This is a genomic window from Streptomyces stoeckheimensis (genome assembly GCF_045822005.1).
GTDB classification, from domain to species: domain Bacteria; phylum Actinomycetota; class Actinomycetes; order Streptomycetales; family Streptomycetaceae; genus Streptomyces; species Streptomyces stoeckheimensis.
The window spans coordinates 3,917,328-4,029,493 of the sequence record NZ_CP169550.1; the positions used below are offsets into that span (position 1 = coordinate 3,917,328).

The following is a 112,166-nucleotide window of genomic DNA, read 5'->3' on the forward strand; positions in this document are numbered from 1 at the left end:
GCTCGGCGAGCGCGAACACCGCCGCCTTCTCGTCGACTTCGGGGTCCGGGTCGCCCGTCGGGTTCAGGCCGAGCTCGCTCATGACGGCGTTCAGCGCGTCGGGGGTGCTGCCGGTGCGGTCCGCCGGGAACTCGAAGGTCGTCCTCAACTCGCCGTCCTCGTACCAGTGGAAGAAGTCCATGGGCTTCCCCCCGTTGCTCGTGTGCGAGACGGCGCGCGAGCCGGCGGACAAGGCCTCCATGAACCGCGGCCGCGTCCCGACGTCTCCGCCGAACTCCAGCACGAGGGTCCAGTCCCCTCCCTCGCCCGGCACGGTGAAGGCTCCCGCGAGGAAGGAGTCGGGCGAGTACCCGTACGCGTCGAGGAGCTCCGTGTGCTCGAAGACCAGGCCGTGGAACCCCTCGCAGACGCCCAGCGGTTCGGCCTCCACCACCGCCAGCACCTCCGCGGGCGAGAGGCCCCGTACCAGCGTCAGGGTGTACCCGCCCTCCAGCGCGTACGCGAACAGCGAGGGCGAGGCCCCTGTCCAGCTGTAGTCGGCGGCGGTGGCTGGGGCGCGGGAAGCGGCTGCGGTCATGCGGCACATTCTTCCCGCCCCCACTGACACCCGTCTTCGGGCTGTGCGGGCGCGGGCGCGTGTGGTGGGATGCGGGGATGGAGGCTGTGCTGGCCAGCTTGATCGCCGTCGCGGGAACCCTGTTGGGTTCGGTCGTCACCTTTGCCGTGCAGCGCCGCACGACTGCGCAAGCGGAGCTCTTCGCCCGTTCCCAGCAGCTGCGACAGGAACGCCTGACGGCGTACAGCGCCTACGCGGGCGCGGTGACGGCGCTCAAGCAAGCCACGGTCACCCTCTGGTTCCGCCTGCAGGAAGCCCCCGACGGCCCCGAGACGCGCCAGGCCTTCACGGAGTGCGACCGGTTGGGCGCCGCCACGGAGAACGCCCAGTTCCGCGTCCGTCTCCTCGCCAAGGACTCCGCGCTCGTCGCTCTCGCCACCTCGGCCTTCGATGCCGTGGCCCCCCTGCGGACGGCATCCACGCACGCCGAACTGGCCCTCCGCGAGCAGGAGCTACAGGACTCCCTCAGCGCATTCATGACCGCGGCCACCGCCCAGATCCACTGATCCGCCCACGGAAAGGCCGCAGCCCCCGCCCGGACGGGGGCGGAGGCTGCGGCGGTTGAGCGGCGAGGCTCAGGCGGTGACGAGGGCCTTCGCCGGGTCGGCGTCCGCGGAGTCGGACGGGGCCGGGACCTCGGCCGGGGCCGGCTCGTCCAGGAGGGAGGAGGAGGCGGTGGCGTAGGCCACCTTGTCCAGGATGCCTTCGCGGGCCGCGACGATGACCGGGACCAGCGCCTGGCCGGCCACGTTGGTGGCGGTGCGCATCATGTCCAGGATCGGGTCGATCGCCATCAGCAGGCCCACGCCCTCCAGCGGGAGGCCCAGCGTGGAGAGGGTCAGGGTCAGCATGACCGTGGCGCCCGTCAGGCCGGCCGTGGCGGCGGAGCCGACGACCGAGACGAAGGCGATCAGCAGGTAGTCGGTGATGCCGAGCTGCACGTCGAAGATCTGCGCGATGAAGATCGCGGCGAGCGCCGGGTAGATCGCGGCGCAGCCGTCCATCTTGGTGGTCGCGCCGAACGGGACGGCGAAGGAGGCGTACTCCTTCGGGACGCCGAGGCGCTCGGTGACCTTCTGGGTGACCGGCATGGTGCCGACCGAGGAGCGGGAGACGAAGGCCAGCTGGATGGCCGGCCAGGCGCCCTTGAAGAACTGGAGCGGGTTGACCTTGGCGACGCTCCACAGGAGCAGCGGGTACACGCCGAACATCACGAGCGCGGAGCCGACGTACACGTCGACCGTGAAGGTGGCGTACTTGCCGAGCAGGTCCCAGCCGTACGTGGCGATCGCGGTGCCGATCAGGCCGACGGTGCCGATCGGGGCGAGGCGGATGACCCACCACAGGGCCTTCTGGAGCAGCTCCAGCACGGACTCGGCGAGGTTCAGCACCGGCTGGGCCTTGCTGCCGAGCTGGAGGGCGGCGATGCCGGCGACGGCGGCGAGGAAGACGATCTGCAGGACGTTCAGCTCGGTGAACGGCGTGATGATGTCGGTCGGCACGATGCCGGTCAGGAAGTCCAGCCAGGACCCTTCGCGCTTCGGCAGCTTGCCGTCCTGCGGGGTGAGGCCGGTGCCGGAGCCCGGGTTCGTGAGCAGGCCGATGGCGAGGCCGATGGCCACCGCGATCAGCGACGTGATCATGAACCAGAGCAGGGTGCGGGAGGCGAGCCGCGCGGCGTTGTTCACCTTCCGGAGGTTCGTGATCGACACCAGGATGGCGAAGAAGACGAGCGGGGCGACGGCCAGCTTCAGGAGCTGGACGAATATGTCGCCTATCTGCTCCAGGGTCGTACCGAGCCAGCTGATCTCCTGGCTGCGGGAGACCCAGCCGAGCAGAACGCCGAGCACGAGGCCGGTGACGATCTGGGCCCAGAAGGGGAAGGAGAAGGAGGACTTCTTCGTCTCGGCCGGGGCCTTGACGGCAGGGGTCTGCGGTGACGCGGACACGGACACTCTCCGGGTGGTTCTGCGGTGTGTGCGGTGGGGTGGTGGTGATGCGGTGCGGCAACACCCGGAAAAGCCAAGAGCCGGGCGGGCGGGACCGCTGCTGTGCCAGGGCTGGTCGCGGAACTGGTCGCGGGACTCAGCGACAACAGCAACAGGCCGCGGACGCGCGGCGGCAGAGGTCGACGTGCAGGCGCGCCACGAGCGGAACGCTCGGGGTCATCTGGTGCGCGGCTGTCGTCAACATGTTGAACACGCTAACACTTCACCTTTGGGAATCTCAAAGCCTGCCTTTGGGATGGCTGGTCCACCCCGGGCCGGAAACCCCTGCGAACCCCCCGGAAAACGCCGAAAGCCCCGGCGCCGCGGGTGGTGAACCCGGCGCCGAGGCATTTCGGTGTGTGATGAAGCTAACTGGCCTACTGGCTGGCGCGCGCGGCCTCGTCGACCGCGTCGTCCTCCTGGCTGCGGTTCGCGGCGAGCTTGTCCTTCGCGCCCGCGACGCGTCCGGCAATGACCGCGGACATCTCGTCGCGCTGCTTGCGCAGCAGCACGAAGGAGAGCGGCGCGGAGATCACGAGGGCGAGCAGCACGACCCAGGCGGGGTTGGCGTCACCGAGACCGGAGGGCACCCAGCCCAGCCGGACCAGACCGGCGACGAGGACGAGGCACCCGACGAAGATCCCCAGGCGCATCGCGGTGTAACGGATCGTCGCGCTCGGCTTGAGGGACACGGTGACCCCTGCTCTCTGTGTCGTCTAGGTCGGTTTCGTGCCCGTCCAGTGAAGCACGCCGGGCCTACGGGCACGGGCCCCGGGGGTCATCGACGGGCACGAGCCGCAGCACGGACGGCGGCACCTTCAGCGCGGCCCTCTCCCGCGGATCCCACAGAACGGCCGTCCCGCCCGCGTCACCGAGCGAGAGGTAGGGGCGTACGGGGTCCAGCGCGCCTCCGTCCACGGGCACTTGGGCCACGTCCTTGACCGGACGAACACAGACCCACTCGGGCTTGATCCCGTAGTAGCGGCTCGGGGTCCCCCCCTCGGCGGCCGCGATGACCGCTTTCTGCCCGGCGGTCGAGGCCGACACGAACGCCAGGCCGACCACACCGGCCATCAGTGCGTAGACGCTCACGAACGCGACGGCGGTGTACCCCACCCAGCTGCCCGTGATCATGCGGTGCGTGTGGCGCATGTAGCCGAGAACGGCGGGGGCGATGAGCAGGACCAGCACCGCGGCCAGCAATCTGAACGTCGCCAGCAGGCGCATCGCCGCCGGGACTTCGACGTCCTCCATGTCGACGTCGAAGGCGTCCAGGTAGAAGGTGGGCAGTGACAGCCCGAGGCCGGGAAACAGGCCGGGCAGGAAGGCCAGGAGCGCGGGCAGCAGCCAGGGCAGGGTGAGCGCCCACCGCGACTGCCGCACCCAGAGCCACACCCCGGTGAGCACCAGGTAGCCGAAGCCGATCCCGATCACCACGAACCCGAAGCCCAGCCGCCGGTCGGGGGCCGTCGTGACGGCGAAGGCGCCGAAGGCTGCCGCCAGCAGGGGCGCGCTGCACCCCAACGCGAGGAGTTTCGCGCCGGAGAGCTCGGGGAGCACCCAGCGGGCGATCATGAGCGCGGCCGCCATGGCGCCGAGGAGGAACGGCAGCGGGGGCACCACCGACCAGAGCGGCCCGGCACCCCACAGCCCCGCCGTCCAGGCACCGCACACCAGCCCGACCAGTGCCGGGAACCTCATCATGCCCATCCGCCGAGAGGGACCGCGCCGCAGGGGCCAGACCGACGGCGGTGGCGGCGGCGTCACGTCCATGGAGCGGCGTACGGCCACCTCGGCCGACGGCCCGGCCACCGCGGCCGACGGCCCGGCCACCGCGGGCACCCCCGGTAGCGACCTCGCCGCGAGGATCAGGGCCTCCTCCTCACTGCCGGCCCGCACCTGACGGCCCGTGTCCCGGCTGCCCAAGGTGCGGGCGGCCCAGGCCGCCACGCTCCCCCGCCACCGGCCCGCCCGGGTCTGCGCCGGCTGCTCTCCGGCCGCCGGGGGGCGGTACACGTACCAGACGGGCAGGTCCACCGGATCCCGCTCGACGCGCTGCACCGCCTCCCCGACGAGGTCGAGCACCAGCCGGTCGGATATGACTTCGAGGTGTTCCCGGGCGGCGGTCGACGCCCGGATCGCCGATCCGGGGAACCTGACCTCGACCGTGTACCGACAGTCGGCCTCCTCCCGGGGCACGGAAACCTGTTCCTCGCGCCGGTTCAGCACCGGCCAGCCCCGGGCCTGCAGTTCGGCCTCGAACAGCGCGCAGTCCGTCGAAGTCCCCTTCAGCCGCGCCAGCGCCACGACCCGCTGGTCCCAGCGCTGCCCCGATCCCGTCACTCCCACCGCTGCCTCCCCCGCTCCCCTTCGGACCGGCGAAGCGTACTGGTGGTCAGTGCAGCGGCAGCAGCATCGTGATGTCGTCGCGGTCGTCCCCCGGGGCCACCCGGATCGCGCCGGGGACGCGGCCGACCTCCTTGTAGCCGCAGGCGGCGTAGAAGTGCTCCAGCCCCAGGCCGCCCCGGCAGCCGAGGCGGATCGCCTCGATGCCCTCCATCGTGCGGGCGGCGTCGGCGACGGCCTCCATCAGCGCGCGGCCGGCCCCGCTGCCCTGGAGGGCGGTGTCGACCATGACGGTGTAGACCCAGACCCAGTGCCGCTGCAGCCGGTGCTGGTTGGGGGCGATGACGGCCGTGGCGCGCACCCGGCCGGTCGCGTCGCGCCCGACGAGCAGGCGGCTGCGGCCTTCGGCGGCCGCGGCGAGGTGCTTGTCGACCTCGGGGCGGATGTCCTCGATGACGACGGGCGGTACGAAACCCACCGCGCCTCCCGCGTTGCTGACGTCGGTCCAGAGCGCGGCGAACTCTTCGGCCAGGGCGGGGTCGAGGGCGGGGTCGACGACCGGGTCGAAGGTGAAAGTAAGGGTCATAGGGCTAGGTTAACCATTACCTCACCTCGTGCGCAAAAGGCCCCGTCCCCCCACCGGGGGGCCGGGGCCCAAAGCGTCAGAGAGGCGGGGCGGGCGTCAGAGCCGCATCGCCTGCGGGGTCTCGCGGAGCTCCGCGTCCGGGCCGGGGTACTCGCGGATGATCTCGTAGCGCGTGTTGCGCTCGACCGGGCGGAAGCCCGCCTCGCGGATCAGTTCCAGCAGGTCTTCGCGGCCCAGCTTGTTCGGGGTGCCGTAGTTGTCCGCGTCGTGCGTGATCTTGTACTCGACGACCGAGCCGTCCATGTCGTCCGCACCGTGCTGGAGGGCGAGCTGCGCCGTCTGCACGCCGTGCATCACCCAGAAGACCTTCACGTGCGGGACGTTGTCGAAGAGCAGGCGGGAGACCGCGAAGGTCTTCAGCGCCTCGGCGCCCGTCGCCATCGTCGTGCGCGCCTGGAGCTTGTTGCGTACCTTGCCGTCCTTCATGTCCACGAAGTCGTGCTGGTAGCGCAGCGGGATGAAGACCTGGAAACCGCCGGTCTCGTCCTGCAGTTCGCGCAGCCGGAGCACGTGGTCCACGCGGTGGCGCGGCTCCTCGATGTGCCCGTAGAGCATCGTCGCCGGGGTCTTGAGGCCCTTGGAGTGCGCGAGGCGGTGGATGCGCGACCAGTCTTCCCAGTGGGTGTTGTGGTCGACGATGTGCTGGCGGACTTCCCAGTCGAAGATCTCCGCGCCGCCGCCGGTGAGGGATTCCAGACCGGCGTCGATCAGCTCGTCCAGGATGTCGGAGGCCGACATGCCGGAGATCGTTTCGAAGTGGTGGATCTCGGTCGCCGTGAACGCCTTCAGCGAGACGTTCGGCAGCGCCTCCTTCAGCGCGGAGAGCGAGCGCGGGTAGTACCGCCACGGCAGGCTGGGGTGCAGGCCGTTGACGATGTGCAGCTCGGTGAGGTTCTCGTTCTCCATGGTCTTGGCCAGGCGGACGGCTTCCTCGATGCGCATCGTGTACGCGTCCTTCTCGCCCGGCTTGCGCTGGAACGAGCAGTACGCGCACGAGGCCGTGCACACGTTCGTCATGTTGAGGTGACGGTTGACGTTGAAGTGGACGACGTCGCCGTTCTTGCGCGTGCGCACCTCGTGGGCGAGGCCGCCGAGCCAGGCCAGGTCGTCCGACTCGTAGAGGGCGATGCCGTCCTCACGGGTCAGCCGCTCGCCGGAGCGAACCTTGTCCTCCAGCTCACGCTTGAACCCAGCGTCCATGCCGGTCCTCTCCTCTGTCCTCTGTCCCCATGCCCGCCCTGCGCGGTCCGCGGCGCGGTACGTGTGCCCCACAACCGCGCCCCAACCGTACTCTCAGCGCCCTCAGGCTTCCTCCGGCAGGCCCCCGACCCGGTTCTCCCACTTGGTGGAGAGCACGATCGTCGTGCGCGTGCGCGAGACGCCCTTGGTGCTGGAGAGCTTGCGGATGATCCGCTCCAGCCCGTCCACGTCGCCGGCCCGGACCTTGAGCATGTACGAGTCGTCGCCGGCGATGAACCAGCAGTCCTCGATCTCCGAGAGGTCGCGCAGCCGGCGGGCCACGTCCTCGTGGTCCGCGGCGTCGGAGAGCGAGATCCCGATCAGCGCCGTGACGCCGAGGCCGAGCGAGGCCGCGTCCACGGTCGCGCGGTAGCCGGTGATGACCCCGGCCGTCTCCAGCCGGTTGATCCGGTCGGTGACGCTGGGGCCGGAGAGGCCCACGAGCCGGCCCAGCTCGGCGTACGAGGCGCGTCCGTTCTCACGAAGTGCCTGGATGAGCTGCTTGTCCACCGCGTCCATATACCTGGAGCCTTCCATTATTCGGCAATCCCTCAAGTTTACGTATAGAATCTAAGGTGCACAGGGTCGACACCCTGTGAATCTTTCAACAGATCAACGACGATCTGACAATTTTCAGGAGTGGTTCACCGTGTACACGATCGAGATGGCCTACGCGCACATGCGACAGCTCCAGGAGCTGGCCAACCGATCCCGCACCGACCAGCCCGTCGCCGCGCACCGCGTCGACAAGATGCGCAAGCCGGGGCGCGCCAAGAAGCGCTAAGCGCCACCGCCCGCCTCCCGGGGACGGGAGCCTCCGAGCTCCCCTTCCCACCGGCGGTACAGCCCGTGCGGCACTCCTGCCGCGTCGAGCACCCGCCCCGCGACGAAGTCCACCAGATCCTGGATGTGCGTCGCACCCGCGTAGAACGCCGGAGAGGCGGGCAGCACCACTGCGCCCGCCTCGTCCAGGCTCACCAGATGCTTCAGCGTCTGCCCGCTCAGCGGGGTCTCCCGTACCGCCACCACCAGCCGGCGCCGCTCCTTGAGCGTCACGCTCGCGACCCGCTGGAGCAGGTCCTTCGACAGGCCCAGCGCCACCCCGGCCACGCAGGCCGTGGACGCGGGCACGATCAGCATCCCCTTCACGGGGTACGAGCCGCTGCTCGGTCCGGCCGCCAGATCCCCGGCCGCCCAGTGGCGCACGCCGTCCAGGTCCGGGCGCGCGAAGGTCGCGGGCTTGCCGTCGGCCCCCCGTTCCAGCCACTCCCCCAGGTCGTCCCGCCAGTGCGCGTCGCGGAAGGCGATCCCCGTCTCGTCCAGCAGCGTCAGGCGCGAAGCCCGGCTCACCACCAGGTCCACGCTCTCGCCCGCCGCCAGCAGCCCGCGGATCACCGCCGCCGCGTACGGCGTCCCGGACGCCCCGGAAACCCCGACCACCCACGGGGTGCGCTTGCGCTCAGTCATACCTCCGAGACTATCCGGCCACCGCCGACGGGCACTGGCTAAGGTGTCCGCACGTTCAAGGGGTGGACACGGCGGAGCAGGGGACGGTGACGTCATGAGCGAGCGCGGGATGCGTCCGGCGGGTACGCGGGCGGGCCAGTGGAGCCGCAGCGGCCGGGTCGGGGCGGCGGCGAAGCTGATGCTGGGCTGGGTGGCGCTGCTGTGGCTGATCGAAGCCGTCGACTACTCCACGGGCCACGCACTGGACACCTACGGCATCACCGCGCGGGAGGCCGACGGCCTGAGCGGGATACCCCTGGCACCCTTCCTGCACTTCGGCTTCGACCACGTGGCCTCCAACAGCGTCCCGCTGCTGGTCCTCGGCTTCGTCACCGCGCTGAGCGGCATCGGCCGCTTCCTGGCCGTCTGCGCGGCCATCATCCTGGCCGACGGGTTCGCCGTCTGGCTGATCTCCCCGCCCCACAGCATCACGGCGGGCGCCTCGGGCCTGATCTTCGGCCTCTTCGGCTACCTGCTGGTCCGCGGCTTCGTGGAGCGCAGCCCGCTGGGCATCGCGGTCGCCGTGGTCATCGCCGCCGTCTGGGGCACGACCTTCCTGGCCGGAGCCCTCCCCACGGACTCGGTGGTCAGCTGGCAGGCCCACCTCTTCGGCCTCCTGGCCGGCGCGGCGGTCGCCCTGCTCGCCCGGCCGCGGCCGGAGGTGGCGGCGCTCTAGCCTGCGGCGCCGGGGTCGATGGGCAGCGCGGCCGTGTCCACGGCCCCCTTCCCGATGCCGGTCTCCACGGTGACCGTCTCCCACCTCGTAGTCGTTGCGCACGCTGCTCGGGGAGACGACCTCGATGACGAGCTCGACCAGGTCGGGCGGGTAGGCGCTGAGGTTCCGGTCGGCCTCCGCGGCAGGGACGACCGCGAGGTCACGGCCGCAGGCTAGTCAGCGGGGCAGGTCACGAACCGCCGAATCCGGCCGGGACACACGATCGAGTTACAGCGACAGCCCCCGCACCACCAGGTCGAGCAGCGCGCACACGAACAGGGCCATGCCGATGAAGCCGTTCACCGTGAAGAAGGCGCGGTTCAGGCGGGACAGGTCGTGCGGAGTGACGATGGTGTGCTCGTAGAGGAAGGCGCCGACCACGATCAGCAGGCCGAGCCAGAACAGCCAGCCCGCGTCCGTCGCCACCGCGTACCAGGCCAGCAGGCCCGTGGTGACGACGTGTGCGCCGCGCGCGCCCCACAGGGCGGCCGGGATGCCGAAGCGGGCCGGGACGGACTTGACGCCCTCCGCGCGGTCCGCGGCCACGTCCTGGCAGGCGAAGATCAGGTCGAAGCCGCCGATCCACACGCCCACCGCGAGGCCGAGGATCACCGCGTCCCAGGACCACGTGCCGGTGATCGCGATCCAGGCCCCGACCGGGCCCATCGCCTGGGCGATGCCGAGGATGGCGTGCGGGAAGTTCGTGAACCGCTTCCCGTACGGGTACACCACCATCGGCACGACCGCGATCGGCGCCAGCATCAGGCAGAGCGGGTTCAGCAGCGCCGCCGCGCCGAGGAACACGACGAGGGCGATCCCGGCCCCGGTCCAGGCGGAGCGGACCGAGACGGCGCCCGTCACCAGCTCGCGCCCGGCGGTCCGCGGGTTCCGCGCGTCGATCTCCCGGTCGATGATCCGGTTGGCCGCCATCGCGAAGGTCCGCAGCCCCACCATGCAGACGGTGACGAGCAGCAGCTTGGTCCAGTGCATCCGCTCGTCGAGCGTGTACATGGCGGTGAGCGCGGCGATGTAGGCGAAGGGCAGCGCGAAGACCGAGTGCTCGATCATCACGAGCCGCAGGAACGCCTTGACCTTGCCGCTGGCCTGCGGCGCGGGCCCGGGTCCGACGACCTCGTCGGCGGTGGTCATCATGCGAGGGTTCTCCGGAACTCTTCGAGGTCGGCCAGCAGGTCCGCCGTGGGGAGCGTGCCGAGCTCCAGGGTCCACGGGCCCGCGTCGTGGCCCTCCGGCGGGGTGACGTGGGCGGTCAGCTGCCAGGTGGTGGGAGACGGGCGCGCCTCCAGGCGCAGGAAGTTCCCGGCCTCCGCGCTGAACGGCTCGCCCGCGACTAGGGCGCGCTGGAGCTGCTCCGCGAAGTCGTCCGCCTCGATGTCCCGCGCGCCGGGCAGCTCGAAGCCGTCGCCCTCGCCGTCCTCGTCGAGCATCAGCGCCCAGACGTTGCCGGGGCCCGCGAACTCCTCGGGCGAGACGCCCGCCTCCGCGGCGGCCTCGCGGACGCCCGGGTCGGCCGGGTCGAGGCTCGGGCGCACCAGGGCCACGTACACGGTGTCGGTGCCGATGAAGAGGGCCGGGCCCCCGTCGACGGTGCTCACAGTCCGTACTCCTTCCAGCGACTGTCGACCAGGGCCGCGGTCGCGGGGTCGGACTCGACCATGTCAGGCCAGCCGCCGTCCCGGGTGTAGCCCTCGGTCGGCAGCTTCTTCGTGGCGTCGATGCCCGCCTTGCCTCCCCAGAACTGCTGGTAGGAGGCGTGGTCCAGATGGTCCACCGGGCCCTCCACGACGGTGAGGTCGCGGGAGTAGTCCGTATTGCCGAGCGCCCGCCAGGAGACCTCGTGGAGGTCGTGGACGTCGCAGTCCTTGTCCACCACGATGATCAGCTTGGTCAGCGACATCATGTGCGCGCCCCAGATGGCGTGCATGACCTTCTGCGCGTGCTTCGGGTACTTCTTGTCGATCGAGACGATCGCGCAGTTGTGGAAGCCGCCCGACTCGGGGAGGTGGTAGTCCACGATGTCCGGGACGATGATCTTGAGGAGCGGCAGGAAGAAGCGTTCCGTCGCGCGTCCCAGCGGGCCGTCCTCCGTCGGCGGCCGGCCGACGACGATCGACTGGATCAGCGGACGCTTCCGCATCGTCACGCAGTCGATCTTCAGCGCGGGGAACGGCTCCTGCGGGGTGTAGAAGCCGGTGTGGTCGCCGAAGGGGCCCTCGGGGAGCGTCTCCCCGGGCTCCAGCCAGCCCTCGATGACCACCTCGGCGTGGGCCGGGACCTGGAGCGGGACCGTCTTGCAGTCCACCATCTCGATCCGCTTGCCCGCCACGAACCCGGCGAAGAGGTACTCGTCGATGTCGCCCGGCAGCGGCGCGGTCGACGCGTACGTCACGGCCGGCGGGCAGCCGAAGGCGATCGCGACCGGCAGCCGCTCACCGCGCGCCGCGGCCACCGCGTAGTGGTTGCGGCTGTCCTTGTGGATCTGCCAGTGCATGCCGATGGTGCGCTTGTCGTGGCGCTGGAGGCGGTACAGGCCGAGGTTGCGCACGCCCGTCTCCGGGTGCTTGGTGTGCGTCAGGCCGAGGTTGAAGAAGGACCCGCCGTCCTTGGGCCAGGTGAAGAGGGCCGGCAGCTGGTCCAGGTCCACGTCGTCGCCGGTGAGGACGACCTCCTGGACGGGCGCGGACTCGCCCTTCACCTTCTTCGGCGGCACGTGCACCATCGAGCCGAGCTTGCCGAAGGCCTCGCGGACGCCGATGAAGCCCTGCGGCAGCTCCGGCTTGAGCAGGCCGCCGATCTTCTCGCTGATCTCGGCGTACGACTTCAGCCCGAGGGCCTTCAGCAGGCGCCGGTCGGTCCCGAAGACGTTCATGGCCAGCGGCATCGCCGAGCCCTTGACGTTCTCGAAGAGCAGCGCGGGTCCGCCCGCCTTGTTCACTCTGTCGACGATCTCCCCGACCTCTAGGTACGGGTCCACTTCGGCCTTGATGCGCTTGAGGTCGCCCTCCCGCTCGAGGGCCCGGAGCAGCGAGCGGAGATCGTCGTAAGCCATGCGGGCAATTGTGGCATCCCCGCTCAGAGCCCGAACCGCGGCGGGCCCTCTACCCTGGAAGAGTCCACGGCGGACCTGCCCGGTCCGCGCCGTTCTTCTGGGGGTCGGTCCCACACCGTGCTGCGCTATCTGCCGTTCCTGCTGATCATCGCGCTGACCATCTACACGTTCATCGACTGCCTGAACACGCCGGAAGAAGAGGTCAAGCACCTTCCGAAGGTCGTCTGGGTCCTGATCATCCTGCTCTTCTCGATCGTCGGTCCGGTGGTGTGGCTGTTCGCGGGCAAGAAGCGGGTGCCCGGCGGCGCCGGCGGCCGGCCGCGCCCGGGCCGCCGCACGTGGGTGGCCCCCGACGACAACCCGGAGTTCCTGAAGTCCCTGCGCAAGGAGCGGGACGAGAAGGAGAAGGACAAGGAGTAGGGCCAGGAGTAGGACGAGGAGTGGGGCCGGGCAAGGCCCGGTCCCGTCCTACGGGGCTGCGGCGCCCGTCCGCGCCGCCGCGCGCTGCGCCGCCTGCGCGAAGGCCCGTACGGCCCCGGTGTCCTCGCCCGCGCGCCAGACCAGCCCGTACCCGACCGGGTCGGCGTCGGCCACGGGCACGTGGGTGACGCCCGGCCGGGCGTGGTAGGCCGCGGCGTGGGCCGAGGTCAGCAGGGCGCCCTGACCGGCGGCGACCAGCATCAGGGCCTCCTGGAGGTTCGTCACCTCCGGGCCGCGCCGGATCGGCCGCCCGGCCGGGGTGCGCGCAGGGGCCTGGTGCTCGCGCAGGTACGCGGGCAGGTCCCCGGCGATCGACAGCAGCGCGACCTCCGCCAGCTCCTCCAGCGTCACCGATGTCCGCGCGGCCAGCGGGTGCCCGGCGGCCACGGCCAGCGCCCGGGCCTCGCTCAGCAGCGTCGGCCCCTCCCCCAGGTCGGGCTCGCGCACCGGGAACTCCGCGAAGGCCACGTCGAAGTCCCCGCCGCGCAGTTGCCCGTAAGGGTCGGAGAGCGGCACTTCGCACACCTCGACGATCAGTCCGGGGTGACTGGTGCGCAGGTCCTGCGCGGCCCGCAGGACGAGTTCGCCCGCGGGCGGGGTGGTGAAGCCGACGTGCAGCACCCCGCCCGCGGCGCGGGCCGTCGCCGCGGCCCGGTCCAGGGCGGCGGCGATGCCGCGGTGGTGGGGTTCCAGGTCGGCGCGGAGCTGGGCTCCGAGCGAGGTGAGGGCGACGCTGCGGCTGGTGCGCAGGAACAGCCGGGCGCCGACGCGCCGTTCGAGGCGCTGCACGAGCTGGCTGACGCGGGCCCTGGAGAGCAGCATGCGCTCGGCGGTGCGACCGAAGTGCAGCTCCTCGGCCAGGATCAGGAAGCAGTCGAGCTCGTCGCGATCGGTAAGCACGGCTGAACGAACGTTCAGATCTTCGGCGTTGTTCCCGGTCGAGCGGCGGACGAAGGTAGTTGAGCCGGCAACTTCTGCTCCTGCTCCTCTTCCTTCGAGCCCTTCCGCTCCTCCGTCCTGCGAGGTCCCATCATGGATTCAACGGCATCAACGAGCCCCACCGCAACGATCCGCGGGCGCCGGCTCGGCGTCCTGCTCGTCCTGGCCGGCGCCATCTTCCTCGAAGGCATCGACGTCGCGATGCTGAACGTGGCCCTCCCGTCCATCCGCGCCGACCTCGGCCTCGAAACCGGCACGCTCCAGTGGGTGATGAGCGCCTACGTGCTCGGCTACGGCGGCTTCATGCTGCTCGGCGGCCGCGCGGCCGACCTCTTCGGCCGCCGCCGGATGTTCATCGGCTGGCTGACGGTGTTCCTGCTCTTCTCCGGGCTCGGCGGGCTCGCCACCGAGGGCTGGCAGCTGATCGCCGCCCGCTTCGTGACCGGGGTCGCCGCCGCCTTCATGACCCCGGCGGGCCTCTCCGTCATCACCACCGGCTTCGACGAGGGGCCCCAGCGGGAGAAGGCGCTGCTCGTGTACTCGGGCACGGCCGCCGCCGGGTTCTCCGTCGGGCTGGTCGCGGGCGGGCTGCTGGCCTCGGTGGGCTGGCGCTGGGTGTTCTTCGCTCCCGTGGCGCTGGCCGCGCTGATCCTGGCGGGCGCACTGGCCTTCGTACCGAAGGAGCCGAAGGCCGCGTCGGCCGTGCGCCGGGAGCGGGGCCGGATCGACGTGTGGGGCGGGGTGCTGGTGACCGCGGGTGCGGTCCTGCTCGTCCTCGGCGTCGAGGAGATCTCGGTACCGGCCGTGCTCGCCGGGATCGCGCTGCTCGGGGCGTTCGTCCTCGTCGAGCGGCGCACGGCCGAACCGCTGGTCCGGCTCGGCGTCCTGCGCTCGCCCGGGCTGCTGCGGGCCAACGCGGCGGCGCTGCTGTTCTCGGCCGCGTTCTTCGGCTTCCAGTTCCTCGTGGTGCTCTACCTCCAGGAGCTGCGCGGCTGGTCGACGCTCCAGACCAGCCTGGCCATGCTGGTGATCGGGATCGACGCGGTCCTGTCCCCGACCGTGGTGCCGAAGCTGGTGGCGCGGTACGGGAACGGCCAGCTGATCTTCGGCGGCCTGCTGCTGGCGGCGCTGGCGTACGGGCTGTTCCTGCCGCTGGGCGCCGACTGGTCCTACCTGCTCATGCTGCCGAGCCTGGTCCTGCTCGGACTCGCCTTCGCCCTGGTCTACGGGCCGCTGACCATCGTCGCCACCGAGGGGGTCGCGGAGGAGGAGCAGGGCCTGGCGGGCGGCCTCCTCTACACGGCGTTCCAGTTCGGCGCGGCGCTCGGGCTGGCCGGGGTGACGGGGGTGGCGGCCGGCGCCGCGGACCCCCTGACGGGGTACCGGGCGGCGCTGCTCGTCCCCTTCGCGGCCGCCCTGGTGGCCGCGGCCGTCAGCCTGCCGGGGCTCCGGCGGGGCTCACACCGCCCAGGGCAGGAGCCGGGTGCCCTCGGTGCCGGGGACGCAGACGAGGCCGTCGGCGCGCATGGCGACGTACACCTCGGTGTCCGCCAGGGCGTGGACGTGGCGCAGGACGTCCGGGGGTAGCACCACGGCCTCGCCCGCGGCGACCTTCTCGGTCCGGCCGCCGCAGGTGACGTCCAGGGCTCCGACGGTGACCGTCCAGACCTGCTCCCGGCTGACGGAGTGCTCGGGGCCGGTGATCCCGGCGGGGATGGCGGCGTGCCAGGTGCTCAGCTCGGCGCTTCCCCGGCTGGGAGAGGCGTAGCCGGTCATGGTCGCGTTCGGGGTGGTGATGACCTGGTCGGGGGACGGGGTGATGACGCGCACGGCAGGTCCTTCGCTTTCTCCGGCAGGGTGAGTCAAGCTACTTTACTCACACGAGTAAAGCAGCTTGACTCACCTGTGTCACCATGTTTCCGTGACCGACCACGACACCTCCGGCCAAGACACCGCCGAACCGGACATCGAACTGGCCTTCCTCCTCGGCCTCGGCTTCCAGCTCCTCCTCGGCGAGTTCACCCGCCGCCTCGACGAGGCCGGGTACGCCGACGGCCTGCGCCCCCTGCACGGCATGGCCTTCCAGGCCCTGGGAGCCTCCGGCGCCACCGCGACCGAGCTCGCCGAACGGCTCGGGGTGACCAAGCAGGCCGCCGGGCAGCTCGTCGACGACCTGGAGCGGCGCGGCTACCTGCGCCGCACCCCGCACCCCGAGGGCGGCCGGAAGAAGCTCGTCGTCCTGACGGAGGCCGCGACCGCCCACCTGGGGGCCGCTGGCCGGGTCCTGCACGAGCTGGAGGCCGAACTCGGCCGCGACAGCGTCGACCTCGCCGCCCTGCGCACCGAACTGGGCCGCCTGGTCCGCACCCTGAACGGGGACGGCCCCCTCCCGGCGCTGCGCCCTTCCTGGTGACGGACGGCCCCCTCCCGGAAAACGCCGGAGGGGCCGGGCGCCTTTCGGCTGCCCGGCCCCTCCGGCCGTCGGTCCATCGGTCCTGCGTGTCTACGGGTCAGACGCCCGCGTACGAGTGCTTGCCGCTCAGCAGGATGTTCACGCCGTAGTAGTTCCAGATCCAGCAGGCGAACGCGAAGAGCGCGAGGTACGCGGCCTTGCGGCCCTTCCAGCCGGCCGTGGCACGGGCGTGCAGGTAGCAGGCGTACGCCACCCAGGTCACGAAGGACCAGACCTCCTTGGGGTCCCAGCCCCAGTAGCGGCCCCACGCGTCGCCGGCCCAGATCGCGCCCGCGATGATCGTGAAGGTCCACAGCGGGAAGACGGCCGCGTTGATGCGGTACGAGAACTTGTCGAGCGAGGCCGCCGACGGGAAGCGCTCCCAGACCGAGGTGGCGAACTTGCCCGGCTTGCCGCCGCGCGCGAGCTTCGCCTCGTAGCCGTCGCGGAAGAGGTACATGACCGCGCCGGCCGCGCCGATGTAGAAGACCGCACCGCAGATGATCGCGGTGGAGACGTGGATCAGCAGCCAGTACGACTTCAGCGCGGGGACGAGCTGGTCGCTGTCGGTGTAGAGCACGGTGGTGGCGATGCCCAGGTCCAGCAGGACCGTGGTGACCAGGAACAGGCCGAGCCAGCGGACGTTCTTCTTCAGCGCGAGGAGCAGCAGGTACGCGCCGACGGCCACCGTGGAGAAGGTGATCGAGAACTCGTACATGTTGCCCCAGGGGGCGCGCTCCACCGACATCGCGCGGGCGACGACCCCGCCCCCCGCGAGCAGGAAGCCGAGGGTGGTCAGCGAGATCGCGATGCGCCCGTACAGGTCTCCCTGGACGGTGCCGCCGGCCGCGCCGGGGCCGTCCGGGACGTCACGGGTGCCGGCGGCGCTGCGCGTGACCACCTTGGGCTTGTCGAGGACGGCGGTGCCCCCGGTTTCACCGGCTCCACCGGAGCTTCGCGCCCCCTTCTGCCGCACCTGGACCGCAGGGGCGGCGGACGCGGCCCCGGGGTTGGTGAGCGCGGCAGCCGTACGGGCCACCTTGCTGCGGCTGCCGAAGATCCACTCGGCGATGTGGGCGAAGAAGGCGAGGGTGTAGACCGCCATCGACGCGTAGATCAGGTTGTTGCTGAGGTGAGCCAGGCTCTCGTTGGCTGCGGCCGCGAGCTGCATCACGCGCGCTCCCCTTCGACTTCTTCGGCTTCGGCAGGTTCGGGTCCGTCGTCGGCGACGGGTGGCGCGGGCGCCGCGGACGGCGCCTGCTCGTGGAGCGCGCCGGCCAGGACCGCCAGCTCCTCCGGAATCTTGGCGGACTCGCTGCGGCCCAGGCCCGCCATCTCGACGACGGTCACGCCGTCCTCGCCGCGGACCGCGCGCACCCAGATCCGGCGGCGCTGAATGAAGAGCGAGCCCGCGAGTCCCGCGATGGCGGCGACGGCGCCCGCGAGCGCGAGACCGCTGCCGGGCTGATGGGTGATCGAGAAGGTCGCCCAGCGCTCGATGCCCTCGAACTTCACGGTGCCCTGGCCGCCGGGCAGTTCCATGCTCTCCCCGGGCAGCATCCGCTTCGCGAGCGGCTGGCCGTCCTCGGTCTTGAACTGCTCCATCTTGGAGGTGTCCAGCTGGTACACGTTCTGCGGGAGGCCCGAGTCCACGCCGAGGCTGCCGTGCCACGCGTTCAGCGCGAGAGCCGGGAAGTCCAGCTCCGGGAACTGCGAGAACATCGTGCCCTGGCCGGCGCCCGCGAAGGTCGGCACGAACATCGCGGCGAAGCCGAGCTGCGTCGTCTTCCCGTCCTTGTCCTTGTAGCCGTCGGTGACCTTGATGGCGCCGGTGGAGGTGAGGTTGCCGTCCTGCGGCAGCATCGGCACGGCGTCCTTGTAGATCACCTTGCCGGTGGAGTCGGTCACCGAGATGACCGGCGCGTAGCCGTGGCCGAGCAGGTAGACCTTGGAGCCGTCCACCTCCATCGGGTGGTTGACCTGGATCTCGCGCTTCTCCGGCGTGCCGTGCGCGCCGTTGGTGAAGGTGACGTACGCCTTGAAGTCGCGCGGGGTGCCCTTCTGCGGGCCCGTGCGCTCGAAGGTCGCGTCGAACTTGTCCAGGGTGAAGGAGAAGGGCGGCAGGTCGTCGGGGTCGAAGAGGCCGCCGGACTTGAAGTCGTCGTACTGGGTGAGCGTGTTCGAGAAGCCCTTGCCGCGCAGGACGAGCTTGCCGCCCTCGGACTTGAAGTACTGGCCCCAGGCGAAGGCGATCAGCATGACGATCAGCGCCACGTGGAAGATCAGGTTCCCGGCCTCGCGCAGGTAGCCCTTCTCGGCCGAGACCGATCCCGACCCCGATCCCGACCCCGATCCCGACCCGGATCCCGCACCGGCCTCCGTACGGAAGCGCCGACGGCGGAGCAGGCCGTGCGCGGTGGCGAGCACCTCGTCCGGGGAGCTGTCCGTGCGCCACGTCGTGTACGCGGGCATCCGGTTCAGCAGCTTGGGCGCGGCCGGCGGCCGGCCGGTGAGCTGGCCGACGAACTGCCAGGAGCGCGGCAGGATGCAGCCGATCAGCGAGATGAACAGCAGCAGGTAGATCGCGGAGAACCACACCGAGCTGTAGACGTCGAAGAGCTGGAGCTTCTCGGCGACGCCGACCCAGGAGGCGTGCTCCTTCTTCCAGGCGGCGACCTTCATCAGGTCGACCTGGTTCTGCGGGATCAACGAGCCCGGGATCGATGCCAGGGACAGCATGAAGAGCAGGATCAGCGCCACCCGCATCGAGGTGAGCTGCCGCCAGAACCAGCGGGCCCAGCCGAGCACCCCGATGCCCACGGGGCCGCCGGGGGCGTCCTCCAGCGGGGCGGTGGACAGCTGCGCGCCGGCGGCGGCCTCCGCGGAGGCTTCGGCGGAGGCGGCTGCTTCGGCGGAAGCGGAATCCGCGGAATCCGCGGAATCCGGGGCATCGTGCGGCGCCTCGGCGGACGCCTTGTCGGTCTTACTCATGTCCGTGTAGTCCTCAGATCCCCACCGTGAAGCCGCTGGTCCAGCTCTGCATGTCGCTGACGATGCTGCTCCACATTCCTGTGACGAGCAGCAGACCGGTCAGGATCAGCATGCCGCCGCCGATCCGCATCACCCATGCATAGTGCTTCTTCACCCAGCCGAAAGCGCCGAGCGCCTTGCGGAAGGCGAGCGCGGTGGCGATGAACGGCAGCCCCAGTCCCAGGCAGAAGACCACGGTCAGCAGCGCGCCGCGGCCGGCGGTCGCCTGGTCCAGGGAGAGGGTGCCGACGGCCGCGAGGGTCGGGCCCATGCAGGGGGTCCAGCCGAGCCCGAAGAGCACGCCGAGCAGGGGTGCGCCGAGCAGGCCGACGGTCGGCTTCTTGTGGAAGCGGAACTCGCGCATCGTCAGACCGGGGATGGCGCCCATGAAGAACAGCCCGAGCAGGATCACCAGCCCGCCGAGGACCCGGGAGATGACGTCCTTGTTCGCGTCGAGGGTCTGTCCGAAGTAGCCGAACAGCGCGCCGGTCGAGACGAACACGGCCGTGAAGCCGAGGACGAACAGGCTCGCACCGCCCAGCATCCGCCCGCGCCGGGCCTCGGCGAGGTCGGCTCCGCCGACGCCGGTCACGTAGGAGAGATAGCCCGGGACGAGCGGCAGCACGCAGGGCGAGAAGAAGGAGACCAGCCCGGCGAACAGGGCGATCGGCAGGGCGAGCAGCAGCGCGCCGTTGAGGACGGTCGTGTTCACGCCGGTCGGTTCGGCGGCGAGCACGGCCCCCGGGAGCGCGGAGAGTGCGGTGACCACGAGGTCACTTCTCCGCGAGGACCGGGTCGATCATCGAGCGCAGCTGCGCCTCGTTGACCGCGGCCAGGGTGCGGGCGGCGATCTTCCCGTCCTTGTCGAGGATGAGCGTGGAGGGGATGGCCTGCATGTTGAGCGTGCCCTTGGAGAACCGGAGCATCAGCTTGCCGTCCGGGTCGAAGAGGCTCGGGTAGGTGATCCCGTAGGTCTCTTCGAAGGAGGCCGCGTTCTGCTGGGTGTTGTCGCGGGTGTTGATGCCGACGAAGGCGACGGGCTGCCCGGCCGCTTCCAGCTCCTTGGAGACCTTCGCGAAGTACGGGGCTTCGGCCCGGCACGGCGGGCACCAGGAGCCCCAGACGTTGAGGACGACGACCTTGCCCTTGAGGGTGGTGGTGTCCAGCGTCTTGCCGTCCACGGTCTCGCCGTCGAGCTTGGGCGCGTCCGCGCGCTTGCCCTTGGCGACGGTGGAGATGCCGTTGGCGCCGATCACGTAGTTGCCTCCGGCGGACCCGGAGGGTTTGCTGCCGCCGTCCGCATCGGTGCACGCCGTGAGGGTGAGGGCGCTCGCGAGGGTCACCGCGGTCAGCAGGATGGTGCGGCCGCTGGTCGAGCGGCTGCGGCGGGGGGCGCGGCTAAGGCTCATGTGAAAAGTTTCGCATGTGCGGTTTGCGGATCTTCCGCACCCCCCGGGGGTCTGTTAAGCCGCTGGTCAGGTACTGACCGGGGGCGGGTCAGGCCGCCGTGAGATACGTGCCCCAGCCACCGGTCGGCGCCTGGCCGGGGCCGAGCGTGCGCAGTTTGGCCAGCACCTTGGGGTCCTGGACGTCCAGCCAGTCGGCGAACTGCCGGAAGGATACGAGGCGTACGTCCTTTTTGTCCGCCATGCCCTTGAGGGCCTCCTCGACGGCGTCCATGTAGATGCCGCCGTTCCACTGCTCGAAGTGGTTGCCGATGAACAGGGGTGCGCGGTTGGTCTCGTAGGCCCGCTTGAAACCGCCCAGGTAGGCGGCGGTGGCCTGGGTGCGCCAGGCGGGGTAGTTGGACGGGACGCCCTTGGTGGTGTTCTTGGACTGGTTCGCGAGGATGTTGTAGTCCATCGAGAGCACCTCGAAGGAGTGCCCGGGGAAGGGCAGCGACTGCAGCGGCAGGTCCCACAGGCCGCCGCGCTTGACCGGCCACTGCTGGAGGCCGCCGGGCGAACTGGAGTCGTAGCGCCAGCCCAGCTTCTGGGCGGTGGGCAGCAGGTTGTCCTGGCCGAGCAGGCAGGGGGTGCGGGCGCCGGTCAGCTCCTTGCGGTAGTCGAAGGGCAGCGGTTCGACGTCGGTCCAGCCGGTGTTGGTGCGCCAGTTGGTGACGAAGGACACGGCCTGGTCGATCTCGCTCTGCCAGTCCTCCGGGGTCCACTTCCCGACCGAGCCGGAGCCCCCGCAGAAGTGCCCGTTGAAGTGGGTGCCTATCTCGTGGCCGTCGAGCCAGGCCTCACGGACGCACTTGAGGGTGTTGCGGACGTTCTCGTCCTTGAGGTACCCGATGTCGGAGGCGCCGACGGGGTTCTTCGGCGGGCGGTAGAGGTCCTTCTTCGACTCGGGCAGGAGGTAGATGCCGGAGAGGAAGAAGGTCATCGCCGCGCCGTGGTCCTTGGCGAGCTTGAGGAAGCGGGGGAAGAGGCCGTTGCCGATCTCGCCCGCGCCGTCCCAGCTGAACACCACGAACTGGGGCGGGGTCTCGCCCGGCTGGAGGGGTACGGGGGCGGCCGGCTGGTGCGGCTGCGGCCCCGTGTCGGCGGTGGATCCGTCACCGATGACCTTGACCGCCGGGCCGCTCGGGGCGGCGGCCTGCGGGGCGCCCGACGGGTTGACCGGTCCCGGGTTGCCCGAGCCGGACGACCCGCCGACACTGCAGCCGGCCACGCCGGCCGCGGCGGCGGCCCCAAGTCCGAGTCCGAGCACTCCTCTTCGGCTGAAGCCGCGCATATCGCTCATGCAGTTCATACAAACGGACATTTCGGCGAAGTCCAGAGGCGACACAACCGAATCAGGCAACTTGTATGAAATTAGGCCCAGTCTTGACCAAGCCGGGGCTGGGACCGGAGCAGCCGGGGCCTTGGCGTAGCCGGGGCCCGCGCTCCTAGGAGCCGGCCCCGGCAAACCCCGTCACGGCCCGGCCAGGGCCTACGCGCCGAACGCCTTGGACTTGCCCTTCACCGGCTTCGCCCCCGCGAGGAGGTGCGACGGGACCAGGTCCCGGGCCGGCTCGCTGTAGCCCACCGACACCAGCGTGTCGCCCTGGTACGTGAACGAGGTCAGCGAAGCCAGCGTGCACTGGCGGCGGCGCGGGTCGTGCCACAGCCGCCGCTTCTCCGCGAAGCTCCGTACGATCCAGATCGGCAGCTGGTGGCTGACCGCCACCGCCTCGTGGCCGCGGGCCGCGTCACGGGCCGTCTCGATCGCGCTCATCATCCGCACGACCTGCTCGACGTACGGCTCGCCCCAGGACGGCTTGAACGGGTTCGTCAGGTGCTTCCAGTTCGCGGGCCTGCGCAGCGCGCCGTCACCGACCCCGAAGGTCTTGCCCTCGAAGACGTTGCCGGCCTCCAGGAGGCGGGCGTCGGTCGCCAGGTCCAGCCCGTGCGACTTGGCGATCGGCGCGGCCGTCTCCTGGGCCCGCTCCAGCGGGGAGGCCACGACGTAGGTCACGTCCCGGTTCTCCAGGTGCTCCGCGACCCGGTCCGCCATCTTGCGGCCCAGCTCGGAGAGGTGGTAGCCGGCGCGGCGCCCGTAGAGGACCCCGTCCGGGTTGTGCACCTCGCCGTGGCGGACCACGTGGACGACGGTGATCTCGTTGCCACCGGCTGCGGCGCTCATGCGGTGGCCTCCGCGGCGGCCCGGGCGGCGGCCGGCAGGGCGGCCGCGATGCGCTCGATCGCCTTGTCGTCGTGGGAGGTGGACACGAACCACGACTCGAACGCGGAGGGCGGCAGATAGACGCCCTGCGCCAGCATCGAGTGGAAGAAGCCGTTGAAGCGGAAGGCCTCCTGTTTCTTCGCGTCGTCGTAGTTCCTGACCTCGTCCTCCGTGAAGAACACGGAGAACATGTTCGAGGCCGTCTGCAGCCGGTGCGCGACGCCCTCCTTGGTGAGCGCCTCGGTGACCAGCGCCTGGACCTGGAGCGACACGGCGTCGACCTTCTCGTACGCCGCCTCGTCCAGCAGCCGCAGCTGCGCCAGACCGGCGGCCGTCGCGATCGGGTTACCGGACAGCGTGCCCGCCTGGTAGACGGGACCGGCGGGGGCGAGGTGCCCCATCACGTCGGCCCGGCCGCCGAAGGCCGCCGCCGGGAAGCCGCCGCCCATGACCTTGCCGAAGGTCATCAGGTCGGGCTTGACCCCGTCCACGCCGTACCAGCCGGCGCGCGAGGTACGGAAACCCGTCATGACCTCGTCGGAGATGTACAGGGCGCCGTTCGCCCGGCACAGGTCGGCGAGCCCCTGGTTGAAGCCCTCCCCCGGGGTCACGACGCCCATGTTGCCGGGCGCGGCCTCGGTGATCACGCAGGCGATCTCGCCGGGGTGCGCGGCGAAGGCCGCCCGGACCGCTTCGAGATCGTTGTAGGGGAGCACGATCGTGTCCCCGGCCTGCGCGCCCGTCACCCCGGGGGTGTCCGGCAGCGCGAAGGTCGCGAGCCCGGAGCCCGCGGCGGCCAGCAGCGAGTCCACGTGGCCGTGGTAGCAGCCGGCGAACTTCACGATCTTGGCGCGGCCGGTGAACCCGCGGGCGAGGCGGATCGCGGACATGGTCGCCTCGGTCCCGGAGGACACCAGGCGGACCTGCTCCACGGGCTCGATCCGCGCGACGATCTCCTCGGCGAGCGCGACCTCCCCCTCACCGGGGGTACCGAAGGAGGTGCCGCGGACGACGGCGGCCTGGATGGCCTCCACCACGGCCGGGTGGGCGTGGCCGAGGATCATCGGCCCCCACGAGCAGACGAGGTCGACGTACTCGCGCCCGTCGGCATCGGTCAGGTACGGACCGGTACCGGACACCATGAACCTGGGCGTTCCGCCCACGGCGCGGAAGGCGCGCACGGGGGAGTTCACGCCGCCAGGCGTCACGAGGGACGCGCGGTCAAAGAGAGTCTGCGAGACTTTGGCTTCATACGGGTACGGGTAGCTCACACCAGCCATGGTCTCAGAGGCCGCGACTGACTTGCGGACGGGCGTTTCACCGCGCCACCCCGGGGGAGGTCACTGCCATGATGATCAGGCTGCGTGGCGGGGGTCACGGGGCCGGGGCAGGCAAGACCAGTCGGGTGGAGATATGCAACGCGGTGGTGGACCGGGCGAGGGCACGGACGGCCTGGACCCGCAGCGCGCCCGCGAACGGCGCCGCGGCAAGCACCGCCGTCGCGCGACGGACGCGGCAGAACCCGTACCGGGCCCCACGCAGGACCCCGACGGCCTCCCCAGGGGCCGCGGCATGGGCGTGACGTACAAGTACTTCGGCGCCCCCGACGGGGCCACGGCCGCGCGCGTCCCGGTGACGATGCGGCCGGAGGAGCTGGGCGGCGACGAGCTCGGCATGGGCGGCATGTTCTCCAAGATCAAGCCGGAGACCGTCGCGGCGATGGTCCTGACCGGCATCGAGGGCATACCCCTGCACAAGGTGCCCCCGCTGGAGCTGGTCGTCCTCCACCCCGACTACGCCGTCGTGAAACTCCCGATGACCGTCGTCGACCCGCTGCGCGGCATCGGCGAGGAATCGGTCGGCGCCGCCGCCTTCATCTGGTCCACGGTCCCCGACCGCGGCGGCCCCCGCGACGCCTTCAACGTCTACCAGCTGCTCCACGAGTGGCAGGATTTCAGCCATCGCCTCCACGAAGCGGGGCACCAGCCGTACTGCCTGGTCTGGCCGTAGGCCGGGGCGCGGCTCGGGCCGCTGCTCGGGCCCCAGGCCGGGACGTGACGCAGGCCGTGGCTCGGATCGTCGGGACGACAGCTCGGGCCGTCGGGGCGACACCTCAGGCCGTCGGAGCGACAGCTCAGGCCGTCGGAGCGACAGCTCAGGCCGTCAGGACGATGCGGCCGCGCGTGCCCGGGTCCGCGAGCTGGGCGTGGGCCTTGGCGGCCTCCGCCAGCGGGAAGGTGCGCGCCACCCTGAGCGCCAGCTCCCCCGCGTCGACCAGCGTCACCAGCCGGGCCAGATGGGCGCCGTCCGCCGCCACCTCCTGCTCCACCACGCGGACGCCCCGCTCCGCCGCCGGGGCCGCGCCGGGGATCAGGCCGACGTAGGCGCCGCCGTCGCGGACGAAGGCCAGGGCCGGCCCGCCGAGGACCGCCGTGTCCACGACCCCGTCCACGGCCTCGGCCGGAGCCCCGCCGCGCGGGACGAAGCGGGCCGCGCCCAGGGACCGTACGAGCTCCTCGTCATCGGCTCCCGCCAGGGCCGTCACCACGTAGCCGGCCCGCGCCGCCAGTTGGACCGCCAGCCCGCCGACCGCCCCCGCCGCGCCCGTGACCAGGACCGAAGCCCCCGGGGCCAGTTCCAGCAGGTCCACCGCACGGGCGGCGGTCAGGCCGCTCAGCGGCAGCGCCGCCGCCGTCACGTCGTCCACGCTCGCGGGGGCCGGAGCCAGCGCCGACGCGTCGAGCACCACGTACTCGGCGTGCGTACCGAGCGGCTTGACCGTCCCGTAGTGCAGGCCGACCACCCGGTCGGCCACCGCCCAGCCGCTCACCTGCGCACCGAGCTCCTCGATCTCCCCCGCCACGTCCCACCCGAAGCCCAGCCGCTGCCCCTCGCCGCCGAAGACACCGGCCCGTACCGCGCCGTCGACCGGGTTCAGGCCGGCCGCCCGGACCCGGACGCGGACCTGCCCGGCGCCCGGCCGCGGGATCGGAACCCGGACGACCTCGACCCGCTCGGGTCCGCCGAAGCCCTCGGCCACTGCCGCCGACATCATGCTGCTGCTCATCGTCATCGCCTCTTCCGCAGGCTCGCTCTCTCGTTCCGGTGTTCCCGGTGAGAACTAACCTAGGGAGAGTTACTCTCGATTCGTAAGTACGTACCTCGGAGTGCGTACCCGACCCGGAAGTGGGGCACCCATGGCCACCCGTACCGCCGAGGCCCACCGCGAAGAGGCCCGCGCCGCCTACGACGCCTTCCTCAAGGAGTGCCCCACCGCCCAGCTCCTGGCCCGCATCAGCGACAAGTGGGTCGGCCTCATCGTCAGCGCACTCGGCCAGGCCGAGGACCGGACCATGCGCTACAGCGAGCTCGGCCGCAAGATCCCCGGCGTCAGCCAGAAGATGCTGACCCAGACCCTGCGCTCCCTGGAGCGCGACGGCCTCGTCGCCCGCACCGTCACGCCCACCGTCCCCCTCCGCGTCGACTACCGGCTCACCGAACTCGGCAGCAACCTCGGCTGCCTGCTCAGCTCCGTGAAGCAGTGGGCCGAGAACCACTTCGACGAGGTCAGCGCCCACCGCGAACGGCACGACGCGGAGGCCGCGGGCGCGGATGCGGGCGCAGCCGCGGGCGCGGACGCGGCCGCGTAAATCCGCCGCCGGACCCCGCCCCTCGATGGCATATTGGGCCCCGTGAACGGACCAGGCATTCAGCTCACCCTCGCCCCCGAACTGCACGTGTTCGCCGCGCCCGCGCGCCGCGGCACCCGCGTGCCGACGACCACCGACGGAGTCTCCAGCCTCGGCCACGTCGTCGAATCGGTCGGCGTCCCGCTCACCGAAGTCGGCCGTATCCTCGTCGACGGCGCCGAGACGCCGCTCGCCCACGTGCCCCGGGCCGGCGAATCCGTGGAAGTCTTCGGCGTCGACCGCCCCCAGCAGCTCCCCGGCGTCCCCGGAACCACCCCGCTGCGCTTCCTCCTCGACGTCCACCTCGGCACCCTCGCCCGCCGCCTGCGGCTCCTGGGCGTGGACGCCGCGTACGAGAACGAGGACATCGGCGACCCGGCCCTGGCCACCCGCTCCGCCGCCGAGCAGCGCGTCCTGCTCTCCCGCGACCGCGGACTGCTGCGCCGCCGCGAACTGTTCGCCGGCGCGTACGTCTACAGCGACAACCCGGACGAGCAGGTCCGCGACATCCTGGGCCGGTTCGCCCCGGCCCTCGCCCCGTGGACCCGCTGCACCGCGTGCAACGGGACCCTGCGCGAGGCCGACAAGGAGAGCGTCGGCGACCGGCTGGAGAGCGGCACGCAGCGCTCGTACGAGGTCTTCGCCCAGTGCACCGACTGCGAGCGCGTCTACTGGCGCGGCGCCCACCACGCCCGGCTGGAGCGGATCGTCGACGAGGCCGTCGCCGAGTTCGGCGGCGTGGGCACGCCGTAACGGGTACGACGCCAGTCGGGCCCGCCCCGGCGGACGGACCCGACCACGGACGGGCCGGACCACGGACGCGCCCGGACCACGAACAGGGCCGGACCTTGAACGGGGCCGGACCTTGAACGGGCCCGGACCACGAACAGGCCCGACCACGGACGGGCCCGACCACGGACAGGCCCGGCCACCGTCGGCCGGCTCAGAACGCGTACGTGTCCCCCGTGTCCAGGGCCAGCACCACGTGCTCGTTGTTGGCGTGGTTCCGGTCGGTCGCCCCGCCGTTCCACCACGTGTCGACCCGCACCACCACCTCCGCAGCCGGCTCCTTCAGCCGCAGCACCAGCCCGATGTGCCGCCCCCGCCCGTGCAGGGGCAGCTCCCCCGTCTCGCACACCACCTCGCGCAGCCCGGCCCGCGCACAGCCCTCCGCCAGTTCCTGCCGGTTCGCGAGGTCGGCCGACAGGCGCAGCCGTACGGTCGCGTTCGGCAGGGCGGACGGGCCCTCGTTCTCCGGGACCAGCAGGATCCGCAGCCGGCTCCCGTCCAGGGCGACCCGCCCGTGATAGGCCACGTCGGCCTCCGGCCCGGCTGCCCCGGCGCGGGCGTTCCCCACACCGCTCCCCAGCCCTCCGAGCAGCACCAGCAGCCCGGCCATCACCACACTCCGTACGGCACCTCGGCGCACCGCGACCACCTCCACGCGCGGACGCTAGCCCTCCCACCCACCCGATGGTCGGACCATCACACGAACGAGGGCGAGCCCTCCTCCCCGGCTCGCTCATTCGCTCGGCATAGGGTTCCAGCCATGCTCATCGCCCGTTCCGCCGCCCTCTTCGCCCTCGCCGCGCTCCTGGAGATCGGCGGCGCCTGGCTCGTCTGGCAAGGCGTCCGCGAGCACAAGGGCTGGGCCTGGATCGGCGTCGGAGTCATCGCCCTCGGCCTCTACGGGTTCGTCGCCACCCTCCAGCCCACGGGCGACTTCGCCCGCGTCCTCGCCGCCTACGGCGGGGTCTTCGTCGCCGGATCCCTCCTCTGGGGCGTGGTCGCCGACGGCTACCGGCCCGACCGCTGGGACATCGCGGGCGCCCTGATCTGCCTCGCCGGCATGGCGGTGATCATGTACGCCCCGCGCGGCCGGTGACCTGCGCGGCGACCCGCCTATGCTGGCCAGTACTCACCCGTACGAACGCACGAGGAGCCAGCATGAGCACGGCCACCCGAACCGCCGTAGTCACCGGCGCGAGCAGCGGCATCGGCGCGGCCACCGCCCGGCAGCTCGCCGCGGCCGGCTACCACGTCGTCCTCACCGCCCGCCGCAAGGACCGCATCGAGGCCCTCGCCGCCGAGATCACGGCCGCCGGCCATGAGGCGACCGCCCACGCCCTCGACGTCACCGACCGCGCCGCCGTCGACGCCCTCGCCGCCTCGCTCGAACGCTGCGACGTGCTCGTCAACAACGCCGGCGGCGCCATCGGAGCCGACCCCGTCGCCACCGGCGACCCCGCCGACTGGCGCACGATGTACGAGGTCAACGTCATCGGCACGCTCCACGTCACCCAGGCCCTGCTCCCGGCCCTGACCGCCTCGGGCGACGGCACGGTGGTCGTCCTCTCCTCCACCGCCGGCCACGCCACCTACGAGGGCGGCGCCGGCTACGTCGCCGCCAAGAACGGCGCCCGCGTCCTCGCCGAGACCCTCCGCCTGGAGATCGTCGGCCAGCCCGTCCGCGTCATCGAGATCGCCCCGGGCCTGGTCAAGACCGAGGAGTTCGCGAAGACCCGCTTCCGCGGCGACGCGGAGCGGGCGGAGAAGGTCTACGCCGGCGTGGCCGAGCCCCTCTCCGCCGACGACGTGGCCGACACCATCACCTGGGCGGTGACCCGTCCCAGCCACGTCAACATCGACCTCCTGGTGGTCCGCCCCCGCGCCCAGGCCTCGAACACGAAGCTCCACCGCGAGCTGTAGTAGCCCTACGGGGCCTACTTCACCAGCCCGGCACTCTTCAGGTGCGGCATCAGGGCCGCCGGCTTCAGCCCGGCGGCCTTCGCCGCGTCCAGGGCCCGCTTCAGGTCCGCGCCGAGCGTCGGCGTGAAGTGCAGCAGCACGATGTCACCGGCGTTCAGCTGCGGCGTGGCCGGCGTCTCGCCCCACGTCGTGAAGTCGTGCGTCCACGTGATCAGCGCCTTGACCCCGCACGCCTTCGCGGCCAGCCGCACGTCGTCGTTGACGGCCCCGTACGGCGGCCGCAGCAGCTTCGGCTCCCGCCCGAAGGCCGCGGCGAGCTGCTCCCCGGCCCCGCACACCTCGGCGTCCTTCCCGGCGGCGTCGAGCGCGGTCAGATCAGGATGATTGACGGTGTGGTTCTCCACGTTCACCGACCGCCCCTGCTCGACCAGCCCGGTGAAGTACTGGGCGTCGTACGAGAACGCCCCCGGCAGCAGGAACAGCGACGCCGGCACCCGCTGCTCAACGAGCGTCTGCGCCACGCCCGGATCGTGCGCCCACCCGTCATCAATCGTGATGAACACGACCTTCTCGGAAGTCGGCACATGCGACACGACGGGCGGCAGCCCCACAGCCCGCGAGCCCGCGGCAGCGGCCGGAGCGGCGGGAGCAACTTCCCCCGCCCCCACGGCCCCGGCGGCCTGAGCCCCGCCAACGGTGAGCGACAACGACGCGAACGCGGCAAGCACCGCACGAGATCTCCACATGCGGCACACCTTGGTCTAGACCAACTCGCGGCGTCAACCCTCCGCGCGGGACTTCCTGCAACCGAACCGGGGCTCTCCCCAACGGAGTTGAAGACTCCGGCATCCCGGCACGCCAGATATCCCCGTAGGGGTGAAGTCGAGCGAAATGTCGCCGGGCATGACCGCACTCCGGAAGCCTGAGCCGCGAGAAGGAGGCATCCGCGACCCGGCCCGAAGCCCGTACTCCGATCGCGAAAGCCGCGGACGGCCGACATGCCCGAACCCTGACCCAGCTCACCGCGGCCTTCCACGAGCCAGCTCGGATTGGCGGTCGACTTGCCGACGGACACGCTCCTCGACTGACCGCTCAGCGCAGCCGGATTGCCACCCTTCAGAGGCATGTGACATTCCGCCACACGTTCGAGTGAAGCCCTTCCGGAGGCCCCCAACAGCCCGAATTCACACCTAGGTTCGACGGCAACAGAAACGGCCCCCGCCCGGGATGGCAGTCCCGGCCGAGGGCCTCACCGACAAGGAAGAGACGACTTCCCCATGGCTGACCAGGACCCTAGCGCCCCCGCCCGCTTCATGGACCTCCAGGACCCCCGCTACGCCTACATGTTCGGCTTCCTCCAGGCCGACGGGCACCTGTCGCAAGGCAAAGGGCAGAAGGGCAAGCTCGCCGCCGAGCTCAACGCACGCGACATCCACATCCTCCGCGAGTTCCAGCAGCTCACGCCCTACTACAGCTCCATCACCGAGCGCATCCGGAGCACGAATTTCGCTGAACGCGCCCACTCGGCAACCTGGTCCGTCTGCTCACTCGAAGCAAGGACCATCGTCAACGAGCTCGGGATCCCGTACGGCAAGAAATCCCTGACCATCAAGCCGCCGCGCACAGACTTCTCGCGTCCCGACTACCTCCGCGGAATCATTGACGCGGACGGGTCCCTCGGCTGGACCGCACAGGGATTCCCCTTTCTCTCCCTGACCTCGGCCAGCACGGCGATCGCCGCCTACCTGTGCCACTACGGAAAGAAGGTCACGGGAACGGAGCGCACCATCTCACGCAACACCCGGGACGGCGTCTACAACGTCTGCTACTACAAGGAGACGGCGCAGCAGCTCGCCGCACACTTGCACTACGACGACTGTCTCGCCCTCGCCCACAAGAAGGCGAACGCGGAATCGATCCAAGGCTGGGTCCGTCCTGCGGACATGAGGGTCGCCCCGCCGCGACGCCGCTGGACCGTACAGGACGACCAGGAGCTGGTCCGCCTCAACGACCCGGCCGCGGCAGCCGCCGCCATGGACCGGACCGAACAGAGCTGCGCGATGCGCCTCTGGCGGATCCGCAGCGGACGCGTCGCCGCCCCTCCGCAGTAGACGCGGCAACGCGAGAGGGGCACCGCACATGCGATGCCCCTCTCGAATTCAGCCCTTGATGCAGACGACCTGCCGGAGCTTGGCCACGACCTCCACGAGGTCCCGCTGCTGCTCCATGACCTGCTCGATCGGCTTGTACGCCGCCGGGATCTCGTCCACGACGCCCGAGTCCTTGCGGCACTCCACGCCCTTGGTCTGGTCCGCCAGATCCTGTGCCGTGTACCGCTTCTTGGCCGCGGTCCGGCTCATCCGCCGGCCCGCTCCGTGCGAGGCCGAGTTGAAGGCGGCCTTGTTGCCCAGGCCCTTCACGATGTAGGTACCGGTGGCCATCGAACCCGGGATGATCCCGTACTCGCCGCTGCCGGCGCGGATCGCGCCCTTACGGGTGACCAGCAGGTCGACGCCGTCGTACCGCTCCTCCGCCACGTAGTTGTGGTGGCAGCTGATTTCCTGCTCGAAGGAGACCTTCGCCTTGCGGAACTGCCGGCGGATGACCTCCTTCATCAGGCTCATCATCACCGCGCGGTTGTACTTGGCGTACTCCTGCGCCCAGTAGAGATCGTGCCGGTACGCAGCCATCTCCGGAGTCGCTGAAAGGAAGACCGCGAGGTCCCGGTCGACCAGCCCCTGGTTGTGGGAGAGCCCCCGCGCGATGCCGATGTGGTGATCAGCGAGCTGGTTCCCGATGCCTCGGGAACCAGAGTGCAAGGTCAGCCACACAGCACCCTCGTCATCGATGTTGATCTCCTGGTGGTGGTTGCCCGAGCCGAGTGTTCCCATTTGCCGCAGCGCCCGCTCCCGCCGGAACTTCACCGCATCCGCGACATAGTCGAACCGCTCCCACAGATCCCCGAACCCCCGCTCCGAGAACCCGTACAGCCGCCCCGGGTCCACCGCCTCGCGGTGCATCCCCGCCCCCACCGGGATCGCCTTCTCGATCTGCGAGCGCAGGCCCGACAGGTCGCCCGGGAGGTCGTTCGCGGTCAGGGAGGTCTTCACCGCCGACATGCCGCAGCCGATGTCCACGCCCACCGCCGCCGGGCACACCGCGTCCTTCATGGCGATGACCGAGCCGACCGTGGCGCCCTTGCCGTAGTGGACGTCCGGCATGACGGCGAGGCCCTTGATCCAGGGAAGGCCGGCGGTGTTCTGGAGCTGGCGCATCGCGCTGTCCTCGACCGACGCCGGGTCGGTCCACATCCGGATGGGGACCTTCGCCCCGGGCACTTCTACGTATGACATTTCACCCTCAACACCCCGTCAACACCACAAAAGTCTCTCAACGCAAAAAGCCTCGCCCATGGGCTCAAATACGACATGAGACCGGCGCCGGTACCAGCGTGTGCGATAGACATTGTGTCCATCCGCGCCCCAGCCGCGGCAATGCATTTTCCCGAAGGGAGCCGGTGGAACGTGCAGCGCAAGACGGTACGAGTACGTGGAGTCCTGCCAGCCATCGCGATGCTCACCGCCCTCGCGGCAGGCCTCACCGCCTGCACCGACGGTGGCGGATCCGGAACCAAGATCGACGCGAAGGCCGGTGCGAACGCCGGTACGGGCGCCCAGCCCGGCAAGTACCGGAGCCTGCCCATGCCCTGCAAGGCCGCCGACGCCAAGAAGGTCAAGGCGATGCTTCCGGCCCCGGACGCCCTCGCCCCCGAGGCCCGCGAGGCGCTCTACGCCGGGGTCGCGGACGCCTCGTACGACGCCGACCGGCGCGTCGGCTGCCGCTGGACCGCGCAGACGCCGACCGAGACCCGGCTGCTGTCGGTGGGCTTCGAGCGCGTGGTCTCGTACGACCGGGCCACCACGAGCGACGACGACAAGGCGCGGCAGGTCTACGGCCGCCAGCTCACCGCCGCCAACCTGCCCGCCCCGGCGCCGTCGGCGAGCCCGACGCCCTCCGGGTCCGGCGCGCCCACGCCCGGCGCGCCGACTCCGAGCACCGGCGCGAGTACGGGCCCGGGTGCGGGCGGCAGCCCCTCCCCCGCGCCCGAGCTCGGCTCCCGCGTGCTCGACGGGCTCGGCAACGAGGCCTTCCTCGACGACAAGCTCGCCGCCGCCGGCGCCAGCGCCGCCCAGGCGCGCACCGTCCGCATTGTGTTCCGCACCTCGAATGTCATCGTCACCGTCGAGTACAGCGTCCAGCCCGCACTGCCCGGCACGATCCCGCCAAGCGGTGAAACCCAGGACAGGGCAAGGCAGTTGGCGCAGGCCCTCGTGGAGCGGTTCAACGAATAGCCGGTCCCGCCCGAGGGGGGCGTGCGGGCCCTTCGTGACGGCGCGCACAGCAGCCGGGCGCCGGGTCGGGCTACCGTTGCTCGGGTCCCGCGCCCGTCAGAGGGACCGAACGAGCCCGCACGAAGACCCACAACGTCTGAAGGAATCATGCACCGATCAGCCTCGCGCCTCACCCGCGTCCTCGCCTGCGCAGCCGTCCCGGTGATCCTCACGGTCGCCGGCTGCTCGTCCGACTCGGGGAAGAAGTCGGGCACCGACAGCGGCAAGAAGTCCGAAGCGTCCTCGTCCGCCCAGCCGAGCTCCAAGCCCTCCAAGGAGGCGCTGGAGAAGGCCGTGTACTCCACGCTGCCGGAGCCGTGCAAGGCGGTCGGTGCGAAGACCATCGAGACGATCGTCCCCAAGGCGAAGGACGCCAACGGCACGGCCGCCAAGTCCAACGACCTCGCCAGCCGGGCCACCTGCACCTGGAACGGCCTGGACGAGGCCGGTCTGAAGGGCTCGCAGTACCGCTGGCTCTCGATCTCCCTGGTCCGCTACGACTCCCTCGCCTCGGTCGGCACCGGCAGCAAGCGCGCCGAGGACGAGTACGCCAAGCAGGTCGAGAAGGCGAAGGCCGTCGAGGGCGCGGAGAACGTGAAGCCGGAGGAGGCGGGCGGCATCGGCGACCAGGCCACCTCCGTCACCTTCACCACCAAGAAGGACGGCGACTTCTTCAACACCTCGGTCATCGCCCGCACGCACAACGTCGTCATCACCCTCGACTACAACGGCACGGCCTACGAGGGCGCGACCGCTCCCGACCAGGCCAAGCTGCTCCAGGACGCCATCGCGGCGACGAAGGAGACCGTGGCCTCGGTCGCGGCCGCCAACGAGGCGAAGCAGCCGGAGCAGTCGACACAGCCCGAGCAGCCGGCGCAGCAGCCCTCGCCCGCGAACTCCTAGGACCTCGGGGCGCACCCGCCCCCGGCGGTCCGGTACCGGTGCCCGCGGCCCCGGTACCGGACCGCCGACGTCCCTTTCCCCGTACGCGCGTACGCTGTGCCCTGCCGTAGCTCGACAAGGGGAAGGGGATCGCGGGTGGCCGCGATGCAGCTGACTCGTACGCACCGGATATTGATCGGTGTGGTGGTCGCCGGAGCCGTCGTCATCGCGGGGATCGGATTCGCCGGTTCGTACTCCGCCGTGCGCGCCCTGGCCCTGAAGAAGGGCTTCGGCTCCTTCTCGCTGGTCTTCCCGATCGGCATCGACATGGGCATCTGCGTCCTGCTCGCGCTGGACCTGCTCCTGACGTGGATCCGGATCCCGTTCCCGCTGCTGCGCCAGACGGCGTGGCTGCTGACGGCGGCGACGATCGCCTTCAACGGCGCGGCCGCCTGGCCCGACCCCCTCGGCGTCGGCATGCACGCCGTGATCCCGATCCTCTTCGTGGTCACCGTGGAGGCCGCCCGCCATGCGGTGGGCCGGATCGCGGACATCACCGCCGACCGGCACATGGAAGGCGTCCGCCTCACCCGCTGGCTCCTCTCCCCCGTCCCCACCTTCAAGCTGTGGCGCCGGATGAAGCTGTGGGAGCTGCGCTCCTACGAGCAGGCCGTCGGCATGGAGCAGGACCGTCTGATCTACCAGGCCCGCCTGCAGGCCCGCTACGGCCGCGCCTGGCGCCGCAAGGCCCCCGTCGGGGCCCTGATGCCGCTGCGCCTGGCCCGCATAGGCGTTCCCCTCGCCCAGACCGCCCCCGAGGGCCTGGCGGCGGCGGGCATCGACCCGCTGCTCATCCCGCCGCCCCCGGCCGCGGACCCGACGGCTCCGGCGCTCCCGGCGGGCGCCGAGGGCGCGCCGCAGCCCGCGGCGGCGACGGCCCTGGCCGCTCCGGCTCCGGCCGGGGCCTCCTCCGACGGCTCCGCCGACTCCGTGCACCAGCACCAGCTCGCCGGGCCCGGTCCCCAGTACGCGGAGGGCCCGGCCGGGGTGACGGCCCCGCAGGGCCACCCCGACGCGGCCCCCTTCGTGGTGGACCCGACCGCCATGCCGGCCGCGCACAACAGCGCCTGGTTCGCGGCGCCCCGCGCACCGCAGGCCGCGTACGAGGGCGGTTACAACCCGCAGTACGTCGAGGGCCTGGAGCCGACCCCGGTCATGCCCCCGACCGGCCCGGAGCAGCAGGAGCCGGTGCAGCCGATGCAGCCGGTGCAGCCGGTGCAGCCGGTGCAGCCGGTGCAGCCGGTGCAGGGCGAGTTCCCGCAGGAGCTGCCGATACCGGGTCCCCGCCAGGAGGAGTCCTTCCCGGAGGGCGAGCCGCCGAGCGACGACGACGTGAAGTTCGCGGAGGCGGCGTACGAGGTGTTCCGCTCCCACCTGGAGGAGAACGGCGAGGTCCTGACGGCCGAGCAGCTCGACATACTGCTGGCCGACCGGTACGGCGTGGTGCATCCGCGCAGCGCCTCGCTGATCCGCAAGATCTTCCCGCAGCTCAAGCAGCGCTACCAGACCGAGCTGGAGAACGAGCACATCGCGTAACGAGCTCATCGGACATGCGGAAGGGCCCGCACCCCCAGGGGTGCGGGCCCTTCCCGTGTCTCGGGTCCTCAGGCGGCGAGCAGCTTGCGCACCCGCTCCGCCCCCACGGCGAGCAGCAGCGTGGGCAGGCGCGGCCCGGTCTCCCGGGTCACGAGCAGCCGGTACAGCAGGGCGAAGAACGTGCGCTGCGCGACCTTGAGCTCCGGCGTCGGCTTGGCGTCGGGTTCCAGGCCGGCCATCACCTTGGGCACGCCGTAGACGAGCGTGGTGAGCCCGTCGAGCGACCAGTGCGAGTCGAGCCCGTCCACGAGGCGGCGCAGGGACTCGCGTCCCTCGTCGTCCAGGGAGGACAGGAGCTCCACGTCGGGCTCCTCGCGCACCAGCGTCCGCTGGTCGGCCGGGACCTGGGTGGTGATCCAGTTCTCGGCGCGGTCCAGGCGCGGGCGGACCTCGTCGAGCGAGGTCAGCGGCCGCTCGGGCTCCAGGTCGCTGAGGATGCGCAGGGTCTGCTCGTCGTGGCCGCCGGTGATGTCCACCACCGAGGCGAGCGTCCGGTAGGCCATCGGGCGCGGGGTGCGCGGCAGCTCGTGCGAGGCGACGCGTACGGCGCGGGCGTGCGCGGCGGCGTCGGCGGGGAGCACGGAGCCGTCGGCGACCTTGGCCTCCAGCTTGTCCCACTCGTCGTAGAGCCGCTGGATCTCCTGGTCGAAGGCGATCTTGAAGGACTGGTTGGGCTTGCGGCGGGCGTAGAGCCAGCGCAGCAGCTGCGGCTCCATGATCTTCAGCGCGTCGGCCGGGGTCGGGACCCCGCCCTTGCTGGAGGACATCTTGGCCATGCCGCTGATGCCGACGAAGGCGTACATCGGTCCGATCGGCTGCTCGCCGCCGAAGATGCCGACGATCTGGCCGCCGACCTGGAAGGAGGAGCCGGGCGAGGAGTGGTCGACGCCGGAGGGCTCGAAGATCACGCCCTCGTAGGCCCAGCGCATGGGCCAGTCGACCTTCCAGACCAGCTTGCCGCGGTTGAACTCGCTGAGCTTGACCGTCTCGGTGAACTCGTCCTCGGTGCAGACGTAGGTCAGCTCGGTGGTCTCGTCGTCGTAGGACGTCACCTTGGTGAAGTCCTTGCCGCACTCGGCGCAGTAGGGCTTGTACGGGAAGTACCCGCCCTCGCCGACGCTGCCGTCGTCCTCGGCGGCCGCGCCCGAGCCCTCGGCGGCCTCCAGCTCGGCCTCGTCGACCTGCTTCTGCTGGGGCTTCTTGCCGGGCTTGGCCTTGGTCCGGTACTGGTCGAGGATCGCGTCGATGTCGCCGCGGTGCTTCATCGCGAACAGCACCTGCTCGCGGTAGGTGCCGGCGGTGTACTGCTCGGTCTGGCTGATCGGGTCGTACTCGACGCCCAGCTCGGCCAGCGCCTCGACCATGGCGGCCTTGAAGTGCTCGGCCCAGTTCGGGTACGCGGATCCCTCGGGGGCGGGCACGGCGGTCAGCGGGCGGCCGATGTGCTGGGCGTGCGACTCCTCGGTGACGCCGGGGATGCCCTTGGGTACCTTGCGGTACCGGTCGTAGTCGTCCCACGAGATCAGGTGGCGGACCTCGTGGCCCCGGCGGCGGATCTCGTCCGCGACCAGGTGCGGGGTCATGACCTCGCGGAGGTTGCCCAGGTGGATCGGGCCGGAGGGGGAGAGGCCGGACGCGACGACGATGGCTTTGCCCGGGGCTCGGCGCTCCGCCTCGGCGATGACCTCGTCCGCGAAACGGGAGACCCAGTCGGTCTCGGTGCTGCTCTGGGCGTTCTCAGCCACGACACGTCCTTCATTCTCGAATGCTGGCTTCAGCCATTCTCCCAGACGGAACACAGCGCTCCGAGGTTTATCCATGCCGCCCGGATCGCCGGTATATCCCGGGATGTGGACAGCCCCCGCGTGGGATACTCGGCACTTGTCGGAACACCCAAGTGCACGCAAGCGCCCCCGCGAGCACTCGAGTGCACCCACCGGCACAACGTCAGGCACCACCTCACAGGAACGGCAGCTCATGGCCTCGGTCCCTTCCCTCGCTTCTTCCGTCAACCAGCGCGTCGCCGACGCACTCGCCTCCGCCCTGCCGGACGCCGGTGCGAGCGACCCGCTGCTGCGACGAAGCGACCGGGCCGACTTCCAGGCCAACGGCATCCTGGCGCTCGCGAAGAAGGCCAAGGCCAACCCGCGCGAGCTGGCGACGACCGTGGTCGAGGGCATCGACACCGGTGACCTGATCAAGGAGATCGAGGTCTCCGGGCCCGGCTTCCTCAACATCACCATCACCGACCGGGCGATCGTCGAGACGCTGACCGCGCGCGCCGCCGACGACCGGCTCGGCGTGCCGCTCGCCGCGAAGCCGGGTACGACGGTCATCGACTACGCGCAGCCGAACGTCGCGAAGGAGATGCACGTCGGCCACCTCCGCTCCGCCGTGATCGGCGCCGCGATGGTGGAGATCCTCGAATTCACCGGCGAGAAGGTGGTCCGTCGCCACCACATCGGCGACTGGGGCACCCAGTTCGGCATGCTCATCCAGTACCTGATGGAGCACCCGCACGAGCTGGACCACAAGGCAGCCGGGGACGGCGACGACGCTGTGGAGGTCTCCGGCGAGGAGGCCATGTCCAACCTGAACCGCCTCTACAAGGCCTCGCGCACGCTCTTCGACTCCGACGAGGAGTTCAAGACGCGGGCCCGGGCCCGGGTGGTCGACCTCCAGGCCGGCGAGCCGGAGACCCTCGCCCTGTGGCAGCGGTTCGTGGACGAGTCGAAGATCTACTTCTACTCGGTCTTCAACAAGCTGGACATGGACATCCAGGACCCCGACGTCGTCGGCGAGTCCGGCTACAACGACATGCTGGTGGAGACCTGCAAGCTGCTGGAGGACTCGGGCGTGGCCGTCCGTTCCAACGGCGCGCTCTGCGTCTTCTTCGACGACGTCAAGGGCCAGGACGGCAACCCGACCCCGCTGATCGTGCAGAAGTCGGACGGCGGCTTCGGCTACGCCGCGACCGACCTCTCGGCGATCCGCGACCGCGTGGGCAACCTGGGCGCGACCGAGCTGATCTACGTGGTCGACGCGCGGCAGTCCCTGCACTTCAAGATGGTCTTCGAGACGGCGCGCCGGGCGGGCTGGCTGAACGACGAGGTCAAGGCCGTGCAGCTGGCCTTCGGCACGGTGCTGGGCAAGGACGGCAAGCCGTTCAAGACCCGTGAGGGCGAGACGGTCCGGCTGGTGGACCTCCTCGACGAGGCCGTCGACCGTGCCACGGCCGTCGTCCGGGAGAAGGCCGAGAAGGTCGGCCTGAGCGAGGAAGAGATCATCGAGAACGGCCAGTACGTGGGCATCGGCGCCGTGAAGTACGCGGACCTGTCCACCTCGGCCTCGCGCGACTACAAGTTCGACCTGGACCAGATGGTCTCGCTGACCGGCGACACGTCCGTGTACCTCCAGTACGCGTACGCCCGGATCAAGTCCATCCTGCGCAAGGCGGGCGAGGGCGACCGCAAGCCGCTCGCCCACCCGGAGCTGGAGCTGGCCCCGGCCGAGCGCGCGCTGGGCCTGCACCTGGACCAGTTCGGCGAGGTCATCGCCGAGTCGGCCGCGGAGCACGCCCCGCACAAGGTGGCGGCGTACCTCTACCAGCTGTCCTCGCTGTTCGCGACGTTCTACGAGCAGTGCCCGGTCGTGAAGCCCGAGCCCGAGCTCGTCGTCGGCGAGAACCGCCTGTTCCTGTGCGAGCTGACCGCCCGCACCCTCAGCAAGGGCATGTCCCTCCTCGGCATCCGCACCCCCGAGAAGCTCTGACACCGGAGCTACCGCGCAACGGCGGCCCCCGTCTCCCCCACCGGGAGACGGGGGCCGCGGCATTTCCCCCCGCTTCGCGGACATCGACGCGGACATCGCGGCGACCGAGGCGATGTCTCCGCCGCAAGGCCACGACGAGGAGTTCGACGAGGCCGACATGGCCGCCGTACGGGCCGGCATCGCCCGGGCCCTCGCGCCCGAGGCGCGGGACTCCACCGCGTGAGCAATCCCGTCTTCGTGTACGACACCGCCATGCTGGTCGCACTGGACCGTGGAGAACAGCACGCCAGGCGCCTGCACCAGTACGTGACCGAACAGGACCACCCGCCGGTCGTACCGCTGCCCGTGCTGGCTCAGGCATGGCGACCGGGCCAGTGGACCCCCCTGACCCGCGCCGTCCCCCAGTGCACGGTGTTCGGCGTACGTTCCTCCGCGCCGCTGTCGTGCGGTGTGTGCCTGGCCGGTCACGTGGAGCACGACGCCAAGCGGGCCGGCCGGATCCTCGCCTCAGCCGCGATCCCGGCCGAAAAGCGGCCCAAGCGCGTCCTGCGCTGAAGTCGTCCTGGCCACGTCCTCGGCGGGACCGCCTCACCCACCCCCCAGTTCACCCAAACGGTCCGATTTCAGCCACACCCGCCGGGTAGGGGACGGGCCGTCCATCCCCTACCCACCCCCACGGAGGGCCCCGTGCCCGACATGAACGGCCCCTACAAGGCCGGCACCCCCTGCTGGATCGACCTGATGGTTCCCGACCAGCAGGCCGCCCTCGACTTCTACTGCGACCTCTTCGGCTGGCAGGGCGAGATCGGCTCGCCCGAGACCGGCGGGTACTCCGTCTGCACCCTCAAGGGCAAGCCCGTCGCCGGGATCATGAAGTCGATGAACCCGGACGGCACCCTCCCCGACCCGATGCCCCCGACCGTGTGGACCACGTACCTGGCCACGGACGCCATCGACGCCACCCTCAAGTCCGTCACCGACGCGGGCGGCACGGTCATGATGGGCCCGATGGACGTCATGGACCTCGGGCGGATGGCCGTCATCGTCGACCCGACCGGCGCCGTCGTCGGCCTGTGGCAGGCCGGCACCTTCGACGGAGCGGGCATCGTCAACGAGCACGGCGCGCTCATCTGGAACGAGCTGACCACCGGCGACGTCCCCGCCGCGGTCGCGTTCTACACCGCCGTCCTGCCCGTCACCACCGCCGAGTCCGCGATGCCGGGCGCCGACGGGTACACGGAGTTCCAGGTCGGCGGCCGCGCGGTCGGCGGGATGATGAACATGGACAAGCTTCCGCCGGGGGTTCCGCCGCACTGGATGCCGTACTTCCACGTCGACGACGTCGATTCCGTCCAGGCGGCCGCCGTCCGCGCCGGGGGCACGGTCCTCGCCCCCGCCTTCGACATGGTGGCGGGCCGGATGGCCGTCCTCGCCGACCCGCAGGGCGGCGGCTTCTCGATCATCACGGCGACCGCCCCGGAGCAGCCCGCCTGACCGGGCCACCGCCTGACCGGGCCACCGCCGCCGCCGACGCCGACGTCCTGATGTGACGGGGCCCACAGGGAACGTTTCCCCTGTGGGCCCCCTCCTCTGTGTGCCGGAACCTTTCCGGAGCGTTCCACCACCGAGGGGGCAGACGATGAAGGACTCGACACGCAGGCGCACCGGGCGGGCGCTCGCCGCGCTGCTCGCCGCCGACGGGCTGGTCCACCTGTACTGGGCCACCGGCCTGACCTGGCCCGCCCCCGACGAGCGGACCCTGTCCCTGGCCGTGCTCGGCTCCGAGGTGTCCTTCGGCCCGCCCGTCGTCCTGCCGCTCGCCGCGCTCACCCTGACCGGCGCCGCCGCCGTGCTCGCGCACGCGGAGGGGCGGGGCGGCGGGCCCGTCCTGCGGGCCGCCCGCCTGGTGACGGCCGCCGTCGCCGCCGGGCTGGCCGTACGGGGCCTCGCGGGCCTGGGCTGGGCCGCCGGTCTCCTCGACAGCCCGGCGGACGGCCCCTTCCGCATCCTCAACCTCGCCCTGTACACCCCCGCCTGCCTCGGCTTCGGCTGGGCCGCGGCCCGGCTGGCCCGGGCCCGGTGAACCCACCAGGCAGCCCCGCCGCGGGCCCCCTCACCCCCGCCGCCCGCGACCGCGGAGTCGCCCTCGCGCGCGCGGCCCGGGGCGGAGACACCCTCGCGCTGCACGACCTCCTCGACCACCTGACCCCGTACATCGCCCGGATCTGCCACCCGATCGCCCTCGCGGACGGCCCGGACGCCACGCAGGAGGCCCTGCTCCGCGTCTTCCGGTCCCTGCGCTCCCTCCGCGACCCGGAGACCCTGTACGGCTGGGTCCGGTCCATCGCCGTCCGCGAGGCCGTCCGCACCGCCCGGCGCGCGGGCCGCGACCGCCCGGCGGAACTGGCCGACGTACCCGGCCGGGACGATCCGGAGCTGGCCGCCGACATCGAGGACGTCCTGGCCCGCCTCTCGCCCGCCCACCGGGCCGTCCTCGTACTCCGCGACGTCGAAGGCCTCGACGAGGAGTCCGCCGCGGCCCTGCTCGGCGTCCCGCCGGGCACCGCCAAGTCCCGGCTGCACCGGGCCCGTACGAGCTTCCGGAAGGCGTGGTCCTCATGACGACCCACCCGAACGCGATGGATCCGGTCGGCCGCCTGCGCATCATGGCGGCCGGCGTCCCGGGAGCCCGGGTCGTCGAAGCGACCCTCCCCGCCCCCGTGGAGGCGGTCTGGGCGGTGATGTCGGACCTGGAGGGCGAGTTCGGACGCTTCCAGCCGGACATGCGCAGCGTGCGCGTGCTCCGGGTCACGGGGGACCGCGTGGAGGCCCTGGCCCGCAGCAAGTACGGCCTGCGGGCACACTTCCACGGCGTCCTGCGCCCGGGCTGGTGCTGGCTCCAGAGCCGCTTCCTGATCATCGGCATGGCCGCCGCCCACGCCCCCGACGGCGCCACCCGAGTCGCCCTGACGGGCGGCGTACGCGTCCCGGGCCGCGCGGCGATCGTTCCGGTGGGCGCGGAGCGCGAACTCCGCCAGGCGATGGCCCGCCTGTCGGAACGGGTCGCCCCTGAGCACCCCGCCACCGCCTGAGTCAGCGGCAGCGGAACTCTCACCACACGACCTTGCCCGGCGCCCGGGGCAGCACGCCCCAGGCGTCGGCAAGGGCGTCCACGAGCGCGAGCCCCCGCCCAGCTGTCCGCTCCCCGATCCGCGACAGCCCGGGCCCGCTGTCGTGCACCTCGACGCGGACGGTCCCGTCGTAGGTGAGCAGTCGCAGCAGGTACCCCCGCCCGCGCGGGACCCCGTACCGCAGCGCGTTGGTCGCCAGCTCGCTCACGCAGAGCAACACGTCGTCCTGCCGGGAGGCCCGGCCCCAGGCGTCCAAGGTGTCACGTGTGAAGTGTCGTGCGGCGCTGATGGTTTGGGGTGAGCGCAGGTAGAGGCGCTCCTGGACCAGGGCGGGTTGAGTATGCAGATTCACCTCTCGATCGTCGCGTTACGTGACTAGCGTGTGGCTGAGCGCCAGCCCGTACTAGTGATGAGTACGGGTAGGCACGGGGTAGTGCAGCCGCAAGGGTGGGGAGTCCATCGTCATGCCGCCAAGGAAACGCGCACGACCGAACGCGACGACCATGAAGATGGTCGGCAAGCAGGTGGCCGCGGCCCGGATCACCAAGAACCTGACGCAGAAGCAGCTCGGAGGGCTGGTCGGTTTGGACGCCGAGACGATCGCGTCCATCGAGCAGGGGCGGCGGGCATTGATGCCGGATGTCGCGGAGCTGATGGACCCCCTTCTAGGGCTGCCGGGCCTGTTGACCGTTGCGGCCAACGAAATGCCCGCACGGGATGCGAGCACCCCTTGGTCCGAGGAGTACATGGAACTCGAACAGCAGGCGATCACGCTTAACTGGTACGAATCCACGGTCATCCCAGGGCTCCTGCAGACCGAGAACTACATGCGAGCCCTCTTCCGCTGCCGCGTCCCGGCATTCCTCCCCGAGGAGATCGAGGACCTGACAGTCCGACGCCTCTCCCGGGTGCAGATCTTGCACCGACGGCACCCTCCGAATGTCACCTTCATCATTTCGGAGACCGGACTCAGCGACCGGATCGGCGGCGACGAGGTGTACGCCGAACAGCTACGTCACCTGCTGGTTTGCCTGGAGATCCCGCACGTCACGATCCAGGTACTGACCCTCGGCCAGACCTTCCATCCGGCCGTATCCGGCTCGTACACCATGCTGGAGACAGCCGAGCACCAGCACTTCGGCTACTTCGAAGGTCAGCGCGGCAGCAAGCTCGTCACCGACCCCGACGACGTCAGCATCCTTGCCCAGCGATATGCAATGCTGCGAACCCAGGCCCTCAATCCTCGTGAAACAAAAGGGCTGTTGGACCGCCTGCTAGGAGAGCTATGAGCACGGTACTGAAGTGGTTCAAGTCCAGTTACAGCAGCAGCGACGGCGACCAGTGCCTGGAAGTCGCCGTTGCCTGGCAGAAGTCCACACACAGCGCCAGCGACAGCGCCGCCTGCGTGGAGGTCGCCACCTGCCCGGACTCCGTGCACGTCCGCGACAGCAAGGTCCCCCACGGCCCCGTGCTCGACCTGACCCCCGCCGCCTGGGCCGCCCTCACGGAGTGGACCGCTCGCTGATCAGCGCGGCCAGGCCGTCCAGGATGCGGTCCAGGCCGAAGCGGAACTGGAAGTCCGGCTCGTCCGCACCCGAGAACGCGTCGGACTCCAGCAGGCGCGTCACCGCCGGGTGCGTGTCCGGGCCGGTCATCCGCCGCAGGGTGCGTACGTAGCGGCCCAGCACCTGGTCCGGTGCGACGCCTGACTTCACGATGGCGTCCATCATGTCCGCGACCATCGTCGCCTCGTTCCGCACGAGGCCGCCGATGAGGATGATCGCCGAGACCTTCTCGCCCTCCCGCAGGGCCGTGCCGGCCATCGCCGCGAGTCCGCGTTCCATCCAGGCGAGCTGGTTAGGGCTGACTGGGGCGCCGGTGAGCGGGATGCGCACGATCCAGGAGTTGGCCATCAGGACGGCCCGCTGCGCGTACGCCCACTCCGACAGCAGCTCCCGCCAGCCCGAAACCCCGGAGGGAGCCGGCGGAGCGCCGACACCCGCGTCGGCCATCAGGATGTAGAGCTCTTCCTTCGCCGTGACGTACCGGTAGAGGGACATCGTCGAGACGCCCAGCTCCTTGGCCACCCGGCCCATGGAGACGGCGTCCATGCCCTCCCCCGCGGCGAGAGCGACCGCCGCGTCCACGATCAGCTGGAGGGTGAGGGTGGGGCGCGGGCCCTTGCCGGGGCGTTCGCGCAGGCCCCAGGCCATCGCCAGGCTCGCGGGGAGCCCGGTGCCGTCGTCTTCCGCTTCGTTCGCCATCGCCACCCCGCTCCCTTCGGTCGTTGACGCACATCTTAGTTCTGTGTATTACTTACGCAATGGCGCGTAACCCATACGCAGAACTCAGAACGGAGTCCGGCATGGACGACTTCGGCATCCACGCCACTGCCCTGACCAAGTCCTACGGCGCACTCCGCGTCCTCGACGGCATCGACCTCGCCGTCCCGCGCGGCAGCGTCCTCGCCCTCCTCGGCCCCAACGGCGCCGGGAAGACCACCACCGTCCGGATCCTCGCCACCCTCACCGAGCCCGACTCCGGCACCGCCCGGGTCGCGGGCCACGACACCGCGTCCGAGCGGACCCTCGTACGCCGCTCCATCAGCCTCACCGGGCAGTTCGCGGCCGTCGACGAGCTCCAGACCGGCGCCGAAACCCTCCGCATGATGGGCAGGCTCTGCGGGCTGCGGCCGCGCGCCGCCCGGGCGCGGGCTGACGAGCTGCTGGAACGCTTCGGGCTCGCCGAGGCCGCCGGACGCACGGCGAAGAGCTACTCGGGCGGCATGCGTCGCCGCCTCGACCTCGCCGCGAGCCTGGTCGCCCGGCCCGAGGTGATCTTCCTGGACGAGCCGACCTCCGGGCTCGACCCGCGAAGCCGCCAGGACCTGTGGGACCTCGTACGGGAACTGCGCGCCGACGGCACGAGCGTGCTGCTCACCACCCAGTACCTGGAGGAGGCCGACCGGCTCGCCGACCGCGTGGCCGTCCTGGCCGGCGGACGTATCGCCGCCGAAGGCACCCCGGCGGAGCTCAAGTCCCGCGTGGCGGGCCACCGCCTGGACCTGACCCTCGCCAGCCGGGACGCCTACGACGCCCTGGCCCCGCGAGCGGCCCGCCTCGCGGCGGGCCGAGGCGCCCCTGCCACGGAGGAACTCACCCTCACCCCGGAGGAACTCGGCCTCAGCCTGCCCACCGACGGCAGCGCCGCCCACGTCCGGTCCCTGCTCGACGCGCTCGACCCCGACCACACGGCCGTGGACCGCTTCTCGGTCCGCGGCGCCACCCTCGACGACGTGTTCCTCACCCTGACGGGAGCCGCTCCGTGACCACTTCCCTGACCGCACCCATGGCCACTTCCGCGACGGCCCGCCCCGGCGCCACCGCGGCGGCCTACGCCCTCGCCGGCCGCAGCCTGCGCATCAGCAGCCGTCAACCGGACGCCCTGATCGCGGCGTTGATGCTTCCCATCATGCTGATGCTGATCTTCGTGTACTTCTTCGGCGGAGCCATCGACACCGGGACGACCTACGTGACCTACGTGGTCCCGGGAGCGATGCTGCTCTGCGCGGGCTTCGGCGCGGCGAGCACCGCCGTCAGCGTCGCCACCGACATGAAGGAAGGCGTGATCGACCGCTTCCGGTCCCTGGACATCGGCGGCGTCCCGATCCTGGCCGGGCACGTCGCGGCCTCGGTCCTGCGCAACCTCGTGTCCACCGGCCTGGTTCTGGCCGTCGCCCTCGCCATCGGCTTCCGCCCCCAGGCCTCGCTGCGCGGCTACCTGGCCGCTGCCGCGCTCCTGGTCGCGTACATCACCGCGATCTCCTGGCTGGCCGCGACGCTCGGGCTGCTCGCCGGAACACCGGAGGCGGCGGGCGGTTTCACCTTCCTGATGATGTTCCTGCCGTACCCGTCCAGCGCGTTCGTCCCCATCGACACCATGCCCGGCTGGCTCCACGGCTTCGCCGACCACCAGCCGCTGACCCCGGTGATCGAATCCCTCCGCGCCCTGCTCCTCGCCCAGCCCGCGGGCGACGCCCCCTGGGTGGCCCTGGCCTGGTGCGCGGCCATCGGCCTGGTGTCCGTGGCCCTGTCGGCCGTCCTCTTCGAACGGCGGACGCGGTAGACACCACTGAGGCCCGCCCCTGGGTAGGGGCGGGCCACAGCGGACGGGGCTCCGTGCGTCCGCGCGTCAATGCGTCAGCGGGTACGAGTGTCTGCCCGTCGCCGCGTCGATCTCCGTGTGCGCCTTCTGCAGCATCTGGGACGCGATGTCCATCAGCGCGCGAGCGCCCGCGATCTCTTCCCCGACCTTCAGCTGCTCCGGGTCGGAGGGGTGACGCATGGCATAGCCGTGCGCCCGTATCTCGGAGCCGTCCCCGAGTCTGACCAGGGCCGCCGCACTGGTTCGGTGGCCCTCCTCGGTGAATTCGAGCTCCACATGCCACCCGACGAGCGTGGTCATGGCGCATCACCTCCAGGGGTCGTTGCACCCTGTCTCCAGAGTGCGCCCGGGCGGGACCCGATGCGAGTCGGCTCAGCCGGCGGCCTTCACACGGCGGCGCGAGCGGCCGAAGCGACGGACGAGCGGGGTCTCGACCCAGGCGAAGAGCCCCCAGGACATCAGGAGCGTGAGCCCTCCGACGCCCGCCAGCAGGCCCAGGGTCACGGGGAGCGAGTACATCTGGTCCTCGCCCAGCGCCCAGCGCAGCGAACACATCGTGATGTAGTGCAGCAGGTAGAAGGCGAAGGAGATCTCGCCCAGCCAGACCATCGCCCGGTGGCGGAACACACTGGGCCGGCCCTCGACGTCCGCGCTCGCGGCGGCCGCGATGAGCAGCACGATCGGCACGATCAGCACGGCGCGCTGGCCGTAGAGGTAGGGCACGTGGAAGGTCAGCCAGTAGCCGGCGGCCAGCAGCAGGCTCGACCGGACCATGCCGATGTTGCGCCAGCGTCCGTGCTTCACGGCGAGCGCCACCAGGATGCCGAGGGCGAAGTCGGCCATGCGGACCGGGGGCAGCACGTAGCTGAACCAGTACTGGGAGACCGAGCTGTCGTGGCCGCTGGGGATGCGGTCGCCGCTCGGGAACAGGGCGTAGGCGAGGGCGGGGGTGGCCACGACGGCGGCGATCGTGCCGGTGATCCAGTACTTCAGGCGATCCGGGTCGATCCGCTTGAAGGCCGCCAGCAGGGCGGGGAAGCAGAGGTAGAAGACCGCTTCCACGGCCAGGGACCAACTCGGCGCGTTCACGCTGAAGTTGGTCATGTACTCGGGCCACCAGACCTGCACCATGAACAGGTTGGCCACCGCGACGCCCGCGGAGGTGTAGTACAGCGCGAACAGGGACAGCGCGAGCGCCCAGGTGACCACGTAGTTCGGGTAGATCTTGACGAACCGGCGCCGCCAGAACCCCGTGGTGGTGTCCCGGTCCCGGGCCGACCAGGTCAGGACGAACCCGCTGAGGACGAAGAAGAAGGTCACGCCGAGCCCGCCGGCCTGGGTGAACCAGCCGGCCAGCCGGTACTCGGTGGCGTCGTCCGCCAGCAGCCGCAGCGGGGGTATGGGGAGGAAGGCGTGATGGGCGAAGACCAGCAGCGCGGCGGGGAAGCGCAGGCCGGTGAGCGAGTCGAGCCGGGTACGGGGCGGCGGTGCGTCGGTACGGGGCGGCGCCGTTCTGGAGCGGGTCGGCGCAGAACCGGTCGAGATCTGGTCAGTGGCCATGGGGCTTCCTTCGGGGATGTGGTCCTGCGGTGCGGCCCTGATTCGGCAGGTGAGCGCCTTTGTACCGGCGCCCGCTCGCGGCCCGCTCAACACGCGAAAGGGCCCGGGCATCCCCGCCCGGGCCCCTTCCCCCCACCTGCCAGACCTACCGCTCCGCGTTCAGCCAGCCCGCGACCTCCGTCGCCCAGTACGTCAGGATCGTGTCCGCACCCGCCCGCTTGATGCCGAGCAGGGTCTCCAGGATCGCCCGGTCGCGCTCGATCCAGCCTTTCTCCGCGGCCGCCTCGATCATCGCGAACTCGCCGCTGATCTGGTACGCCGCCACCGGGACGTCCACCGCCTGCGCGACCCGGTAGAGGATGTCCAGGTAGGGCCCGGCCGGCTTGACCATCACCATGTCGGCGCCCTCCTCCAGGTCGAGGGCGAGCTCGCGCAGCGACTCCCGGGCGTTCGCCGGGTCCTGCTGGTAGCTCTTGCGGTCGCCCTGGAGCGAGGACGCGACGGCCTCGCGGAAGGGACCGTAGAAGGCGGAGGAGTACTTGGCCGTGTACGCCAGGATCGAGACGTCCTCGTGGCCCGTCTCGTCCAGCGCGTCGCGGACGACGCCGACCTGGCCGTCCATCATCCCGCTCGGACCCACCACGTGGGCGCCCGCGTCGGCCTGCACCTGCGCCATCTCGGCGTAGCGCTCCAGCGTCGCGTCGTTGTCCACGCGGCCGTTCTCGTCCAGGACCCCGCAGTGCCCGTGGTCGGTGTACTCGTCCAGGCACAGGTCGGACATGATCACCAGATCGTCGCCCACCTCCGCCTTCACGTCGCGGATCGCGACCTGGAGGATCCCGTCCGGCTCGGTGCCCGCCGTGCCCCGCGCGTCCTTGTTCTCGTCGGCCGGTACGCCGAAGAGCATGATCCCGGAGACTCCGGCCTCGACGGCCTCCACGGCGGCCTTCCGCAGCGTGTCCCGGGTGTGCTGGACCACGCCCGGCATCGCCGAGATGGCGAGCGGCTCGCTGATGCCCTCCCGGACGAACGCCGGGAGGATCAGGTCCGAGGGATGCAGCCGGTACTCCGCGACCATCCGCCGCATTGCCGGGGTGGTGCGCAGCCGGCGGGGCCGCGAGCCGGGGAAGGATCCGTACGTGCTCATCTTCTAGTCGCCTCTTCGAGCTTCGACAGCAGTCGGCACAAGCCTAGAGCCCGGCCCCGGCCCGCCCCGCCCCGTCCTCCGGACCGGCCGGCCCGGCGGGGCGGTTGCGCTTCTCCCAGCCCCAGAGGCCGTTCGCCCGGTGGTCGGAAGGATGGAACGGTCCGAGTTCCTCCGCCTTCGCGTACGCCCACGGGGTGTCCGGGTGGTCCCGCAGGGCCAGTCCGTAGGCCCCGAGCAGCCGTGTCAGCGTGTCGTCCGCGTCCAGGAGGGACAGCAGCAGGTCCGTGGCATCGGCCGTGCGGTCGCCGGACTCCCCCAGGCGCTCCGCAGCCGCTAGCCGCATCGGGCTCCGCGGGTCGCGGACCAGGTCGCGGATCACGCCGCGCATCGCATCCACGTCCTGTTCCGCCCACAGCGACCTCAGGGCGGCTTCGTACCGCACCTCGTCGTCCGGGTCGCCCGCCAGGAGCCGCAGGGCCTCGCGCTCCGCGACCGTCAACGGCCCGTCGAGCCGGCCCAGGCAGTCCACCGACCGCAAGCGCACCCCGGGATCCGGGTGGACGGCGTACCTCAGGCCGATGGACTCCAGCCTCGGGTGCCCCACGTCGTGCTCGGTGAGGGCCCACAGCACCACTGCGAGGACCGCGGGGTCCGCCTCCACGTCCGCCCAGGCGGCGAGGAGCTCCCGGTCCTCCTCGTCGTACGAGTACACGTCGGACCCGAAGCGCCACTGCTGGGTCAGCAGCCAGTTGGCGGCAAAGCGGCGACGGACGGGCGACGGGTCGTGCCGCAGCGCCGTCACCACCTCCCGGCTGCCCTCTGCGAGGCGGTCCCTGAGCCGGAAGGTGGACGCGGACCAGTCCACGTGCGAGGAGTCGGTGTGCCGGACCGCTCGGTCCACCAGCTCCTCCAGCGGGACCGGAACGCCGAACAGCCGCTCCAGGGTGGTCAGTACGGCGCCGTGTCCCGCGCGCACCGTCAGCCCGCCGAGCGCGACCTGTTCGACCTGGCACCACTCTTCCTCGACCGACGAGATCTCCGCCGGACCCGCCGCCCCCGTCAGCCGCCGCAGCCCCGCCTCCGCGCCCTCCCCGTACCACCGCCGGGCCGCATCCAGCAGGCGTGCCCGCTCCGCCTCCGGCAGGCGCTCCCCCGGCTCAGGCAGGTCCTGGGCCCACAACAGCGCACCGACCACCGCGGGGGAGCCGCTCTCGACGGCCCGCAGCAGCGGGGTCGTCCCGTCGGGGAGCACCCGGTCCGGGTCCGCGCCGGCCCCCACCAGCGCCTCGGCGGCCTTGTACGCGAACGCCGCCACCGCCGCGCACAGCGGCGGCAGTCCGTCCCCGTCCGGAGCGTCCGGATCCGCGCCGCCCTCCAGCAGCCTCCATACCGCCTCGGTATCGTCCCCCCGTACCGCTTCCCCCAGTGCCGTCATGCCCGGACCATGCCACACGGCCGGGGAACGCACACGCCATTAGAGGTGCGCTACGAGGGGCCGGGCTCGGGGTCGGGCCGGTTCCGCCACTTCCACCGCCACAGCCCGTCCGGCCGGTGGTCGTTCTCGTACCCGGGGCCCAGCGGGCCGACCTTCGCATAGGCCTCCGGCGTGCGCGGGTCGTCCCGTACCGCCAGGGCGTGGGCCGCGCTCAGCCGGACGTCCTGATCGTCCGAGTCGAGGCACCGCACCAGCAGCTCGGCGACCTCCGGCACACCGCGGGTGACGGACCCGAGGCCGCGAAGGGTCCGGCGCACGACCTCCGGGTCCGGGTCCCGCAGCAGGTCCGGCAGGAGCTCCAGGTCCTCCTGCTCCGGCTCCTCGCCGGCCAGCACCCCGGCGGCCGCGGCCCGCACCTCGCCGTCCTCGTCGCGGCACAGCTCCCGCAGCGCCCGCCGCACCTCCGGAGACAGGACCCGCGGCACGTCCACGGCCACCCAGTGGTCGAAGAGACCCGGCACCCAGCGCCGCACCCCCGGGTCAGGATGCCCGGCGCGCCGCAGGCCGATGGCCTCCCGGGTGGGCACCTCCGCCTCGCCCAGGGCTTCCAGTACCCGGCCCAGTACGTCCGCGTCGCTCTCCTCGGCCTCCCACTCGACGAGGATCCGGTTGCACTCCTTCTCGTACCAACCCGCGTGCGCGCTCTCGTACCACGACCACAACCGGTACCGGACCACGTCGACCACGAAGGCCCGCCGCCGGGGATCCGGGTCGCGGCGGAAGGCCACCGCCTCGGCCCAGGTCTGCGCGCTGACGCGGCCGTTCAGGACGTGGAGCGAGGAGTTCCGGTCCACGTGGTCGCTCCTCGGGGACCGGACCCCACGGGCCACCAGCTCCGCCACGGGGGCCAGGATGCGGAACGCCCACTCCAGATCGGTCAGGACCGCGCCGTGCCCGGCCCGTACGCTCCGCCCTCCGAGGGTGATCTCCGGGACGCTGTCGTACTCCGAGTCCTGCACCCACGCGACGTCCGCCGGGCCCGCCGCCCCCGTCAGCCGCCGCAGCTCCGCCTCCGCGCCCGCCCCGTACCAGCGCCGGGCCGCGTCCAGCAGCCGGCCCTGCTCCGCTTCCGGCAGCCGCAGGCGGGCGTCGTCGCCCAGCAGAGCCGTCACCATCGCCGGGGAGCCGCCCTCGACGGCCCGCAGCAGCGGGGTCGTACCGTCGGGCAGCGCCCGGTCCGGGTCCGCGCCCCCGCCCACGAGCTCCCCGGCCGCCACGTGGTCGTACGCCGCCACCGCCGCGCACAGCGCGGCCGCCACCTCATCGGGATCCGTCACGGGCCCGAACATGCCACAGGGCCCGGGTGCGCATCGCCCCCGGGCCCTGCCCACTAACACCGCTAAGCCGGCCATCAGGTCGTACGACGCCTGCGCGCCCCCGGTCGCCGCTCGCTCGGCCGGTACACGCTCTCCCCGGCCTCCTTCGCGGCCTCGCGGCGCGCGGCCCCGTACTCCGCCAGTGCCTCCGCCAGCTTGCTCACGCTCGGCTCCGGCGACAGCACGTCGACCCGGAGCCCGTGCTCCTCGGCCGTCTTGGCCGTGGCCGGGCCGATGCACGCGATGACGGTGACGTTGTGCGGCTTGCCGGCGATGCCGACGAGGTTGCGCACGGTGCTCGACGAGGTGAAGAGCACGGCGTCGAACCCGCCGCCCTTGATCGCCTCACGCGTGTCCTGCGGCGGCGGCGAGGCGCGCACGGTCCGGTAGGCGGTGACGTCGTCGACCTCCCACCCGAGCTCGATCAGCCCGGCGACCAGGGTCTCGGTGGCGATGTCGGCGCGCGGCAGGAAGACGCGGTCGATCGGGTCGAAGACCGGGTCGTACGGCGGCCAGTCCTCCAGCAGACCGGCGGCGGACTGCTCGCCGCTGGGCACGAGGTCGGGCTTGACGCCGAACTCCACCAGGGCGGCGGCGGTCTGCTCGCCGACGGCGGCGACCTTGATGCCGGCGAAGGCACGGGCATCGAGCCCGTACTCCTCGAACTTCTCGCGCACGGCCTTGACCGCGTTGACGGAGGTGAAGGCGATCCACTCGTAGCGGCCCGTCACGAGCCCCTTGACCGCCCGCTCCATCTGCTGCGGGGTGCGCGGCGGCTCCACGGCGATGGTCGGCACCTCGTGGGGCACCGCGCCGTACGAACGCAGCTGGTCGGAGAGCGAGGCGGCCTGCTCCTTGGTGCGCGGCACGAGCACGCGCCAGCCGAACAGCGGCTTCGACTCGAACCAGGACAGTTCCTCGCGGCGCGCGACCGCGCCGTGCTCCCCGACCACGGCTATGACGGAGCGAGCGCCCTCGGGCGAGGGGAGGATCTTGCCCTGCTTGAACACCTGCGCGATGGTCCCGAGGGTCGCGCTCCATGTCCGCTGGCGGGTCGTCGTACCGGCCACGGTGACGGTGAGCGGGGTGTCGGGCTTGCGCCCGGCGCCGATCAGCTCGGCCGCCGCCGCCGAAACGGTCTCCAGCGTCGCGGAGACGACGAGGATGCCGTCGCTGGCGCCCACCTCGCTCCAGCAGCGCGCGGAGGCGGTCCGCGCGTTCACGAACCTCACGTCCGCACCCTGCTTGCCGGCCAGCGGAACACCTGCGTACGCGGGCACGCCGACGGCGGTCGCGACGCCGGGGACGACCTCGAAGGGGATGCCGCCGGTGGCGCAGGCGAGCATCTCCTCGGCCGCGTTCCCGTCGAGACCGGGGTCGCCGGTGACGGCACGGACGACCCGCCTGCCGGAGCGCGCGGCCTCCATGACAAGATTGGCGGCATCTCGGATGACCGGGACTCCGGCGGCTGCTGACTTCTCGTCAGCAATCGTCAGCTGTGGCGTGTCCACCCCCGCGCGCGCATGCGTACGTACGACCTCGAGCACCTCGGGCTCCGCGATCAGTACGTCCGCGGCGGCCAGGGCCTCCACGGCGCGAAGCGTCAGCAGTCCCGGGTCGCCCGGGCCGGCACCGAGGAAGGTGACGTGCCCCTGGACGGCGACGGACGGAAACGCGGAGGTGGTTGGGCTTGTGGGGTTCAAAGCGACCGCTCCCCCATCAGACCGGCCGCGCCCTTGGCCAGCATCTCGTCCGCGAGTTCGCGGCCGAGCGCCATGGCCTCGTCGTACGACTGGGGCACGGGACCGGTGGTGGACAGCTGCACCAGCGTGGAACCGTCGAGGGTTCCCACGACTCCCCGCAGGCGCATCTCATTGACAATCTGCCCGTCGGCCAACAGGTCGGCGAGCGCACCCACGGGGGCGCTGCAGCCGGCCTCCAGGGCGCCGAGCAGGGCGCGTTCGGCGGTCACGGCGGCCCGGGTGTACGGGTCGTCGAGCTCGGCGAGCGCGGAAATCAGGTCCGTGTCGGACGCGAGGCACTCCACGGCCAGGGCTCCCTGGCCGGGCGCGGGCAGCATGTTGTCCACGGAGATCAGGTCGGTGGCCTCGTCGCCGCGGCCGATCCGGTTGAGCCCGGCGGCGGCCAGCACGACCGCGTCGAGCTCGCCGTTGCGCACGAAGCCGATCCGGGTGTCGACGTTGCCGCGGATGGCGACGGTCTCGATGACCTTGCCCAGCGACTTGGCGTACGCGTGCAGCTGCGACCTGCGCCGCGGCGAGCCGGTGCCGATGCGCGCACCGTCGGGCAGCTGCTCGAAGGTCAGGCCGTCGCGGGCGACGAGCGCGTCGCGCGGGTCCTCGCGCTGCGGCATGGCCGCGATGACGAGGTCGTCGGGCTGCGTGGTGGGCAGGTCCTTCAGCGAGTGCACGGCGAAGTCGACTTCGCCGCGCACGAGGGCCTCGCGCAGGGCGGTGACGAAGACGCCGGTGCCGCCGATCTGCGAAAGGCTCTCGCGGGACACGTCACCGTAGGTCGTGATCTCCACGAGCTCGACGGGCCGGCCGGTGATCGCCCGTACCGCCTCGGCTACATGCCCGGACTGGGACATGGCCAGCTTGCTGCGCCGCGTGCCGAGCCTCAGCGGCTGGTCGAGACGTGGATTCATGATGCCCGTCCTGAGTCGTGGTTCTTGTCAGCCTCGTCGGCCCGGCTGACGGAGGCCACCGTCTGCGGGTCGAGATCGAAGAGTTCGCGCAGCGCCTCGGCGTACCCGGCGCCGCCGGGCTCGCTCGCGAGCTGCTTGACGCGCACGGTCGGCGCGTGGAGGAGCTTGTCGACGACGCGCCGCACGGTCTGAGTCACTTCAGCCCGCTGCCGCTCGTCGAGATCGGGTACCCGCCCGTCGAGCCGTGCCACTTCCATGGCGACGACCTCCGCGGCCATGGCGCGCAGGGCGACCACGGTGGGCGTGATGTGCGCGGCCCGCTGGGCGGCCCCGAAGGCGGCCACCTCCGCGGCCACTATCGCGCGTACGGCATCGACGTCGGCGGCCATGGGCGCATCGGCACTCGCCTCGGCCAGCGACTCGATGTCCACCAGCCGCACGCCCGGAATCCGGTGCACGGCGGCGTCGATGTCACGGGGCATGGCCAGGTCGAGCAGCGCGAGCCGTACGGGCTGCGCGTCCACCTGGCTCCGTACGCCCTTGCGCGGCTGCTGCCGCTGCGCGGCGGCCTCGCCCTGGTCGGCCCAGGTCCCGTGCAGCTCCAGCGACCCGGCGTCCACCCCGGCGAGCGCGGCCCGCCCGTCGGCGGTCCGCCCCGGATCGGAAGCCAGCGCATCGAGCCCCACAGGACACCCGTCCCGCTCCTCGACGACGACCTTGCTCCGCACGGCCCCGGCATCGGCGATCCGCCGCCCCCCGGCCGCCAGCACGGCCAGCCGCGCAACGAGCTCGGCGTCCATGTCCAGCCCCACCGGCGCCTCAGCACCATTCAGCCCCGCCTGCGTTTGAGGCGCAGGGGTCCGGGGACTGGTCCCCGGCAACGGCGCCGCACCCGGCAACGGGGTCCGGGCGGAGCCCGGGGAACGGTGGAAGGGCGGGTAGGGGACAGCCCCCGCAGGGCGCCCCTCCACGGCCACGGCCACATCGTCCCCGGTCAGCACGAGCCCGGTAGCCCCCGTACAGGACACGACGACGTCAACCCGAGCCAGCTCGTCGGCGACACCGGACATCGCAATGGCCGAAGCCGCAACCCCGGTGCCCGAGGCAACCAGAATCTCGGCCAACCGCTCCGCCCGCTCGGCGGTCCGGTTCGCCACCACGACCTCGGCAACACCCACCCGCGCCAACGTCGCCGCAGCCAGCGAAGACATCGACCCGGCCCCGATGACGAGCGCCCGCTTCCCCGCGGCCCACTCCTCCACCGGCACCCGCACGGCGAGCTGCTCCAGCCCGAAGGTCACCAGCGACTGCCCCGCCCGGTCGATCCCGGTCTCGGAGTGCGCCCGCTTGCCGACGCGCAGCGCCTGCTGGAACAGATCGTTGATCAACCGCCCGGCCGTGTGGAGCTCCTGCCCCAGCGCCAGCGCGTCCTTGATCTGCCCGAGGATCTGCCCCTCGCCGACCACCATCGAGTCCAGCCCGCACGCCACCGAGAAGAGGTGGTGGACGGCCCGGTCCTCGTAGTGCACGTAGAGATAAGGAGTGAGCTCCTCCAGCGCGACCCCGCTGTGCTGCGCCAACAGCGTCGACAGCTCGGCCACACCCGCGTGGAACTTGTCCACGTCCGCGTACAGCTCGATCCGGTTGCAGGTGGCGAGCACCGCCGCCTCCGCCGCCGGTTCCGCGGCGAGCGTGTCGTGCAGCAGCTTGACCTTGGCATCGGCGGCCAGCGAAGCGCGCTCCAGCACGCTCACGGGCGCACTGCGATGGCTCAGCCCTACGACGAGCAGACTCATGCCGGCATCACCGCCGGAACGTCCCCGTCGGGTCCGCCCTTCCGCGCGACGGCGGTGGCCCGGCCGGCGGGCGGCACGACGGCGGCGGCGGGAGCCGCACCGGTGCCGGTGCCCGCGGCGGAGCCTCCGGCGGCAGCGGCGGCCGCCGCTTCCTCACCGGCCTTGCGCTGCTCGTGGAAGGCCAGGATCTGCAGCTCGATCGACAGGTCGACCTTGCGCACGTCCACGCCCTCGGGCACGGACAGCACGGTCGGCGCGAAGTTCAGGATGGAAGTGACGCCTGCGGCGATGAGCCGCTCGCTGACCTGCTGGGCAGCCCCCGCCGGGGTCGCGATGACCCCGATCGAGACGCCGTTCTCCTCGATGATCTTCTCGAGTTCATCGGTGTGCTGTACGGGCATCCCGGCCACCGGCTTGCCAGCCATGGCCGGATCGGCGTCGATGAGCGCGGCCACGCGGAAGCCGCGCGACGCGAAACCGCCGTAGTTGGCCAGGGCGGCGCCGAGGTTACCGATGCCGACGATGACGACCGGCCAGTCCTGGGTCAGCCCGAGCTCGCGGGAGATCTGGTAGACGAGGTACTCCACGTCGTACCCGACGCCGCGGGTCCCGTAGGAGCCGAGGTAGGAGAAGTCCTTGCGGAGCTTCGCGGAGTTGACTCCGGCGGCCGCGGCCAGCTCCTCGGAGGACACCGTGGGCACCGATCGCTCGGAGAGCGCGGTGAGGGCGCGCAAGTACAGCGGAAGCCGGGCGACAGTGGCCTCGGGAATACCTCGGCTGCGGGTCGCCGGTCGGTGAGTTCGGCCAGTTGCCACGATGCTCCTGCGGGATGAGCGGGGCTGCAGGTGGCCACTTGTCCCAGGACCACCCCGTCGAATGCAGGCTATGTCTTTGTGAACGCGTGCACAAAGATTGTGTCCGCTTTGTCCGAGCAAAGTGACCGGGGTCACGCGCCTTGGGCCTATGGACCGGGAACCGGCGACACGCCGAACCCGTTCAATTCCCGAAGGGGGCAAAACGGTACACACTCCTCACCAATACGCCCCCGAGACCCCATAAATCGCCCACGATGGTAACCGCCCGACAGCTCAATCCTGCAATGCCCGTCGGAGCCTGTCAGGGTTCACCCTCCAGAAGGTGTGCTGCTCGCCGTCCACCAGCACGACCGGAATCTGCTCCCAGTGCAGGCGGTACAGCTCCTCGTCCTGCGAAATGTCCTTCTTCTCCCACTGTGCGCCCGTCTCGGCGCAGACCTTCTCGACCACTTCCTGGGCGTCGTCACAGAGGTGACACCCCGGCTTCCCGATGAGCGTGACCAACCGCTCCTCCGGACGCTTCTTTTCGGCACGGCGCAGCAAAGGACTCATGCACCCATTCTCCCGCGCCCGCACCCCGACCACCCCGGGCCGGACGGACCGAAGAGTTCACATCCTTGATTCCCATCGGTTCGGGAACTCCCGAACACAGTGGCTATGCTCGCGTCATGGCCGCTCTGGGATGGCTCACCCCCCGTAGGCGCTCCGCCACCGCGCGGAGCGTGCTGGCAGGCGAGGCCTCGGCCGAGGCCGCCCGCAAGACCGCACTGGCCGACGAACTGCTCGACGGCACGGACTTCCCCGGAACCGCCGAAGCGGAACGCGCGGCGGAGGCGGAGCCGCAGGAGCCCGCCGAGCCGGAGTTTCCCGTCGCCGGCGATGACCTGGCCGCCGCCTTCTTCGACCTCGACAACACCGTCATGCAGGGCGCCGCGATCTTCCACTTCGGCCGCGGCCTCTACAAGCGGGAGTTCTTCCGCCGCCGCGAGCTGGCCCGCTTCGCCTGGCAGCAGGCCTGGTTCCGGCTCGCCGGGGTCGAGGACCCCGAGCACATGCAGGACGCCCGCGACAGCGCGCTGTCCATCGTCAAGGGACACAAGGTCTCCGAGCTGATGTCCATCGGCGAGGAGATCTACGACGAGTACATGGCGGTACGGATCTGGCCGGGCACCCGCGCCCTGGCCCAGGCCCACCTCGACGCCGGCCAGAAGGTCTGGCTCGTCACGGCCGCCCCCGTGGAGACCGCCACTATCATCGCCCGCCGGCTCGGCCTGACCGGAGCCCTCGGCACCGTCGCCGAATCCGTGGACGGCGTATACACCGGCCGGCTGGTCGGCGAGCCGCTGCACGGCCCCGCCAAGGCGGAGGCGGTCCGCGCCCTGGCCGCCGCCGAGGGACTGGACCTCGCGCGCTGCGCGGCGTACAGCGATTCGCACAACGACATTCCGATGCTGTCCCTGGTCGGACATCCGTACGCGATCAATCCCGACACAAAACTGCGCAAGCATGCCCGCTCCAACGACTGGCGCCTGCGCGACTATCGGACCGGCCGCAAGGCCGTGAAGATCGGCGTCCCGGCCGCCGCGGGCGTCGGCGCGATCGCGGGCGGCACGGCCGCCGCCATCGCCCTGCACCGCCGCCGCAAGTAGCGCCTACGGGGCCCCGCCCGGCCTCCCGCCCCACCACGCCCGGCACCCTCCCCCGACCGGGACATTCGCTCACCTCTACCCGCGCCTCCGGCGCGGCACTCCGCCCTGCCCTACTCGGTCGCGAGCCACCGTGGAAGCAGGCATTCCGCGCACCCAACTGATCAAGAATCGATCACCATCCGTGCCTGAATATGCCCTCGACACGCAACAGAAGTGTCGTAACCGGTGATTTGAGCAACTGGGTGTAGCGCCGCCTGTACGAAGCGTTATTCTCCTCAAACGCATGCCACCGCCATCTGTCGCTACGACGGGTGAACGGTCCCGCACTGCACGTGATGGAAGCTCTGCCTCTGGGAGTCCCGTGTACCCACCTGTCGGGGTTGACGCCTCGGGCCTGGCTACGCTGCGCGCAACGGTCCTCGACCAGCTGCGTGGCTTCGTCCCCACCGCGTACACCGTCCCCGCATTCGCCACCGCGGTCCCCGCCGGACTCGGCCCGGCCGGTCCTTGCTATGCCCTGACCGACGGCGGGGCAACGGTGGGCAGACGCGGTCGCGCCGGCGGCTCGTCCGCCGGGGGCGCAGCCGCCGGGACCACCGCGCCCGCCGCCCGCCGTCCCACCGCGGACAGCGACCAGGCCCGCATGATGGACCTGGTCGAACGCGCCCAGGCCGGCGAGGCCGATGCCTTCGGCCGCCTGTACGACCAGTACAGCGACACCGTCTACCGCTACATCTATTACCGCGTCGGCGGCAAGGCGACCGCGGAGGATCTCACCAGCGAGACCTTCCTGCGTGCGCTGCGCCGCATCTCCACCTTCACCTGGCAGGGCCGCGACTTCGGCGCCTGGCTCGTGACGATCGCCCGCAACCTGGTCGCCGACCACTTCAAGTCGAGCCGCTTCCGCCTGGAAGTCACCACCGGCGAAATGCTCGACGCCAACGAGGTGGAACGGTCCCCCGAGGACTCCGTCCTGGAGTCCCTCTCCAACGCGGCCCTGCTGGAAGCCGTACGGAAACTCAATCCGCAGCAGCAGGAGTGCGTGACCTTGCGCTTCCTGCAGGGCCTCTCGGTCGCCGAGACGGCCAGGGTGATGGGAAAGAACGAGGGTGCCATCAAGACCCTCCAGTACCGGGCGGTCCGCACCCTGGCCCGCCTGCTCCCCGACGACGCCCGCTGACGCCGCCCTCCTCTCACATTTCGGTACAACTCCCTGATGACCTTGATGACACCGACGACAGTGACGACACTGCCGAATCCAATGACGCTGTGGTCCGATCATCCTTCGTCCGTAACCCAAGTGCCGCGCCGCTCGTTGTGGGGAATGCAGGCTCCCTGTGGACAAGCCCTACCCGAAGCCGCTCACTCGAAAGGGTGGATGTGCTCAAGGAAGGCAACCTTCCGGACACCTTGGGGAGTCGATCGTCATGACGAGAGGAGGTGCCGCCAGTGATCGCGAACGTGACTCCGCACCGGCGGGCGAACGCCTTCGCCCAGGCCCTGGAGGAGCGGACCCCGTCCGACCTTTCGGAACCGGACCCGGCGGCCGAGCAGTCCGAGGCACCTGCCGAACCTGCCGACCACGACCGGTTGTTGGCCCTGGCGAGCGTGCTCGGCGAAAGAATGCCGCGCCCGGTGCTGGACCCCGAGGTCAAAGTGGTGCAACGAGCCCAGCTCATTGCCGCCATGGAAGCCAAGGTGATGGAAGAGAGGGCCGGGGGCGGCGTGGCCGCCGACCCTCAAGTGCCCGAACAGCGGACCGGCCGCGGCGCCCACCGGGCGACCTCGCTCCGGAAATTGCGGCCCCGCTCCCGCTGGTCCAAGGGCATCGCGGCGGGCGGTCTCACCGTAGGTGTGGCCGCGGGGGCCTTCAGCGGAGTGGCCGCTGCCAGCACGGACGCCCTGCCGGGTGACCATCTGTACCCCGTGAAGCGGGGCATGGAGGACATCCGGCTCGGGATGGCCGACGGCGATTCGGACCGGGGCGAGCTCTATCTCGACCAGGCCTCGAGCCGTCTGTCGGAGGCCCGTCGGCTCATGGAGCGCGGCCGTCTCGGCGCACTCGACCACGAGTCCCTCGGCGAGATCCGCCGAGCCCTCGCGGGCATGAAGCACGACGCCTCGGAGGGCCACCGGCTGCTCCAGGCCGCCTACGAACGGGACGGCTCGCTCGGCCCGATCCAGGCACTGTCCTCGTTCTCCCGTTCGCACCGGGACGCGTGGGCCAAGCTCCGGGGCAACCTCCCCGCGCAGCTCACGGACGTGGGCGGTGAGGTGGAGTCGGTCTTCCAGGCCATAGACCACGACGTGGCGCCGCTCCAGAGTCTGCTCCCGAAGCCTCCGGAACAGACCCGCGGCTCCGGCCCCTCCACGAAGCCGAGCGCCCCGGCGGGCAAGCAGCAGACGACGCCCTCCTCGGGCGCACCGTCCGCGGCCCCCCACCAGCCCACGGACCAGACTTCGGGTTCCCCGAAGGCCCCGACCCCGGGCGGCGGCGGTCTCCTGGGCAACACGGGCAACCTCCTGAACCCGCCCGCGGGCCAGGGCCAGCCCACCCCGTCCGAGTCCGGCGGCGCCCCCGCTCCGGCCCACCCGGACATCACCCTCCCGCCCCTCCTCCCCGGCCTCCTCCCAGGCCTGGGCATCAAGGCGGAGGACGCCGACTAGCGCCGACTGGCGTCGGACGACGCAGAACGCCGGCGGAGCTGGGAAACCCAGCCCCGCCGGCGTTCTCGTCATGCCCGGCGCGTCAGAACCATGGTCCTCAGAAGAAGACGGACCGCCGCTGCACCAGCAGCTTGTACAGCGTGTGCTGGATCTGCTCCCGCACCTGATCCGTCAGGTTGAACATCAGCATCGGATCCTCGGCGGCCTCCGGCGCGTACCCGTCCGTCGGAATCGGTTCCCCGAACTGGATCGTCCACTTCGTCGGCAGCGGCACCGCCCCCAGCGGCCCCAGCAGCGGAAACGTCGGCGTGATCGGGAAGTACGGGATCCCCAGCAGCCGCGCCAGCGTCTTCGAGTTCCCGATCATGGGGTAGATCTCCTCCGCCCCCACGATCGAGCAGGGCACGATCGGCGTCCCCGCACGCAGCGCGGTCGACACGAACCCGCCCCGCCCGAACCGCTGGAGCTTGTACCGGTCCCCGAACGGCTTCCCTATCCCCTTGAAGCCCTCGGGCATCACGCCCACCAGCTCCCCGGCCTCCAGCAGCCGCTGCGCGTCCTCCGCGCACGCCAGCGTGTGTCCGGCCTTCCGCGCGAGCTCGTTCACCACGGGGAGCATGAACACCAGGTCGGCCGCCAGCAGCCGCAGGTGCCGCTGTGCCGGGTGCTGGTCGTGCACGGCGACCTGGAGCATCAGGCCGTCCAGCGGCAAGGTCCCGGAGTGGTTCGCCACGATCAGCGCGCCGCCCTCCTTCGGGATGTTCTCGATGCCCTTGACCTCGACCCGGAAGTACTTGTCGTACAGCGGCCGCATCAGGGACATCAGGACCTGGTCCGTCAGCTCCTTGTCGTAGCCGAAGTCGTCGACCTCGTACTCCCCGGTGATCCGGCGCCGCAGGAACGCCAGCCCGCCGGCGATCCGCCGGTCCCAGGAGCCCTCCGCGGCCTGCTCCGGTACGGCCTCCACCACCGGCTCCGGACCGACCGGCTCCGCGACGGGCGTGACCGGCGCCTCCTGTGCGACCCGTACCCGCCGGGCGGGCGAGGACCGCCGTCGCGGCCGGTCCTCGTCGAACGGAATGACCTTGGCGTCCGCCACTATCGCTTCGCTCCATCCATGTCCACGTCCAGCAACCCGGCCACCCGGTCCACGGCCCGCCCCACCCGGTCCGGCGGCAGCAGCCCGCCGCCCCGGCTCCGCGTGAAGTCGGCGAAGGTCTCGGCGGTCGTATACATCGGCTCGAATCCCAGCGCCTCCCGCATCTGCGTGGTCTCCACGACCCGCCCGTGCGTGAGGAGCCTTATCTGCTCCGGCGAGAAGTCCGTCGCCCCGACCGCCCGCAGCGCCGCGCCCACCCAGGTCACCGCGGGCAGCAGCAGCGGCACCGTCGGCCGTCCCAGCCGCCGCGCGCACTGCGACAGCAGCAGCACCCCGTCGCCGGCGATGTTGAAGGTCCCGCTGAGCCCGCCGGGCCCGCTGGTCTGCGAGGCCAGCCGCAGCACGTCCAGTACGTCGTCCTCGTGCACGAACTGCAACCGCGGGTCGTAGCCCAGCACGGTCGGGATCAGCGGCATCGAGAAGTACTCGGCGAGCGCCGAGTCGGCGAAGGGCCCGAGGATGTTCGCGAACCGCAGCACGCACACCGCGACGTCGGGCCGCCTGCGCGCGAAGCCGCGTACGTACCCCTCGACCTCGGTGGCGTCCTTGGCGAAGCCGGCGGCGGGCAGCGACTTCGGCTGCGTGGTCTCGGTGAAGACGGCCGGATCCCGCGAGGTGCCCCCGTACACACTGGTACTGGACTTCACCACGAGCCGCCGCACCGTCGGGGACTTCTGGCAGGCTCCCAGGAGCTGCATCGTCCCGATGACGTTGGTTTCCTTGACGGTGCTGTACGAACCGGAGCCCGCGCCCGTCGCCGCTCCCCCGGTGACCGCGAGATGGACCACCGTGTCGACGGCGTTCTCGGCCAGCACCCGGGCGATGGCCGACTGTCTGATGTCCGCACGGACGAACTCGGCCGAGCCGAGCGTGTGCGGCGGGGTCACCGCGTCGACCGCGATCACCCGCTCGACCTCGGGGTCCCGCTGGATCCGCCGCACGAAGCGGCCCCCCAGCTGCCGGGCAGCCCCGGTGACCAGCACGACCTTCCCCACGAGCTCAGCGCCTCCCTCGAAGAAGTCCCCCGGCTGCACCACAGCCCCTCCACCAGAATGGTGGAGGGGCTGCGGTAAACACGTACAGCTGCCGTTTACTTCTTGTTACGGCGCTGGACGCGGGTGCGCTTGAGCAGCTTGCGGTGCTTCTTCTTAGCCATCCGCTTGCGCCGCTTCTTGATAACAGAGCCCACGACTACCCTCGCTCACTTCTCTTCATTCGGTGCGGGGCGTCGGGGCCCACACGACCTACGTCGGCCTAGCCTACCCGCCCGAGCTCTGAGCTTGTAATCCGCGTGCCCCCGAGGGGTAACCGCAGGCTCCCGACCCTCACCCCTCAGGCCGATTCCACCCCCACAAAGGACTCGCGGAGGTACTCGTGCACCGCATTTTCGGGGACCCGGAAGGACCGGCCCACCCGGATTGCGGGCAGATGTCCGTTGTGCACCAAGCGGTACACGGTCATCTTCGACACTCGCATCACCGAGGCGACCTCCGCCACGGTCAGGAACTGAACCTCACTGAGAGGCCTCTCGCCAGCAGCCATGACACACCTTGACCTTCCGCGCATGACGGGCACCGGCTTCCCCTCCGGTTACGCCCCGTCGTCGCACGCTCACTCCCCAGAGTAGGGGCGTGTGATACGAGTGGGGAAGAGGAGCTACGTCCACTCCTGCCGACCCGACAGACTCGCCCGATTGAGTACATAGCGAGTGAGCGGTCGGTAGTAGTCCGCGCGCACCGCGTCATCAAGTGGAACCGCCACCGACACCTGCCCCTCGGCTTCCCCCACGAACAGCGCGGGATCATCGGTATCGGCCAGCCCGATCGCCTCCACACCGAGCTGACCTGCACCGCAGACCCACCCGTGGTCCCCCACCACCAGCTCCGGCAACGGCCCGCCGGCCTCCGCGAGCGCCCCGAGGGCGATCCGAACCGGCAGCGGCGAATGGGAGTGCGCGCCGGTGTCACTCCCATCCGGCCGCGCGCCGTCTTCCCGCACCAGTGCGACCCCTCGTACGTAATCGATGCGGTGCGTGCGTACGCCGAAGCGGGTGTGCATGTCCACGGGTGCCCCCCACGCCGGAGTGAGGACTTCACATCCCGCTGCCGACAGCGCCCCCGCCAAGATGGCGTAGAACTCCAGGAGCCGGTGCGGGTGACCGGTCCCGAACAGCACCGGGGCCCGAGCCTCGGCCACCGCCCGCAGCCGCTCCGCGAAGGCCTCCAGCCCCGCCACCGTCAGCTCCGGATCGATCACGTCCGGCCCGCTGACGTGCGCGGGGTCCGCCGAGACCCCGCACTTCTGCGCCATCAGCCGCAGCAGGTCACCCTCGCCCCACGCCCACGCGGGATCCAGCCCCAGCAGCACCCGCGGATCCCGCGCCGCGAACAGCCGGTAACTGCGCAGGCTTTCCTCCCGAGAGGTCGCGACGGGCCCGGCCAGGCGGGCGGCCAGCAGATGCGCACGCAACGCGCCGGTGCTCAACACCCTCCCGATGCTCCCGTACCCACCCTGACCCCTCACCAGTTCCGGCCATTCCCCCACCCGTTGGCCCAACCAGTACAGCCGTTCCCAGCCCCACCGGCGCGCTTTCAGCCGTCCGGCGTTTGAGGACCGGGGTCTGGGGCGGAGCCCCAGGGGGTCCGGGGCGCAGCCCCGGGGAACGGTGGAAGGGCGGGTAGGGGACAGCCCCGCAGGGCTCAGGCCAGCAACCCCCGCAGGGGGAACACCGCCCGCCGGGTGGCCAGTACGGCCTGGTCGATCCGGTCGGCAGGGTCGTACCCGGCATCCCAGTCACGCCACTCGGGCACCCGCCCATCCGTCATCCGCCCAGGCGCCACCGCCCGCGTCCGCGCATACACCGCATCCCGCCAAGAAGCCGGAACAGCCGTCTCGGGACCGATCGGCCGATGCCCGGCGATCGCCACCAGGTGCGTCCAGGACCGCGGCACGACATCCACCACGGCGTACCCGCCACCCCCGAGCGCCAGCCACCGGCCGCCCTCCACCCACGCGTGCGCCAGCTCGTGACAGGCCTCCATCACGGCCCGCTGCGCATCCAACGACACCGCCAGATGCGCCAGCGGGTCCTCCACATGCGTATCCGCCCCGTGCTGCGTCACCAGCACCTGCGGCGCGAAGTCCTCCAGCAGCTCCGGCACCACCGCGTGGAAGGCCCGCAGCCATCCCTCGTCCCCGGTCCCGGCGGGCAGCGCGATGTTCACCGCCGACCCCTCCGCCGCCGGCCCGCCCGTCTCCTCCGGCCAGCCCGTCTGCGGGAACAGCGTCCGCGGATGCTCGTGCATCGAGATCGTCAGCACCCGGGGGTCGTCCCAGAACGCCGCCTGGACCCCGTCCCCGTGGTGCACGTCCACATCCACATAGGCGACCCGCTCGGCCCCCAGCTCCAGCAGCCGCGCGATCGCCAGGGCCGCGTCGTTGTAGACGCAGAAACCCGCCGCCCCGCCCGGCATCGCGTGGTGCAGCCCGCCGGCGAAGTTCACGGCGTGCTGGGCCTCCCCGCGCCAGATCGCCTCGGCCGCCGCGACCGACTGCCCGGCGATCAGCGCGGACGCCTCGTGCATCCCGTGGAACGCCGGATCGTCCGCCGTCCCCAGCCCGTACGAACCGTCGGCGACCCCGGGGTCGCCGGACACCTCGCGTACGGCCGCCACGTAGTCCTCGCGGTGCACCAGCCGCAGGGTCGAGTCACCGGCCGGCCGGCCCGCCCGTACCTCCAGCTCCCGGTCGAGCCCGAAGGCCCGTACCAGGCCCATGGTCAGCTCCAGGCGCACCGGGTCCATCGGATGGCCCGGCCCGAAGTCATACTTCGTGACCGCCTCGTCCCACATCAACAGCCCGGTCACCGGTTCGCCGCTCATGCCGGACACCGTATCGGGCGGGCTCCGTACCGAACGAGCGGGCATAGAAAAGAGTGACGAGGACCAGCACCATCGGCACGAGCATCGCCCCCCGGTAGCTCCAGGCGTCCCCGATCCCGCCCACGAGCGGCGCCCCGATCAGGAATCCGACGTAGTTGAAGATGTTCAGCCGCGCGATCGCGGTGTCGGAAGATCCCGGGAACAGCCGACCCGCCGCGGCGAAGGTCTGCGGCACGATCACGCACAGCCCGAACCCCAGCAGGGTGAAGCCGAGCATCCCCACCCACGCCCCGGGCGCCGCCGCGACCACGGCGAACCCGCCCGCCGCGACGACCGTCCCGATCCGTACGACGGCCACGGCCCCGAAGCGCCGCACACCGAGGTCCCCGACGGCCCGCCCGAGCAGGGTGGTCACCATGTAGACGTTGTACGGAACGGTGGCGAGCTGCTCGGAGCTGCCCAGGACGTCCTGGAGGTACTTGGCGCTCCAGTTCGAGACCGTCGAGTCACCGATGTACGCGCACGCCATCACCAGGCACAGCGGCAGCAACAGCTTGAACCCGCCCGGCCCGAGCCCCTTGGCGGCCTCGGAGCCGGCGGCCTTGCCGTCCTGGTCCACGTAGAACCGGCTGGCGAGGAGCGCGAGCGGCAGCAGGACCACCACGGCGGGCAGATAGGAGGTGAAGAGCGAGAGGTGCCAGTGCGCCCCCGCCCACGCGGCCGAGGCGCCCAGGATCCCGCCGAGGCTGTACGAAGCGTGGAAGCCGAGCATGATGCTGCGCCCGTACGCGCCCTGCAGGCTCACCCCGAGCATGTTCATGGAGGCGTCGAGCGCCCCCACGAACAGCCCGAACGCCCCGAGCGCCAGGGCCACGTGCCACATCTCGCTGCCGGCGCCGACCCCCAGCAGTGCCAGCAGCACGAGCGGCTGCGCCCACCGCAGTACGGTGCTGGGCGCGACCCGCTTCACCAGGTGCTCGGTGACCACGCTGGACACACCGGCGAGGATCGGGACGGCGGCCAGGAAGACGGGCAGCAGTGCGTCGGATATCCCGTACCGGTCCTGAATGGCGGGGATCCTCGTCACGAGCAGCGCGAAGGCCACGCCCTGCACGAAGAAACTGAACCCCAACGCCCCGCGCCCGCGGCGCAGCCGCACGTCTGCTGTCATGGCGGCTCAGCGTAGGCGCCGGTGCTACCGGTGGGTAGAGCGATCACATATCGATTGGGTCAGTGCGAGAACCCGCCGCCGTAGCCGGTGTATCCGGAGCCTGCGCCCTCCGCCAGCCCCAGCAGGCCGGCCAGCTGGTTCATGTCGCCGAAGTATCCAGTGGCACCGGGCAGCCGGTCCGCGGGCATCATCCCGGTGTAACCGAGCACGTCCATCCCCGCAGCCACCGCGGCCTGGACGCCCAGCGGGCTGTCCTCGACGACCACGCACCGACCGGGTGCCACACCCATCTGGTCCGCGGCGTGCAGGAACAGATCGGGGGCCGGCTTGCCCTGCCCGACGTCCTCCGAGCTGAAGATCCACTCCTCCTCGAACCACTCGTCGAGGCCGGCCGCCCGGTGTCCGACCCGGATCCGCTCGTGGCTCCCGGAGGACGCGAGGCAGTACGCGGTCCCGCTCTCGACCAGAGCCGCCAGCACCCCCTCGACCCCGGGCACGGGCTTGAGCTCCCGTTCGAAGGCGGCGAAGGTACGGGCGTGCAGCGTGCTGTCGAAGTCGGCCGGCAGCGCCTGCCCGGTCCGCTCCCGCACCAGGTCGTGGACCCGGTGGACCGCGGCCCCCATGTAGTCGCGGAGCGACTCCTCGTACGAGGTCGGGTGGCCCAGCTCGGTCAAGTACCCGGCGAGGATGCTGTTGGCGAGCGGCTCACTGTCCACCAGCACGCCGTCGTTGTCGAAGATGACGAGGTCGTAGCCCATGCGACAACCCTACGAGCCGTCAGTGCCAATCCATCCGGACCCCATGCCGGGCATCCGCAGGACATCCAAAGATCCTGGGATCCTCCAGTTGGCGGAACGGGCCGGCCCACCCCCCGTCCGGCCCTTCGGCCCGTAAACGCAGAAAAGCCCCGCACCGAACCCGTAAGGGCTGGTGCGGGGCTTTCCCACAATGATTGTTCGGCGGCGTCCTACTCTCCCACAGGGTCCCCCCTGCAGTACCATCGGCGCTGAAAGGCTTAGCTTCCGGGTTCGGAATGTAAACCGGGCGTTTCCCTAACGCTATGACCACCGAAACACTATGAAGTTAACCAACCGGATATGAACACAGTTCGTTACTTCAGAACTAACACAGTGGACGCGAGCAACTGAGGACAAGCCCTCGGCCTATTAGTACCAGTCAGCTCCACCCGTTACCGGGCTTCCACATCTGGCCTATCAACCCAGTCGTCTACTGGGAGCCTTACCCTCTCAAGGAGGTGGGAATACTCATCTTGAAGCAGGCTTCCCGCTTAGATGCTTTCAGCGGTTATCCCTCCCGAACGTAGCCAACCAGCCATGCCCTTGGCAGGACAACTGGCACACCAGAGGTTCGTCCGTCCCGGTCCTCTCGTACTAGGGACAGCCCTTCTCAATATTCCTACGCGCACAGCGGATAGGGACCGAACTGTCTCACGACGTTCTAAACCCAGCTCGCGTACCGCTTTAATGGGCGAACAGCCCAACCCTTGGGACCGACTCCAGCCCCAGGATGCGACGAGCCGACATCGAGGTGCCAAACCATCCCGTCGATATGGACTCTTGGGGAAGATCAGCCTGTTATCCCCGGGGTACCTTTTATCCGTTGAGCGACGGCGCTTCCACAAGCCACCGCCGGATCACTAGTCCCGACTTTCGTCCCTGCTCGACCCGTCGGTCTCACAGTCAAGCTCCCTTGTGCACTTACACTCAACACCTGATTGCCAACCAGGCTGAGGGAACCTTTGGGCGCCTCCGTTACTTTTTGGGAGGCAACCGCCCCAGTTAAACTACCCATCAGACACTGTCCCTGATCCGGATCACGGACCGAGGTTAGACATCCAGCACGACCAGAGTGGTATTTCAACGACGACTCCACAACCACTGGCGTGGCCGCTTCAAAGTCTCCCACCTATCCTACACAAGCCGAACCGAACACCAATATCAAACTATAGTAAAGGTCCCGGGGTCTTTCCGTCCTGCTGCGCGAAACGAGCATCTTTACTCGTAGTGCAATTTCACCGGGCCTATGGTTGAGACAGTCGAGAAGTCGTTACGCCATTCGTGCAGGTCGGAACTTACCCGACAAGGAATTTCGCTACCTTAGGATGGTTATAGTTACCACCGCCGTTTACTGGCGCTTAAGTTCTCAGCTTCGCCACACCGAAATGTGACTAACCGGTCCCCTTAACGTTCCAGCACCGGGCAGGCGTCAGTCCGTATACATCGCCTTACGGCTTCGCACGGACCTGTGTTTTTAGTAAACAGTCGCTTCTCGCTGGTCTCTGCGGCCACCCCCAGCTCACGGAGTAAATCCGATCACCAGGACTGGCCCCCCTTCTCCCGAAGTTACGGGGGCATTTTGCCGAGTTCCTTAACCATAGTTCACCCGAACGCCTCGGTATTCTCTACCTGACCACCTGAGTCGGTTTAGGGTACGGGCCGCCATGAAACTCGCTAGAGGCTTTTCTCGACAGCATAGGATCATCCACTTCACCACAATCGGCTCGGCATCAGGTCTCAGCCTTATATGAGGGACGGATTTGCCTACCCCTCGGCCTACACCCTTACCCCGGGACTACCACCGCCCGGGCTGGACTACCTTCCTGCGTCACCCCATCGCTTACCTACTACAAGTCTGGTTCGCCGGCTCCACCACTTTCCTTTCCCCGAAGGGTCCGGAACGGCTTCACGGGCTTAGCATCGCCTGATTCGATATTGGGCGTTTCAAAGCGGGTACCGGAATATCAACCGGTTGTCCATCGACTACGCCTGTCGGCCTCGCCTTAGGTCCCGACTTACCCTGGGCAGATCAGCTTGACCCAGGAACCCTTAGTCAATCGGCGCACACGTTTCTCACGTGTGTATCGCTACTCATGCCTGCATTCTCACTCGTGAACCGTCCACAACTAGCTTCCGCTGCTGCTTCACCCGGCACACGACGCTCCCCTACCCATCACAGCAGGCGTTGGCCCTATTGCTGCAATGACACGACTTCGGCGGTACGCTTGAGCCCCGCTACATTGTCGGCGCGGAATCACTTGACCAGTGAGCTATTACGCACTCTTTCAAGGGTGGCTGCTTCTAAGCCAACCTCCTGGTTGTCTCTGCGACTCCACATCCTTTCCCACTTAGCGTACGCTTAGGGGCCTTAGTCGATGCTCTGGGCTGTTTCCCTCTCGACCATGGAGCTTATCCCCCACAGTCTCACTGCCACGCTCTCACTTACCGGCATTCGGAGTTTGGCTAAGGTCAGTAACCCGGTAGGGCCCATCGCCTATCCAGTGCTCTACCTCCGGCAAGAAACACGTGACGCTGCACCTAAATGCATTTCGGGGAGAACCAGCTATCACGGAGTTTGATTGGCCTTTCACCCCTAACCACAGGTCATCCCCCAGGTTTTCAACCCTGGTGGGTTCGGTCCTCCACGAAGTCTTACCTCCGCTTCAACCTGCCCATGGCTAGATCACTCCGCTTCGGGTCTAGAGCGTGCAACTCAATCGCCCTATTCGGACTCGCTTTCGCTACGGCTTCCCCACACGGGTTAACCTCGCTACACACCGCTAACTCGCAGGCTCATTCTTCAAAAGGCACGCAGTCACGACTGTATGTGCAAGCACATACAGCGACGCTCCCACGGCTTGTAGGCACACGGTTTCAGGTACTATTTCACTCCGCTCCCGCGGTACTTTTCACCATTCCCTCACGGTACTATCCGCTATCGGTCACCAGGGAATATTTAGGCTTAGCGGGTGGTCCCGCCAGATTCACACGGGATTTCTCGGGCCCCGTGCTACTTGGGAGATTCTTAAGCAAGCCGCTGATGTTTCGTCTACGGGGGTCTTACCCTCTACGCCGGACCTTTCGCATGTCCTTCGACTACATCAACGGTTTCTGACTCGCCGACCGGCCGGCAGACCGATCAAAAGAATTCCCACAACCCCGCATGCGCAACCCCTGCCGGGTATCACACGCATACGGTTTGGCCTCATCCGGTTTCGCTCGCCACTACTCCCGGAATCACGGTTGTTTTCTCTTCCTGCGGGTACTGAGATGTTTCACTTCCCCGCGTTCCCTCCACACTGCCTATGTGTTCAGCAGTGGGTGACAGCCCATGACGACTGCCGGGTTTCCCCATTCGGACACCCCCGGATCAAAGCTCAGTTGGCAGCTCCCCGGGGCCTATCGCGGCCTCTCACGTCCTTCATCGGTTCCTGGTGCCAAGGCATCCACCGTGCGCCCTTAAAAACTTGGCCTACAGATGCTCGCGTCCACTGTGTAGTTCTCAAGCAACGACCAGTCACCCATCACCCTCATCCGAAGACGAAGTTCACTGGGGCCGGCATCGCGAAGATAAAGCCTTACGGCCGTACCCTCAGATACCCAACAACGTGCCAAGCACGATCCCCCGTCAGTGAGTCACTTTCCACGCCGAAGCAGTACTTGTGATCCATCCAGGAAACCGTGCCAACTAATCAACGTTCCACCCTGAGCTGACCGTGCAGAACGTTTGTCTGCAATCGGTACTGTGCTCCTTAGAAAGGAGGTGATCCAGCCGCACCTTCCGGTACGGCTACCTTGTTACGACTTCGTCCCAATCGCCAGTCCCACCTTCGACAGCTCCCTCCCTTACGGGTTGGGCCACCGGCTTCGGGTGTTACCGACTTTCGTGACGTGACGGGCGGTGTGTACAAGGCCCGGGAACGTATTCACCGCAGCAATGCTGATCTGCGATTACTAGCAACTCCGACTTCATGGGGTCGAGTTGCAGACCCCAATCCGAACTGAGACCGGCTTTTTGAGATTCGCTCCACCTCACGGTATCGCAGCTCATTGTACCGGCCATTGTAGCACGTGTGCAGCCCAAGACATAAGGGGCATGATGACTTGACGTCGTCCCCACCTTCCTCCGAGTTGACCCCGGCGGTCTCCTGTGAGTCCCCATCACCCCGAAGGGCATGCTGGCAACACAGGACAAGGGTTGCGCTCGTTGCGGGACTTAACCCAACATCTCACGACACGAGCTGACGACAGCCATGCACCACCTGTATACCGACCACAAGGGGGGCACTATCTCTAATGCTTTCCGGTATATGTCAAGCCTTGGTAAGGTTCTTCGCGTTGCGTCGAATTAAGCCACATGCTCCGCTGCTTGTGCGGGCCCCCGTCAATTCCTTTGAGTTTTAGCCTTGCGGCCGTACTCCCCAGGCGGGGAACTTAATGCGTTAGCTGCGGCACCGACGACGTGGAATGTCGCCAACACCTAGTTCCCAACGTTTACGGCGTGGACTACCAGGGTATCTAATCCTGTTCGCTCCCCACGCTTTCGCTCCTCAGCGTCAGTAATGGCCCAGAGATCCGCCTTCGCCACCGGTGTTCCTCCTGATATCTGCGCATTTCACCGCTACACCAGGAATTCCGATCTCCCCTACCACACTCTAGCTAGCCCGTATCGAATGCAGACCCGAGGTTAAGCCTCGGGCTTTCACATCCGACGTGACAAGCCGCCTACGAGCTCTTTACGCCCAATAATTCCGGACAACGCTTGCGCCCTACGTATTACCGCGGCTGCTGGCACGTAGTTAGCCGGCGCTTCTTCTGCAGGTACCGTCACTTTCGCTTCTTCCCTGCTGAAAGAGGTTTACAACCCGAAGGCCGTCATCCCTCACGCGGCGTCGCTGCATCAGGCTTTCGCCCATTGTGCAATATTCCCCACTGCTGCCTCCCGTAGGAGTCTGGGCCGTGTCTCAGTCCCAGTGTGGCCGGTCGCCCTCTCAGGCCGGCTACCCGTCGTCGCCTTGGTGGGCCATTACCCCACCAACAAGCTGATAGGCCGCGGGCTCATCCTTCACCGCCGGAGCTTTTAACCCCCGCCCATGCAGGCAGGAGTGTTATCCGGTATTAGACCCCGTTTCCAGGGCTTGTCCCAGAGTGAAGGGCAGATTGCCCACGTGTTACTCACCCGTTCGCCACTAATCCACCCCGAAGGGCTTCATCGTTCGACTTGCATGTGTTAAGCACGCCGCCAGCGTTCGTCCTGAGCCAGGATCAAACTCTCCATGAATGTTTACCCGTAATCGGGTGCACGCGCACTTAGAGCGGGACAGTCATGTCGGAATAAGACCGACCGTCCACTGCGTCCTCGCTGTGTAATTGCCTGCAAGCACCACAGCCGAAGCTGCGACCTCACAGGTCTTTTTCAAAGGAACCTCATCCACCGAAATGGACGGGGTATCAACTTTTTGGCGTTGATTTTTGGCACGCTGTTGAGTTCTCAAGGAACGGACGCTTCCTTTGTACTCACCCTCTCGGGCTTTCCTCCGGGCTTTCGTTCTGTTCTGTTCTTGCGTTTCAGACTCTATCAGAGTCTGTCTCGCTTGTTTTCCGCCTTCCAGTTCTTCGCTTTCGCGTTTCCCTTTCCGGCGAGTTCGACTCTATCAGATCCTTTCGGGCCTGACTCCCAGTCAACGGGGTTTGTCGTTCGGACTGTTGGGCCCTTGCGACGAGTGAGACAGTAGCGGATTCCTTGCCCCCGAACCTAATCGGCGGCTGCGTCCGTGGACGCGGATTCCTCATTCGCAAATACGCATGAAAACGAGACGACAAAGTGAGTCGTTCGTTCGAATGTGTAGTGCGGGATGGCTGTCCGGGGACCGACCGGGGTCGGCGCTCACTTCGGACAACTCGAAGAACCTTACGGATCCGGCACAGGTGTGTCAACCCCAGGCTGACCCGCCCCACCGAGCGCGCAAACCTGACGCCGTCCTCACCCCTCAGGGTCTAGCCTCTCCCCCATGACTACGCGTGCGCTCACGCTCGACCTTCGCTGGTGGGCCGCCTGACGGCGGCCGACCATCCACGCGAGCACGCACGCGCTCGACGGCCGCCGATCTCGGCGGCCGTTTCTGTTTCTCCCCTCCCGGGAGTGGCTCGGCCGCCCTACGCGGTGGCCTCGACGCCCACACCGACACGAGCAGGGAGCAGGGACATGACGAGGATCTTCAGCGGGGTCAAGCCGACGGGGCATCTGACGCTGGGGAACTACCTGGGGGCCGTACGGCAGTGGGTCGCAGCCGAGCAGAAGCCCGACGAGGCGCTGTTCTGCGTGGTCGATCTGCACGCCCTGACCGTCGAGCACGATCCGGCCCGGGTGCGCCGCCTCAGTCGGCAGGCGGCGACGCTGTTGCTCGCCGCCGGGCTGACTCCCGAGAAGTGCACCCTGTTCGTGCAGAGCCACGTGGACGAGCACGCCCGGCTCTCGTACCTGCTGGAGTGCACGGCTTCGGACGGGGAGCTGCGGCGGATGGTGCAGTACAAGGAGAAGGCGGCGAAGGCTCAGGCCTCGGGGGAAGGGGTGCGGCTGTCGCTGCTCACCTATCCCGTGCTGATGGCCGCCGACATCCTGGCGTACCGGACCGGGGAGGTGCCCGTCGGGGAGGACCAGCGGCAGCACGTCGAGCTGACCCGGGATCTGGCGGTGCGGTTCAACCAGCGGTACGGGTACACCTTCACCGTGCCCAAGGCCACGCATCCGGTGGTGGCGGCGCGGGTCATGGACCTGCAGGACCCGACCTCGAAGATGGGGAAGTCGGGGGACACGGGGCCCGGGGTGGTGTTCATCCTCGACGAGCCCGAGGCGGTGCGGAAGAAGGTGATGCGGGCCGTCACCGACAGCGGGGACGGCGGGGTCGTCTACGACCCGGCCGCGCGCCCCGGGGTCTCGAACCTGCTGGACATCCTCGCGGCCTGCACCGGGGGTGAGCCGACCGCGCTCGCCGACGGGTACACCGGGTACGGGGCGCTCAAGCGGGACGTGGCCGACGCCGTCGTGGAGCTGCTGCGCCCGGTCCGCGTACGGCACGCGGAGCTGGCGGCCGATCCGGGGACGGTGGAGGCGGTGCTGCGTGCGGGGGCCGGGCGGGCGCGGGCGATCGCGCGGCCCGTCGTCGACGAGGCGTACCGGGCCATCGGGCTGCTGGAGCCCTGAGGGGAGAGGGGCCGGTCGTCGTCGTTACGGGGCTGCGCGCGCAGCCCCGTAACGGCCGGCGGGTGTCAGCTGTTGCCGGAGGCGAGTTCGCGGCTGCGGTCGCGGGCCGCTTCGAGGGCGGCGATCAGGGCCGCTCGTACGCCGTGCTTCTCCAGCTCCACGATCGCGTTGATGGTGGTGCCGGCCGGGGAGGTGACGGCTTCGCGGAGCTTGACCGGGTGTTCGCCGCTGTCGCGGAGCATGACGGCGGCGCCGACGGCGGCCTGGACGATGAGGTCGTGGGCCTGGGCGCGGGGCAGTCCGAGGAGGATGCCGGCGTCGGTCATGGCCTCGACGAGGTAGTAGAAGTAGGCGGGGCCGGAGCCGGAAAGGGCGGTGGCCGCGTCCTGCTGGGATTCCGGGACGCGCAGGGTCTTGCCGACGCCGCCGAAGATCTCCTCGGTGTGCGCGAGGTGCGCGGCGGTGGCGTGGCTGCCGGCCGAGATGACGGACATGGCTTCGTCGACGAGGGCCGGGGTGTTCGTCATGACGCGGACGACGGGGGTGCCCTGGGCGAGGCGCTCCTCGAAGAAGGAGGTCGGGATGCCGGCCGCGCCGCTGATGACCAGGCGGTCGGCGGGCACGTGCGGGGCGAGCTCTTCGAGCAGCTTGCCCATGTCCTGCGGCTTCACGGTGAGGATCAGCGTGTCGGCGCGCTTGGCGGCCTCGGCGTTGGTGACGGCCTCGACGCCGTAGCGGGTGCGGAGCTCCTCGGCGCGTTCCGGGCGGCGGGCGGTGACGAGGAGCTTGGAGGCGGGCCAGCCGCCGCGGATCATCCCGCTGAGCAGGGCCTCGCCGATCTTGCCGGTACCGAGGACTGCGACTGTCTGGGTCATGCCCGATTCACCTCGCCGAACTGTTGGTGCGTATACGTCGTCTGCGTGTACGTCGTCTGCGTGGCCATCCTTGCACCCGGGCGGGGAGCGGCGGTGTCGTGTCCGGACTGCGGTCAGGGCGTCCCGGTCAGGGCGTGCGGCGGCGGAGGGTCGCGGCGCCGAGGGCGAGGACCAGGAGGGCGCATCCGGCGACGATGCCGGCGTCGCGGACGAAGTCGGCGGTCATGTCGGTGTGGGTGAGCACCTGGTTCATGCCGTCGACGGCGTAGGACATGGGCAGGACGTTCGAGATCGCTTCCAGGACGGGCTGCATGGTGTCGCGGGCGGCGAAGAGGCCGCACAGCAGGAGCTGGGGGAAGATCACCGCCGGCATGAACTGGACGGCCTGGAACTCGGACGCCGCGAAGGCGGAGACGAAGAGGCCGAGTGCGGTGCCGAGCAGGGCGTCGAGGAGGGCGACGAGCAGCAGCAGCCACGGGGAGCCGACGACGTCGAGGCCGAGGACCCAGAGGGCGACGCCGGTGGCGAGCAGGGACTGGACGACCGCCATGGCGCCGAAGGCGAGGGCGTAGCCGGCGATGAGGTCGCCCTTGCCGAGCGGCATGGCGAGGAGGCGTTCGAGGGTGCCGGAGGTGCGCTCGCGCAGGGTCGCGATGGAGGTGATCAGGAACATCGTGATGAGGGGGAAGATCCCGAGGAGGGAGGCGCCGATGCCGTCGAAGGTCCGCGGGCTGCCGTCGAAGACGTAGCGGAGCAGGACCAGCATCAGGACGGGGACCAGCAGCATCAGCGCGATGGAGCGCGGGTCGTGGCGGAGCTGGCGCAGGACGCGGGCGGCGGTGGCGACGGTGCGGGCGGTGCTCATCGGGTGCTCCCGTGGGGGGCTGCGGTGGTGGCGTCGGCTTCGGCGTTCGCGGCGTCGACGAGGTGGAGGAAGCCCTCTTCGACGGTGTCGGTTCGGGTGCGGGTGCGCAGCGCCTCGGGGGTGTCCTGCGCGAGGAGGCGGCCCTCGCGCATGAGGAGGAGGTCGTGGCAGCGCTCGGCTTCGTCCATGACGTGGGAGGAGACGAGGAGGGTGGCGCCTCGGGTGGCGGCGAGGTCGTGGAAGAGGTTCCACAGGTCGCGGCGCAGGACCGGGTCGAGGCCGACGGTCGGCTCGTCGAGGACGAGGAGCTCGGGGCTGCCGAGGAGGGCGACCGCGAGGGAGACCCTGCTGCGCTGGCCGCCGGAGAGGTTTCCGGCGAGGGCGGTGGTGTGGGTGGTGAGGTCGACGTCGGCGATGGCCCGGGTGACGGTCGCGCGGCGGCGCTCGGCGGAGGCCCGGCCGGGGTCGAGGATCGCGGCGAAGTAGTCGAGGTTCTGCCGGACGGTGAGGTCGTCGTAGACGGAGGGCGCCTGGGTGACGTAGCCGATGCGGGAGCGGAGTCCGGGGTGGCCGGCGGGGCGGCCGAGGACGTCGAGGGTGCCGGTGACGTGGGCCTGGGTGCCGACCACGGCGCGCATCAGGGTGGACTTTCCGCAGCCGGAGGGGCCGAGGAGGCCGGTGATGCGGCCGCGGGGGACGTCGAAGGAGAGGCCGTCGAGGACGGTGCGGGGGTTGCGGCCGGTGCCGCGGCGGACGGTGAGGCCGTCGGCGTGGACGGCGGCGGCCGCTTGGTTATTCATCATGTGATGAATAATGCTCCTGGCGATGCCCCGGCGCAAGGCTGGGGGCGGTGCCGGGGCTACTTCTTGCGGGGCTACTTCTTGCGCTTGGGGCGGCGGGCTGCCGGGTTGCCGGTACGGGAGCTGCGCCGGCGGGTGAACTCCGCCGAGGCGCGCTCGTACTCGGTGCGGCGCAGCTTCTCGCCGGGGGCCTCGACGAAGCAGCGCAGGAAGTACGCGATGAGGCTGCCGATGAAACCGATCGCCTTCAGGCCCTTGAGGGCGGTCTCGTCGGAGGACGGAGGCTGCCGGCGGCTGAAGGATTCCCAGGTCTTGACGAAGGCGATGGAGCTGGCGATCGCGAAGAGGACGACGACCGAGATGCTGAGGAAGGCGCCGACGTTGCCGATCTCCAGGCCCTCGTAGGAGAAGCGCAGCAGGAAGGCGCTGATGACGGCGAGGACCAGCGCACCGGCGGCCGCGCCGACGCGGCGCGCGCCGTAGCCGCCGTCGTGGTTCACCCAGGTGGTGCCGAAGAACCGGATCGGCTCGGGCTCGGGGCCGACGGACACGGCGGGCTGCGGCTGGGCCTCGGCGGCCGGCTCGGCGGGGGTCTGGTCTCGCTGGTCGTCGCTCACACCAGCGATTATCCCCCGCCGGGCGGCGTCGGCCCGGGGTGTCTCACGGGGCGGGCCGTGGGATGGACCGGATGGACCTCAGGCGCAGTGGGTGGCGACGTAGCCGTCGCTGCCGGTCTTCACGTAGGCGTCGGCGACGAACTCGCCGTTGCCGATGCAGTCCCAGATGTTCGAGGTGCCGTACGGGCCCGAGACGTTCGTGCCCTCGGTCTGGCAGTGAATCGAGACGTAGGCGCCGAGCGGCAGGACCCGGACGATTCCGTAATTGGTGCCGGGACCTCTGCGGACGTTCACGCGATACCCGGGCGCGACCGGGAACGTCGGGAATCCCGACCCCGCGGCCAGGCTCTCGATTTGGCTTGAATCGCTCTCAACGGACATGTGAAAACTCCCCCCTTTTGGATGCTGCTGTGCGCAACCCGCGCAGGGTAGCAAGACCTTGGAGATTCGCACGGGCCATCGACTAGGCTCCGGCGGGGGTGGTGAGCGGTGCGTTCAGTGCGGGCGGACTACGCGGGTTTTCCGGAGTACGCCGGGCAGTACCGGCTCGAGTCCGTGCTCGGTTCCGGCGGCATGGGCGTCGTCCACCTGGCCACCTCCGAGTCGGGGCTGAAACTCGCCGTCAAGATCGTGCATCCGCAGCACGCCGTGGACCCGGAGTTCCGGGCCCGTTTCCGGCAGGAGGTCGCGGCCGCGCGGCGGGTGAGCGGAGCGTTCACCGCGCCTGTCGTGGATGCGGACCCCGATGCCGAACGGCCGTGGATGGCCACGCTGTTCATCGACTCCCCGACGCTCTCCGAGCGGGTACGGGAGCGCGTACTGGAACCCAAGGAGCTGACGCGGCTCGCCGCCGGGCTGGCCGAGGCCCTGCGGGACATCCACCGGGCGGGGGTCGTCCACCGGGATCTGAAGCCCAGCAACGTGCTGATGGCCCCGGACGGGGTGCGGGTCATCGACTTCGGGATCTCGCGGCCCGCCGACAGTGATCTGCGCACCGAGACGGGGAAGCTGATCGGGACCCCGCCGTTCATGGCGCCGGAGCAGTTCCAGCGGCCGCGCGAGGTCGGGACCGCGGCCGATGTGTTCGCCCTGGGGGCGGTGCTCGTGTACGCGGCGACCGGGCGGGGGCCGTTCGACTCCGACAGCCATTACCTCGTGGCGTACCAGGTGGTGCACAGCGAGCCGGACCTCACCGGGCTGCCCGAGCGGCTGGCGCCGCTGGTCGCGCAGTGCCTGGCCAAGGATCCGGCGGAGCGGCCGAGTGCGGACGCGCTGATCGTGGCGCTGCGGGCGGTGGCGTACCCGACCGATCTGGACACGCAGGCCTTCATCCCGCAGCCGCGGCAACCGGTGCCCGACGAGGAGCCCACGCACCGGCGGGAGCGGATCGCCACCCCGGCCCGGTCCGCGCCGGCCGGGTCCGCCCCGGGCCGGTCCGCGCCGGGCCGCAGACGGCGGACCCGGGTGGCCGTCGCGGCGGTGGTCGGGCTGCTGCTGGCGGGCGGGGCCGCGGGCGGCCATCTGTGGTCCGCGCCGGGCGACAAGCCTCCGAAGCGGGCCGCCGCCCCGGCGGTACCGGCGCCGCAGCGGGTCCTGCCGTGGTCGGTGCCGCTGGGCGCATACTCCGCTGCCTGCTCCTGGCAAGCATCGGCCCTGTACTGCACGGGGCCCGAGTCGGCCGCGATGCGGCTCAGCCCCGGGGACGGGTCGACGGTGTGGTCCGTACCGGCGGCCGCACCGGGCTCCCGGCCCGCGGCCGACGGTGCGCCGCTCCACGGGGGCGGGCTGGTCCTCGCGGTGGCACCGGGAAGCGGAGGCGAACTGCTCCGGGCACTGGATCCCGCGACGGGCGCGGAGCGCTGGAAGCGGACCCTGCCCAGTGGCGCTCTCGCCCTGTCCACGGGCGGCCACGTGCTGATCACGGCGGCGGACGGAACCGTCACCGCGCTGGATCCCGCGACCGGCACCCCGCGGTGGACGAAGAAGATCGGCAGGGTCGGTTCCGTGTGGTGGAGCGGCCGCGAGGAGTCGGGGGAGCCTGCCGCGCTGTACGTGTCGACGCCCGACGAGAACGGCAGGGCGACGCAGCTCTCAGCGGTGGACCCGGCGAGCGGGGCGCCCCGCTGGCAGATCCGGTCCGCGGGGCTGCTCCGTCCCGTGGGAACGGCGGACGGCGGAATGTACCTGCTGGACAGCGACGTACGGACCAGGACGGAGGCGGTCGTACGGGTGGACCTGGCCACCCATGCCGTACGGCGTGTGCGGCTGGCCTCTCCGCTGTACGAGGCCCAGGCGACGGTGGGGCCGGACGGGGTCGTGTACGCGTTCGGGGCCACGGGCGCACTGGCGGCGATCGGCACGGCCAAGGAGGAGTGGCGACTGGAGACGGGCGCCTCCCGGGCCTCCCGGCCGGTGTTCGCCGACGGGAAGGTCTACCTGAGCGCTTCGGACGGCCGGCTCCTCGCCGTCGACGCGAGTGCGGGGAAGTTGCTGGGGCAGACCAAGCCCCGGATCGGCTCCGGGAAGGACACCTTCGCGGCGAGCCTGCCCGCTCCCGTCGTCGGGGACGGGCGGGTGTACGCGTCGGCGCCGGACGGGAGCCTGTTCGGCGTGGCGGCGGGGGATCCCGCGGGGTGGTGACGCCGGGCGGGGTCGGTCCGTAGGGCGCGGGAACGCGGACGGCCCCGCCCGACAGGTGTCGGGCGGGGCCGTTGAGCCGGGTGCCGGGGTCAGCGCTCCAGGAGGCTGACGTCGCGGACCGCGCCCTTGTCGGCGCTGGTGGCCATCGCCGCGTAGGCGCGCAGGGCCGCGGAGACCTTGCGCTCGCGGTTCTTCGGGGCGTAGACGCCGCCCAGGGCCTCGTGGCGGGCGGCCAGCGTGGCCTCGTCGACCAGGAGCTCGATGGAACGGTTCGGGATGTCGATGCGGATGCGGTCGCCGTCCTCCACGACCGCGATGGAGCCGCCTGCGGCCGCCTCCGGGGAGGCGTGGCCGATGGAGAGGCCCGAGGTGCCGCCGGAGAACCGGCCGTCCGTGACCAGGGCGCAGAGCTTGCCGAGGCCGCGGCCCTTGAGGAAGGACGTCGGGTAGAGCATCTCCTGCATGCCGGGACCGCCGCGCGGGCCCTCGTAGCGGATGACGACCACGTCGCCGGCCTTGATCTCCTTGCGGAGGATCTTGTCGACGGCCTCGTCCTGCGATTCGCAGACCACGGCCGGGCCCTCGAAGGTCCAGATCGACTCGTCGACGCCGGCGGTCTTCACGACGCAGCCGTCGAGCGCGATGTTGCCGCGCAGGACGGCGAGGCCGCCGTCCTTGGAGTACGCGTGCTGGACGGAGCGGATGCAGCCGCCCTCGGCGTCGAGGTCGAGGGTGTCCCAGCGCTCGGACTGGGAGAAGGCGGAGGCGGAGCGCTGGCAGCCGGGGCCCGCGTGCCACAGCTCCATGACCTCTTCGGGAGCCGTGCCGGAGCGGGCGTCCCACTTCGCGAGCCACTCCTCCAGGTTGGCGGAGTGGACCGTGGTGACGTCCTTGTTGAGGAGTCCGCCGCGGTGCAGTTCGCCGAGGAGGGCGGGGATGCCGCCGGCCCGGTGGATGTCCTCCATGTAGTACGTGCCGCCGGGCGCCACGTTCGGCGCGACCTTGGCCAGGCACGGGACCCGGCGGGAGATCTCGTCGATGTCCGTGAGGTCGTACTTCAGACCGGCTTCCTGCGCGGCGGCGAGGAGGTGCAGGATCGTGTTCGTGGAGCCGCCCATGGCGATGTCGAGGGCCATGGCGTTCTCGAAGGCCTGACGGGTCGCGATGTTGCGGGGCAGGACCGACTCGTCGTCCTGCTCGTAGTAGCGCTTGGTGATCTCGACGATCGTGCGGCCGGCGTCCTCGTACAGGGCGCGGCGGGCGGTGTGCGTCGCGAGGACCGAGCCGTTGCCGGGGAGGGCCAGGCCGATCGCCTCGGCGAGGCAGTTCATCGAGTTGGCGGTGAACATGCCGGAACAGCTGCCGCAGGTGGGACAGGCGTTCTCTTCGATGCGCAGGACGTCTTCGTCGGAGACGCTGTCGTTGGAGGCGTCCACCATCGCGTCGATCAGGTCGAGCTTGCGGACGGTGCCGTCGACGAGGGTGGCCTGGCCGGCCTCCATCGGGCCGCCGGAGACGAAGACGACCGGGATGTTGAGGCGCATGGCGGCCATCAGCATGCCGGGGGTGATCTTGTCGCAGTTGGAGATGCAGATCAGCGCGTCGGCGCAGTGCGCCTCCACCATGTACTCGACCGAGTCCGCGATCAGGTCGCGGGAGGGCAGGCTGTACAGCATGCCGCCGTGGCCCATGGCGATGCCGTCGTCGACCGCGATGGTGTTGAACTCGCGGGGGACGGCGCCGGCGGCCAGGATCGCGTCGGAGACGATGCGGCCGACCGGGGCCAGGTGGGTGTGGCCGGGAACGAACTCGGTGAAGGAGTTGGCGACCGCGATGATCGGCTTCCCGATGTCCGCGCTCGCTACGCCCGAGGCGCGCATCAGGGCACGTGCGCCTGCCATGTTGCGGCCGTGGGTGACGGTGCGGGACCTCAGCTCGGGCATCGGATCTCTCCCCATGTGTGCGGTGACGCGAGCGCCTGCCGCGACTGTGGATATGGCTCGGTTATGAGGCTACGCCCCCTGCCCGGGATCCGGACGCGCTGTCCGGATCCCGGGACGGGCGGCTCAGCAATTGGGCACGGTGCGGAGCCTACGGGGCTGCGTGCGCGGGTGCCGTCATTCCTCGGTGAGGTAGCGCTGGAGGGTGGGGGCCACCAGCTCGACGATGGTCTCCGGGTCCGCCGATGCGAGGGGCTCGACCTGGACGACGTAGCGCAGGATCGCGATGCCGACCATGTGGGAGGCGGCGAGCTCGGCGCGGAAGGTCGGGTCGGGGACGTTGAGGTCGGCCGCGATCCGCTCCAGCAGCCGGTGCAGGATCAGCCGGCGGAGCACCTTCGCGGCGGCCTCGTGGGTGAGGGCCGAGCGGATCACCGCGAGCATCGGGGTCCGGGTGACCGGGTTCTCCCAGACACCGAGGAAGTAGCGGGCCAGGCGCTCGCCGATGCCGTCGGGGCCCGCGCCGATGATCGCGGGCAGGACGAGGGCGGGCTCCATGCTGAGCTCGATCGCGGTGGCGAAGAGCTCGTCCTTGCTGCCGAAGTAGTGGTGCACCAGGGCCGGGTCCACGCCGGCGGCCTTGGCGATCCCGCGGACGGAGGTCTTGTCGTAGCCGCGCGCGGCGAACTCGGCGCGGGCCGCGAGGCGGATGCGCTCCTGGGTGCCGGGGCCGTCGTCGGCCTCGTCCTGGCGGGGGCGGCCGGGGCCGCGACGGGGCTTCGCGGGGGCGGGCTTCGCCGGGGCGGGCTTCGCCGGGGCGGGCTTCGCCGGGGCGGGCTTCGCCGGGGCGGGGTCCGGCTGGGCGGGGTCCGGCTGGGGCTCGGTCATGGGTGCGGGGTCCTGGGGGCCGGGCCGGGGGCGGTCGCGAGGTGGAGGCGGGTGAAGGCCAGGGCCTCGGCGAGGTCGGCCTCGCGCTCGGCGGAGGACATCGCGCGGCGGGTGTTGACCTCGATGACGACGTGCCCGTCGAAGGAGGTGGCGGCGAGCCGCTCCAGCAGTTCGGCGCAGGGCTGGGTGCCGCGGCCGGGGACGAGGTGCTCGTCCTTCGCGGAACCGTTTCCGTCGGCGAGGTGGATGTGGGCGAGGCGGTCGCCCATCCGGTCGATCATCGCGGTGGCGTCGGTACGGGCGGTCGCGGTGTGCGAGAGGTCGACCGTGAAGTGGCGGTAGTCGTCCTTGGTGACGTCCCACTCGGGCGCGTAGGCGAGCATCTCGCGGTCGCGGTAGCGCCAGGGGTACATGTTCTCGACGGCGAAGCGGACGTCGGTCTCGTCCGCCATCCGCCAGATGCCGGTCACGAAGTCGCGGGAGTACTGGCGCTGCCAGCGGAACGGCGGGTGCACGACGACCGTGCTCGCACCGAGCTTCTCGGCTGCCGCCTGGGCGCGCTGGAGTTTGGTCCAGGGGTCGGTGGACCAGACGCGCTGCGTGATGAGGAGGCAGGGGGCGTGGATCGCCAGGATCGGGACCTGGTGGTGGTCGGAGAGGCGGCGCAGGGCGTCGACGTCCTGGCTGACCGGGTCCGTCCAGACCATGACCTCGACGCCGTCGTAGCCGAGGCGCGCGGCGATCTCGAAGGCGGTCGCCGTTGACTCCGGGTAGACGGAGGCGGTGGAGAGGGCGACTTTCGCGGTCGGGATCCGGACTGGTTCTGCCACGGGGACAGGGTATCGGGGTCACCGCGGTGGGCGGGGCCACGAAAACCTACGCGGCCCTTGCCCTGGCCGGGCCCGCGGGTTTCGGGGTCCCTGCGCAGCCTTGCCGGGCAGGGCCCCCGGCCCCGGCACCGGCCCACCCGAAGCAGCCCGCCCCGCGCCACCACAACCCGGCCCCGCCGGCGATTGAGGCGCACCGGCGCCGCGCGTGGCTCACGCGCCTACCGGGGTGGACCTTCCCAGGTGGTCCAGGCGCCGGAGGATGACGCCTTCCCGGAGGGCCCAGGGGCAGATTTCCAGGGAGTCGACCCCGAGGAGATCCATCGCTCCCTCCGCGACCAGCGCCCCGGCCAGCAGCTGGTTGGACCGCCCCTCGGAAACGCCCGGGAGGGCAGAGCGCTGGGCGGTGGTCATCGCCGCCAGTCTCGGGACCCATTCCTCCAGGGACTTCCGGGTCAGGTCCCGCTGGATGTAGAGGCCGTCCCCGGAGCGCGCCGCGCCCGCGATCCTGGCGAGTTGCTTGAAGGTCTTCGAGGTGGCCACCACCCGGTCCGGCGCCCCGAAGCGGCTGAACTCGCCGACCGTCCGGGCGATCTGGGCCCGAACGTGGCGGCGCAGGGCGCGGATGTCCGCCTGGTCCGGCGGGTCGCCCGGGAGCCAGCCCGCCGTCAGGCGGCCCGCGCCCAGGGGGAGCGAGACGGCCGCGTCGGGGTCCTCGTCGATCCCGTACGCGATCTCCAGCGAGCCCCCGCCGATGTCGAGGAGCAGCAGCTTGCCCGCCGACCAGCCGAACCACCGCCGCGCCGCGAGGAACGTCAGCCGGGCCTCGTCGTCGCCGCTGAGGACGGGGAGGTCCACGCCCGTCTCCGCCTTGACCCGGGCCAGGACCTCGTCGGCGTTCGTGGCTTCCCGTACCGCGCTCGTCGCGAAGGGGAGTACGTCCTCGCACCCCTTGTCCTCGGCGGCCTGCACCGCGTCCCCGATGACGGAAACCAGCCGCTCGACGCCGTCCGGCGTCACCGCGCCGTGTTCGTCGAGCAGCTCCGCCAGCCGCAGTTCCACCTTGTGCGAGTGCGCGGGCAGCGGGCGCGCACCGGGGTGCGCGTCCACCACCAGCAGATGGATCGTGTTCGAACCCACATCGAGGACACCGAGTCTCATGAGGGGAAACGCTACTGGTCCAAAGGCGTAGGGGTGGAGTAAGGGGCGCTTAGGCTGGGGTTTGTGCCAAATACGAAGAAGGCCAACAAGTCCAAGACCAAGGTCGGCAAGGCCGCCAAGGGTGCCGGGGCCGCCGCCGAGGCGGACGAGAAGGGGCTCGACTTTCCGCGGGCCTGGGTGGAGTTCCCCGACCCCGCCGACGAGGAGCAGGTCTTCCGCTGTGACCTGACCTGGCTCACTTCCCGCTGGACCTGCATCTTCGGCAGCGGCTGCCAGGGCATTCAGGCGGGCCGCGCGGACGACGGCTGCTGCACGCTCGGCGCGCACTTCTCCGACGAGGACGACGAGAAGCGGGTCGCCGAGAACGTGGCGCGGCTGACGCCGGAGCTGTGGCAGTTCCACGACGTCGGCAGCGAGACCGGGTGGACGCAGCACGACGACGACGGGGAGAAGCAGACCCGCCGCTGGGACGGTGCCTGCATCTTCCTGAACCGGCCCGGTTTCCCGGCGGGAGCCGGCTGTTCCCTGCACATCCTGGCCGTGCGCGGCGGCCAGGAGCCGCTGGAGACCAAGCCGGACGTGTGCTGGCAGCTCCCCATCCGGCGGACCTACGAGTGGATCGACCGGCCCGACGACACCCGCGTCCTCCAGGTGTCGATCGGCGAGTACGACCGGCGCGGCTGGGGTCCGGGCGGCCACGACCTGCACTGGTGGTGCACCTCGGCCACGTCGGCGCACGGCGCCGGCAAGCCGGTGTACGTGTCGTACCGCGCCGAGCTGACGGAGCTGATGGGCAAGGAGGGGTACGAGGAGCTCGTACGGCTCTGCGAGGCGCGGCTCTCCTCGCTGCTGCCGATGGCCCCGCACCCGGCCGATCCCGAGCCGAAGCAGAAGTAGGCCGCAGGCCGTACCCCGCAGGGCGGCCAGGGCTACGGGGCCGGCTCCGGGGTCGGAGTCGGCCCCGGCGTGGCTCCGTCCGAGGGGCTCGGGGTCGGCGTCGGGGTCGGGGTGGGGGTGGGGGTGGGCTCCGGGGTGGGGGTCGGCGTCGGAGTCGGAGTGGGTGTCGGCCGCGTCTCGGACGGGGTGGGCGTCGGCGTGGGTTCCGGGTCGTGCGGGGTGGGTGCCGGGCGGCCACGGCCCCGGATGGAGATCACCGCGCCGCCCGGGTCCACCCCGACCCGTGCGCTCCAGGCCCCTACGGGCTGGGCTTCGGAGTCCACGGTGATCCGCAGGGTGACCGATTCTCCTGGCGCCAGCCGGCCCGAGGTCGTACTGGCGCGCAGCCACGGGGCGTCGGACCACAGCCGCCAGTCGACCGGGGCGCCGCCCGACGCGGTGAGGGTCAGCAGGGTGGTCGATCCGTGCGTGGAGGCGGCCGCGGTCAGCCGGCCCGGGGCGCCCGGTGCGGAGCTCGGCGCGCCGCTGCTGATGACCTCGACGGATACGTCGGGGGCGGCTGCGGACGGAGCGAAGCCGGAGTCGTCGGTGGTGACGGCGGCGTTGCCCGCGTTCTCGTAGGCCGTCAGCGGGCGGCCGTCCGTACGGGCCTGCGGGAGCTCCGCATCGCTCGCCGAGATGCGCGTGGAGCCGTTGCCGACGGGTTCCCCGGTGCTCGGGGCGCCCCGGTACGCGGCCCACAGCGCCAGCACCGGGGCCGCGACGACGGTGGCGACGACCGTGGTGGTCACGGCGCGGGCACGCAGCCGGTCGCGGCGGGCCGCACGGTCCTTGGGGTCCATCGGGAAGCCGGTGCGGTCGAAGCGCGGGCCGGTCCCGGCGCCGCGACGGCCGCCGGAGCGGAGCATCGCGGCGTGCACGGCGGTGCGCGGGGCCGGGACCAGCGGCAGTGCGGCGGTGTTGATGCCGCCCGAGCCGGGCCAGGGGCCGCCGGCGCCCACGCGTTCGGCGACGCGGCGGCAGCGCGGGCAGTCGTCGACGTGGCGGACGAGTTCGGCGCGCAGGGAGGAGGAGAGGAGGAGGTTCCCGTCTCCCCCGCCCTCCCCGTCGTCGCCGGTGAGCCGGGACACGGTCGGACAGTTGCCCGTCTCCACGACGGCGAGGGCGGCCCGGGTGCGCTCCACCTCGCAGGCGGCGCCGGACAGCAGCTCGCGGGCGGCGGCCGGGGGCGTGCCGAGGACGGCGGCGAGTTCGGGGACGCCGAGGCGGTGGCGGACGGCGAGTTCGAGTGCCTCGCGCTGCTCGGGGGTGGTTCCGGCGGCCTCCGGCCAGGCGAGACGGGCGAGCTCGGTGCGGCGGTAGGCGTACACGTCGAGAGCGCCGTGACCGCCGTGGCCTGCGGGGCCTGAGGGGCTGCCGTGGCCGGTGATATCACGAAGGCCGCCGGGGCCGCCGGGCACACCGGGCCCGCCGACTCCGCCCGGACCGCCCGGGCGTCCGGCCTGCGACACGTGCGCCGACAGGTTCGCCGCCGCGTTCGCGTCGGCGCTCGCCGTCGCGGGATCCGGCGCACGGCCGGCGTCCGTGTGCTCCGGTGCACGCCGGGCGGAATGCGCTCCCCCGTACCCGTAGCGCGTACGCCGCCGCTCGGCGAGCCTGCGCAGGCAGGCCCAGCGCGCGAGGGCGTACAGCCAGGCCCGCCGGTCCCCCTCGTCGGGGCAGCGGCCGGGATGGCGGTCGGCTACGGCGAGGACGTCGCCGAGCACGTCGGTGGCGGTGTCGTGGTCGCACAGGACCGAGAGGCAGTACGTGAACAGCCCGTCCAGGTAGGGCTCGTACCGGAACGGTGGCGGCTGCTCCACCCTGGTCCCCTCGGGGGGCGTGCGCCCGTGCGCCCGGTGTGCGCCGGTGCGCGGTGCGGGGCGTCCCTGGTTGCTGCTGGTCACTCGGTGACCGTAGGCGGCGCGCCGGTGGCGCTCCGGAAGCCTTCACCGGTTTTAGTCCTTACGGGTGAACAGATCGGCGTTGCGCTGACGGGACCCCTGACGGTGCACGCCGCGGCGTACACGCCGGGGACGGCCCGGGGACCTCCGCGAGCCGGCCCCGGGACCTCCTCGGGGCCTCCTCGGAGACCGATGGGGAAGGGCTGTCGGTGGCGGCGGCTACGGTGGGCCGCATGGCTGCCCGTACATCTCGTTCATCCGCCAAGGACCGGCCGTCCTACCGCTGTACCGAGTGCGGGTACTCCACCGCCAAGTGGCTCGGCCGGTGCCCCGAGTGCCAGGCCTGGGGCACCGTCGAGGAGCTCGGCGGCGCCCCCGCCGTGCGCACCACCGCGGCCGGCCGGGTCACCACGGCCGCCGTGCCGATCGGGCAGGTCGACGTCCGGACCGCGACCGCGCGCAGCACCGGCGTGGACGAGCTGGACCGGGTGCTGGGCGGCGGGCTGATCCCCGGGGCGGTCGTCCTGCTCGCGGGCGAGCCGGGCGTGGGCAAGTCGACGCTGCTGCTCGACGTCGCGGCGAAGGCCGCCTCCGACGAGCACCGCACCCTCTACGTCACCGGAGAGGAGTCGGCGAGCCAGGTGCGGCTGCGGGCCGAGCGGATCAACGCGCTCAGCGACCACCTCTACCTCGCCGCCGAGACCGACCTGTCGGCCGTGCTCGGGCACCTGGACGCCGTGAAGCCCTCCCTGCTGATCATGGACTCCGTACAGACCGTCGCCTCCCCCGAGATCGACGGCGCGCCCGGCGGCATGGCGCAGGTCCGGGAGGTGGCCGGGGCGCTGATCCGGGCCTCCAAGGAGCGCGGGATGTCCACGCTGCTCGTCGGCCACGTCACCAAGGACGGGGCGATCGCCGGTCCCCGCCTGCTGGAGCACCTCGTCGACGTGGTCCTGAGCTTCGAGGGCGACCGGCACGCGCGGCTGCGCCTCGTGCGCGGGGTGAAGAACCGGTACGGCGCCACGGACGAGGTCGGCTGCTTCGAACTGCACGACGAGGGCATCACCGGCCTCGCCGACCCGAGCGGGCTGTTCCTGACCCGCCGCACCGAGGCCGTCCCCGGCACCTGCCTGACGGTGACCCTGGAGGGCAAGCGGCCGCTGGTCGCGGAGGTGCAGGCGCTGACGGTGGACTCGCAGATCCCCTCGCCGCGCCGCACCACCTCCGGGCTGGAGACCTCGCGCGTCTCGATGATGCTGGCGGTGCTGGAGCAGCGCGGGCGGATCACTGCGCTCGGCAAGCGGGACATCTACACCGCGACCGTGGGCGGGGTGAAGCTGACCGAGCCGGCCGCCGACCTGGCCGTCGCGCTGGCACTGGCCTCGGCGGCCAGCGACGTACCGCTCCCGAAGAACCTGGTCGCCATCGGAGAGGTCGGCCTCGCGGGCGAGGTCCGGCGCGTCACGGGCGTACAGCGGCGGCTCGCGGAGGCGTTCCGGCTGGGCTTCACGCACGCGCTGGTGCCGGTGGACCCGGGGAAGGTGCCGCCGGGCATGAAGGTGACCGAGGTCGCCGACATGGGCGACGCCCTACGGGTCCTGCCGCGCGGGCGGTCGCGTACGCCGGCGAAGGAGCCGGCCGCCGACTAGGGGTGTCCGCAATGTCCCGCCGGCCGCCCGAAGGGCGGCCCCGCGGGGTCTGGTGCGTGCTCTCGGTGTGCCGGGCGGAAGCCTGCGTACTGGACGTACTCGGGATTTCGCCCGGTGCGCCGAGAGCGCGTGCCAGGCGCCGCGGGGCAGGCGGGACTTTGCGGACACCCCCTAGCAGGCCGTTCGCGGCTCCGAACCGCAGGTCAGCGGGGTCGGACGGGGTGCTCCTCGGCCCGGCCGGGTTAAGGCACGGCGGGCGCCGGGGCCGCGCCGGTAGACTTCGGGATGGTCCGCCCGGCCGTACGCAGGCGGTACATCCCGCGACCGGAGGAGTGCAGTGGCAGCCAAGGACGGGGCAGCAGCATCCGGAAAGTCGGGCGCGAGCTCCAAGCAGGAGGCCATGATGCGCGCCTCGCTGAGCGCGGTCGCACCTGGTCAGCCCCTGCGTGACGGGCTCGAACGGATCGTTCGCGGCAACACCGGAGGGCTCATCGTCCTCGGCATGGACAAGTCCGTCGAGGCCATGTGCACGGGCGGTTTCGTCCTGGACGTGGAGTTCACGGCGACCCGGCTGCGCGAGCTGTGCAAGCTCGACGGCGCGCTGATCCTGGACAAGGACATCACCAAGATCCTGCGGGCGGGCGTCCAGCTGGTGCCCGACGCGTCGATCCACACGGAAGAGACGGGCACCCGGCACCGGACCGCGGACCGGGTCTCGAAGCAGTGCGGTTTCCCGGTGGTGTCGGTCTCGCAGTCGATGCGGCTGATCGCGCTGTACGTGGACGGCGAGCGGCGCGTGCTGGAGGAGTCCGGGGCGATCCTGTCGCGGGCGAACCAGGCGCTGGCCACGCTGGAGCGGTACAAGCTCCGCCTGGACGAGGTCGCCGGGACGCTGTCCGCGCTGGAGATCGAGGACCTGGTGACGGTCCGCGACGTCACGGCGGTGGCGCAGCGGCTGGAGATGGTGCGGCGCATCGCGACGGAGATCGCGGAGTACGTGGTGGAGCTCGGCACCGACGGCCGGCTGCTCTCCCTCCAGCTCGACGAGCTGACGGTCGGGATCGAGCAGGAGCGGGAGCTCGTCATCCGGGACTACGTGCCGGAGCCCACGGCGAAGCGTTCCCGCACGGTGGACGAGGCGCTGCCCGCGCTGGACGCGCTGACGCATCCGGAGCTGCTGGAGCTGGCGATCGTGGCGAAGGCCCTGGGGTACACGGGCTCGCCGGAGACCCTGGACTCGGCGGTGTCCCCGCGGGGGTACCGGCTGCTCGCGAAGGTGCCGAGGCTGCCGGGGGCGATCATCGAGCGGCTGGTGGAGCACTTCGGCGGGCTGCAGAAGCTGCTGGCCGCCTCCGTGGACGACCTGCAAACGGTCGACGGTGTCGGCGAGGCGCGTGCGCGCAGCGTCCGCGAGGGCCTGTCCCGCCTGGCGGAGTCCTCCATCCTGGAGCGGTACGTCTAGCCTGCGGCCCGGCTCGCGGGTGCGGCCTCGCTCCGCGGGTGCGGCTGAGCGCCGCTCCCGGGGCGCCGCCCCGGACCCCGCTCCTCAAACGCCGGAGGGGCTGGAATTGCCCTGCGGGCAATCCAGCCCCTCCGATCACGCACGTGCGGGCCGACGTCGGCCCAATCCAGCCCCGCCGGCGTTTGAGGCGCGGGGGTCCGGGGGCTGAGCCCCCGGAGCCGGCGCCGCGCCCGTTACTCCGGCTTCAGGACGAACGAGGTTCGAGCCACCGGCATGCCGGGCGACTTGACCTCGACCACGTACGTGTCCGCCGCCGCCACCCCCGCCGGAGGCGACTGGCACTGGGTCGCCTCGCTGAAGTGCCGGTCCCACTCCAGGGCCTGCTTGGTCTCGCCCTGCGAAGGCACCCGGTAGAACACGTTGCCCGCACCCGCCGGACAGTCCGCCGAGGACCAGACCGGCTTCGCGTTGCTCGCCTGAGTGATCGTCAGCACCGCCTGCTTCGGGCCGAGATCGACCTTGCAGGTCGTGCCCGAGACGTTGCGCGCGAGGAGTTCGAGGCGCGGCTTCTCGCTCGCCTCGTACTCGTTCTTCACGCTCTTGACCTCCCACTGCAGCGCACCGGGCGCGCACGTGGGCACCGGCGAGTCCGCCGGGACGACCTGGCCGGCGCCGGTGCCGCCGGAGCCGTCCGCCCCGCCCTGGCCGGCGGTGCCGGGCTCGGCGCCCGGTTCGCCGTTCTTGCCCGTGCCGGGGCTCGCACCGGGGCCGGAGCCCGTGCCGGTGCCGGCGCTCGTGCCGCCGGAGGCGCCCGAGCCCGACTCGCCGCGCCCGCCCGGGGCCTGACTGATCGCCGGACCGGAACCCGAGGGTCCGGGGGTGATTTGGGTGACGGGACCGGAGCCGCCCTGGCCCTTGCCGTTGGTACTCGACTTGCCCGCACCGGAGCTGACGGTCCATACGGCGAGCATCGCGAGGAGCGCGGCAACGGACGCCAGCACGGCCCTCCGTCGCCAGTAGATGGAGGAGGGGAGCGGCCCGACCGGATTGCGCAGAGATCCCACGGACGGAACCTTACGAGAGTTCGGGGCGCGATCAGTGCCCACATGCCGCGCAGGCGACTTGTTTTGCCGATGATCATCCTGCGGGGTGATCCGGGGCGCCCGGAATCGGCCGGGAGACTGATGAGGACGTTATTCCGATTTAGGTACCTTCAGTCACCATGGACAGCTCCGGCCTCTACCTCGACGTCACCGATTTCGCCCACTCGACCCCCGCCTGGGTGCAATCGGCGTTCGAGTTCTGGACCGAGTACGGGCTGCTCGTCTTCGGCGCCCTCTTCATAGCCGTGTGGTGGCGTGCGCGCGGCGCCCGCGACCCCCGCACGGTGGCGCTCGCGGTGCTCGCCCCCTTCGTCACCGCCCTGGCCTACGTCGCCTCCGAGCTGGTGAAGTCCAGCGTCGACGAGGAGCGCCCCTGCCGGGCCGTGGCCGGGGCGGCGGCCTCGCTGATCAAGTGCCCGGCCACCGGCGACTGGTCCTTCCCCAGCAACCACGCCACCATCGCGGGAGCCGCGGCCGTGACCCTGGCGATCGCCGTGCGGGGGCTCGTGCTGCTGACGCTTCCGCTGGCCCTGCTGATGGCCTTCTCCCGCGTCTTCGTCGGCGTCCACTACCCGCACGACGTGGCCATGGGCCTGCTGCTCGGCGCGAGCCTCGCCGCGCTCGCCGTCCTCGCGCTCGCCGGCCCCGCGACCAGGGTGGTCGCCGCAGTGCGGACGGGCGGCGGCCGCACGGCCGTCCTGATCACCGGCGCGGACCCCGCCCGCTGACGCCCGCCCCGGCCCCGCCCGGCGCCCGGCCGGGGATCGACACGACACCCCGCGGGCCCGAAACGTGCCAGGATGCCGTCTGCCATGACTGCAACCATTCCCGCCACCGCGCTGCACTCCCCCGTCATCGCGTGGTTCGAAGCACACGCCCGCGACCTGCCCTGGCGCCGCCCCGAAGCCGGCCCCTGGGGGGTGATGGTCAGCGAGTTCATGCTCCAGCAGACCCCCGTCAACCGGGTCCTGCCGGTCTACGAGCAGTGGCTCGCCCGCTGGCCCCGGCCCGCCGACCTCGCCGCCGACGCCCCGGGTGAGGCCGTACGCGCCTGGGGCCGCCTCGGTTACCCGCGCCGGGCCCTGCGCCTGCACGGCGCGGCCACTGCCATAACGGAGCGGCACGGGGGCGACGTACCGCGCGAGCACGCCCAGTTGCTGGCCCTGCCCGGGATCGGCGAGTACACGGCGGCCGCCGTGGCCTCCTTCGCGTACGGACAGCGGCACGCGGTGCTCGACACGAACGTGCGCCGGGTCTTCGCGCGCACCGCGACCGGGGTCGAGTACCCGCCGAACGCCACGACCGCCGCCGAGCGGCGCCTGGCGCGGGCCCTGCTGCCCGAGGACGAGGACACCGCGGCCCGCTGGGCCGCGGCCTCCATGGAGCTCGGGGCACTGGTGTGCACGGCCAAGAGCCCGGACTGCGGGAGCTGTCCGGTGGCCGGGCTGTGCGCGTGGCGGCTGGCCGGGAAACCCGCTCACGAGGGACCGCCGCGGCGCGGGCAGACGTACGCCGGCACGGACCGGCAGGTGCGCGGCCGGCTCCTCGCGGTGCTGCGCGAGGCGGTCGGCGCCGTGCCGCAGTCCGTCCTGGACACCGTCTGGGAGGAGCCCGTACAGCGGGCCCGCGCGCTCGACGGGCTGGTCTCGGACGGGCTCGTGGAGCCGCTGCCCGGGCTCATGTACCGCCTCCCGGCCGGCCCCGCGAAGGCCGGCCCCGACGGCTCGTCCGACGCCCCGTCCGACGCCCCCTGAGACTGACTCAGGGATTCCGCTTGTGCCGGGAAACCGCAGCTCACGGGCGCTGTTACACAACCTATGGGTGTCCGTGCGCCCACCGAAGGCTGACCCGCACAGGGCCGTGACAACGCCTCCGTACCGTCGGATCCGTAAGGCAGCGGATGAGCGGTTGGTCGGAACGGAGGCGGTCTGAGATGGCGCACGGCGAGGTACTCGAATTCGAAGAGTACGTACGCACCCGGCAGGACGCGCTGCTGCGCAGCGCCCGTCGCCTGGTTCCGGACCCGACCGACGCACAGGACCTCCTGCAGACCGCGCTCGTCCGCACCTACGGCCGCTGGGACGGCATCGCCGACAAGTCCCTTGCCGACGCCTACCTGCGCCGTGTCATGATCAACACCCGCACCGAATGGTGGCGGGCCCGCAAGCTCGAAGAGGTTCCCACCGAGCAGCTCCCCGACGCCTCCGTCGAGGACGGTTCGGACCAGCGTGCCGACCGCGCCCTGCTCATGGACATCCTCAAGGTGCTCGCGCCCAAGCAGCGCAGTGTGGTGGTGCTGCGACACTGGGAGCAGATGAGCACCGAGGAGACGGCCGCGGCGCTCGGCATGTCGGCGGGAACCGTGAAGAGCACTCTGCACCGCGCACTGGCACGGCTCCGGCAGGAACTGGAGAGCCGGGACCTGGACATGCGCGCACTGGAGCGCGGTGACCACACCATCCGGTACGAGGGGCGTGAGCGGTGCGCGGCCTGATTGGCCAAAGACTGAGCGGCAAGAGCTCGGTGGTACTGATGTCGGCGGGGACGGTCGTCCTCGTCGGCACCGTGCTGTTCGCGGTCGGCTGCTCGACGGGGGGCACGGGGCTGCGGGACGGCGGCCCGGCCCGTACCGAGGCCGTGGCCAAGACCGGAGCTCCCTCCTCCGCGCCCTCCGGACACGACGCGGGCACTGCTGCCCCCGTCGTCCCGCAGGCCTCCGGAAAGCCGGCCGCCAAGGTCGACCCGATCGCCCTGATCAAGGCGGACCCCAAGATCAGCGCCGACATCAAACGGGACCTGAAGCCCTGCTCGGGCAAGGAGTACCCGGTGGACGTCAGCTACGGGAAGGTCACCGGCGGCCCGGAGATCGACATCGTGGTCAACGTCCTGTCCTGCGCCGACGCGCTCGGCCGCGGCTCGTTCGTGTACCGCGCGGACGGGGCCTCGTACGAGAATGTCTTCTCGGACGAGCAGCCGCCCGTCTACGCCGAGATCGACCGGGGCGACCTGATCGTCACCAAGCCGGTCTACGGGAAGAGCGACGCGCTCTCCTACCCCTCGGGCGAGGACCTGATCACGTACCGCTGGAACGGGGAGCGGTTCACCGAGCAGGACCGGGTCCACACCGACTACAGCAACGTGGTCGACGGCGGGGCGCTCCCCGCCCCGGCCGTCAGCCCGAAGAGCTGAGCATCCGAAGCGCTGAGCGTCCGAGCGACCGACGAAGCACCGAAGAGACACCGAAGCACCGAGTACCGAGGCGAGGCGAGGCTCCCGATGGCCGAGACCCATGTGCTGTTCGTGGAGGACGACGACGTCATCCGTGAGGCCACGACCCTGGCGCTGGAACGCGACGGGTTCGTGGTCACGGCCATGCCCGACGGCCTGTCCGGCCTGGAGTCCTTCCGGGCGGACCGGCCCGACATCGCGCTGCTCGACGTGATGGTGCCCGGGATGGACGGGGTGAGCCTGTGCCGCCGCATCCGCGACGAGTCCACCGTCCCCGTCATCATGCTGTCGGCGCGCGCCGACTCCATCGACGTGGTGCTGGGCCTGGAGGCGGGTGCCGACGACTACGTCACCAAGCCCTTCGACGGCTCCGTCCTCGTCGCCCGCATCCGCGCGGTGCTCCGCCGCTTCGGCCACGCAGGCGGTCCGCAGGGCGGTGGGTCCGAGGAGGACGCCTCCGGCGAGCGCGGAGTGCTGGCCTTCGGCGACCTGGAGGTCGACACGGAGGGCATGGAGGTGCGCAAGGCGGGCGCCTCGGTGGCACTGACCCCCACCGAGATGCGGCTGCTGCTGGAGTTCTCCACCTCTCCCGGCACCGTGCTCTCGCGCGACCGGCTGCTGGAGCGGGTCTGGGACTACGACTGGGGCGGCGACACCCGCGTCGTGGACGTCCACGTCCAGCGACTGCGCACCAAGATCGGGCAGGACCGGATCGAAACGGTCCGGGGATTCGGATACAAGCTCAAGGCCTGATGCCTTGAGGAACGAGCACGGGGGACGAGCGCGGGAATGAAATCTGAATGAAGCGGTTCACCCTGCGGACCGGGATCCGCTGGAAGATCACGCTCGCCATCGCGTCCGTGGGCGCGCTGACCGCCATCGCCCTGAGCCTGGTGGTGCACAGTGCTGCCCGCGTATCGATGCTGGAAAGCGCGCGCGAGGTGCAGCTCGACCGCGTGCAGTTCATCTCCCGCACCGCCGAGGGGGGCCGCAAGCCGCAGATGGGCGCCAAGCTCAACGACCCCGAGCTGCCCAGGGAACTGCGCGAGAAGGCCCGTTCCGGCAGGCGCGGCACCTACATCCAGGAGAACCCGCACGGACTCCCCGAGGTGTGGGCCGCCCTGCCGCTCGGCAACGGGCAGGTGCTCTCGCTGCACACCCCGTTCCGGGAGAGCGCCAACATGCTGCGCGACCTGGACCGGGCGCTGATCGTCGGCTCCGTCGCCGTGGTGGTCGGCGGGTCGGCGCTCGGCGTGCTGATCGGCGGCCAGATCTCGCGCCGGCTGCGCAAGGCCGCGGCCGCCGCGCAGCGCGTGGCGCACGGGGATCCCGAGGTACGGGTGCGGGACGCGGTCGGGGGCGTCGTACGCGACGAGACCGACGACCTCGCGCGGGCCGTCGACGCGATGGCGGACGCGCTCCAGCAGCGGCTGGAGGCGGAGCGGCGGGTGACCGCCGATATCGCGCACGAACTGCGCACCCCGGTGACGGGCCTGCTCACAGCGGCGGAGCTGCTGCCTCCGGGCCGGCCGACCGAGCTCGTACGGGACCGCGCGCAGGCGCTGCGGGCGCTGGTCGAGGACGTGCTGGAGGTGGCCCGGCTGGACAGCGCGTCCGAGCGGGCCGAGCTCCAGGAGGTGGCGCTGGGCGAGTTCGTGCAGCGCCGGGTGAACTCGCTGATGCCGGAGGCGAGCGTACGGATCGTCGCGGACGAGATCGTCAGCACCGATCCGCGCCGCCTGGAGCGGATCCTCGGCAACCTCCTCGCGAACGCCGCCAGGTACGGGCGGGCGCCGGTCCAGGTCGATGTCGAAGGCCGGGTGGTACGGGTCCGGGACCACGGGCCGGGCTTCCCCGAGGCCCTGCTCCGGGAGGGCCCGAGCCGCTTCCGGACCGGGTCCACGGACCGCGCCGGGGTCGGGCACGGGCTGGGGCTGACCATCGCGGAGGGGCAGGCGCGGGTGCTGGGCGCCCGGCTGACGTTCCGCAACGTGGCGGCACCCGGCGGGTTCGTCCACAGCGGCGCGGCGGCCGGGGCGGTGGCGGTGCTGTGGCTGCCGGAGCACGCACCGACGGCGACGGGGAGCTTCCCGATCCTGCGCCGGGAGGGCTGAGCGGCAACCGGGCGGGATCGGTGTCGTATCGCGACCATCGGCTGTTCGCATGCGGACGCCGATGTTTTAGCATCCGAACCATGACTGACGGTACGGATCGCCCGCACAGCCCCCAGCCCGAGCCCGCACCGGAGAACGGTGGCTACGGGTTCCCGCCGGGCATACCCGCGCCGGGCGGCTACGGGTTCCCGCCCGGCCGGCCGGAACAGTACGACCAGCACGCGCAGTACGACCAGCACGGGCAGCACGGGCAGAACCCGCAGAGCGATCCGTACGCGCAGCACGACCAGTACGGCCGGCCCGCGCCCGACGGCGGCTACGGCTATCCGCCCGGCCGGCCCGACCAGACCCCGTCCGGCGAGGGCCACGGCTACGGATACCCGCAGGGCGGCGGCTACGGCTACCCGCCGGGCCCGCCCGCGGCCGGCACCTTCGGCCCCCCGATGCCGTTCCCCGAGGACTCCGCCCCGACCGGACCCGCCGGCCCGCCCGGACCCGGCCAGGGCCTGCCCGCCCGGCCCTTCGGCGAGCAGCCGGACTGGGAGGCGATGGCCGACCGGTCGGCGCGCGAGCGGCGCAAGAAGCGGCTGTGGATGGTGGGCGGAGCGGTGACCGTGCTCCTGCTGCTCGCCGGCGGCGGAGCGTTCGTGCTGCTGAAGAACGACGAGCCGGGCGGGGGCGGAAAGAAGGACGTCGCCGACAACGCGCCCTCCACGTCACCCTCCGCGTCCGGTTCCCCCGGCCCCGGCGCGTCCCCGTCGAAGTCCTACTCCCCCACCGTCGCGAGCGACCCCACCCTGCTCCGCGACAGCGTCGGCAAGACCAACGTCCGCTTGGGCCCCGAGGCCACGGTGCCCAAGGTGGGCACGCACTACGAGCTCACGCTCAAGGGCAACCCGAACTCGTACGCCGAGTCCACCGAGGCCGCCGTGGACACGACCAAGAGCTTCTCCCTCTCGGCGCGCGTCAGGAACACGTCCGCGGAGAAGGGCTCGCACGTCATCCTGAGCCAGGGCACCGGAGAGACGTTCTCGTTCGAGCTGGGCTCCGACACGGTGAACAACAAGCAGGCCTGGGTGTTCCGCGTACGGACCACCCAGGAGGGCGCCACGCCCACGATGGTGACCGTGGCCGCCGAGGGGCACAAGACGGTCAAGGCCTGGACGGTGCTGACGGCCGTCTACGACGCCGACATGAAGAAGATCTACCTCTACGTGGAGGGCAAGAAGATCGGCGAAGCGGCGGTCCCGGGGATCTGGCAGGGCTCGGGCCCCTTGCAGCTGGGCCGGGCCCGCCACCAGAACGCCTGGGCCGGTGCCTGGACGGGCTCCATCAACTACCTCAGGTTCTACGCGACGCCCTTCACCCCCGAGCAGGCCGCCGCCTACCGCAAGGGCGAACTGGACGCCGGTACGCGCGGCAGCGGGACCCACGCCTGGATCACCGGCTGACCGGACGGCGTCCGATCAGATGGTGACGCCGACCGTCCGCAGGAAGGACACCGGGTTCACGGCCGAGCCGTAGTTCGGGGTGGTCCGGATCTCGAAGTGGAGGTGCGGGCCGCTCGAATTGCCGGTGTTGCCGGAGAGGGCGATCTGCTCGCCCTTGGAGACCTTCTCGCCGATCGTGACCTGGATCTTCGAGAGGTGCGCGTACTGGGAGTACGTGTTGTTCGCGTGCTTGATCACGATGGCGTTGCCGTAGGCCGGGCCGTCGCCGCCGCCGTTGGGGCCGGCCTTGACCACGGTGCCCGCGGAGACGGCGTCCACCGGGGTGCCGACCGGGACGGCGAAGTCCTGGCCGGAGTGCTTGTGCGACCACATGCTGCCGCCCTTGCCGAAGGTCGCGGAGAGCGTGTACTTCGACACCGGCTTGTCCCACAGGCCGGCCGGCTTCGCGGCGACGGCGGCCTGGGCGGCGGCCTGCTCGGCGATCAGCTGGACGGTGCCCGTCAGCTCGGCCTGGGGCACCTCGTCGGCGAAGGCGGCGGTCGTCCCGGCCCCGAGTGCCAGGGCCGCGCCCAGGGCGGTGGCGCCGATGGCGGTACGGGTACGACGGGTGCTGACGCGCTTCGCGGACATGAAGGAGACCTCCGGGCCGGGGACGGGGACGGTGCTGCGGGTGCTTCGGGCAAGAAAGGACCCGGCACGCTGAGCGGGTGCCGGGCTTGCTTGCTCATCTTTGGTAACCCGGGCACCCCGGCTTCCCCAAACCTCCCCGTTACTACCCGGCCTCGTAGGTGCCGAGGGGGCTGTCAGCCCTGTTGACCGCCTCCCCACTGGGTCTGCGGTGGGGCAAATAGGACATCGATCTCTACGAATGTTCCTAGTAGGTCCGATTTGCCCTGTGCGGCTTGTCACCGGCCCGGGACCTCCGACCGCCCGTCGTCGGGACCAAAGCCCTGCGACCCACGTCACGCCGGAGCTACGCTCCGCCTCGTGGACGCATCCGTGGTGGGGATCCGGTTGGCCTCGGGGGTCGTGACCCCCCTCGTGAAGAAGCTCTTCCGCGGGGAGGGGGCGGGCGCCGGCCTCGTCGACCGGCCCGTGCGGATCTCCTCGTACGTCTCCCTGCGCGAGCAGCGCGTGCTGTCCCGCGACGACCTGCGCCGACTCGCCGACAAGCTGGTCGCCGAGGCCTTGCGGGCCCCGGGCGAGCAGCCGCTGCCGCCGGGCGAGGAGGCGGGCGTCGCGGCCGCACTGGCCGTCACCCTGCACTCCCTCGGGGACCTGGCCCTGGAGGACGCCCAGGCGGTCGAGATGGGCGCGCGCGCCTTCGCCGCCGAACTGCGCAAGGCGGCGCCGGCCACGGGCCTGGGACGGGACGCCGAGCTCTTCCACGACCGGCTGCTGGAAACCACCTGCCTGCACGTCCTGCACTTCTTCACGACCCGCTCCACCTACATCCCGGCGGCCCTGGTCGAGCAGGCCCGCCGCCAGGCCGAGGTGATCGCCAAGATCGACGCCCTGCTCGCGCGGATCCCCCGCCAGGACGGCCGGGACGCAGCGTTCGAGATCAGGTACCTGGCGTACCTCGCCCAACGGCACAGCACCCTGACGATCTACGGGATCGACCTGCCGCCCGGCTCGGCGCGCTGGCCGCTGGACGCGGCGTACGTGAGCCTGGAGGTGGTCTCCCCCACCCCGGACGGGCTCGTCCGCTGGCCCGCGGCCCCGCAGTGGCTGCGCGACGGCTCCCGTGCCGCGGAGGCGAGCCTGCACCACGGCTACCGCATCCTGCTGCGCGGCGAGGCCGGGTCCGGCAAGACCACGCTGATCCAGCAGCTCGCCGTCTCCGCCGGGCGGGAGGGGGCCTTGGCCGATCTCGTCCCGTACGTGCTGCCCCTGCGGACCCTGACCCGGCACGGACAGCCTCTGCCCGCCGCCAAGGACTTCCTGGCCGCCACCGCGCTCAAGGGACAGGCACCGGAGGGCTGGGAGGACCGGGTCCTGCGCGCGGGGCGCGGCCTGATCCTGGTCGACGGCATCGACGAGATCCCGGAGGCCGAGCGGGCCCGCGCCCGCGACTGGCTCGTCGACCTCTTCGCCGCCTACCCCCACAACCGGTGGCTGGTCACCTCCCGGCCCTCGGCGGTCCGCCCGGACTGGCTCGCGGGCGAGCAATTCGCCGAGCTGGTCCTCGTCCCCATGAACCAGCCCGCGGTGGCGGCCTTCGTCACCCGCTGGCACACGGCGGCCGAGGCGGGCGAGCACCTCCGCGACCAGTTGCTGGAATCCCTGGCCACCAAACCGGAGCTGGCCCGGCTCGCCACCAACCCGCTGCTGTGCGGGCTGATCTGCGCCCTGCACCGCGAGCGCCGGGGCTTCCTGCCTTCGGGCCGCAAGGAGCTCTACACGGCCGCCCTGTCGATGCTGCTGCACCGCCGCGACCGCGAGCGGGACCTGCGCCTGCCGGAGCTGGCCGAGGAGCCGCAGCTCCAGCTCCTCCAGCGGCTCGCGTACTGGCTCATCCGCAACGGCCGCACCGAGATCGGCCGGGACCGGGCCACGGCCCTGATCGACGCCGCACTGCCCGCCGTACCGGCCGCGCAGGCACTGGGCGACGCCGGGGCCGTCCTACGGCACCTCCTGGACCGGACGGGCCTCCTGCGGGCCCCCACGGAGGACACGCTGGAGTTCGTCCACCGCACCTTCCAGGACTTCCTGGGCGCCCGGGCGGCCCTGGACGAGGGCAGCCTCGGCGAACTGACCCGGCACGCGGACGACGACCAGTGGGAGGACGTCATCCGCATGGCCGTCGCCCAGGGCCGCCCCCTCGAACGCGCGGCGATCATCCGCGACCTGCTGGTCCGGAACACGGACCGGGCGGTCCTGCTGGCCCTCGCGTCGCTGGAGTACGCGGCCGAGCTGGAACCGGAGCTCCGCGAGGACGCCCGGACGGCCGCCCGCCGTCTCGTTCCGCCCGCGAACCCGAACGCCGCCGAAGCCCTCGGCCGGGTCGGTCCCCTCGTCCTGGACCTGCTGCCCCGCGGCGAGGACGCCCGGGGCGGCGATGCCCGCCTTTCGGTGAGGGCGGCCATGGCGGCGGGATCCGAGGAGGCCGTCGGCTACCTCGCCGGCTATCGCCGGAACCCCGACGAAGAGGTCCGGGAGCTGCTGGTCCGCGCATGGAGCAGGTTCGACCGGCGCCGGTACGCCGCCCAGGTGCTCACGCAGATGGACCCGCCGCCCAGGAACCTCGTCGTCGAATCGGACGACCAGCTGGCGGCACTGACCTCCTTCACCGGCCCGCCCGACCTGCACATCGGCAACAAGGTCAGCCGCACGGCCCTGGCAGCCTTCCTGGCCCGCCAGCCGGTGTCGGGGCTGACCTTCTGGTACTTCGGCGGTGGGACGGACGTGGAATTCCTGCGCGGCCACACCTCGCTGCGTCGCCTCGTCATCAACGGCTGGAGCGAGCTCGGGGACCTTGGTCCGCTGCACGGGCTGCCCCTGGAGGACGTGTCCCTCTACATCGGCAGCGATCTCCCCCTGCGCCGGGCCATCGCGTCCTGGCCCCGGCTGCGCACCCTCACCCTGCACGGCCGGGACGGGGCCTGGTCCTTCACCGACGTCTCCCCCGAAGCCCGGCCGGAGGCGATCGAGCTGGACGAGGCGGACCCGGACCTGGTCGGCCTGGGGCGGCTCACGAGCCTGCGGCGGCTGGAACTCGGCCGCTCCTGGCGCCCCGGCAGCGAAGCCGCCTGGGCGGAGCTCTCCGCCCTGAAGGAGCTGCGGGAGATCGCCGTGTCCTGCGCCGTACTCGACGGCCTCGCCGTGTTCGCCGATCTGCCGTCGCTGCGGACCGTGAGGTTCTACGACGACGACGAGCCGTGGGAGGACGGGATCGAGGAACGGCTGCTCCGCCGCTTCCCGCACGCCGAGCTGGAGATGGTGCCGCAGGCGTACGAGGTCTGACCGCCCGCCGCCCACGGCAAAGGGGCGGCCCCGGAACCTTTCGGTCCCGGGGCCGCCCCTTCGTACCGCTGTGAGCGGCTAGCGCTTACGCACCCTTGGTGAGGTCCGGGCCGGAGCCCGACGCCTCGATGGGGGGAAGGTCCGAGATCGGAGTCTTCTCCTCACCGCGGAAGGTGAACTTGGCTTCGTCGCCCTCCCCCTCCTTGCCGACGACCACGATGTGACCGGGGCGCAGCTCGCCGAAGAGGATCTTCTCCGACAGGACGTCCTCGATCTCGCGCTGGATCGTGCGGCGCAGCGGGCGGGCACCCATGATCGGGTCGTAGCCGCGCTTGGCCAGCAGTGCCTTCGCTTCCGTGCTGAGCTCGATGCCCATGTCACGGTCCTTCAGGCGGTCGTCCACCTTGGCGATCATCAGGTCGACGATCTGGACGATGTCTTCCTCGGTGAGCTGGTGGAAGACGACCGTGTCGTCGACGCGGTTGAGGAACTCGGGCCGGAAGTGCTGCTTGAGCTCTTCGTTGACCTTCGCCTTCATCCGGTCGTATCCGGTCTTGGTGTCTCCCTGGGCCGCGAAGCCGAGGTTGAAGCCCTTCGAGATGTCCCGGGTACCCAGGTTGGTCGTCATGATGATGACCGTGTTCTTGAAGTCCACGACCCGGCCCTGGGAGTCGGTCAGACGACCGTCTTCCAGGATCTGGAGAAGGGAATTGAAGATATCCGGGTGGGCCTTCTCGACCTCGTCGAAGAGGACGACGGAGAACGGCTTCCGGCGGACCTTCTCGGTCAGCTGGCCGCCCTCTTCGTAGCCCACGTAGCCGGGGGGCGAACCGAAGAGACGGGAAACCGTGTGCTTCTCGCTGAACTCCGACATGTCGAGGGAGATCAGCGCGTCCTCGTCGCCGAAGAGGAATTCGGCGAGCGTCTTGGAGAGCTCGGTCTTACCGACACCGGACGGGCCGGCGAAGATGAACGAGCCACCGGGACGCTTCGGGTCCTTCAGACCCGCACGGGTGCGGCGGATCGCCTGGGAGAGCGCCTTGATGGCGTCCTTCTGGCCGATGACGCGACGGTGGAGCTCGTCCTCCATGCGCAGGAGTCGCGAGGACTCCTCCTCGGTCAGCTTGAACACCGGAATGCCGGTCGCGGTCGCCAGGACTTCGGCGATGAGCTCGCCGTCGACCTCGGCGACGACGTCCATGTCGCCGGCCTTCCATTCCTTCTCGCGCTTGGCCTTCGCCGCCAGCAGCTGCTTCTCCGAATCACGGAGGGAAGCCGCCTTCTCGAAGTCCTGGGAGTCGATGGCCGACTCCTTGTCGCGACGCACGTTCGCGATCTTCTCGTCGAACTCGCGGAGGTCCGGCGGCGCGGTCATCCGGCGGATGCGCATCCGGGAGCCGGCCTCGTCGATCAGGTCGATCGCCTTGTCCGGGAGGAAGCGGTCCGAGATGTACCGGTCGGCCAGGGTGGCCGCCTGCACGAGGGCCTCGTCCGTGATGGAGACGCGGTGGTGGGCCTCGTAGCGGTCGCGCAGGCCCTTGAGGATCTCGATGGTGTGCTGGAGGGAAGGCTCCGCCACCTGGATCGGCTGGAAGCGGCGCTCGAGAGCGGCGTCCTTCTCAAGGTGCTTGCGGTACTCGTCCAGCGTCGTGGCACCGATGGTCTGGAGCTCACCACGGGCCAGCATGGGCTTCAGGATGCTGGCGGCGTCGATCGCGCCCTCGGCGGCACCCGCACCCACGAGGGTGTGGAGCTCGTCGATGAACAGGATGATGTCGCCGCGGGTGCGGATCTCCTTGAGCACCTTCTTGAGGCGCTCTTCGAAGTCACCGCGGTAGCGGGAACCGGCAACCAGGGCACCCAGGTCAAGCGTGTAGAGGTGCTTGTCCTTGAGGGTCTCGGGAACCTCGCCCTTGACGATCGCCTGGGCCAGGCCCTCGACGACGGCGGTCTTGCCGACGCCGGGCTCGCCGATGAGGACCGGGTTGTTCTTGGTCCGGCGGGAGAGCACCTGCATGACCCGCTCGATCTCCTTCTCGCGCCCGATGACCGGGTCGAGCTTGGATTCGCGAGCTGCCTGCGTGAGGTTGCGGCCGAACTGGTCCAGGACGAGCGAGGTCGAGGGCGTGCCCTCGGCCGGGCCGCCGGCCGTGGCCGACTCCTTGCCTCCGCCGGAGTAGCCGGAGAGCAGCTGGATGACCTGCTGCCGGACTCGGTTGAGATCGGCGCCCAGCTTCACCAGGACCTGGGCGGCGACGCCCTCGCCCTCGCGAATGAGGCCGAGCAGGATGTGCTCGGTGCCGATGTAGTTGTGGCCGAGCTGGAGGGCCTCTCGGAGCGAAAGCTCCAGGACCTTCTTCGCCCGCGGGGTGAAGGGGATGTGGCCGGAAGGGGCCTGCTGCCCCTGTCCGATGATCTCCTCAACCTGCTGGCGAACAGCCTCGAGCGAAATCCCGAGGCTCTCCAAGGCCTTAGCGGCGACACCCTCACCCTCGTGGATCAAGCCCAGGAGGATGTGCTCGGTGCCGATGTAGTTGTGGTTGAGCATCCGGGCTTCTTCCTGAGCCAGGACGACAACCCGCCGCGCGCGGTCGGTGAACCTCTCGAACATCGTTTATCGCTCCTCAGAGCGGTCGGGCAGTTCGGGGTCGGTCCCCGCCCTGTCCTTCCGCATGCTAGTCCCGCGGGGCGGGACAGCTCATTCCAACTGCCGACATCCGTCCGCGGCTCACCCTCACGTCCGTGGGAAAACCCGGCTGTAAGTGCCGACAACTGCTCCAACCCGATGGTGCGAGACGATGTTCCCGCAGGCCAGGCAGATACCCGTCACACGTGTACGCCGATGGCGAACGGAAGCCGGTCTCGGACCCTGCAAATCAGCGTGTCGCCCCGATCCACTAGGAATGTCTTACCCGTAAGGGCGGACAGTTCACGCTGGTGGACGACTGTTTCCTCCGCTACGGGCGAACACACTTCCGTCCCGAATGTGAGACTCCGGCTCCTCGGACGTTTACGTTCCGCATTGACCCGAGTGCCCTGCGTCACATCGGGCGTCTCCTCCCGCGTAACTCCGAAGCGTTTCCGCAGTTGCTCCGGACATGGCCCTCACCGCGCCGCCCGTCACCGTCCCGCTCCCCCGCGTTCCGATCGGGTCGCCCCCGACCGGTTCCGCGACCGATGCGGCCGGAGCGGCCGAAGCGCTGGCGTCCTGGTACGAACGCCTGCTCGGCTGGCCCGTGGCCGGCGGTCCGCCCGCACAGCTGGTGACCGGGGTGCGGTTCGACGTACTGGAGCTGCCGGCCGATGCCGGCGCCGCGGTGCTCCGCGGCCCCTGCGGCGCCGCCACGGGTCCCGTGGCACTGATGGGGCGCAGGATGCGGTTCCTGGTGGCTCCGGGGAGTGCCGACGAGCTGGAGGGGCTGCTCGACTGGCTGGAGTGGGGCGGGGTGGCCCTGGATCTCACCGCCCTGGGTACGGGTGGCCGGATCACCGCTCCGACGCCGCCGGGACACCTGGTGGGGCCCGGGGAAAGCCCTCAGGGGGCCGCCGTGTGGCTGCGGCCCCCCGAGCAGGGGTGTGAGGCACTGCTGCCCGCCCTGCCCGTTGCGGGGCAGGGCTCCGGGCCCGGTCGTGGTGCGGACACCGCCGGGCCCGGTCTCGTACGCCTGGTCGCGGCGGCGGCGACGGAATGCCACCGGGCGCGGCTGCGACGGCGTACGGCCGCTGCGCATCGCATCGGCACCGGGAGTCCGACCGGAGGTCAGCCCCGGTTCTCGTAAGCCTCGCGGATCTCCTGCGGCACGCGGCCGCGATCGTTGACGCTCATGCCCTGGGCCTTGGCCCAGGCGCGGATCTCGGCCGTGTCCGGGTTGCCGGACGTCGCGGCGGCGCGGCCGCCCTTGGTCCGACCCGCCGCGGCACGGCCACCGGTGCGGCGACCGCCCTTGGTGAACGGGTCGAGGAGGCCGCGGAGCTTTTCAGCGTTGGCGGTGGTGAGGTCGATCTCGTAGGTCTTGCCATCCAGAGCGAACGTCACCGTCTCGTCCGCCTCGCCGCCGTCGAGGTCGTCGACAAGAAGGACCTGAACCTTCTGTGCCACCGGGATTTCCTTTCATCGAAAAGCAGTACGCGGAAAGGAAACCGCTTTTGCCTGGAAAACACAAACCCCCCGTCACGGGTTCGGGTCCGCAACGGGTCGGGAAACATGCGCGATTCGGACATAGGCCACGGGGCCGGGGGCTCCCGTGAAATCCCCGCCGTGATCGATCAGAGGTGCAGAAGCATCCGACTGTTGCCCAAGGTGTTCGGCTTCACTCGTTCGAGACCGAGGAACTCGGCGACACCCTCGTCATAGGAACGCAGCAGCTCCATGTACACATCGGTCTCGACCGGGGTCTCGCCGATCTCGACGAAGCCGTGCTTCGCGAAGAAGTCCACTTCGAAGGTCAGGCAGAAAACCCGGCTGACACCTACCCTCCGGGCGGTCTCCAGCAACTTGTCGAGCACCAGATGACCGACTCCCACGCCCTTCAAGTCGCGGTCGACGGCAAGAGTGCGGACTTCGGCCAGGTCTTCCCACATCACGTGGAGCGCACCGCAGCCGACCACCTGGCCATCGGAGTCGCGTTCCGCGACCCAGAACTCCTGGATGTCCTCATAAAGGACGACCGGGGCTTTGTCCAGCAGGATCCGCTGCTGTACGTACTGGTCGAGCAGGCGGCGCAGCGCGGGAACATCACCGGTGCGCGCTCGGCGGATCGTCACTGTTTTTGCATGTGCAGCGGAAAACTCAGCCATGCCCGGACGTTATCGCCCCGGCTCGGTGCCCGGCGCCGCGGAGTCGCCTTCGGCGGCGGGCGGCGGCGCCGGGGAGTCGGCGGACTCCGGGGAGAGTGCGGGTTCCGGGGGGAGTACGGGTTCCGCCGGCTGCACGATGCGCACGGCGTCCCTCAGCGCCTCGCGCTGTTCCGCCGACATCATGCCGAAGAAGGCCACGAGTGCGGCCGCGGGGTTGTCGCTCGTCGACCAGGCTTCGTTCATCAGTGCGGCCGAGTAAGCGGCCCGGGTGGAGACCGCCGTATATCGATAGGCGCGGCCTTCCGCTTCGCGGCGGACCCAGCCCTTCTGATGAAGATTGTCCATAACGGTCATGACCGTGGTGTACGCGATGGACCGTTCCTGCTGCAGGTCTTCCAGGACTTCGCGAACGGTGACCGGGCGGTTCCACTGCCACACCCGCGTCATGACTGCGTCTTCGAGTTCTCCCAAGGGGCGAGGCACAGCAGCACGATAGTGCGGGTTGTGGTGAATTGCGCGGCTATCCGGGCGGCAAGGCGCAACAAAATCGGGCGTACGGCTTCGGAAGCCGTACGCCCGTCCCCCGGCGAGGGGGGCTACTTCTGGGGCTGGGACTGCTGAGCGGCCTCGGCGCGGGCGAGCACGGCGTCGACGGCCGCGTCCTCCTTGGCCTTGTTGGCACCGCCCTGGCTCTTCACGATCGTCACGACGAGCGCGATGAAGAACACGGCCATCACGAAGGGGGGCACGAGCGCGGATACGTAGTCCATGCCCCCAGCCTAGCTACCCGACCGCGCGCCCGGCCTCCGGGGGCGGGGTGGGCTTGCGGCGCGGCGGGAAGACCTCGCCCGGGGTCGGGATGGGGCGGCCCGGACGGTCGTCGGGGCGCGGTTCGGGCTTCGGGCGGGCGGGGTCGCCCTCCTTGCCGGAGCCGCCCTTCTCGGTGCCGCGCGGGTCGGCGGCCCGCGCGTCGCCAGCGTGCGTGTCGGTGCCGCCCGCGAGGGTCAGCAGCCGGGTGCGCGGCGCGGGCGCCGTGGACAGCCTGCGGCGTACGGAGCGCTCCGCGATGGTCTGGGCCCGCTCCAGCAGGGCGCCGGCGACCGGGTTGGCGCGCAGCGCCCGGAGGGCCGCGAGGTCGTCCGGCACCGGTTCGTAGCCGGCGGCCAGGGCGTCCTGCAGCAGCTCCAGGTAGCCGGTGAGGCTGCCGGGCAGGGCGGCTCTGTACCGCGCCAGGTCGGCCAGGAGGAAGGCTCTGAGCCTCCCCGCCTCCTGGACCGCGTCGTCCACCGACGCCGCGAGGCGCAGGCAGTCCTGGACCTCGACGGCCGTCAGGGGGGCCGTCGAGGACTGAAGGGCGTGAGCGAGCGAGCGCCTGAGCACGTGAAGCTCATCGGCACCGAACGCCATGCCGCCGCGGGATCCGTAGGGCGTGGGCATGGGCCGAAGATACGCGCTAATCGGACAAAATCCCTTGAGTGGACACGTACAGGGCGCGTGTCGGGCCCCCTAGTCAGGCTGCTTGACCACGCGCAGGAAATCGGCCCAGGCGGCCTGGGTGGTGGCGAGGACCAGGTGGGCCGGGTCGGCGCGGTCCGCCACCCGGACCAGGGTGCCGGGGGCGGCGCTGACGTACACGCAGTTGTCCCCCTCGCCGCAGAACGAGGACTTCTGCCAGGCGGGCCGAGCGTTCATGGCGTCTCCTCCGGTCACAGGCGCTGTGGCGCCGGGGACGGGCTCCCGGTATTTCTCGTGGGGCGAAGGTAACCCCACGACGGCCGTGCTCCGACCATTTCCGGGGAAATTGTCATGGCGGGCGTCAGGACGCGGTAAAGGCCCGGAGAGCCGATCGGGCGGCCCGGCCCGCGGCCCCTGGGACCGGAGCGGCCCCCGGCCTCCGGAGGGAGGGCGGGGGCCGTCGGATCGGGCGGTTCAGCCGAGGGCGGGTCAGCCGAAGGCGGGCGCGTTGCGCTCGTAGACCAGCCGCAGGCCGATCAGGGTGAGCCAGGGCTCGTGGTCGTCGATGGCCTCGGCCTCGCCGAGCACGATCGGGGCCAGGCCGCCGGTGGCGATGACGCGGACGTCGTCCGGGACGCCGTTCGGGCCGGCCAGCTCCTTGGCCATGCGGTTCACGATCCCGTCGACCTGCCCCGCGAAGCCGTAGACCACGCCCGACTGCATCGCCTCGACCGTGGACTTGCCGATGACGTTGCGCGGGCGGGCCAGCTCGATCTTGCGGAGCTGGGCGCCCCGTACGCCGAGGGCCTCCATGGAGATCTCGATGCCCGGGGAGATGACCCCGCCGACGTACTCGCCCTTGGCGGAGACGGCGTCGAAGGTGGTCGCCGTACCGAAGTCGACGACGATCGCGGGACCGCCGTAGAGCTCGGCGGCCGCGACGGCGTTGACGATGCGGTCCGCGCCGACCTCCTTCGGGTTGTCCATGAGGATCGGTACGCCCGTCTTGGTGCCGGGCTCCACGATCACCGCCGGAACATCCCCGTAGTAGCGGCGGGTCACCTCGCGGAGCTCGTG

General features: G+C 70.8%; 107 protein-coding genes, 3 rRNA genes and 1 pseudogene (2 of these 111 cut by a window edge). 42 read left to right on the forward strand and 69 right to left on the reverse strand.

Annotated features, from left to right (window positions below; all coding sequences use genetic code 11):
- Positions 1-577, reverse strand: the 5' portion of a protein-coding gene (locus ACE1OC_RS17570) for a DUF6461 domain-containing protein (protein ID WP_407837794.1). The gene continues 86 nt to the left of window position 1, outside the view; 577 of the gene's 663 nt are visible here — the first part of the coding sequence; its start codon is at positions 575-577; its stop codon lies off the left edge, out of view.
- A gap of 77 nt (positions 578-654) precedes the next feature.
- Here ACE1OC_RS17570 and ACE1OC_RS17575 point away from each other — a divergent pair, with 77 nt between their 5' ends.
- Positions 655-1,122 (forward strand): hypothetical protein, encoded by a 468-nt coding sequence (locus tag ACE1OC_RS17575; RefSeq protein WP_407837795.1) that lies wholly within the window; start codon positions 655-657, stop codon positions 1,120-1,122.
- Between the two features lie 69 nt (positions 1,123-1,191).
- Here ACE1OC_RS17575 and ACE1OC_RS17580 read toward each other — a convergent pair whose 3' ends face one another.
- The 7 genes from ACE1OC_RS17580 to ACE1OC_RS17610 all read right to left on the reverse strand — a co-directional run bounded on the left by ACE1OC_RS17580 (position 1,192) and on the right by ACE1OC_RS17610 (position 7,354).
- A complete protein-coding gene (locus ACE1OC_RS17580; RefSeq protein WP_407837796.1) occupies positions 1,192-2,571 on the reverse strand; it encodes a dicarboxylate/amino acid:cation symporter in 1,380 nt (459 codons plus the stop codon).
- Positions 2,572-2,701: 130 nt separating this feature from the next.
- Positions 2,702-2,809, reverse strand: coding sequence for a putative leader peptide (locus ACE1OC_RS17585; RefSeq protein ID WP_323182336.1), 108 nt, complete (start codon positions 2,807-2,809; stop codon positions 2,702-2,704).
- 172 nt (positions 2,810-2,981) lie between these two features.
- Positions 2,982-3,296, reverse strand: coding sequence for a DUF4229 domain-containing protein (locus ACE1OC_RS17590; protein WP_274548972.1), 315 nt, complete (start codon positions 3,294-3,296; stop codon positions 2,982-2,984).
- Positions 3,297-3,360: 64 nt separating this feature from the next.
- Entirely contained in the window at positions 3,361-4,953 is a 1,593-nt protein-coding gene (locus ACE1OC_RS17595; RefSeq protein WP_407837797.1) for a hypothetical protein, read from the reverse strand.
- A 46-nt stretch (positions 4,954-4,999) separates the two neighbouring features.
- Entirely contained in the window at positions 5,000-5,536 is a 537-nt protein-coding gene (locus ACE1OC_RS17600) for a GNAT family N-acetyltransferase (RefSeq protein WP_407837798.1), read from the reverse strand.
- A gap of 96 nt (positions 5,537-5,632) precedes the next feature.
- Positions 5,633-6,796, reverse strand: a complete 1,164-nt coding sequence (mqnE, locus tag ACE1OC_RS17605; protein WP_407837799.1) for an aminofutalosine synthase MqnE — start codon at positions 6,794-6,796, stop codon at positions 5,633-5,635.
- A gap of 102 nt (positions 6,797-6,898) precedes the next feature.
- Positions 6,899-7,354 (reverse strand): Lrp/AsnC family transcriptional regulator, encoded by a 456-nt coding sequence (locus ACE1OC_RS17610; protein WP_243340137.1) that lies wholly within the window; start codon positions 7,352-7,354, stop codon positions 6,899-6,901.
- Positions 7,355-7,484: 130 nt separating this feature from the next.
- Between ACE1OC_RS17610 and ACE1OC_RS17615 the strand changes: the two genes are divergently transcribed.
- A complete protein-coding gene (locus tag ACE1OC_RS17615) occupies positions 7,485-7,619 on the forward strand; it encodes a hypothetical protein (RefSeq protein WP_266905748.1) in 135 nt (44 codons plus the stop codon).
- Here ACE1OC_RS17615 and ACE1OC_RS17620 read toward each other — a convergent pair.
- Entirely contained in the window at positions 7,616-8,302 is a 687-nt protein-coding gene (locus tag ACE1OC_RS17620) for a UbiX family flavin prenyltransferase (RefSeq protein WP_407837800.1), read from the reverse strand. The genes ACE1OC_RS17615 and ACE1OC_RS17620 overlap by 4 nt on opposite strands.
- A gap of 94 nt (positions 8,303-8,396) precedes the next feature.
- Here ACE1OC_RS17620 and ACE1OC_RS17625 point away from each other — a divergent pair, with 94 nt between their 5' ends.
- Positions 8,397-9,017: a rhomboid family intramembrane serine protease gene (locus ACE1OC_RS17625; protein WP_407837801.1), complete on the forward strand. Its 621-nt coding sequence runs from the start codon at positions 8,397-8,399 to the stop codon at positions 9,015-9,017.
- A 267-nt stretch (positions 9,018-9,284) separates the two neighbouring features.
- On the opposite strand, the gene mqnP is transcribed toward ACE1OC_RS17625, so the two are convergent.
- Genes mqnP through ACE1OC_RS17640 form a run of 3 tightly spaced genes read right to left on the reverse strand, consistent with a single transcriptional unit; the run spans position 9,285 to position 12,123 of the window.
- Positions 9,285-10,208 carry a menaquinone biosynthesis prenyltransferase MqnP gene (mqnP, locus tag ACE1OC_RS17630; protein ID WP_407837802.1) on the reverse strand — a complete coding sequence of 308 codons (924 nt, stop codon included), beginning with the start codon at positions 10,206-10,208 and terminating at the stop codon, positions 9,285-9,287.
- Entirely contained in the window at positions 10,205-10,669 is a 465-nt protein-coding gene (locus ACE1OC_RS17635) for a hypothetical protein (RefSeq protein WP_407837803.1), read from the reverse strand. The genes mqnP and ACE1OC_RS17635 overlap by 4 nt, the downstream gene beginning before the upstream one ends.
- A complete protein-coding gene (locus ACE1OC_RS17640) occupies positions 10,666-12,123 on the reverse strand; it encodes a menaquinone biosynthesis decarboxylase (RefSeq protein ID WP_327305209.1) in 1,458 nt (485 codons plus the stop codon). Before ACE1OC_RS17640 ends, ACE1OC_RS17635 begins: the two co-directional genes overlap by 4 nt.
- A gap of 117 nt (positions 12,124-12,240) precedes the next feature.
- On the opposite strand from ACE1OC_RS17640, the gene ACE1OC_RS17645 reads away from it, so the two are divergent.
- On the forward strand, positions 12,241-12,543 hold the full coding sequence (locus tag ACE1OC_RS17645; RefSeq protein ID WP_407837804.1) for a PLD nuclease N-terminal domain-containing protein: 303 nt from the start codon (positions 12,241-12,243) through the stop codon (positions 12,541-12,543).
- A 48-nt stretch (positions 12,544-12,591) separates the two neighbouring features.
- On the opposite strand, the gene ACE1OC_RS17650 is transcribed toward ACE1OC_RS17645, so the two are convergent.
- Entirely contained in the window at positions 12,592-13,503 is a 912-nt protein-coding gene (locus ACE1OC_RS17650; RefSeq protein ID WP_407837805.1) for a LysR family transcriptional regulator, read from the reverse strand.
- A gap of 132 nt (positions 13,504-13,635) precedes the next feature.
- Here ACE1OC_RS17650 and ACE1OC_RS17655 point away from each other — a divergent pair, with 132 nt between their 5' ends.
- The gene (locus ACE1OC_RS17655) at positions 13,636-15,129 is read left to right on the forward strand and encodes an MFS transporter (protein WP_407837806.1); all 1,494 of its coding nucleotides are present in this window, start codon (positions 13,636-13,638) and stop codon (positions 15,127-15,129) included.
- A 9-nt stretch (positions 15,130-15,138) separates the two neighbouring features.
- On the opposite strand, the pseudogene ACE1OC_RS17660 reads toward ACE1OC_RS17655, so the two are convergent.
- Positions 15,139-15,318 (reverse strand): annotated as a pseudogene (locus ACE1OC_RS17660) (cupin); the annotation flags it as partial.
- 145 nt (positions 15,319-15,463) lie between these two features.
- On the opposite strand from ACE1OC_RS17660, the gene ACE1OC_RS17665 reads away from it, so the two are divergent.
- Positions 15,464-15,955 (forward strand): MarR family winged helix-turn-helix transcriptional regulator, encoded by a 492-nt coding sequence (locus ACE1OC_RS17665; protein WP_407837807.1) that lies wholly within the window; start codon positions 15,464-15,466, stop codon positions 15,953-15,955.
- Between the two features lie 97 nt (positions 15,956-16,052).
- Here the strand turns inward: ACE1OC_RS17665 and ccsB are convergent, their stop codons facing one another.
- The 7 genes from ccsB to hemL all read right to left on the reverse strand — a co-directional run bounded on the left by ccsB (position 16,053) and on the right by hemL (position 23,973).
- Positions 16,053-17,165 (reverse strand): c-type cytochrome biogenesis protein CcsB, encoded by a 1,113-nt coding sequence (gene ccsB / locus ACE1OC_RS17670; RefSeq protein WP_407841590.1) that lies wholly within the window; start codon positions 17,163-17,165, stop codon positions 16,053-16,055.
- On the reverse strand, positions 17,165-18,985 hold the full coding sequence (resB, locus tag ACE1OC_RS17675; protein ID WP_407837808.1) for a cytochrome c biogenesis protein ResB: 1,821 nt from the start codon (positions 18,983-18,985) through the stop codon (positions 17,165-17,167). Before resB ends, ccsB begins: the two co-directional genes overlap by 1 nt.
- A gap of 13 nt (positions 18,986-18,998) precedes the next feature.
- Positions 18,999-19,793 carry a cytochrome c biogenesis CcdA family protein gene (locus tag ACE1OC_RS17680; protein ID WP_407837809.1) on the reverse strand — a complete coding sequence of 265 codons (795 nt, stop codon included), beginning with the start codon at positions 19,791-19,793 and terminating at the stop codon, positions 18,999-19,001.
- Positions 19,794-19,797: 4 nt separating this feature from the next.
- A complete protein-coding gene (locus tag ACE1OC_RS17685) occupies positions 19,798-20,433 on the reverse strand; it encodes a TlpA family protein disulfide reductase (protein ID WP_407837810.1) in 636 nt (211 codons plus the stop codon).
- Between the two features lie 88 nt (positions 20,434-20,521).
- On the reverse strand, positions 20,522-21,763 hold the full coding sequence (locus ACE1OC_RS17690; protein WP_407841591.1) for a hypothetical protein: 1,242 nt from the start codon (positions 21,761-21,763) through the stop codon (positions 20,522-20,524).
- A gap of 198 nt (positions 21,764-21,961) precedes the next feature.
- Positions 21,962-22,654 (reverse strand): histidine phosphatase family protein, encoded by a 693-nt coding sequence (locus tag ACE1OC_RS17695; protein ID WP_250740999.1) that lies wholly within the window; start codon positions 22,652-22,654, stop codon positions 21,962-21,964.
- Positions 22,651-23,973, reverse strand: a complete 1,323-nt coding sequence (hemL, locus tag ACE1OC_RS17700; protein WP_407837811.1) for a glutamate-1-semialdehyde 2,1-aminomutase — start codon at positions 23,971-23,973, stop codon at positions 22,651-22,653. The genes ACE1OC_RS17695 and hemL overlap by 4 nt, the downstream gene beginning before the upstream one ends.
- A 292-nt stretch (positions 23,974-24,265) precedes the next feature.
- Here hemL and ACE1OC_RS17705 point away from each other — a divergent pair, with 292 nt between their 5' ends.
- Positions 24,266-24,703, forward strand: coding sequence for a hypothetical protein (locus tag ACE1OC_RS17705; RefSeq protein ID WP_243340142.1), 438 nt, complete (start codon positions 24,266-24,268; stop codon positions 24,701-24,703).
- Between the two features lie 145 nt (positions 24,704-24,848).
- Here ACE1OC_RS17705 and ACE1OC_RS17710 read toward each other — a convergent pair whose 3' ends face one another.
- Complete coding sequence (locus ACE1OC_RS17710) at positions 24,849-25,745, reverse strand: NADP-dependent oxidoreductase (protein ID WP_407841592.1); 897 nt, start codon at positions 25,743-25,745, stop codon at positions 24,849-24,851.
- A gap of 145 nt (positions 25,746-25,890) precedes the next feature.
- Between ACE1OC_RS17710 and ACE1OC_RS17715 the strand changes: the two genes are divergently transcribed.
- Together ACE1OC_RS17715 and ACE1OC_RS17720 are read left to right on the forward strand one after the other, a co-directional pair.
- Positions 25,891-26,343 (forward strand): winged helix-turn-helix transcriptional regulator, encoded by a 453-nt coding sequence (locus ACE1OC_RS17715; protein WP_407837812.1) that lies wholly within the window; start codon positions 25,891-25,893, stop codon positions 26,341-26,343.
- 42 nt (positions 26,344-26,385) lie between these two features.
- The gene (locus tag ACE1OC_RS17720) at positions 26,386-27,135 is read left to right on the forward strand and encodes a Mut7-C RNAse domain-containing protein (RefSeq protein ID WP_407837813.1); all 750 of its coding nucleotides are present in this window, start codon (positions 26,386-26,388) and stop codon (positions 27,133-27,135) included.
- Between the two features lie 190 nt (positions 27,136-27,325).
- Here the strand turns inward: ACE1OC_RS17720 and ACE1OC_RS17725 are convergent, their stop codons facing one another.
- On the reverse strand, positions 27,326-27,826 hold the full coding sequence (locus ACE1OC_RS17725; RefSeq protein WP_407837814.1) for a hypothetical protein: 501 nt from the start codon (positions 27,824-27,826) through the stop codon (positions 27,326-27,328).
- A gap of 105 nt (positions 27,827-27,931) precedes the next feature.
- On the opposite strand from ACE1OC_RS17725, the gene ACE1OC_RS17730 reads away from it, so the two are divergent.
- Positions 27,932-28,267 carry a YnfA family protein gene (locus tag ACE1OC_RS17730; protein ID WP_407837815.1) on the forward strand — a complete coding sequence of 112 codons (336 nt, stop codon included), beginning with the start codon at positions 27,932-27,934 and terminating at the stop codon, positions 28,265-28,267.
- A gap of 62 nt (positions 28,268-28,329) precedes the next feature.
- Positions 28,330-29,091 (forward strand): SDR family NAD(P)-dependent oxidoreductase, encoded by a 762-nt coding sequence (locus tag ACE1OC_RS17735; protein WP_407837816.1) that lies wholly within the window; start codon positions 28,330-28,332, stop codon positions 29,089-29,091.
- A gap of 14 nt (positions 29,092-29,105) precedes the next feature.
- On the opposite strand, the gene ACE1OC_RS17740 is transcribed toward ACE1OC_RS17735, so the two are convergent.
- Positions 29,106-29,837 (reverse strand): polysaccharide deacetylase family protein, encoded by a 732-nt coding sequence (locus tag ACE1OC_RS17740; protein WP_407837817.1) that lies wholly within the window; start codon positions 29,835-29,837, stop codon positions 29,106-29,108.
- Between the two features lie 531 nt (positions 29,838-30,368).
- Between ACE1OC_RS17740 and ACE1OC_RS17745 the strand changes: the two genes are divergently transcribed.
- Complete coding sequence (locus ACE1OC_RS17745; protein ID WP_407837818.1) at positions 30,369-31,202, forward strand: hypothetical protein; 834 nt, start codon at positions 30,369-30,371, stop codon at positions 31,200-31,202.
- A gap of 48 nt (positions 31,203-31,250) precedes the next feature.
- Here ACE1OC_RS17745 and ACE1OC_RS17750 read toward each other — a convergent pair whose 3' ends face one another.
- A complete protein-coding gene (locus tag ACE1OC_RS17750) occupies positions 31,251-32,444 on the reverse strand; it encodes an RtcB family protein (protein WP_407837819.1) in 1,194 nt (397 codons plus the stop codon).
- Positions 32,445-32,615: 171 nt separating this feature from the next.
- On the opposite strand from ACE1OC_RS17750, the gene ACE1OC_RS17755 reads away from it, so the two are divergent.
- From ACE1OC_RS17755 to ACE1OC_RS17765, 3 genes are all read left to right on the forward strand, one after another.
- Positions 32,616-33,443 (forward strand): DUF3558 domain-containing protein, encoded by an 828-nt coding sequence (locus ACE1OC_RS17755; protein ID WP_407837820.1) that lies wholly within the window; start codon positions 32,616-32,618, stop codon positions 33,441-33,443.
- Between the two features lie 147 nt (positions 33,444-33,590).
- A complete protein-coding gene (locus ACE1OC_RS17760; RefSeq protein ID WP_407837821.1) occupies positions 33,591-34,385 on the forward strand; it encodes a DUF3558 family protein in 795 nt (264 codons plus the stop codon).
- Between the two features lie 135 nt (positions 34,386-34,520).
- Complete coding sequence (locus ACE1OC_RS17765; protein ID WP_407837822.1) at positions 34,521-35,960, forward strand: DUF2637 domain-containing protein; 1,440 nt, start codon at positions 34,521-34,523, stop codon at positions 35,958-35,960.
- Between the two features lie 68 nt (positions 35,961-36,028).
- Here the strand turns inward: ACE1OC_RS17765 and lysS are convergent, their stop codons facing one another.
- Positions 36,029-37,765, reverse strand: coding sequence for a lysine--tRNA ligase (gene lysS / locus ACE1OC_RS17770; protein WP_407837823.1), 1,737 nt, complete (start codon positions 37,763-37,765; stop codon positions 36,029-36,031).
- Between the two features lie 232 nt (positions 37,766-37,997).
- Between lysS and argS the strand changes: the two genes are divergently transcribed.
- The 6 genes from argS to ACE1OC_RS17800 all read left to right on the forward strand — a co-directional run bounded on the left by argS (position 37,998) and on the right by ACE1OC_RS17800 (position 42,883).
- On the forward strand, positions 37,998-39,791 hold the full coding sequence (gene argS / locus ACE1OC_RS17775) for an arginine--tRNA ligase (RefSeq protein WP_407837824.1): 1,794 nt from the start codon (positions 37,998-38,000) through the stop codon (positions 39,789-39,791).
- A 219-nt stretch (positions 39,792-40,010) separates the two neighbouring features.
- The gene (locus ACE1OC_RS17780) at positions 40,011-40,346 is read left to right on the forward strand and encodes a hypothetical protein (protein ID WP_407837825.1); all 336 of its coding nucleotides are present in this window, start codon (positions 40,011-40,013) and stop codon (positions 40,344-40,346) included.
- 141 nt (positions 40,347-40,487) lie between these two features.
- Positions 40,488-41,285: a VOC family protein gene (locus tag ACE1OC_RS17785; RefSeq protein ID WP_407841593.1), complete on the forward strand. Its 798-nt coding sequence runs from the start codon at positions 40,488-40,490 to the stop codon at positions 41,283-41,285.
- 145 nt (positions 41,286-41,430) lie between these two features.
- Entirely contained in the window at positions 41,431-41,874 is a 444-nt protein-coding gene (locus ACE1OC_RS17790; protein WP_407837826.1) for a DUF3995 domain-containing protein, read from the forward strand.
- Positions 41,871-42,413, forward strand: coding sequence for an RNA polymerase sigma factor (locus ACE1OC_RS17795; protein WP_407837827.1), 543 nt, complete (start codon positions 41,871-41,873; stop codon positions 42,411-42,413). The genes ACE1OC_RS17790 and ACE1OC_RS17795 overlap by 4 nt, the downstream gene beginning before the upstream one ends.
- The gene (locus ACE1OC_RS17800; protein ID WP_407837828.1) at positions 42,410-42,883 is read left to right on the forward strand and encodes a hypothetical protein; all 474 of its coding nucleotides are present in this window, start codon (positions 42,410-42,412) and stop codon (positions 42,881-42,883) included. The genes ACE1OC_RS17795 and ACE1OC_RS17800 overlap by 4 nt, the downstream gene beginning before the upstream one ends.
- A 19-nt stretch (positions 42,884-42,902) precedes the next feature.
- Here the strand turns inward: ACE1OC_RS17800 and ACE1OC_RS17805 are convergent, their stop codons facing one another.
- Positions 42,903-43,274, reverse strand: coding sequence for an ATP-binding protein (locus ACE1OC_RS17805; protein WP_407837829.1), 372 nt, complete (start codon positions 43,272-43,274; stop codon positions 42,903-42,905).
- Between the two features lie 151 nt (positions 43,275-43,425).
- On the opposite strand from ACE1OC_RS17805, the gene ACE1OC_RS17810 reads away from it, so the two are divergent.
- On the forward strand, positions 43,426-44,211 hold the full coding sequence (locus tag ACE1OC_RS17810; protein WP_407837830.1) for a helix-turn-helix domain-containing protein: 786 nt from the start codon (positions 43,426-43,428) through the stop codon (positions 44,209-44,211).
- On the forward strand, positions 44,208-44,447 hold the full coding sequence (locus ACE1OC_RS17815; protein WP_407837831.1) for a DUF397 domain-containing protein: 240 nt from the start codon (positions 44,208-44,210) through the stop codon (positions 44,445-44,447). Before ACE1OC_RS17810 ends, ACE1OC_RS17815 begins: the two co-directional genes overlap by 4 nt.
- Here ACE1OC_RS17815 and ACE1OC_RS17820 read toward each other — a convergent pair.
- Positions 44,425-45,186 (reverse strand): TetR/AcrR family transcriptional regulator, encoded by a 762-nt coding sequence (locus ACE1OC_RS17820; protein ID WP_407837832.1) that lies wholly within the window; start codon positions 45,184-45,186, stop codon positions 44,425-44,427. The two genes, ACE1OC_RS17815 and ACE1OC_RS17820, sit on opposite strands and share 23 nt — an antisense overlap.
- 101 nt (positions 45,187-45,287) lie before the next feature.
- Here ACE1OC_RS17820 and ACE1OC_RS17825 point away from each other — a divergent pair, with 101 nt between their 5' ends.
- Together ACE1OC_RS17825 and ACE1OC_RS17830 are read left to right on the forward strand one after the other, a co-directional pair.
- Positions 45,288-46,250, forward strand: coding sequence for an ATP-binding cassette domain-containing protein (locus tag ACE1OC_RS17825; protein ID WP_407837833.1), 963 nt, complete (start codon positions 45,288-45,290; stop codon positions 46,248-46,250).
- Between the two features lie 20 nt (positions 46,251-46,270).
- A complete protein-coding gene (locus ACE1OC_RS17830) occupies positions 46,271-47,047 on the forward strand; it encodes an ABC transporter permease (protein WP_407841594.1) in 777 nt (258 codons plus the stop codon).
- Between the two features lie 66 nt (positions 47,048-47,113).
- Here the strand turns inward: ACE1OC_RS17830 and ACE1OC_RS17835 are convergent, their stop codons facing one another.
- The 10 genes from ACE1OC_RS17835 to ACE1OC_RS17880 form a co-directional block, all read right to left on the reverse strand.
- Positions 47,114-47,386, reverse strand: coding sequence for a DUF1876 domain-containing protein (locus ACE1OC_RS17835; RefSeq protein ID WP_274548941.1), 273 nt, complete (start codon positions 47,384-47,386; stop codon positions 47,114-47,116).
- Between the two features lie 72 nt (positions 47,387-47,458).
- Positions 47,459-48,646 (reverse strand): acyltransferase family protein, encoded by a 1,188-nt coding sequence (locus tag ACE1OC_RS17840; RefSeq protein WP_407837834.1) that lies wholly within the window; start codon positions 48,644-48,646, stop codon positions 47,459-47,461.
- Between the two features lie 145 nt (positions 48,647-48,791).
- Positions 48,792-49,793 carry a porphobilinogen synthase gene (hemB, locus tag ACE1OC_RS17845; RefSeq protein WP_407837835.1) on the reverse strand — a complete coding sequence of 334 codons (1,002 nt, stop codon included), beginning with the start codon at positions 49,791-49,793 and terminating at the stop codon, positions 48,792-48,794.
- Between the two features lie 43 nt (positions 49,794-49,836).
- The gene (locus ACE1OC_RS17850) at positions 49,837-51,228 is read right to left on the reverse strand and encodes a HEAT repeat domain-containing protein (RefSeq protein ID WP_407837836.1); all 1,392 of its coding nucleotides are present in this window, start codon (positions 51,226-51,228) and stop codon (positions 49,837-49,839) included.
- A gap of 50 nt (positions 51,229-51,278) precedes the next feature.
- Entirely contained in the window at positions 51,279-52,565 is a 1,287-nt protein-coding gene (locus ACE1OC_RS17855; protein WP_407837837.1) for a HEAT repeat domain-containing protein, read from the reverse strand.
- 74 nt (positions 52,566-52,639) lie between these two features.
- A complete protein-coding gene (locus ACE1OC_RS17860; protein ID WP_407837838.1) occupies positions 52,640-54,307 on the reverse strand; it encodes a uroporphyrinogen-III synthase in 1,668 nt (555 codons plus the stop codon).
- Entirely contained in the window at positions 54,304-55,272 is a 969-nt protein-coding gene (hemC, locus tag ACE1OC_RS17865) for a hydroxymethylbilane synthase (RefSeq protein WP_250741027.1), read from the reverse strand. Before hemC ends, ACE1OC_RS17860 begins: the two co-directional genes overlap by 4 nt.
- Complete coding sequence (locus ACE1OC_RS17870) at positions 55,269-57,068, reverse strand: glutamyl-tRNA reductase (protein ID WP_407837839.1); 1,800 nt, start codon at positions 57,066-57,068, stop codon at positions 55,269-55,271. The genes hemC and ACE1OC_RS17870 overlap by 4 nt, the downstream gene beginning before the upstream one ends.
- Positions 57,065-57,883 (reverse strand): redox-sensing transcriptional repressor Rex, encoded by an 819-nt coding sequence (locus ACE1OC_RS17875; protein WP_375954854.1) that lies wholly within the window; start codon positions 57,881-57,883, stop codon positions 57,065-57,067. The genes ACE1OC_RS17870 and ACE1OC_RS17875 overlap by 4 nt, the downstream gene beginning before the upstream one ends.
- Positions 57,884-58,156: 273 nt before the next feature.
- A complete protein-coding gene (locus tag ACE1OC_RS17880; protein WP_407837840.1) occupies positions 58,157-58,435 on the reverse strand; it encodes a glutaredoxin family protein in 279 nt (92 codons plus the stop codon).
- Between the two features lie 116 nt (positions 58,436-58,551).
- Here ACE1OC_RS17880 and ACE1OC_RS17885 point away from each other — a divergent pair, with 116 nt between their 5' ends.
- The 3 genes from ACE1OC_RS17885 to ACE1OC_RS17895 all read left to right on the forward strand — a co-directional run bounded on the left by ACE1OC_RS17885 (position 58,552) and on the right by ACE1OC_RS17895 (position 62,199).
- Positions 58,552-59,532 (forward strand): HAD family hydrolase, encoded by a 981-nt coding sequence (locus ACE1OC_RS17885; protein WP_407837841.1) that lies wholly within the window; start codon positions 58,552-58,554, stop codon positions 59,530-59,532.
- Between the two features lie 361 nt (positions 59,533-59,893).
- Positions 59,894-60,712, forward strand: a complete 819-nt coding sequence (locus tag ACE1OC_RS17890) for an ECF subfamily RNA polymerase sigma factor, BldN family (RefSeq protein WP_243340126.1) — start codon at positions 59,894-59,896, stop codon at positions 60,710-60,712.
- 269 nt (positions 60,713-60,981) lie between these two features.
- Positions 60,982-62,199, forward strand: a complete 1,218-nt coding sequence (locus ACE1OC_RS17895) for a DUF5667 domain-containing protein (protein ID WP_407837842.1) — start codon at positions 60,982-60,984, stop codon at positions 62,197-62,199.
- A 97-nt stretch (positions 62,200-62,296) separates the two neighbouring features.
- Here the strand turns inward: ACE1OC_RS17895 and ACE1OC_RS17900 are convergent, their stop codons facing one another.
- The 11 genes from ACE1OC_RS17900 to ACE1OC_RS17950 form a co-directional block, all read right to left on the reverse strand.
- The gene (locus tag ACE1OC_RS17900) at positions 62,297-63,298 is read right to left on the reverse strand and encodes a lysophospholipid acyltransferase family protein (RefSeq protein WP_407837843.1); all 1,002 of its coding nucleotides are present in this window, start codon (positions 63,296-63,298) and stop codon (positions 62,297-62,299) included.
- Positions 63,298-64,353 (reverse strand): NAD-dependent epimerase/dehydratase family protein, encoded by a 1,056-nt coding sequence (locus ACE1OC_RS17905; protein WP_250741035.1) that lies wholly within the window; start codon positions 64,351-64,353, stop codon positions 63,298-63,300. Before ACE1OC_RS17905 ends, ACE1OC_RS17900 begins: the two co-directional genes overlap by 1 nt.
- A 95-nt stretch (positions 64,354-64,448) precedes the next feature.
- Positions 64,449-64,547 (reverse strand): 30S ribosomal protein bS22, encoded by a 99-nt coding sequence (locus ACE1OC_RS17910; RefSeq protein WP_003948845.1) that lies wholly within the window; start codon positions 64,545-64,547, stop codon positions 64,449-64,451.
- 143 nt (positions 64,548-64,690) lie between these two features.
- Positions 64,691-64,900, reverse strand: a complete 210-nt coding sequence (locus ACE1OC_RS17915) for a helix-turn-helix domain-containing protein (RefSeq protein WP_162688852.1) — start codon at positions 64,898-64,900, stop codon at positions 64,691-64,693.
- Positions 64,901-65,014: 114 nt separating this feature from the next.
- Complete coding sequence (locus ACE1OC_RS17920; RefSeq protein ID WP_407837844.1) at positions 65,015-65,845, reverse strand: phosphatase; 831 nt, start codon at positions 65,843-65,845, stop codon at positions 65,015-65,017.
- 212 nt (positions 65,846-66,057) lie between these two features.
- Positions 66,058-67,209 carry an acetoin utilization protein AcuC gene (locus tag ACE1OC_RS17925; RefSeq protein ID WP_407841595.1) on the reverse strand — a complete coding sequence of 384 codons (1,152 nt, stop codon included), beginning with the start codon at positions 67,207-67,209 and terminating at the stop codon, positions 66,058-66,060.
- Positions 67,181-68,410, reverse strand: coding sequence for an MFS transporter (locus ACE1OC_RS17930; protein WP_407837845.1), 1,230 nt, complete (start codon positions 68,408-68,410; stop codon positions 67,181-67,183). Before ACE1OC_RS17930 ends, ACE1OC_RS17925 begins: the two co-directional genes overlap by 29 nt.
- Positions 68,411-68,469: 59 nt before the next feature.
- Positions 68,470-69,168, reverse strand: coding sequence for an HAD family hydrolase (locus tag ACE1OC_RS17935; RefSeq protein ID WP_407837846.1), 699 nt, complete (start codon positions 69,166-69,168; stop codon positions 68,470-68,472).
- A 196-nt stretch (positions 69,169-69,364) separates the two neighbouring features.
- Positions 69,365-69,482 (reverse strand): 5S ribosomal RNA (gene rrf, locus ACE1OC_RS17940).
- A gap of 74 nt (positions 69,483-69,556) precedes the next feature.
- Positions 69,557-72,680: ribosomal RNA gene (locus tag ACE1OC_RS17945) — 23S ribosomal RNA — on the reverse strand.
- Positions 72,681-72,963: 283 nt separating this feature from the next.
- Positions 72,964-74,488, reverse strand: a 16S ribosomal RNA gene (locus tag ACE1OC_RS17950).
- The 16S, 23S and 5S rRNA genes sit together here, the layout of an rRNA operon.
- A gap of 924 nt (positions 74,489-75,412) precedes the next feature.
- Here ACE1OC_RS17950 and trpS point away from each other — a divergent pair.
- Positions 75,413-76,411, forward strand: a complete 999-nt coding sequence (gene trpS / locus ACE1OC_RS17955) for a tryptophan--tRNA ligase (protein ID WP_407837847.1) — start codon at positions 75,413-75,415, stop codon at positions 76,409-76,411.
- A 65-nt stretch (positions 76,412-76,476) separates the two neighbouring features.
- On the opposite strand, the gene proC is transcribed toward trpS, so the two are convergent.
- The 5 genes from proC to ACE1OC_RS17980 all read right to left on the reverse strand — a co-directional run bounded on the left by proC (position 76,477) and on the right by ACE1OC_RS17980 (position 79,949).
- Positions 76,477-77,286 carry a pyrroline-5-carboxylate reductase gene (proC, locus tag ACE1OC_RS17960; protein WP_266956141.1) on the reverse strand — a complete coding sequence of 270 codons (810 nt, stop codon included), beginning with the start codon at positions 77,284-77,286 and terminating at the stop codon, positions 76,477-76,479.
- Between the two features lie 127 nt (positions 77,287-77,413).
- Positions 77,414-78,151, reverse strand: coding sequence for an ABC transporter permease (locus ACE1OC_RS17965; RefSeq protein ID WP_407837848.1), 738 nt, complete (start codon positions 78,149-78,151; stop codon positions 77,414-77,416).
- On the reverse strand, positions 78,148-78,954 hold the full coding sequence (locus tag ACE1OC_RS17970; RefSeq protein WP_407837849.1) for an ABC transporter ATP-binding protein: 807 nt from the start codon (positions 78,952-78,954) through the stop codon (positions 78,148-78,150). The genes ACE1OC_RS17965 and ACE1OC_RS17970 overlap by 4 nt, the downstream gene beginning before the upstream one ends.
- A gap of 71 nt (positions 78,955-79,025) precedes the next feature.
- Positions 79,026-79,568 carry a hypothetical protein gene (locus ACE1OC_RS17975; RefSeq protein ID WP_407837850.1) on the reverse strand — a complete coding sequence of 181 codons (543 nt, stop codon included), beginning with the start codon at positions 79,566-79,568 and terminating at the stop codon, positions 79,026-79,028.
- Positions 79,569-79,646: 78 nt separating this feature from the next.
- A complete protein-coding gene (locus ACE1OC_RS17980; RefSeq protein WP_407837851.1) occupies positions 79,647-79,949 on the reverse strand; it encodes a peptidase in 303 nt (100 codons plus the stop codon).
- A 108-nt stretch (positions 79,950-80,057) separates the two neighbouring features.
- On the opposite strand from ACE1OC_RS17980, the gene ACE1OC_RS17985 reads away from it, so the two are divergent.
- Positions 80,058-82,208 (forward strand): serine/threonine-protein kinase, encoded by a 2,151-nt coding sequence (locus tag ACE1OC_RS17985; RefSeq protein ID WP_407837852.1) that lies wholly within the window; start codon positions 80,058-80,060, stop codon positions 82,206-82,208.
- Between the two features lie 89 nt (positions 82,209-82,297).
- Here ACE1OC_RS17985 and ilvD read toward each other — a convergent pair whose 3' ends face one another.
- The 4 genes from ilvD to ACE1OC_RS18005 all read right to left on the reverse strand — a co-directional run bounded on the left by ilvD (position 82,298) and on the right by ACE1OC_RS18005 (position 87,024).
- Complete coding sequence (gene ilvD, locus ACE1OC_RS17990) at positions 82,298-84,151, reverse strand: dihydroxy-acid dehydratase (RefSeq protein WP_351383185.1); 1,854 nt, start codon at positions 84,149-84,151, stop codon at positions 82,298-82,300.
- A gap of 174 nt (positions 84,152-84,325) precedes the next feature.
- Positions 84,326-85,036, reverse strand: a complete 711-nt coding sequence (locus ACE1OC_RS17995) for a TetR family transcriptional regulator (RefSeq protein WP_407837853.1) — start codon at positions 85,034-85,036, stop codon at positions 84,326-84,328.
- Entirely contained in the window at positions 85,033-85,866 is an 834-nt protein-coding gene (locus ACE1OC_RS18000) for a sugar phosphate isomerase/epimerase family protein (protein ID WP_266956155.1), read from the reverse strand. The genes ACE1OC_RS17995 and ACE1OC_RS18000 overlap by 4 nt, the downstream gene beginning before the upstream one ends.
- Positions 85,867-86,076: 210 nt before the next feature.
- Positions 86,077-87,024 (reverse strand): Ppx/GppA family phosphatase, encoded by a 948-nt coding sequence (locus tag ACE1OC_RS18005; RefSeq protein ID WP_407837854.1) that lies wholly within the window; start codon positions 87,022-87,024, stop codon positions 86,077-86,079.
- A 63-nt stretch (positions 87,025-87,087) separates the two neighbouring features.
- On the opposite strand from ACE1OC_RS18005, the gene ACE1OC_RS18010 reads away from it, so the two are divergent.
- Positions 87,088-87,921, forward strand: coding sequence for a hypothetical protein (locus tag ACE1OC_RS18010; RefSeq protein ID WP_407837855.1), 834 nt, complete (start codon positions 87,088-87,090; stop codon positions 87,919-87,921).
- A gap of 32 nt (positions 87,922-87,953) precedes the next feature.
- Here the strand turns inward: ACE1OC_RS18010 and ACE1OC_RS18015 are convergent, their stop codons facing one another.
- On the reverse strand, positions 87,954-89,867 hold the full coding sequence (locus ACE1OC_RS18015) for a BACON domain-containing protein (RefSeq protein WP_407837856.1): 1,914 nt from the start codon (positions 89,865-89,867) through the stop codon (positions 87,954-87,956).
- A 230-nt stretch (positions 89,868-90,097) separates the two neighbouring features.
- On the opposite strand from ACE1OC_RS18015, the gene radA reads away from it, so the two are divergent.
- Positions 90,098-91,513: a DNA repair protein RadA gene (gene radA / locus ACE1OC_RS18020; protein WP_407837857.1), complete on the forward strand. Its 1,416-nt coding sequence runs from the start codon at positions 90,098-90,100 to the stop codon at positions 91,511-91,513.
- 337 nt (positions 91,514-91,850) lie between these two features.
- Positions 91,851-92,975 (forward strand): DNA integrity scanning diadenylate cyclase DisA, encoded by a 1,125-nt coding sequence (gene disA / locus ACE1OC_RS18025; protein ID WP_243339766.1) that lies wholly within the window; start codon positions 91,851-91,853, stop codon positions 92,973-92,975.
- A gap of 233 nt (positions 92,976-93,208) precedes the next feature.
- On the opposite strand, the gene ACE1OC_RS18030 is transcribed toward disA, so the two are convergent.
- On the reverse strand, positions 93,209-94,039 hold the full coding sequence (locus ACE1OC_RS18030) for a hypothetical protein (protein WP_267038570.1): 831 nt from the start codon (positions 94,037-94,039) through the stop codon (positions 93,209-93,211).
- A gap of 158 nt (positions 94,040-94,197) precedes the next feature.
- On the opposite strand from ACE1OC_RS18030, the gene ACE1OC_RS18035 reads away from it, so the two are divergent.
- From ACE1OC_RS18035 to ACE1OC_RS18065, 7 genes are all read left to right on the forward strand, one after another.
- On the forward strand, positions 94,198-94,806 hold the full coding sequence (locus ACE1OC_RS18035) for a phosphatase PAP2 family protein (RefSeq protein WP_407837858.1): 609 nt from the start codon (positions 94,198-94,200) through the stop codon (positions 94,804-94,806).
- Positions 94,807-94,890: 84 nt separating this feature from the next.
- Positions 94,891-95,832, forward strand: coding sequence for an A/G-specific adenine glycosylase (locus tag ACE1OC_RS18040; RefSeq protein WP_407837859.1), 942 nt, complete (start codon positions 94,891-94,893; stop codon positions 95,830-95,832).
- A 179-nt stretch (positions 95,833-96,011) separates the two neighbouring features.
- On the forward strand, positions 96,012-96,572 hold the full coding sequence (locus ACE1OC_RS18045; protein ID WP_069920779.1) for a SigE family RNA polymerase sigma factor: 561 nt from the start codon (positions 96,012-96,014) through the stop codon (positions 96,570-96,572).
- A 38-nt stretch (positions 96,573-96,610) separates the two neighbouring features.
- Complete coding sequence (locus ACE1OC_RS18050) at positions 96,611-97,267, forward strand: hypothetical protein (protein ID WP_407841596.1); 657 nt, start codon at positions 96,611-96,613, stop codon at positions 97,265-97,267.
- Between the two features lie 87 nt (positions 97,268-97,354).
- The gene (cseB, locus tag ACE1OC_RS18055; protein WP_375953924.1) at positions 97,355-98,059 is read left to right on the forward strand and encodes a two-component system response regulator CseB; all 705 of its coding nucleotides are present in this window, start codon (positions 97,355-97,357) and stop codon (positions 98,057-98,059) included.
- A 47-nt stretch (positions 98,060-98,106) separates the two neighbouring features.
- On the forward strand, positions 98,107-99,420 hold the full coding sequence (gene cseC / locus ACE1OC_RS18060) for a two-component system sensor histidine kinase CseC (protein ID WP_407837860.1): 1,314 nt from the start codon (positions 98,107-98,109) through the stop codon (positions 99,418-99,420).
- 80 nt (positions 99,421-99,500) lie between these two features.
- Positions 99,501-100,871, forward strand: coding sequence for a LamG-like jellyroll fold domain-containing protein (locus tag ACE1OC_RS18065; protein WP_407837861.1), 1,371 nt, complete (start codon positions 99,501-99,503; stop codon positions 100,869-100,871).
- Positions 100,872-100,886: 15 nt separating this feature from the next.
- Here ACE1OC_RS18065 and ACE1OC_RS18070 read toward each other — a convergent pair whose 3' ends face one another.
- On the reverse strand, positions 100,887-101,501 hold the full coding sequence (locus tag ACE1OC_RS18070) for a M23 family metallopeptidase (RefSeq protein ID WP_407837862.1): 615 nt from the start codon (positions 101,499-101,501) through the stop codon (positions 100,887-100,889).
- 357 nt (positions 101,502-101,858) lie between these two features.
- Between ACE1OC_RS18070 and ACE1OC_RS18075 the strand changes: the two genes are divergently transcribed.
- Positions 101,859-104,837 carry an NACHT domain-containing protein gene (locus tag ACE1OC_RS18075; protein WP_407837863.1) on the forward strand — a complete coding sequence of 993 codons (2,979 nt, stop codon included), beginning with the start codon at positions 101,859-101,861 and terminating at the stop codon, positions 104,835-104,837.
- Between the two features lie 85 nt (positions 104,838-104,922).
- Here ACE1OC_RS18075 and ACE1OC_RS18080 read toward each other — a convergent pair whose 3' ends face one another.
- The gene (locus ACE1OC_RS18080; protein ID WP_274548907.1) at positions 104,923-107,448 is read right to left on the reverse strand and encodes an ATP-dependent Clp protease ATP-binding subunit; all 2,526 of its coding nucleotides are present in this window, start codon (positions 107,446-107,448) and stop codon (positions 104,923-104,925) included.
- Positions 107,449-107,935: 487 nt separating this feature from the next.
- Here ACE1OC_RS18080 and ACE1OC_RS18085 point away from each other — a divergent pair, with 487 nt between their 5' ends.
- Complete coding sequence (locus ACE1OC_RS18085) at positions 107,936-108,616, forward strand: SCO3374 family protein (protein WP_407837864.1); 681 nt, start codon at positions 107,936-107,938, stop codon at positions 108,614-108,616.
- On the opposite strand, the gene ACE1OC_RS18090 is transcribed toward ACE1OC_RS18085, so the two are convergent.
- The 7 genes from ACE1OC_RS18090 to ACE1OC_RS18120 all read right to left on the reverse strand — a co-directional run.
- Positions 108,598-108,936, reverse strand: coding sequence for a histone-like nucleoid-structuring protein Lsr2 (locus tag ACE1OC_RS18090; protein ID WP_250752815.1), 339 nt, complete (start codon positions 108,934-108,936; stop codon positions 108,598-108,600). The two genes, ACE1OC_RS18085 and ACE1OC_RS18090, sit on opposite strands and share 19 nt — an antisense overlap.
- A 167-nt stretch (positions 108,937-109,103) precedes the next feature.
- Positions 109,104-109,634 carry an amino-acid N-acetyltransferase gene (locus ACE1OC_RS18095; protein ID WP_407837865.1) on the reverse strand — a complete coding sequence of 177 codons (531 nt, stop codon included), beginning with the start codon at positions 109,632-109,634 and terminating at the stop codon, positions 109,104-109,106.
- Between the two features lie 9 nt (positions 109,635-109,643).
- Complete coding sequence (locus tag ACE1OC_RS18100; protein WP_407837866.1) at positions 109,644-110,117, reverse strand: BlaI/MecI/CopY family transcriptional regulator; 474 nt, start codon at positions 110,115-110,117, stop codon at positions 109,644-109,646.
- Between the two features lie 113 nt (positions 110,118-110,230).
- Positions 110,231-110,404 carry a hypothetical protein gene (locus ACE1OC_RS18105; RefSeq protein ID WP_250752807.1) on the reverse strand — a complete coding sequence of 58 codons (174 nt, stop codon included), beginning with the start codon at positions 110,402-110,404 and terminating at the stop codon, positions 110,231-110,233.
- 13 nt (positions 110,405-110,417) lie between these two features.
- Positions 110,418-111,071, reverse strand: coding sequence for a hypothetical protein (locus tag ACE1OC_RS18110; protein WP_407837867.1), 654 nt, complete (start codon positions 111,069-111,071; stop codon positions 110,418-110,420).
- A gap of 69 nt (positions 111,072-111,140) precedes the next feature.
- Complete coding sequence (locus ACE1OC_RS18115; protein WP_250752801.1) at positions 111,141-111,326, reverse strand: DUF397 domain-containing protein; 186 nt, start codon at positions 111,324-111,326, stop codon at positions 111,141-111,143.
- Between the two features lie 252 nt (positions 111,327-111,578).
- Positions 111,579-112,166 carry the 3' portion of a type III pantothenate kinase gene (locus ACE1OC_RS18120; RefSeq protein WP_250752787.1) on the reverse strand. 222 nt of this gene lie beyond the right edge of the window, so 588 of the gene's 810 nt are visible here — the last part of the coding sequence; its start codon lies beyond the right edge, outside the window — the gene reads right to left on this strand; it ends in the stop codon at positions 111,579-111,581.

What these genes read in the sequence shown, in the direction of transcription:
- ACE1OC_RS17750 (WP_407837819.1), bottom strand. Translation starts at nt 32,444, where the DNA reads ATGTCATACGTAGAAGTGCCCGGGGCGAAGGTCCCCATCCGGATGTGG.
- ACE1OC_RS17575 (WP_407837795.1), top strand. Translation starts at nt 655, where the DNA reads ATGGAGGCTGTGCTGGCCAGCTTGATCGCCGTCGCGGGAACCCTGTTG.
- mqnE (WP_407837799.1), bottom strand. Translation starts at nt 6,796, where the DNA reads ATGGACGCTGGGTTCAAGCGTGAGCTGGAGGACAAGGTTCGCTCCGGC.
- ACE1OC_RS17880 (WP_407837840.1), bottom strand. Translation starts at nt 58,435, where the DNA reads ATGAGTCCTTTGCTGCGCCGTGCCGAAAAGAAGCGTCCGGAGGAGCGG.
- ACE1OC_RS18045 (WP_069920779.1), top strand. Translation starts at nt 96,012, where the DNA reads ATGGCGCACGGCGAGGTACTCGAATTCGAAGAGTACGTACGCACCCGG.
- ACE1OC_RS17655 (WP_407837806.1), top strand. Translation starts at nt 13,636, where the DNA reads ATGGATTCAACGGCATCAACGAGCCCCACCGCAACGATCCGCGGGCGC.
- ACE1OC_RS18110 (WP_407837867.1), bottom strand. Translation starts at nt 111,071, where the DNA reads ATGCCCACGCCCTACGGATCCCGCGGCGGCATGGCGTTCGGTGCCGAT.
- ACE1OC_RS17995 (WP_407837853.1), bottom strand. Translation starts at nt 85,036, where the DNA reads ATGACCGAGCCCCAGCCGGACCCCGCCCAGCCGGACCCCGCCCCGGCG.
- resB (WP_407837808.1), bottom strand. Translation starts at nt 18,985, where the DNA reads ATGAGTAAGACCGACAAGGCGTCCGCCGAGGCGCCGCACGATGCCCCG.
- argS (WP_407837824.1), top strand. Translation starts at nt 37,998, where the DNA reads ATGGCCTCGGTCCCTTCCCTCGCTTCTTCCGTCAACCAGCGCGTCGCC.
- ACE1OC_RS18040 (WP_407837859.1), top strand. Translation starts at nt 94,891, where the DNA reads ATGACTGCAACCATTCCCGCCACCGCGCTGCACTCCCCCGTCATCGCG.
- ACE1OC_RS17685 (WP_407837810.1), bottom strand. Translation starts at nt 20,433, where the DNA reads ATGAGCCTTAGCCGCGCCCCCCGCCGCAGCCGCTCGACCAGCGGCCGC.
- ACE1OC_RS17620 (WP_407837800.1), bottom strand. Translation starts at nt 8,302, where the DNA reads ATGACTGAGCGCAAGCGCACCCCGTGGGTGGTCGGGGTTTCCGGGGCG.
- ACE1OC_RS18005 (WP_407837854.1), bottom strand. Translation starts at nt 87,024, where the DNA reads ATGAGACTCGGTGTCCTCGATGTGGGTTCGAACACGATCCATCTGCTG.
- hemC (WP_250741027.1), bottom strand. Translation starts at nt 55,272, where the DNA reads ATGAATCCACGTCTCGACCAGCCGCTGAGGCTCGGCACGCGGCGCAGC.
- ACE1OC_RS17760 (WP_407837821.1), top strand. Translation starts at nt 33,591, where the DNA reads ATGCACCGATCAGCCTCGCGCCTCACCCGCGTCCTCGCCTGCGCAGCC.
- ACE1OC_RS18115 (WP_250752801.1), bottom strand. Translation starts at nt 111,326, where the DNA reads ATGAACGCTCGGCCCGCCTGGCAGAAGTCCTCGTTCTGCGGCGAGGGG.
- ACE1OC_RS17840 (WP_407837834.1), bottom strand. Translation starts at nt 48,646, where the DNA reads ATGGCCACTGACCAGATCTCGACCGGTTCTGCGCCGACCCGCTCCAGA.
- hemB (WP_407837835.1), bottom strand. Translation starts at nt 49,793, where the DNA reads ATGAGCACGTACGGATCCTTCCCCGGCTCGCGGCCCCGCCGGCTGCGC.
- radA (WP_407837857.1), top strand. Translation starts at nt 90,098, where the DNA reads ATGGCTGCCCGTACATCTCGTTCATCCGCCAAGGACCGGCCGTCCTAC.
- ccsB (WP_407841590.1), bottom strand. Translation starts at nt 17,165, where the DNA reads ATGCAGCTCGCGGCCGCAGCCAACGAGAGCCTGGCTCACCTCAGCAAC.
- proC (WP_266956141.1), bottom strand. Translation starts at nt 77,286, where the DNA reads ATGACCCAGACAGTCGCAGTCCTCGGTACCGGCAAGATCGGCGAGGCC.
- ACE1OC_RS17625 (WP_407837801.1), top strand. Translation starts at nt 8,397, where the DNA reads ATGAGCGAGCGCGGGATGCGTCCGGCGGGTACGCGGGCGGGCCAGTGG.
- ACE1OC_RS17825 (WP_407837833.1), top strand. Translation starts at nt 45,288, where the DNA reads ATGGACGACTTCGGCATCCACGCCACTGCCCTGACCAAGTCCTACGGC.
- ACE1OC_RS18035 (WP_407837858.1), top strand. Translation starts at nt 94,198, where the DNA reads ATGGACAGCTCCGGCCTCTACCTCGACGTCACCGATTTCGCCCACTCG.
- ACE1OC_RS17735 (WP_407837816.1), top strand. Translation starts at nt 28,330, where the DNA reads ATGAGCACGGCCACCCGAACCGCCGTAGTCACCGGCGCGAGCAGCGGC.
- ACE1OC_RS17740 (WP_407837817.1), bottom strand. Translation starts at nt 29,837, where the DNA reads ATGTGGAGATCTCGTGCGGTGCTTGCCGCGTTCGCGTCGTTGTCGCTC.
- ACE1OC_RS18095 (WP_407837865.1), bottom strand. Translation starts at nt 109,634, where the DNA reads ATGGCTGAGTTTTCCGCTGCACATGCAAAAACAGTGACGATCCGCCGA.
- ACE1OC_RS18050 (WP_407841596.1), top strand. Translation starts at nt 96,611, where the DNA reads ATGTCGGCGGGGACGGTCGTCCTCGTCGGCACCGTGCTGTTCGCGGTC.
- trpS (WP_407837847.1), top strand. Translation starts at nt 75,413, where the DNA reads ATGACGAGGATCTTCAGCGGGGTCAAGCCGACGGGGCATCTGACGCTG.
- ACE1OC_RS17690 (WP_407841591.1), bottom strand. Translation starts at nt 21,763, where the DNA reads ATGCGCGGCTTCAGCCGAAGAGGAGTGCTCGGACTCGGACTTGGGGCC.
- ACE1OC_RS17695 (WP_250740999.1), bottom strand. Translation starts at nt 22,654, where the DNA reads ATGAGCGCCGCAGCCGGTGGCAACGAGATCACCGTCGTCCACGTGGTC.
- ACE1OC_RS17820 (WP_407837832.1), bottom strand. Translation starts at nt 45,186, where the DNA reads ATGGCGAACGAAGCGGAAGACGACGGCACCGGGCTCCCCGCGAGCCTG.
- cseC (WP_407837860.1), top strand. Translation starts at nt 98,107, where the DNA reads ATGAAGCGGTTCACCCTGCGGACCGGGATCCGCTGGAAGATCACGCTC.
- mqnP (WP_407837802.1), bottom strand. Translation starts at nt 10,208, where the DNA reads ATGATGACCACCGCCGACGAGGTCGTCGGACCCGGGCCCGCGCCGCAG.
- ACE1OC_RS17925 (WP_407841595.1), bottom strand. Translation starts at nt 67,209, where the DNA reads ATGTGGGACGAGGCGGTCACGAAGTATGACTTCGGGCCGGGCCATCCG.
- ACE1OC_RS17715 (WP_407837812.1), top strand. Translation starts at nt 25,891, where the DNA reads ATGGCCACCCGTACCGCCGAGGCCCACCGCGAAGAGGCCCGCGCCGCC.
- ACE1OC_RS17970 (WP_407837849.1), bottom strand. Translation starts at nt 78,954, where the DNA reads ATGATGAATAACCAAGCGGCCGCCGCCGTCCACGCCGACGGCCTCACC.
- ACE1OC_RS18085 (WP_407837864.1), top strand. Translation starts at nt 107,936, where the DNA reads ATGGCCCTCACCGCGCCGCCCGTCACCGTCCCGCTCCCCCGCGTTCCG.
- ACE1OC_RS17870 (WP_407837839.1), bottom strand. Translation starts at nt 57,068, where the DNA reads ATGAGTCTGCTCGTCGTAGGGCTGAGCCATCGCAGTGCGCCCGTGAGC.
- ilvD (WP_351383185.1), bottom strand. Translation starts at nt 84,151, where the DNA reads ATGCCCGAGCTGAGGTCCCGCACCGTCACCCACGGCCGCAACATGGCA.
- ACE1OC_RS17710 (WP_407841592.1), bottom strand. Translation starts at nt 25,745, where the DNA reads ATGTCGGCGGCAGTGGCCGAGGGCTTCGGCGGACCCGAGCGGGTCGAG.
- ACE1OC_RS17885 (WP_407837841.1), top strand. Translation starts at nt 58,552, where the DNA reads ATGGCCGCTCTGGGATGGCTCACCCCCCGTAGGCGCTCCGCCACCGCG.
- ACE1OC_RS17585 (WP_323182336.1), bottom strand. Translation starts at nt 2,809, where the DNA reads ATGTTGACGACAGCCGCGCACCAGATGACCCCGAGCGTTCCGCTCGTG.
- ACE1OC_RS18070 (WP_407837862.1), bottom strand. Translation starts at nt 101,501, where the DNA reads ATGTCCGCGAAGCGCGTCAGCACCCGTCGTACCCGTACCGCCATCGGC.
- ACE1OC_RS17790 (WP_407837826.1), top strand. Translation starts at nt 41,431, where the DNA reads ATGAAGGACTCGACACGCAGGCGCACCGGGCGGGCGCTCGCCGCGCTG.
- ACE1OC_RS18080 (WP_274548907.1), bottom strand. Translation starts at nt 107,448, where the DNA reads ATGTTCGAGAGGTTCACCGACCGCGCGCGGCGGGTTGTCGTCCTGGCT.
- ACE1OC_RS17600 (WP_407837798.1), bottom strand. Translation starts at nt 5,536, where the DNA reads ATGACCCTTACTTTCACCTTCGACCCGGTCGTCGACCCCGCCCTCGAC.
- ACE1OC_RS17705 (WP_243340142.1), top strand. Translation starts at nt 24,266, where the DNA reads ATGGGCGTGACGTACAAGTACTTCGGCGCCCCCGACGGGGCCACGGCC.
- ACE1OC_RS17965 (WP_407837848.1), bottom strand. Translation starts at nt 78,151, where the DNA reads ATGAGCACCGCCCGCACCGTCGCCACCGCCGCCCGCGTCCTGCGCCAG.
- ACE1OC_RS17835 (WP_274548941.1), bottom strand. Translation starts at nt 47,386, where the DNA reads ATGACCACGCTCGTCGGGTGGCATGTGGAGCTCGAATTCACCGAGGAG.
- ACE1OC_RS17850 (WP_407837836.1), bottom strand. Translation starts at nt 51,228, where the DNA reads ATGACGGCACTGGGGGAAGCGGTACGGGGGGACGATACCGAGGCGGTA.
- ACE1OC_RS17915 (WP_162688852.1), bottom strand. Translation starts at nt 64,900, where the DNA reads ATGGCTGCTGGCGAGAGGCCTCTCAGTGAGGTTCAGTTCCTGACCGTG.
- cseB (WP_375953924.1), top strand. Translation starts at nt 97,355, where the DNA reads ATGGCCGAGACCCATGTGCTGTTCGTGGAGGACGACGACGTCATCCGT.
- ACE1OC_RS17810 (WP_407837830.1), top strand. Translation starts at nt 43,426, where the DNA reads ATGAAGATGGTCGGCAAGCAGGTGGCCGCGGCCCGGATCACCAAGAAC.
- ACE1OC_RS17815 (WP_407837831.1), top strand. Translation starts at nt 44,208, where the DNA reads ATGAGCACGGTACTGAAGTGGTTCAAGTCCAGTTACAGCAGCAGCGAC.
- ACE1OC_RS17745 (WP_407837818.1), top strand. Translation starts at nt 30,369, where the DNA reads ATGGCTGACCAGGACCCTAGCGCCCCCGCCCGCTTCATGGACCTCCAG.
- ACE1OC_RS17830 (WP_407841594.1), top strand. Translation starts at nt 46,271, where the DNA reads ATGGCCACTTCCGCGACGGCCCGCCCCGGCGCCACCGCGGCGGCCTAC.
- ACE1OC_RS18105 (WP_250752807.1), bottom strand. Translation starts at nt 110,404, where the DNA reads ATGGACTACGTATCCGCGCTCGTGCCCCCCTTCGTGATGGCCGTGTTC.
- ACE1OC_RS17610 (WP_243340137.1), bottom strand. Translation starts at nt 7,354, where the DNA reads ATGGACGCGGTGGACAAGCAGCTCATCCAGGCACTTCGTGAGAACGGA.
- hemL (WP_407837811.1), bottom strand. Translation starts at nt 23,973, where the DNA reads ATGGCTGGTGTGAGCTACCCGTACCCGTATGAAGCCAAAGTCTCGCAG.
- ACE1OC_RS17980 (WP_407837851.1), bottom strand. Translation starts at nt 79,949, where the DNA reads ATGTCCGTTGAGAGCGATTCAAGCCAAATCGAGAGCCTGGCCGCGGGG.
- ACE1OC_RS17730 (WP_407837815.1), top strand. Translation starts at nt 27,932, where the DNA reads ATGCTCATCGCCCGTTCCGCCGCCCTCTTCGCCCTCGCCGCGCTCCTG.
- ACE1OC_RS17640 (WP_327305209.1), bottom strand. Translation starts at nt 12,123, where the DNA reads ATGGCTTACGACGATCTCCGCTCGCTGCTCCGGGCCCTCGAGCGGGAG.
- ACE1OC_RS17930 (WP_407837845.1), bottom strand. Translation starts at nt 68,410, where the DNA reads ATGACAGCAGACGTGCGGCTGCGCCGCGGGCGCGGGGCGTTGGGGTTC.
- ACE1OC_RS17800 (WP_407837828.1), top strand. Translation starts at nt 42,410, where the DNA reads ATGACGACCCACCCGAACGCGATGGATCCGGTCGGCCGCCTGCGCATC.
- ACE1OC_RS17785 (WP_407841593.1), top strand. Translation starts at nt 40,488, where the DNA reads ATGAACGGCCCCTACAAGGCCGGCACCCCCTGCTGGATCGACCTGATG.
- ACE1OC_RS18065 (WP_407837861.1), top strand. Translation starts at nt 99,501, where the DNA reads ATGACTGACGGTACGGATCGCCCGCACAGCCCCCAGCCCGAGCCCGCA.
- ACE1OC_RS17935 (WP_407837846.1), bottom strand. Translation starts at nt 69,168, where the DNA reads ATGGGCTACGACCTCGTCATCTTCGACAACGACGGCGTGCTGGTGGAC.